Below are 114,555 nucleotides of genomic sequence, written 5' to 3'. Positions count from 1 at the left end.
GACGTTGTTGCCAGTGGGGGAGACACGCGTCGGCCGCGAGGAGGCAACACGCGATGCGCATCGGAACGTTCGTTCTGGCAGCCCAGTTCCCTGGTCAGGGGCCGGGCGAGGCCCTGCACCGGGCCGTCCGGTCCGCCGAGGCGGCGGAGGAGTGTGGACTCGACTCGGTGTGGCTGGCCGAGCACCACTTCGTGCCGTACGGGGTATGCCCCTCCGCCACCACGCTGGCGGCGCTGCTGCTCGGCCGGACCCGGCGGATCCGGGTCGGCACCGCCGTCAGCGTGCTGCCCAACCACCACCCGGTCGCCCTCGCCGAGCAGGCCGCGCTGCTCCATCTGACCAGCGGCGGACGGTTCTCGCTCGGGGTGGGCCGGGGCGGGCCGTGGGTGGACCTGGAGGTCTTCGGCGGCGGACTCGACGCGTACGAGAACGGCTTCCCCGAGGCGCTGGAGCTGCTCCTCGACTGGCTGCGGGAGCCGCGCGTCGCGGGGCGCGGGGAGCGGTTCGGCTTCCGCGAGGTGGCGGTGGTGCCGCGCGCGGACGAGCTGCTGGCGGACGGTTCGGCGCAGGGGCCCGAGGTGATCGTGGCGTGCACCTCGCCGAAGACGGTGCGGCTGGCGGCGGGCCGGGGGCTGCCGATGCTGCTGGGGATGCACTGCGGGGACGAGGAGAAGGCGGAGATGGTCGCCCTGTGGCGTACGGCGGCCAGGGAGGCCGGTCAGCCGGCCGAGGTGGTCGAGGGGGCCGCACATGTGTCCGCAGGGGTGGCCCAGATCGCGGACGGGCCGGGGGATGCCACGGAGACGCTGGTGAAGACGATGCCCGGCTGGCTGCGCCAGGGGCTGGACGCCCATGTCACGGTGGACGACCGGCACCGGGTGATGCGGGACCCCGTGGCGTACACGGAGTTGCTCTGCGGGCTGCACCCGGTGGGCCCGCCGCAGCTGGCCGCCGACCGGCTCGCGGCCACGGCCGAGCGGACCGGGATCACCCGCTTCGCGCTCCTGGTGGAGGGGTCGGGCGAGCTCGCGGCGACCGAGGAGAACGTGCGGCGCCTGGGCGCGGACGTGCTGCCGTTGCTCACCTGACCTGCGCCTGTCCATGCGGAACGACCTCACGGTGGAGCGTGATGCGTTATGCCGTGAAACGTGGTGCGGTGGTACGGGAGCTGCCGCCCCGGAGCCAGTTGCACCTCCCGCGGCCCGAAGCGGCAGCAGAAGCGTTCAGCAGTCCCGTAGTTCGGGCGACTGGTTGAGCAACTGGCCCCTCACCGAAGTGAACTTGGCCAGCCGGTCGTCGACCGAGGCGTCCAGCGGGAACACCGCGACGCGGTGGCAGTTCTGGAAAGCGATACGCACTCCGAAGTGCCGCTGGAGCGCGCCGCGTATCGCATCACTCGCGAGCGCACGCAGCAGCTGACCACGTGCCTGCTCGTCCGGCGGCGGCGTCTGGTTGTCGGCGAACTGGCCGCCGTCCACCTTCAGCTGAGCCACCAGAGAGCTGATCATCTCCCACGCGAAAGGCAGGGAGGTCCGGACGCAGTCGACGAAGTCGGCTTCGTCGACCTCGCCTCGCTCGGCCTGTTCCAACAGCGCCGGTGAGACGTCGAGCGACATGGGTTCTCCTCTCGCGACCCCGGACGGTGACCGGGGCCTTACGGGCAGGGAAGAAGGGCGACGACGCAGCGTGCACGGGCGGCGACCTCCTGCATCCACGGTAAGCGCGCGGTGGGGGCCGCACCAGGAGATTGGGAACACAACCGGCCACGATCGAAGGGGCGCAAAGAGGGGCAAGCCCGCTCCGCCGCACAGTGGTGAGGAGCGAGTGACAGGGGTCTACGGATGGGGAAATCGCGCCGGGGCCCCGTCGTCGAGTAGCGTTGCCGACCATGCGTCTCGTCATCGCCCGTTGCTCCGTCGACTACGCGGGCCGGCTCACAGCCCACCTGCCCTCCGCCCCCCGTCTGATCCTGGTGAAGGCGGACGGCAGCGTCTCGATCCACGCCGACGACCGGGCGTACAAACCGCTCAACTGGATGTCCCCGCCGTGCACCCTGAAGGAGGGCGCCGGCGATGAGGCGGGCGTCTGGACCGTGGTGAACAAGGCGGGCGAAAAACTGATCATCACGATGGAGGAAATCCTCCACGACTCCTCGTACGAGCTGGGCGTCGACCCCGGGCTCATCAAGGACGGCGTGGAGGCGCACCTCCAGGAGCTGCTCGCCGACCGGATCGAGATCCTCGGCGAGGGCCACACCCTGATCCGCCGTGAGTACCCCACCGCCATCGGCCCGGTGGACATCCTCTGCCGCGACGCGGACGGCCGGACGGTGGCCGTGGAGCTGAAGCGGCGCGGCGACATCGACGGCGTGGAGCAGCTGACCCGCTATCTGGAGCTGCTCAACCGCGACCCGCACCTCGCGCCGGTGAGGGGCGTCTTCGCAGCCCAGGAGATCAAGCCCCAGGCGCGGGTGCTGGCGACCGACCGGGGCATCGGCTGTGTGGTCCTCGACTACGACGCGATGCGCGGCATCGAGGACGACAAGCTGCGCCTGTTCTGACCGGCCGTCCGGAGCCGGGTGTCCCTGTGCGGGGCACCCGGCTTCCGTGTGTCAGGCGGCCGTCTCGGTGGGGTCGCCGCTCGCCGGGGCCTCGGCGGTGGCACTCGCACTGGCCGACTCGGCGGGGCCGCTGGCGGAGGAGGAGGTGGTCGGCGGCTCCGGGGACTCCGTGGGCGCCTCCGTGGGAGTCGGCTCCGGCTCCGACTCGGTGGGCGTGACGCTCGGGCCGGAGCTCGTGGACTGCGAGGGCCTGGGTGAGGTCTTCGTCGGCGTGGGCGCACCCGACGTGCTGCTGCTCGGCGTGCCCGACGGCTCCCCCGTACCCGGCGAACTTCCGTCCGGCGACGAGGGGCCCGGCGAGGGGGAGCCGGAGGTGCTGGGGGTGGCGGCTTCGGAGGTGCCCGGGGTGGCGGGCGCCTCGTTGCCGGGTGCGCCGTCGTCGGGCGCGGGGCCGTCGTCCGGCTCGTCGGCGGGGAACCCGTCCTCGGGGCTGCCCTCGGGGGACGACTGCTCGGTGGTGACGTTGCGGCTGCCCGGCTCCTCGGTGTCGCCCGCGGTGAGGCCGAGGGTGACGACGGTGCCGAGCACGGCGATGAGCAGCGCGCCCGCGCCCGCGGCGGCCAGGTTGCGCCGGGCACCGCCCAGGACCGCGCGCCCGCCGCCCGGCTTCGGTGCGGTGGCCTGGTACGGCGCCACCACGGTCGGGGCCTCCTCGGCCGGCTGCCGGACGAAGAGCGGCGGGGCCGGGGACGACCCGCCCGGCGGCGTACCGGGGAAGTCCTGGTGTACGGCGGTGATGTCGTCGCCCGCCTGGGACCGGACCGGGGGGACGAGGCGGCCGGAGCGGTCCGTGACCAGGGCGAGGGCGCGGCGGCCGGCCACCGCCCCGGACTTGTCGGCGAGCGCGCCGCGCATGGAGATCGAGGTCTCCAGCTCCGCACGGGCCCGGTCGAGGTTGCCGGAGCAGAGCGCGAGGATGCCCAACTCATGGTGGAAGTAGGCCTCTTCGGCGACCTCACCGGCGATCCTGGCGGCCTCCTGGCCGGCCCTGAGCGCCTTCTCCCAGGCGCCCCAGCTCATCCCGGCCGCCAGCGCGGGAGCGGCGCTGCGGGCCAGCAGGACGGCGGCGCTGGCCTGGCCCGCCTCGCCGTCGGGGACGAGGCGGCCCATCGCGGCGACGATCGCGTCGGCCTCGGCGACGGCGCGCTGCGGGGTGACGGAGGGGTGGGAGACCCACCAGGCGTAGTGCTGGGCGGCCGTACGGGCGTGGGCGGCGGCGCTCTCCGCGTAGCCGCCGGCCTCCAGCTGGGCGAGGACACCGGCGGCGAGCCGGTAGCGGGGGCCGGCCGGGGAGAGCAGTCCGCAGCCCGCGAGTTCGCCGAGGGCGGCGTCCGCGTGGGTGTCGCCCACGAGGGCCGGCAGATGGGCCTGGTGGGGAACCTCGCCGCCGAGCGCGACGGTGAAGCGCAGGGTCTCGCGGGCCGCCTCGCTGAGCCGGGAGGCGAGCAGGACGGCGGGCGCGGCCCCTTCGCCGAGGCTCGGCAGCGGCACGTCCAGGGTCTCGGGGGTGGGTGGTTCGGGGGCCGGGGGCGCGTCGTCCGGGCGTGGCTCGAAGTAGTCGTACTCGTCGAAGGCCGCGGGGTCCGTGTTGAGCAGGTCGCGCTGGCGCAGCAGCGATCCGGCCTGGACGAAGCGGAGCGGGAGGCCCTCGGACTCGAACCAGAGGTCGCCCGCCCAGTTCCGCTCGTCCTCGGTGAGGGGGCGCTCCACGACCTTCTCCAGCAGCTCCAGCGAGGCGGAGCGGCCGAGGCCGGCGAGGAGGACCTCCTCCAGGTGGGCGTCGGCGCCGGGGGCGGCGAGGCCGGGCGCGGTGCCGAAGAGGAAGGCGCACTCGGGGGTGGCTTCCAGGAGTCCGTCGAGGGCGGCCCCGCCGATCTCCAGGTCGTCGATGACGACGACGGCGCCGATGGAGCGGACGAGGGTGAGCAGTTCCTCGGGGCCGGGGCGGTGCAGCGGGGCGAGGTGGGTCGCGTCGAAGAGGGCGTACAGCAGTTCGGCGGCGGTGCGCCGGTGGCCGTTGAGGCGGACGACGCCGTCGGGGGCCAGGTCCGTGCAGTCGGCGGCGACGGCGTCCAGGAGGGCGGTGCGGCCGGACCCGGCCTGGCCGGTGAGACGGACGCTGCGGCCGCGGGCCAGCAGGCCGACCAGCCGCTCGCGCTCCTCCTGACGCTCCAGCAGGGGGAGCTGCGGGGCGGGCGGGCCCGCCGGGACGGGCGGTGCGCCGGCGCGCTCGTGGGCGGCGCGTTCGGAGAGGGTGCGGCGGACGGGTGCGTCGGGCTCGTACCCGGGCGGGCAGGCCTCGACCTCGCTGCCGTCGACGGGGTTGACCGTGAGCAGGAGGTCGCCGACCGTGAGCTGGACGATCCGGACCTGCTGCGGTGCCGGCTGGCCGAAGTCGGCGGCGTTGGCGTCGCGGGACGGCCGGCGGCGGCCGTCGGAGTCGTCGGCCTTCTGCCCGTACTCTTCCGGCCCCTGGTGTGTCGGGTCCATCAACAAGTCCCCCAGACGCGTCGCGCTCGGTTTGTCCCTCCGGCCTCACACGCCCCGCTGTCGCTTCCGGTCCGGTGTCTGCCACGGGTGGGTGTCATGGGGCAGACGGCCGAACCCTAGACCTTCGCACAGTATCCACGCACGGGCGGGGTGCCATGCCGTCCGGGACGTCACATTCCGGTGAGGATTGCGCCTCTTCTGCCCCGGCGGTCGCTACGTACTCAGACGCGCGGCAGCGATTCGGCGGCGATCCCGCCCTCGATCGCCAGGATGCGGTGCAGCCGGGTGGCCACCAGGAGGCGCTGCATCTGCGGCGGGACGCCGCGCAGCACGAGACGGCGTCCGGCCCGGCCCGCTCTGCGGTGGGCTCCCATGATGACGCCGAGTCCGGTGGCGTCCCAGGAGCTCAGCTCGGTCAGGTCCAGCACCAGATCGCCGGCTCCGTCGTCGACGGCCGAGTGGAGGACCGTACGGGCGTCCGCCGCGCTTCGGACGTCGAGGCGGCCCCCGACGACCAGCTCGGCGTGGTCGCCCCTGATATGCATATGCGCTCCCCTGCTGTTGCTCCGTGGCGAGGTCGTCTCTCGGTTCTTCTCTTCCACAACTGACTGCCGCAGCGGCAGGGAAGTTGCCGTCTGTAAGCGAACCGATACCGAATTCACTCGGTGGAGTGACGTCGGTTCGCCGGGGAACGGACACTGCCGGGTACACTCCCCGTCCCTGGCGGCGGGCCGAGGGGGCGGAGGTGCGGCTGCGGTCAGTACGTGTAGAAGCCCTGCCCGCTCTTGCGCCCGATGTCACCTGCGTCGACCATCCGGCGCATCAGCTCGGGAGCGGCGAACTTCTCGTCCTGCGATTCGGTGTAGATGTTGCCGGTGGCGTGGAGGAGGATGTCGACGCCGGTCAGATCGGCGGTGGCGAGCGGCCCCATGGCGTGGCCGAACCCCAGCTTGCAGGCGGTGTCGATGTCCTCGGCCGTGGCGACGCCCGACTCGTACAGCTTCGCGGCCTCGACGACGAGGGCCGAGATGAGCCGGGTGGTGACGAAGCCCGCCACGTCGCGGTTGACGACGATGCAGGTCTTGCCGACCGACTCGGCGAACTCCCGGGCGGTGGCGAGGGTTTCGTCGCTGGTCTTGTAGCCGCGTACCAGCTCGCAGAGCTGCATCATCGGGACCGGCGAGAAGAAGTGGACGCCGACGACGCGCTCCGGACGCTCCGTCACTGCGGCGATCTTCGTGATCGGGATGGCGGAGGTGTTGGAGGCCAGCACGGTGTTCTCGCCGACGACCTTGTCCAGGGCGCGGAAGATCTCGTGCTTGACCTCCAGCTTCTCGAAGACCGCCTCCACGACGACGTCCACGTCCGCGACGGCGTCGAGGTCGGTGGTCGTGGTGATGCGGGCGAGGGCGGCCTCGGCGGCGGCCGCCTCCAGCTTGCCCTTGGAGACGAACTTGTCGTACGAGGCCTTGATGCCGTCGAGGCCGCGGGTCAGCGCCGCGTCGGTGACATCACGCAGCACGACGTCCCAGCCCGCCTGGGCGGAGACCTGCGCGATCCCGGATCCCATGAGTCCGGCTCCGATGACGGCGAGCTTCCTGGCCACGTTCGCACCCCTTGTTCTCTGTCCGCCTCTGCGGCATCTGTTCACGGCGGTTCACATTGCTCTCCGGCGGAGATTAGTACCCGTCGGAGGCGCTGGGGCCGTGAAGAGATGCGCGTCACGTCTCGAATGACGGACATCACACCACCCGGTGTCACCCGGCGGCGCGCCGCGCGTAGTTGAGGACCTTCTCACCGGGGAGGCCGCCATGCCGTCGAGAAGGACGAGCGTGTCGCGCGGGACCTCGTCCGTGGCGCGGCCCGCCACCATCTCGCCGCCGGCCGCCGGGCCCTGCCCCGGTCTCCTCCGGCAGCGCGCCCTCCAGGTGGTGGCTGTGACCGTGGGCACGCGTGTCTTCCGCGGGGCCGGAGCGTAACTAGGCTGGCCCCATGGTCAATCTGACGCGCATCTACACCCGGACCGGCGACCAGGGCACCACGGCCCTCGGCGACATGAGCCGCACCGCCAAGACCGATCTGCGGATCGCGGCGTACGCGGACGCCAACGAGGCCAACGCGGTGATCGGGACCGCCGTGGCGCTGGGGCAGCTCTCCGAGGACGTGGTGAAGGTCCTCGTACGGGTCCAGAACGACCTCTTCGACGTGGGGGCCGACCTGTCCACGCCGGTGGTCGAGAGCCCGGAGTATCCGCCGCTGCGCGTGGAGCAGTCCTACATCGACAAGCTGGAGGCGGACTGCGACCGGTTCCTGGAGGAGCTGGAGAAGCTCCGCAGCTTCATCCTTCCCGGGGGTACGCCGGGGGCCGCCCTGCTCCACCAGGCGTGCACCGTGGTCCGGCGCGCCGAGCGGTCCACCTGGGCGGCGCTGGAGGTGCACGGCGAGGTGATGAACGCGCTGACCGCCACCTATCTCAACCGCCTCTCCGACCTCCTGTTCATCCTGGCGCGGATCGCCAACAAGGAGGTCGGGGACGTGCTGTGGGTGCCGGGCGGCGAGCGCTAGGACCCAGGGCCTGTCGTCAGACCGCCGGCCGCCGCGCGACGCCTGGCCCTAGCGGTCCGCCGGCTCCCGCTCGGTCACCTCGCCCTTCGGGGCCTGCTTCGGGAAGAGCGTGTAGCTTCCGGCGATGATCAGGTTGATGCCGATCACCAGGACCATCTTCTGCTGCCAGCTCTGCAGCGAGCTGGTCCCGCCGCCCGGGCCGACGTACCAGATCGCCGCCTGGAGCAGGCCCAGGGCGACCGCCGAGGCGAGGATCCAGCGGGCGGCGGCGCGCCACTCGTGGACGGCGCGGGCCCTGCCGTACTTGGGCGGCTTCACGGGCGGCGGGCCGCCGAACCAGCGGTGCGCGACCCGCGCGTCCACCCACTTGATGGTGGAGTGGCCGAGCCCCACGGTGAAGCCGATGTAGACGGCGGCCAGCCCGTGCTTCCAGTCGGGCTCGGCGCCGTTCCTCAGGTCGATCGCCGTCACCACGAGCAGCACCACCTCCAGCAGCGGCTCGCAGAGCAGCACGGCCGCGCCGAGCCTCGGCTTCCTCGCGACGTAGCGCAGGGCGAGCCCGGCGGCCAGCAGTACCCAGAATGCGACCTCGCAGGCCACGACCAGCAGAGCGATCACAGCTTCTCTCCTCCCGTTTCCCTTCAGCCTCCCGTCCGGCGGGCGGTCGGGCGTCGTCGGCAGTGACGAAACGGGACTGCATCCTTCGATGTAGTCGCGCATCGGCCTGCGAAGGGAGGCCCGGCGACGGTGGGACGTGTTGGATGGAGGGGTGCTCACCTCGCTCCGCCCCCACCGCGACGATGTGGCCCTCGCCGTCTCCGGGCTGCTCGGAGGGCTGCTCCTGTGGCTGCTCGGCCTCCACACCCAGGGCGGCCGCCCCTTCTCCGCGCCCTGGATCACGCTCGTACCGCTGACCGTGATGGCGGCGGCGGAGCTGCTGCGGCGCAGCGCCCCGCGGACGGCGCTGACCGTGGCCGCGCTCGCGCTGGTCGCGGACCAGTTCACCCGGGGCAGCCTCGCGACCGTCCTGATGTTCACGGACGTCATGTACGCGGCCGTGCTGTACGGGACCCCGGCCGCCGCCCGCCGTCTCCCGGTGGCCACGCTCCTGGTCACCGTCGCGTCCACGACCGGCTTCCTGGCCTGGTTCCGCAGGCCCGAGGCGCTGCTGATCGGTGTGGTCGTCGGGCTGGTCTCCTTCGTCCCCGCGATCACCGGGGTCAGCGTGCGCAACCACCGCACCGCCGCCGAGGCAGCCCGGCTGGCCGCCGCCCAGACCGCGCGGCTCGCCGAGATGGACCGGGTCCAGGCGGTGGTCGCCGAGCGGGCCAGGATGGCCAGGGAGCTGCACGACATGGTGGCCAATCACCTCTCCGCCGTGGCGATCCACTCCACGGCGGCCCTGTCCATCGACGACCCCGATACCTCGCGGAGCGCGCTGAAGGTGATCCGGGAGAACAGCGTGGAGGGGCTCGCGGAGATGCGGCGGCTGATCGGGCTGCTGCGCGAGGGCGGTGAGGACGGGGCCCCGGCCGCCGCCCCGACGCTGGCCTCGCTGGACGCGCTGGTGGAGCAGGCGAACACCAACGGGGCGCCGGGCGGGCTGGTCTGCGTGGTCGAGGGCAACCGGGGGGCGGGGTCCGCCGCGCTTCCGACACCGGTGGAGCTGGCCGCGTACCGGATCGTGCAGGAGTCCCTCACCAACGCGCTCAAGCACGCGGCGCCGGGGCCGGTGGTGGTGCGGCTGGACCTCGCCGACGAGGTGCTGACGGTCCAGGTGACCAGTGTGCTCGGCAGCCGCCCCGGGCCTACCGCGCCGGGTTCGGGGGCCGGGCTGGTGGGGATGCGGGAGCGGGTGGCGCTGCTCGGCGGGACGTTCGAAGCCGGTTCCGACGGCGCGGAGTTGTGGCGGGTTCGGGCCGAACTGCCCGTACGGGAGAGGGAGATGCGGGCATGACGATCCGGGTACTGGTGGCCGAGGACCAGGCGGCCGTACGGGCGGGGCTGGTGCTGATCCTCTCCAGCGCGCCGGACATCGAGGTCGCCGGAGAGGCGGGGGACGGTGAGGAGGCGGTGCGCCTGGCGCGCGAACTCCGGCCGGATCTCGTCCTGATGGACGTACAGATGCCGCGGCTGGACGGGGTGTCGGCCACCCGGCAGGTGGTGGCGGAGGAGCTGGCGGACGTCCTGGTCCTGACCACGTTCGACCTGGACGAGTACGTCTTCGGGGCGCTGCGGGCCGGGGCTTCGGGGTTCCTGCTGAAGAACACCGATGCCCGCGATCTGCTGGAGGCCGTACGGACGGTGGCGCGCGGCGAGGGGCTGATCGCGCCGGCGGTGACGCGGCGGCTGATCGCGGAGTTCGCGGGGGCGCGGACCGTACGGGCGGCGGGTGCGGCCGATCCGGCGGTGCTGGAGGCGCTGACCCGGCGGGAGCGGGAGGTGCTGGGGTGCCTCGGCGAGGGGCTGTCGAACGCGGAGACCGCGGTCCGGCTCTCGATGGCGGAGGCGACGGTGAAGACGCACGTCAGCCGATTGCTGGCCAAGCTGGGGATGCGGAGCCGGGTCCAGGCGGCCGTGCTGGCACAGGAGTTGGGGGTCTGATCCCGGGCCCGTTCCGGCCACGGCCCACTCCTCGAACTTTGGTCCAGACCTCTTGACGATTGGTCCAGACCTTCCTAGTGTCACCCATCACACACTGCGGTGAGTACGAGAGCACCCGTACTCAGGGCGGCGCAGGGTTTGCAGTCCACGAATCACCCCCGTTTGCTGGACCTCACCCGAGGAGCACCGTTGAGCACTGATACTCCCCCGCGCCGATCCCGATTCAGATGGATCCCGCTGCGCAGCGGCCGGTCCAAGGTCATCGCCGGAATCACCGCACTGGCCGTCCCGTTCGCCGCCATGGTGGGTCTCGCCACCCCGGCCGCTGCTGCCACGTCGGCCACCGCCACGTACACCAAGAAGTCTGACTGGGGCAGCGGCTTCGAGGGCCAGTGGACGGTGAAGAACACCGGCACCACAGCGCTCTCCTCCTGGACCATCGAGTGGGACTACCCCACCGGGACCCGGGTCAGCTCCGCCTGGGACGCCACCGTCACCAACTCCGGCGACCGCTGGACCGCCAAGAACCTCGGCTGGAACGGGACGGTGGCCCCCGGCGCCAGCGTCAGCTTCGGCTTCAACGGCTCCGGCTCGGGCGCTCCCTCCGGCTGCAAGCTCAACGGCGCCTCCTGTGACGGCTCCACCGTCCCCGGCGACAACCCGCCCTCCGCTCCCGGCACGCCCACCACCAGCGACGTCACCAACACCTCGGTGAAGCTCAGCTGGAGCGCGGCCACCGACGACAAGGGCATCAAGAACTACGACGTCCTGCGCGACGGCGCCAAGATCGCCACGGTCACCGGCACCACGTACACCAACACCGGACTGACCGCCGGCACCGACTACACGTACGCCGTCCAGGCCCGCGACACCATCGACCAGCTCGGCCCGGTCTCCGGCTCCGTCTCGGTGCGCACCACCGGCGGTGGCGGCGGCGAGCAGCCCCCGCCCGGTGACAAGATCAACCTGGGCTACTTCACCAACTGGGGCGTCTACGGGCGCAACTACCACGTCAAGAACCTGGTGACGTCCGGTTCCGCGGCGAAGATCACCCACATCAACTACGCCTTCGGCAACGTGCAGGGCGGCAAGTGCACCATCGGTGACTCCTACGCCGACTACGACAAGGCGTACACCGCCGACCAGTCCGTCGACGGCGTCGCGGACACCTGGGACCAGCCCCTGCGCGGCAACTTCAACCAGCTGCGCAAGCTGAAGGCCAAGTACCCGCACATCAAGGTCCTCTGGTCCTTCGGTGGCTGGACCTGGTCCGGTGGCTTCCCGCAGGCCGCCCAGAACCCGACCGCGTTCGCGCAGTCCTGCTACGACCTGGTGAAGGACCCCCGCTGGGCCGATGTCTTCGACGGCATCGACCTCGACTGGGAGTACCCCAACGCCTGTGGCCTGACCTGTGACACCAGCGGCCCGGCCGCGCTGAAGAACATGGCCTCCGCGATGCGGGCCAAGTTCGGCTCCAAGAACCTGGTCACCGCCGCCATCACCGCGGACGGCTCCAGCGGGGGCAAGATCGACGCCGCCGACTACGCCGGTGCCGGACAGTCCTTCGACTGGTACAACGTGATGACGTACGACTTCTTCGGCGCCTGGGCGAACAAGGGCCCAACGGCCCCGCACTCGCCGCTGACCCCGTACACCGGCATCCCGCAGGAGGGCTTCACCTCCGCCGACGCCATCGCCAAGCTGAAGGCCAAGGGCGTTCCGGCCAAGAAGCTGCTCCTCGGCATCGGCTTCTACGGCCGCGGCTGGACCGGCGTCACCCAGGCCGCCCCCGGCGGCACGGCGACCGGCGCGGCCCCGGGCACATACGAGGCGGGCATCGAGGACTACAAGGTCCTCAAGAGCACCTGCCCCGCCACCGGCACCATCGCCGGCACGGCCTACGCGCACTGCGGCACCAACTGGTGGAGCTACGACACCCCGGCCACCATCGGCTCCAAGATGACCTGGGCGAAGAACCAGGGCCTCGGTGGCGCGTTCTTCTGGGAGTTCTCCGGTGACACCACCAACGGTGAACTGGTGAGCGCGATCAACAACGGTCTCAAGTAGTCCCCACGCCGTAACGGCACGCACCACCCCGGAAAACGGCCGGGGAGACGGGTCCGCCCCCCGTCTCCCCGGCTCTTCGCTGCCTCCGTACGGTGTCACGCCACATCGGCCCTCCCCCGGTCTTCGTCCGGGGGGACCCCCTTCCGGCGGGACTGCCTCCTAGGCGACGTTGACCCGCTGGCCGGGGGGCGCCGCCTCCAGCCAGGCGAGGAATCCGGTCAGCGCGTCCTCGCTCATCGCCAGCTCCAGGCGGGTCCCCCGGTGGAGACAGCCGAGCACGACGGAGTCGGACAGGAGCGCCAGCTCCTCCTCGCCCTCCGGCAGCCGGCGGGCGATCACCTCGATCGCAGAACGCTCCAGGCCCCGGCGGGGGCGAGGAGCGTAGGAGAAGACACGGAACCAGTCGACGCGGTCACCGCTGTAGCGGGCGACCCCGTAGACCCAGCCTTTGCCGGAGGGGTCCGGCTCCTCGGAGACGTCCCAGCGGAGGGAACAGTCGAACGTGCCTCCGGACCGCTGGATCAGCCGCCGGCGCAGACCGAAGACGAACAGCCCCAACAGGACCAGCACGATGACGGATACGCCCACCCACAACGCGAGGACCATCTCCACCGACCTCCTCGCATCGTCGAGTAACGGATAACGAACCGATTCGAACTGAATTGCACCCGCATCGCCTCAGCCGCGACACGGCTGGATTTCTCCAGCGCGGGCCGCGGCTGAGTAAAAACACCTGTCCGTGGGGTGCTAGAGCACCGCCACCGCACGGAGACGGATCTCGGCGCGCCGCTCGGCAGCGGCGTCCGTTTCCGACTTCGCACGTTCCAGCGCACGTTCGGCGCGCTGGACATCGATCTCGTCCGCCAGCTCGACGATCTCGGCCAGCAGCGACAGCTTGTTGTCCGCGAACGAGATGAAACCACCGTGCACAGCAGCGATGACGGTACCGCCCTCGCTCGTGCGGATCGTCACCGGGCCCGATTCCAGCACACCGAGAAGCGGCTGGTGACCGGGCATGATGCCGATGTCGCCGGACGTGGTGCGCGCGACGACCAGGGTGGCCTCGCCGGACCAGACACTGCGGTCCGCGGCGACCAGCTCGACATGCAGCTCAGCAGCCAAGGGGGCTCCTCGGGTCACCACCCGGCCGTCCGGCCGGGTGTCGGTTCAATTCTACGGGGCGTGGTGAGGGGGGTGGGACCAGACCCACCCCCCTCGGTGAGCCGGAGGCTCAGGAGACGCCGAGCTCCTTGGCCTTCGCCTTGAGGTCGTCCAGGCCACCGCACATGAAGAACGCCTGCTCGGGGAAGTGGTCGTAGTCCCCGTCGCAGATCGCGTTGAACGCGGCGATCGACTCGTCGAGCGGGACGTCCGAACCGTCCAGGCCGGTGAACTGCTTGGCGGCGTGGGTGTTCTGCGACAGGAAGCGCTCGACGCGACGGGCACGGTGGACGACGAGCTTGTCCTCCTCGCCCAGCTCGTCGATACCGAGGATCGCGATGATGTCCTGGAGGTCCTTGTACTTCTGCAGGATCCCCTTGACGCGGCTGGCCGTGTCGTAGTGCTCCTGCGTGATGTAACGCGGGTCCAGGATGCGGGACGTCGAGTCCAGCGGGTCCACGGCCGGGTAGATGCCCTTCTCGGAGATCGGACGGGAGAGAACCGTCGTCGCGTCGAGGTGGGCGAACGTGGTGGCCGGGGCCGGGTCGGTCAGGTCGTCCGCGGGGACGTAGATCGCCTGCATCGAGGTGATCGAGTGACCACGCGTCGAGGTGATGCGCTCCTGGAGCACACCCATCTCGTCGGCCAGGGTCGGCTGGTAACCCACCGCGGACGGCATACGGCCGAGCAGCGTGGAGACCTCGGAACCGGCCTGCGTGAAGCGGAAGATGTTGTCGATGAAGAGCAGCACGTCCTGCTTCTGCACATCGCGGAAGTACTCCGCCATGGTCAGGGCGGACAGGGCCACGCGCAGACGCGTCCCCGGCGGCTCGTCCATCTGGCCGAAGACGAGCGCGGTCTTCTCCAGAACGCCCGAGTCGGTCATCTCGTCGATGAGGTCGTTGCCCTCACGGGTGCGCTCGCCGACACCGGCGAACACCGACACACCGTCGTGCAGCTTCGCCACACGCATGATCATTTCCTGGATGAGGACCGTCTTGCCGACGCCCGCACCACCGAAGAGACCGATCTTGCCGCCCTTGACGTACGGGGTCAGCAGGTCGACGACCTTCAGGCCGGTCTCGAACATCTCGGTCTTGGACTCGAGCTGGTCGAAGGCCGGGGCCTTGCGGTGGATCGGCCAGCGCTCGGTGATCTGCGCCTCGGCCTCCGGCTCGTTCAGGATCTGACCGAGGGTGTTGAACACCTTGCCCTTGGTGATGTCACCGACGGGGACGGTGATGCCCGTGCCCGTGTCGGTCACCGGGGCCTGGCGGACCAGGCCGTCGGTGGGCTGCATCGAGATCGCCCGGACCACGCCGTCACCCAGGTGCTGGGCGACTTCGAGGGTCAGCGTCTTGCGGGCGCCGGCCTCGGCCGGGTCGTCCACCTCGACGTGCAGGGCGTTGTAGATCTCCGGCATCGCGTCGACGGGGAACTCCACGTCGACGACCGGGCCGATGACCCGGGCGACGCGGCCCGTGGCAGCGGCCGTCACGGCGCTGTCAATAGTCGTCGTCATTTACTTGTCACTCCCCGCGGTCGCGTCGGCCAGAGCACTGGCACCGCCGACGATCTCGCTGATTTCCTGGGTGATTTCGGCCTGGCGGGCCGCGTTGGCAAGCCGGGAGAGGCTCTTGATGAGGTCCCCGGCGTTGTCGGTGGCCGACTTCATCGCGCGGCGGCGGGCGGCGTGCTCGGAAGCGGCCGCCTGCAGCAGTGCGTTGTAGATACGGCTCTCGACGTAGCGCGGCAGAAGGGCGTCGAGGACGTCCTCGGCCGACGGCTCGAACTCGAACAGCGGAAGGATCTCGCCCTTGCGGGTGCTCTCCTGCGCCACCTCGTCGAGCGAAAGCGGCAGCATCCGGTCGTCGATCGCGTTCTGCGTCATCATCGACACGAATTCCGTGAAGACGATGTGCAGCTCGTCGACGCCGCCCTCGGCCGTCTCCTTCTGGATGGCCTCGATCAACGGGGCGGCGATGCGCTTGGCATCGGAGTACGCCGGGTTGTCGGTGAAGCCCGTCCAGAATTCCTCGACCTTGCGCTCGCGGAAGCCGTAGTACGCGACACCCTTGCGGCCGACGATGTACGTGTCGACCTCCTTGCCCTCACCGGCAAGGCGCTCCCGGAGCCGCTCCGCCGCCTTGATGGCGTTGGAGGAGTAGCCGCCGGCCAGACCGCGGTCGCTCGTGACGAGCAGGACCGCGGCGCGGGTCGGCGCTTCGGCTTCGGTGGTGAGCGGGTGCTTGGCGTTGGAGCCGGTCGCCACCGCGGTCACCGCACGGGTGAGCTCGGTCGCGTACGGCATCGACGCCGCCACCTTGCGCTGCGCCTTGACGATGCGCGAGGCGGCGATCATCTCCATCGCCTTGGTGATCTTCTTGGTCGCGGTGACGGCTTGGATGCGGCGCTTGTAAACGCGAAGCTGAGCGCCCATCGATCAGCCCTCGCCCAGGAGCTTGCCGTCCGAGGTCTCGAACTGCTGCTTGAAGGCGGCGATCGCGTCGGCGATCGACTGCAGCGTGTCGTCGGACATCTTGCCGCCCTCGGCGATGCTGGTCAGGAGGTCCTTGCGCTCACGGCGCAGGTACTCCAGCAGCTCGGCCTCGAAGCGACGGATGTCCTCGACCGGGACGTCGTCCATCTTGCCCGTGGTGCCGGCCCAGACGGAGACGACCTGCTCCTCCATCGGGAACGGGGTGTACTGGGGCTGCTTCAGCAGCTCGACCATGCGCTTACCGCGCTCCAGCGAGGCCTTCGAGGCCGCGTCCAGGTCGGAACCGAAGGCGGCGAACGCCTCCAGCTCGCGGTACTGGGCGAGGTCCACGCGGAGCCGGCCGGAGACCTGCTTCATGGCCTTGTGCTGGGCGGAGCCACCGACTCGGGAGACCGAGATACCGACGTTGAGCGCCGGACGCTGACCCGCGTTGAACAGGTCGGACTCCAGGAAGCACTGGCCGTCGGTGATGGAGATGACGTTGGTCGGGATGAACGCCGACACGTCGTTCGCCTTGGTCTCGACGATCGGGAGGCCCGTCATCGAACCGGCACCCATCTCGTCGGAGAGCTTGGCGCAGCGCTCCAGCAGACGCGAGTGCAGGTAGAAGACGTCACCCGGGTAGGCCTCACGGCCCGGCGGGCGGCGCAGCAGCAGGGAGACGGCGCGGTAGGCGTCGGCCTGCTTCGAGAGGTCGTCGAAGATGATCAGGACGTGCTTGCCCTGGTACATCCAGTGCTGGCCGATGGCCGAACCGGTGTACGGCGCCAGGTACTTGAAGCCGGCCGGGTCGGACGCCGGGGCGGCGACGATGGTCGTGTACTCCAGCGCGCCGGCCTCTTCGAGCGCACCACGCACGGAGGCGATGGTGGAGCCCTTCTGACCGATGGCGACGTAGATGCAGCGCACCTGCTTGTTCACGTCGCCGGAGCGCCAGTTGTCGCGCTGGTTGATGATCGTGTCGACGGCCAGAGCGGTCTTACCCGTCTGACGGTCGCCGATGATCAGCTGACGCTGGCCGCGGCCGATCGGCACCATGGCGTCGACGGCCTTGTAGCCGGTCTGCATCGGCTCGTGCACCGACTTGCGGACCATGACGCCAGGGGCCTGCAGCTCGAGGGCGCGGCGGCTGTCGGTCTCGATCTCGCCGAGACCGTCGATCGGCTGCCCGAGCGGGTCGACGACGCGGCCGAGGTAGCCCTCGCCGACGCCGACGGAGAGCACCTCACCGGTGCGCTGCACCGGCTGGCCCTCCTCGATACCGCTGAACTCGCCGAGGACGATCGCACCGATCTCGCGCTCCTCGAGGTTGAGGGCGAGACCGAGGGTGCCGTCCTCGAACTTCAGCAGCTCGTTCGCCATGGCGGAGGGCAGGCCCTCCACCTTCGCGATGCCGTCGCCGGCAACGCTGACCGTACCGACCTCCTCGCGCGAGGCCGCGTCCGGCTGGTACGACTGGACAAAGTTCTCCAGTGCGTCCCGGATCTCCTCCGGCCGGATCGTGAGCTCCGCCATCTGGGTTCCCTGCTCTCCTTGTTGGGCCCGAAGTTTCTTAAGGGGGTCTGGGGGCCGACCCCCAGGAATCTTCTGCAATTTCTGCACGGCCCAACCGGGCCGCTGGTCTTGCTTGTTCTTCTGCGCTGAGCTGTGTCAGCCGGCCATGCGGCGGGTCGCCTCTTCGAGGCGCTCCGCGACGGTGCCGTTGATGATCTCGTCACCGACGCGCACCGAGATCCCGCCGAGGACCGCGGGGTCCACGTCCAGGTTCAGGTGCATCTCGCGGCCGTACAGCTTCGCCAGGGCGGCGCCGAGACGCTGCTTCTGCCGGTCGCTGAGCGGCACCGCCGAGGTGACGACGGCGACCGCACGGTCACGGCGCTCCGCGGCGAGCTTGGACAGGGATTCGATCCCTGCTTCCAGGCTACGTCCCCGCGGCTGGGTCACGAGGCGGACGATGATCCGCTCGGTCACCGGCTGTGCCTTTCCGCCGAGCAGGCTGCGCAGCAGCTCGCCCTTGGCGGCGGTGGTGGCCGTACGGCTGGTGAGCGCGGAACGCAGCTCCGTGTCGGAGCCGACGATGCGGCCGAACCGGAACAGCTCGTCCTCGACGTCGTCGAGGCCGCCCGCGCGCTGGGCCGCGGTGAGGTCTGCGGTGTTCGCCAGCTCCTCGACCGAGTCCACCAGGTCACGCGACTGCGACCAGCGGGAGCGGACCAGCCCGGAGACCAGGTCGACGGCTTCGCCGCTGATCTGGCCGCTGAGCAGGCGCGCGGCCAGCTCGGCCTTGCTCTCGCCGCTCTGGGCCGGGTCCGTGAGGACCCGGCGCAGGGAAACCTCGCGGTGGAGCAGCGCGGTGACCGATGCCAGATCGTCGGCGAGGGCCGCCGCGTCGACCGACGTGTTGTCGGTCAGCGCGTCCAGCCGCTCACGTCCGGCGGCCAGTGCCTCGCGGCTCGCGCCGTTCATCGGGCAGCCTCGGCCTTCGCCTCGAGCTCGTCGAGGAAACGGTCGACGGTGCCGCTCTGCCGGGCGTGGTCCTGGAGGGACTCACCGACGAGCTTGCCGGCCAGGTCGGTGGCGAGCTTGCCCACGTCCTGACGCAGCGCCGAGGCAGCGGCCTTGCGGTCGGCCTCGATCTGGGCGTGGCCGGCGGCGATGATCTCTTCGCGCTGCCGCTGACCTTCCGCCTTCATCTCCTGGATGATGACGGCACCCTGCTCCTGCGCCTCCTGGCGCAGACGCGCGGCCTCGTGACGGGCCTCGGCGAGCTGAGCCTTGTACTGCTCAAGAACGCTCTGAGCCTCGGTCTGAGCCGCTTCGGCCTTCTCGATGCCACCTTCGATCGCCTCGCGACGCTCGTCCAGGGCCTTGTTGATGGCCGGGAGGAGCTTCTTGTAGAAGACGAAGAAGACGATGCTGAAGCAGATCAGCCCGATGACAATCTCGGGCAAGACCGGCAGCAGCGGTGACTGCGGCTCCTCAGCTGCCAAGTGCAACATGGTGGACCTTTCGTCGAAAACGTATCGTCAGGTCGCCTGGACTACTTCGGGTAGATGAAGGGCGCGACGAAGCCGATGAGGGCCAGAGCCTCGATGACGGCGAAGCCGAGCAGCATGTTCTGACGGATCAGGCCGGCCGCCTCGGGCTGGCGGGCGATCGCCTGCACACCGTTACCGAAGATGATGCCGATGCCGACGCCGGGGCCGATCGCCGCGAGGCCGTAACCGATGGTGCCGACGTTGCCCACAACGGCTGCGAGAGTCTCAGACATGGATCTGTGATTCCTTCTCTTGAGTGGCCGGTGGAGGTTGCGTCCACCGGACGTTCTAGGGGGTGTCCGGGTGGTGGCCCGGGTGTCCTCAGTGCGCTTCTTCGAGCGCCTGGGACAAGTACGTGGCGGTCAGCACGGTGAACACGTAGGCCTGGAGCGCCTGGATGAACATCTCGAAGACGGTCAGGGCCAGGGTCACGGCGAACGACGCGGTGGCGTAGACGGTGCCGAGCACGGTGCCGAGCATGTACCAGGTCGCGATCGTGAAGACCAGGATCAGGATGTGGCCGGCGAACATGTTGGCGAAGAGTCGGACCGCCAGCGTGAAGGGGCGCACGAAGATGTTCGAGACGAACTCGATCGGCGTCAGGATCACGTAGATCGGCTTGGGCAGGCCGCTCGGTACGCACAGGTTGCGGATGCCGCCGACGAAGCCGTTGCTCCGGAAGGTCACCGTCATGTAGACGGCCCAGACCAGCAGGGCCAGTCCGATCGGGTAGGCGATGAGCGAGCTCACCGGGAACTGTGCGATCGGGATGATCGCCCAGAGGTTCAGCATCCAGACGAAGAAGAACAGCGACACCAGCAGCGGGACGAAGGGCTCGCCCTTCTTACCGATGATCTCCTTGGCGATGCCCCGGTGGACGAAGTCGTACAGCGCTTCGGCGACCAGCTGCAGCTTGCCCGGAACGACCTTGGGCTTGGAGAAGCCGGCCCAGAACAGAGCCAGGATGGCGAAGGTCCCGATGATCGCGAGCAGCATCGGCTTGTTGAACTCGACCGGCCCGATGGTGAAGATCGGGTCGAAGATGAACGACCACGCGCTCGGGGCTGGGAATCCGCACGAGCCCTGGAACAGGTGGCAGTCAACCTCGAAGGCGAGCGTCTGGGCGTCAGCAGTCACCAGGAGCTCCTTCTGCATGGCGCATGGATACGGCTACCTCGTTGTATCGGAGCGGCTGGCAGCCGCAGGTCGGCACCGGACTGGTTCTTACGGTGAGGAGGCGGCGGCCGGGCCCGAAGCCTCGCGATGAATCAGGCGACAGCCGTGTTGTCCGCGCCCGCAGTACCGCAACCGAGACCGGACGATAGCAGCATGTCGAACAGGGCTTTATCCCGGCCCTACTGGTCATGCTTCCCCTCGGTCCCGCCCGTGGCTTTCCGGCTCTCCGCGTCGGGATCGACGTACAGCGTCTTGCTCCTGGCGTGCCGCACGGTCTGCGTGATGATCCATGTGATCACCGAGACGACCAGCGTGAGGGCGAAGACCTGGAGATCGAAGAGCGACGTGTTCCTGATGGCCATGATGAGGCCGAGCAGGAGCACGAGTTGGACCGAGTAGACGAGCAGCCCCATGCCCTGGAACAGGTCAGGCATCGACTTGGCGACCCACTGCAGCGCCAGCTGTCCGAGGGCCATGAAGAGGATGACCACCACGCAGCCGACGACAGCGCCGATCGCCCCCTTGCCACCGGCGGCGAGCCCGCCGACAAGCGTGGCGATGGCTCCCACCGCGGCGGTGGGGGTGGCGATGCGCAGTACCTCGCGCATGTCGGACTGCATGGCGGCAGCTCCACTGGTCTGAGAGGAGGAATGGGGCGTCGTCATGGACGAGCGTAGGCCCGGTCCGCGAGGCGGTTTACCAGGCCAAAAGACCGTCTCACTAGGGTCCTTCGGCTCCGTCACCGGGTCTCGTGAACGGTATCACAAACTATTTGATGAGGTCTTTACCTGGAAAGTGTGCCAACTGTCACACATGAGAGTTACTCCGCGCGTCTGTGCGCGACAGGGCAGCACAATGTCTGGTAATGCGTCGTGGAATCCGAATCGTCAGCGCGACGAGTCGATGGAACGTCGTTCAGGAAGACGCGAACGGGCGCCGATCGCGGTCGCTCCGTTGACGCCGGACACCCCGACCGCCACAGGGGCCCGTTCGGGGCTCTCCCCGCCCATCTGAGCGTCTGCCGGGCCCTGTTGGGCGCCGGAGGTCGCGAGGGCCGGCTTCTCCTCGTACGCGGACGCGGGAGAGGCGGGCCGCGTCGTGGCGCGGTGGCGGTAGCGCGGGGGGACGAAGCGGTTGGCCCAGTGCGGGGTCCGGGGGGTGAAGCGCGGCATCAGCAGCAGGACCAGGCCCACCGCGCTCGCCGCGATGATCACGAAGACGATCCACATCGAGGCCGAGTGGACCGAGTAGCCGACGGCGCCGAAGGCGATCAGGGCCGACCAGAAGTACATGATCAGCACGGCCCGGCTGTGCGAGTGGCCGACCTCCAGCAGGCGGTGGTGCAGGTGGCCCCGGTCGGCGGCGAACGGCGACTGGCCGTTCCAGGTGCGCCGGACAATGGCCAGGATCAGGTCGGCGGCCGGGATCGCGATGATCGTCAGCGGCAGCACCAGCGGGATGAAGACCGGGAGCATCGCGTGGGTGGCCCCGCGCTCACTGCCGAAGATCTGCATGTTGTCCGGGTCCACCTGGCCGGTGATCGAGATCGCGCCCGCCGCCAGCACCAGGCCGATCAGCATCGATCCCGAGTCGCCCATGAAGATCCGCGCCGGGTGCATGTTGTGCGGCAGGAAGCCCAGGCACATGCCCATCAGGATCGCCGCGAACAGCGTCGCGGGGGCGGCCGCCTCGATCCCGTACCCGTACCAGAGGCGGTAGGCGTACAGGAAGAACGCCGCCGAGGCGATGCACACCATGCCCGCCGCGAGCCCGTCCAGTCCGTCGACGAAGTTGACCGCGTTGATCGTGATGACGACCAGGGCCACCGTGAGCAGCGTGCCCTGCCACTGGGTGAGGGCGACCGTGCCGACGCCGGGGATCGGCAGCCACAGGATCGTGAGCCCCTGGATGACCATGACAGCGGCGGCGATCATCTGGCCGCCGAGCTTGATCAGGGCATCGATCTCGAACTTGTCGTCGAGGACGCCGATCAGCCAGATGAGGGCGGCGCCGGAGAGCAACGCCCGTGGCTCGTTGGAGAGTTCGAAGACGCCCTGGAGGTTGTACAGGTGGTCGGCGACGATCAGGCCCGCACACAGTCCGCCGAACATGGCGATCCCACCGAGCCGGGGTGTCGGCTCACGGTGGACGTCGCGCGCACGGATCGCGGGCATCGCCCCGACCGCGATGGCGAACTTACGCACCGGTCCGGTCAGCAGATAGGTCACCGCGGCCGTAACACAGAGCGTCAGCAGGTAATCACGCACGGGCTGCCCCACAGAATTCGCCGGCCATCCAAAACCCACACCCTAGTCTCAGGAACAAGGACTCCACGGTACGGGTGATGGTTGCACAGGGTTCGTCTGCCCCGGATACGCCGGAGCCCACCACTCCGGAAACGGTCCGGCCGGCTACCGCGGGTACGGCGGATTGCGCGCGGCCAGCTCCCGGACCTCCGCCGCGACCGGGCTCACATCGCCCGGCTCCCGTACGGCCGCCCCGAACAGCGCCGCGATCCGCGCCATGTCCCTCTCGCCCATGCCCTGCGTGGTGACGGCGGCGGTCCCCAGGCGGATGCCCCGGGCCTCCCCGTAGGGCAGCGCACACGTGTCCAGGACCATGCCGGCGGCCGACAGCCGTTCGCGGGCGGTGCGGCCGTCGACGCCCAGCGGGGCCGGGTCCGCGACGATGATGTGGGTGTCCGTGCCGCCGGTCGTCACCTCGAAGCCTTCGGCCTCCAGCCCCGCGGCCAGCACCCGGGCGTGCGCGACCACCTGGTGCGCGTAGAGCGTGTACGCCGGTGTCTCCGCCTCCCCGAACGCGACCGCCTTCGCCGCCACCGTGTGCATCTGCGCGCCGCCCTGCGTGAACGGGAACACCGCCCGGTCGATCCGCTCCGCCAGCTCCGCGCCGCACAGGATCATGCCGCCGCGCGGTCCGCGCAGCACCTTGTGCGTGGTGGCGCAGACGACATCGGCGTACGGCACCGGGCTCGGCGCCGCTCCCCCGGCGATCAGCCCCATCGGGTGGGCGGCGTCCGCGATCAGGTACGCGCCCACCTCGTCGGCGATCTCCCGGAACGCCTCGTAGTCGGGGTGGCGGGGGTAGGAGATGGAGCCGCAGACGATCGCCTTGGGGCGGCGGGCGCGGGCCAGGGCGCGGAGCCGGGTGTGGTCGATGAGCCCGCTCTCCGGGTCGACGCCGTACCCGACGAAGTCGAACCAGCGGCCGGAGAAGTTGCCGGGCGCCCCGTGGGTGAGGTGTCCCCCGTACGGGAGTCCCATCGCGAGCACCGTGTCGCCCGGGCGCAGCAGCGCGGCGTAGGCGGCGAGGACGGCGGAGGAGCCGGAGTGCGGCTGGACGTTGGCGTGTTCGGCGCCGAAGAGGGCGGTGGCGCGGCGGACGGCGATGCGTTCGGCGGCGTCCGCGTGTTCGCAGCCGCCGTGGTGGCGGGCGCCCGGGTACCCCTCGGCGTACTTGTCGGCGAGCGGGGAGCCGAGGGCGGCCAGGACCGCGGGCGAGGTGAAGTTCTCGGCGGCGATCAGCTGGAGGGTGGCGGCCTGCCGGTCCCGCTCCCCCAGCAGGACCCCGGCGATCTCCGGGTCCTGGCGGAACAGCGCGCCGAAGTCCTGGGGCAGGGCGTCGGGCGCGGGCGGCGCGGCTGCGGGTGCGGCGGGAGAGGTGACCGGCATGGGAGGGCTCCGGGCCTGAAGGTGGGTGCGCCGGCGAGGGGTGCCGGTGCCAACTCCAATGTAGGCCGGGCCGGGGTGGTGTGCCCGCTGTCGGAACGCCCCGTACGCCGGTCGGCGCACCGGCGCTCCGTACAGCGCGTGTACGTCCGTCAGTGCGGGTCCGTAACGTCCGTCAGTGCGGTGCGCGTACGCCGGTGAGCGCCGTGACCACCGGGTCCAGCGCCTGGTTGATCTCGTCGCCGATGGAGCGGAAGAAGGTGATGGGCGCCCCGTACGGGTCGTAGACCTCGTCCGCCTCGGCGGTCGGGGCCAGCAGCCAGCCGCGCAGTGCGGCGGCGGCGCGGACCAGGGCGCGGGCGCGCTCGACGACGCCCTCGTCGAGGGGGTCGGGCAGGGTGGCGGGGTCTATCGCCCGCACCAGCCGGGTGAACTCCTTGAGCGTGAAGGTCCGCAGGCCCGCGGAGTGGCCCATGGAGATGACCTGGGCGCGGTGGTCGCGGGTGGCGGTGAGGACCAGGTCGGCGCGGATGACGTGCTCGTCCAGCAGCTCGCGGCCGACGAAGCCGCTGGCGTCCGCGCCGAAGTCGGCGAGGACCACCTCGGCGTTGGCCTCCATGGGGGCGCCCTCGTGGCCCCAGGTGCCCGCGCTCTCCACGATCAGGCCGCCGCTGAGCGGGTCGCCGAGGCGGTGCGTCAGGGCATGGCGGGTCAGCCGCTCGGTGATGGGCGAGCGGCAGACGTTGCCGGTGCTGACGTGGAGGATGCGGAAGGTGTCGGTCCGCCCCGCTATGCCACGCCCCTCGGGGGCGGTCAATTGGCCACCTCGAGGTCGGGGACCACCTTGCGCAGCTCCTCGACGGAGAGCGCGCCGGCCCGCAGGAGGACCGGGACACTGCCGGTGACGTCGACGATCGAGGACGGCACGATGCCGGGCGTCGGGCCGCCGTCGAGGTAGACCGAGACGGAGTCGCCGAGCATGCCCTGGGCGGCGTCGCAGTCCTCGGGAGAGGGGTGTCCGGTGAGGTTGGCGCTGGAGACGGCCATCGGGCCGACCTCGGTCAGCAACTCGATGGCGACGGGGTGCAGCGGCATCCGGATGGCGACGGTGCCCCGGGTGTCGCCGAGGTCCCACTGGAGCGAGGGCTGGTGCCGGGCGACCAGGGTGAGGGCTCCGGGCCAGAACGCGTCGACCAGCTCCCAGGCCTGCTCGGAGAAGTCGGTGACCAGGCCGTGCAGGGTGTTCGGGGAGCCGATGAGGACGGGGGTGGGCATGTTACGGCCCCGGCCCTTGGCGTCCAGCAGGTCGGCGACGCCCTCGGCGCTGAAGGCGTCCGCACCGATCCCGTACACGGTGTCGGTGGGCAGCACGACCAGTTCGCCGCGGCGGACGGCGGACGCGGCCTCGCGCAGCCCGCTGGTCCGGTCGGTCGCGTCGTTGCAGTCGTATCGCCGTGCCATCAGCCGGCCTCCTCAAGCGTGTACGGGTACGGGGTGTGGCGTCGGGGGCCGGTCACGGCATGGCCTTGCGGGCGGTGGCGAACCGGGGCCGCTTGTTGAGGTCGGGGTGGTCGGCCGCGTCGGCCCAGCCCCGCTCCTCGGTGAAGATCCACGGCACCTGGCCGCCCTGGGTGTCGGCGTGCTCGATGACGACGAGGCCGCCGGGGCGGAGCAGACGGTGGGCGGTGCGTTCGATGCCGCGGATGGTGTCGAGGCCGTCCTCGCCGGAGAAGAGGGCCATCTCCGGGTCGTGGTCACGGGCCTCGGGGGCGACGTACTCCCACTCGGTGAGCGGGATGTACGGCGGGTTGGAGATCACCAGGTCGACCTGTCCGTCCAGCTCCGGGAGGGCGCTCAGGGCGTCTCCCTTGTGGACGGTGACCCTGGACCCCTCGGCGTTCTTCCGGGTCCACCGGAGGGCGTCCTCGGAGAGCTCGACGGCGTGGACGCGCGAGCGCGGGACCTCCTGCGCCATGGCGAGCGCGATGGCGCCCGAGCCGGTGCACAGGTCGACGACGACGGGCTCCACGACGTCCATCGCGCGGACGGCGTCTATGGCCCAACCGACGACCGACTCGGTCTCCGGGCGGGGCACGAAGACACCGGGTCCCACCTGGAGTTCCAGGTAGCGGAAGAAGGCGCGGCCGGTGATGTGCTGGAGCGGTTCGCGGGCCTCACGACGGGCGATGGTCTCCCAGTAGCGGGCGTCGAAGTCGGTGTCGGGCACGGAGTGCAGCTCGCCCCGCTTCACGCCGTGGACGAAGGCCGCGAGTTCCTCGGCGTCGAATCGCGGTGAGGGGACACCGGCGTCGGCCAGCCGCTGGGTGGCCTGGGCCACCTCGGCGAGCAGCAGGTTCATCGCGGTTCTCCGTACGGTTCACGGGTGTGCGGGGCGGGCGGTGCGCTTACGCGTTGGCGAGCTTGGCGGCGGAGTCGGCGTCGACGCACGCCTGGATGACGGCGTCGAGCTCTCCGTCGAGTACCTGGTCCAAGTTGTACGCCTTGAAGCCGACGCGGTGGTCCGAGATGCGGTTTTCCGGGAAGTTGTACGTGCGGATCTTCTCGGAGCGGTCGACCGTGCGGACCTGGCTGCGGCGCACGTCGGAGGCCTCCTGCTCGGCGGCCTCCTGGGCGGCGGCCAGCAGCCGGGAGCGCAGGATGCGCATGGCCTGCTCCTTGTTCTGGAGCTGGCTCTTCTCGTTCTGGCAGGAGGCGACGACGCCGGTCGGCAGGTGCGTGATGCGGACGGCGGAGTCGGTCGTGTTGACGGACTGGCCGCCGGGGCCGGAGGAGCGGTAGACGTCGATACGGAGGTCGTTGGCGTGGATCTCGACGTCGACCTCCTCGGCCTCGGGGGTGACGAGCACGCCCGCGGCGGAGGTGTGGATGCGGCCCTGGGACTCGGTGGAGGGCACGCGCTGCACCCGGTGCACCCCGCCCTCGTACTTCATCCGGGCCCAGACGCCCTGGCCGGGCTCGGTGGCCCCGTTGCCGCCCTTGGTCTTGACGGCGACCTGGACGTCCTTGTAGCCGCCGAGCTCGGACTCGGTGGAGTCGATGATCTCGGTCTTCCAGCCGATGCGCTCGGCGTACCGCAGATACATGCGCAGCAGGTCACCGGCGAACAGGGCGGACTCGTCACCGCCGGCGCCCGCCTTGATCTCCAGGAGCACGTCCTTGTCGTCGCTGGGGTCGCGGGGGACGAGGAGGAGGCGGAGCTTCTCGGTGAGCTCTTCGCGCTCCTTCTCCAGCTCCTTGACCTCGGCGGCGAAGTCGGGGTCGTCCGCGGCGAACTCGCGGGCGGTCTCGATGTCCTCGCCGGTCTGCTTCCAGGCCCGGTACGTGGAGACGATCGGGGTCAGCTCCGCGTAGCGCTTGTTCAGCTTCCGCGCGTTGGCCTGGTCGGCGTGGACCGCCGGGTCGGCGAGCTTCTTCTCGAGACCGGCGTGTTCACCGATCAGTTCCTCGACCGCCTCGAACATTCGGGGGCTCCTGGTTGGTCTGAAATCTGCGGGCCTGCTGGAGGGCGTACTGCCCGGTGGGGTGTACGGCGGGGGCTCCCCCGCACACCCGACCGGAAAAAACGCCGGTTCCGACGCCCCCGGGAAGAGGGCGCCAGGAACCGGCGCAGTGGCTCGCTACTTGCTGGCGGAGCCGGCAGCCTTGCCGAAGCGGGCCTCGAAGCGGGCCACGCGGCCGCCGGTGTCGAGGATCTTCTGCTTGCCCGTGTAGAACGGGTGGCACTCGGAGCAGACGTCGGCGCGGATGTTGCCGCCGTCGATGGTGCTCCGGGTGGTGAACGACGCACCGCAGGTGCAGCTGACCTGCGTCTCGACGTACTCGGGGTGGATGTCGCGCTTCAAGGTGTCTCCTAGTTTCGGGAGGGCTCCGGGTCGTCCGCGCGGATTGCGCGGCCGTGAACCGGGGCCGACGTACCAGTCTGCCAGGACCGGCCGTATCTCCCAAAACCGGGGGCGGACCGCAGGTATTCCCACGACCCCCTGAGTGGCTACTCGACCAGCTTTCCGGCGTCGCCCTTGTCCCCGGCCGATTTCTCGGTGGCGGAGGCGGGGATGGGCCGGTCCTGCTTCAGCGCGGCCCAGACCTGCCGGCCGGCCTTCTCCTGCGGGAGGACCCGGTTGGGGTCGGCCGGGTCGTACTCCACGGGCAGGGTCACCATGTGCACATGGTCGGCGCCGAGCCCCTTGAGGCCGTTCGCGAAGCCGGTGAGCTTCTTGACCGAGCCGAGGCCGGAGTCGGTGGTGAGCGCCTTGGTGGCGGCGTCCGCGAGGCCGAACAGCTTGGCGGGGCTGGAGAACACCCCGACGCTCTTCGCCTGCTTGATCAGCGCCTTGATGAACGCCTGCTGGAGCTGGATGCGGCCCAGGTCACTGCCGTCGCCGACGCTCTTGCGGGTACGGACGAGGCCGAGGGACTCCTCGCCGTCCAGGGTGTGGGTGCCCGGGTCCAGGTCGAGGTGGCTCTTGGAGTCGTTGATCGCGCTCTTCGTGGTGATCTCGACGCCGCCGAGCTCGTCGATGAGCTTCTCGAAGCCGGTGAAGTCGACCTCGATGTAGTGGTCCATGCGGATACCGGACATCGATTCGACGGTCTTGACCGCGCAGGCCGGTCCGCCGACCTCGTACGCCGTGTTGAACATGGCCCGGTGGGCGGCGGGGACCGTTTCGTCCGTCGTGTCGCTCGCGCAGGCGGGGCGTTCGATCAGGGTGTCGCGCGGTATGGAGACGACGCTGGCCGACTTGTGGCCCTTGTCGACGTGCACGACCATCGCCGTGTCGGAGCGGGCGGCGCCCTCGTCGGCGCCGTACTTGCCGTTGTCGCCGGAGCGCGAGTCGGAGCCGAGCACCAGGATGTCCTGCGAGCCGTCGTCCACGTCGTCGGGGCGGTCGGTGCCGAGCTTGGCGTCGATGTCGACGCTGGAGAGGTTGCCGTCGAGGGTGACGTAGGCGTATCCGAGCCCGGCACCGCCGACGACCACCACGCCCGCCACCGTCCAGGCCGTGATCAGCTTCGCCCGGCGGCTGCGGGAGGGCTTCTTCCGGCGGGTGCCGGTGCCGCGTATCCGCCCCGGGGTCTTCTTCTGCTCGCTCACGCGTCTCCCTCGTTACTGCGCTCCGCCTGCTCCTCGCCCCGGCCCTGACGCTTCCGGGAGGGTTTGTCATCTCTTGATCAGACGGCGAAGCAGCAAGAAGGGTTGCACAGGGCCCTGTCTGTGCCGGGTGAGCGGCGAAGGGCGCGAGGGGGTCGGCGGACAGGCCGCGCCTCCGCGTTCACCTGCGGTTTCCTGCCCCGTACACGCACCGGCGGAGGCGTCGTCCGGCGGGCCGGTGTGTGGCAAAGGTCTCGGGGGCGGTCCGGGGAACGCCGAGGGCCCCCGGCACCGTGGTGCTGGGGCCCTCGGCATCAACTGCCGTGGATAGGTCAGTCGTTGCCGTTTCCGCTGCCCGGCGTCGTCTTCTGGATCTGGAGCAGGAACTCCGCGTTGGACTGGGTCTTCTTCATCCGGTCCAGGAGGAGCTCGATCGCCTGCTGCTGGTCGAGCGCGTGCAGCACCCGGCGCAGCTTCCAGACGACCGCCAGCTCGTCGGTGCCGAGCAGGATCTCTTCCTTACGGGTGGAGGACGCGTCGACGTCCACCGCCGGGAAGATGCGCTTGTCCGAGAGCTTCCGGTCGAGCTTGAGCTCCATGTTGCCGGTGCCCTTGAACTCCTCGAAGATCACCTCGTCCATGCGCGAGCCGGTCTCGACGAGCGCGGTGGCCAGGATGGTCAGCGAGCCGCCGTCCTCGATGTTGCGCGCGGCGCCGAAGAAGCGCTTGGGCGGGTAGAGCGCGGTCGAGTCGACACCACCGGAGAGGATGCGGCCGGAGGCGGGCGCCGCGAGGTTGTACGCGCGGCCCAGACGGGTGATCGAGTCGAGCAGGACGACCACGTCGTGACCCAGCTCCACGAGACGCTTGGCGCGCTCGATGGCCAGCTCGGCGACGGTGGTGTGGTCCTCGGCGGGGCGGTCGAAGGTCGAGGAGATGACCTCGCCCTTCACCGACCGCTGCATGTCGGTGACCTCTTCCGGACGCTCGTCGACCAGGACGACCATCAGGTGGCACTCGGGGCTGTTGACCGTGATGGCGTTGGCGATGGCCTGGAGGATCATCGTCTTGCCGGTCTTCGGCGGGGCCACGATGAGCCCGCGCTGGCCCTTGCCGATCGGGGCCACCAGGTCGATGATCCGCGTCGTCAGGATGTTGGAGTCGGTCTCCAGGCGGAGCCGGTCCTGCGGGTAGAGCGGGGTCAGCTTCTGGAACTCGGGGCGGCCCCGGCCGGACTCGGGAGCCATGCCGTTGACCGAGTCGAGGCGGACCAGCGCGTTGAACTTCTCGCGCCGCTCACCGTCCTTGGGCTGGCGCACCGCACCGGTGACGTGGTCGCCCTTGCGCAGGCCGTTCTTGCGGACCTGGGCGAGCGAGACGTACACGTCGTTCGGGCCCGGCAGGTAGCCGGAGGTCCGGATGAACGCGTAGTTGTCGAGGATGTCCAGGATGCCCGCCACGGGGATCAGGACGTCGTCGTCGGCCACCTGCACATCGCTGGCGAAGTCGTCGCGGCCACGGCGGCCACGGCGGTCGCGGTAGCGGCCACGGCGGCCGCGGCGGCCGCCCGCCTCGTCGTCGAAGTCGTCCTGCGGACCGTTGTCACGGTTCTGCTGGCCCTGGCTCTGCCCCTGGCCCTGGCGCTGCGGGCGCTGCTGCCCGCCGCCGCCCTGCTGGCCCTGGTCGTCGCCCTTGCCCCGGCGGTCGCGCTGGCGCTCCCGGCGCTCGCCCCGGTCACCGCGCTCGCGGTCACCACGGCCCTGGCGGTCGCCACGGCGGCCCTCGGCGGTGTCGGCGGCTGCCTCGGCCTTGGCGTCGCCCTTGGGCTCGCCCCGGTCCTCGGTCTTCTGCTCGGCCTGCGGCTCCGCCTTGGCCTCGGTCTTCGCCTCGGCCTTGGTGTCGGGGCTGCCCGCCTGCGCGGTGGCCCGGCGGCGACGGCGCTCGCCCGTGGGCTGGTCGTCGCTGGCCGGCTGGCCGGGGATGTCGATCTGCTGCTGGGCCGCCTTCTCGGCGGCGGCCTCGTCCCCGGTGCGCGCCTTGGAGGTGGCACGCCGCTTGGGCTTGCTCTCCGCCGCCTCGGCGGCCGGGGCGTCGCCCCCGGTGCCGGCCTTGGAGGAGGCCTTGGGGGCAGCGGATCCGCCGCCCGCCTGCGCCTCCTTGATGACCTCGATCAGCTGGCTCTTGCGCATCCGCGCAGTACCCCTGATGCCGAGGCCGGACGCGACCTGCTGCAGCTCGGCCAGGACCATGCCCTCGAGGCCGGTGCCGGAGCGGCGGCGCCGTGCGGTGGTGCCAGTGGCAGCACCTTCGGCGGGCGCGGCGCTGTCGACGTTCTTGTCGGCAGTCACGCCCATCAGATCGGTGGTGTCGCTCACGAAGGGTCCTTCCCTGGAGCGGACGTCGGCCTTCTGGCTCGGCGACCGGTTGTGCTGTCCGACTGCGGTCTCTTGATCTTGCTGGATCGCGGACCTTGCCGGGGCGGTGGTCCGCCGGGTACGGCGGAGAGATGAACGTGCGGGGTCCGGCGCGAGATCCCCCTGCTCGGCCCACTCCTGGACGAGCGAGGGGTGTCGTGCCGGTTCCGGAGCGTGCTCGAAACTGCTCAGGCAGGCTGCTCAGGCAGTTGGGGAGGCTCCCGGAAGAATGGCGGTCCCGGAGGGGGACACGAAGCAACGCGCCTCAAAGACGTCGGTTGCAGACTTGAGGTTAACACTACCGGCTCCAACAAACATTCCCCCTCTCGGCCACCGGTAATCACATGCGGTTACGCGGCCAGCGGCAGCACGGTGGCGCCCGCGGCGTCGAGTGCCAGCCGGTTCGCGGCCCAGCCCTCGCCCGCCAGTCGGGCGACCTTGTCGGCGGAACCCTCCTCCGCCAGCGCGAGCACCGTGGGGCCCGCGCCGGAGATCACCGCGGGCACGCCGTCGGCGCGCAGCCGGTGCACCAACTCGACGCTCTCGGGCATCGCGGGGCCCCGGTACTCCTGGTGGATGCGGTCCTCGGTGGCGGCGAGCAGCAGCTCGGGGCGCCTGGTCAGCGCCTCGACGAGCAGGGCGGCGCGACCGGCGTTGAGGGCCGCGTCGACGTGCGGGACGGAGCGCGGGAGCAGCCCGCGCGCCGTCTCGGTGAGCACGGGCCGGCCGGGCACGAAGACCACCGGAACGACGGACTCCGCGGGGTCCATCCGGATCGCCCGGGCCGCTCCGCCGTCCATCCACGCGAGGGTGAACCCGCCGAGCAGACAGGCCGCGACGTTGTCGGGGTGGCCCTCGATCTCGGTGGCCAGCTCCAGCAGGGCCTCGTCGTCGAGCCGGGCGTCGCCGCCGGTCGTCACGGCGCGGGCGGCGACGATTCCGGCGCAGATGGCGGCGGAGGAGGAGCCGAGGCCGCGGCCGTGCGGGATGCGGTTGGCGCAGACGATCTCCAGGCCGCGGGGCTGTCCGCCGAGCAGGTCGAAGGCGGTGCGCAGGGAGCGTACGAGCAGGTGGCTCTCGTCGCGGGGCAGCGTCTCACTGCCCTCACCTGCGATGTCGATGTGCAGCCCGGAGTCGGCGACCCGGACGACGACGTCGTCGTACAGCCCCAGCGAGAGGCCGAGGGCGTCGAAACCCGGGCCCAGATTGGCGCTGGTTGCGGGGACGCGCACCCTGACGGCGGCGGCTCGGAACGCGGGACCGGCCATCGGTTGGACGACTCCTTGTAAGGCGGCGGGGATTGCGGTGCGGTGGCTCTGCGGCGGTGGGGCCTGCGGGGATATGGGATGGGTGTACGGGGGTGGGGCCGGTGGCCCGGCCCGTACGCGCCGTCAGGACGGCGATCGCGCCGCGGCAGACCCGTCGGGCGGATGTCGGGCGGATGGGGTACAGCTTATCGAAGGAAGGTTCCGTCGCGACATAGGGCGCACAGGAGGCGCACGATGCGTGTCGCCCGCCTCCTATGCGCTCTCCGCCCCGAAAAGAGGGCGGTTGAGCTGGGTTGTCTCGTCTTGACCGGGTGGCCCGGCGTTGACCGGAGAAGCCGTTTGACGGTCAGACGAGGCCGAGCTTCTGCGCTGCCGCGGCCGCGTCGACCGGGACCGTGACCGGCTGCGGGGCGCCCGCGACGGCCCAGTCGGGGTCCTTGAGGCCGTTGCCGGTGACCGTGCAGACGATGCGCTGGCCGGGGTCGACCTTGCCCTCCTCGGCGGCCTTCAGCAGACCGGCGACCGAGGCGGCCGACGCGGGCTCCACGAAGACGCCCTCCTGGGAGGCCAACAGCCGGTAGGCGGACAGGATCTGCCGGTCCGTCACCTCGTCGATGAAACCGCCCGATTCATCCCGCGCGGCCAGGGCGAAGTCCCAGGAGGCCGGGTTGCCGATCCGGATGGCGGTGGCGATGGTGGACGGGTCCTTGACGACCTCGCCGCGCACGATGGGCGCGGAACCGGAGGCCTGGAAGCCCCACATGCGCGGGGTGTGCGTGGAGACGCCGTCACCGGCGTACTCGGTGTACCCCTTCCAGTACGCGGTGATGTTGCCCGCGTTGCCGACCGGCAGGACATGGATGTCGGGGGCGTCGCCGAGCGCGTCGACGATCTCGAACGCGGCGGTCTTCTGGCCCTCGATACGGACCGGGTTGACCGAATTGACCAGCGCCACCGGGTAGTTGTCCGAGAGCGAGCGGGCCAGGGTGAGGCAGTCGTCGAAGTTGCCGTCGACCTGGAGGATCTTGGCGCCGTGCACGAGCGCCTGGCCCATCTTGCCGAGCGCGATCTTGCCCTGCGGTACGAGGACGGCGCAGACCATGCCCGCGCGCACCGCGTACGCGGCGGCGGAGGCCGAGGTGTTGCCGGTGGAGGCGCAGATGACGGCCTTGGCGCCCTCCTCCTTGGCCCGGGTGATGGCCATGGTCATGCCGCGGTCCTTGAACGAACCGGTGGGGTTGGCGCCCTCGACCTTGAGGTGCACCTCGCAGCCCGTGCGCTCGGAGAGGACCTGCGCCGGAACGAGCGGCGTACCGCCCTCACGAAGGGTGACGACCGGCGTCGTGGCCGTGACCGGAAGCCGGTCCCGGTACTCCTCGATGATGCCGCGCCACTGGTGGGTGCCCTTGCTGGTCATGGGTCCTTTACTCCCCTTCAACACGCATGATGCTGGCGACACCGCGCACGGTGTCGAGCTTGCGCAGCGCTTCGACGGTCCCGGAGAGGGCGGCGTCGGGCGCGCGGTGGGTGACGACGACGAGGGAGGCCTCGCCGCCTCCGTCCGGGCGTCCTTGCTGGCGGACGGTATCGATGGACACGCCCTGCTCGGCGAAGACCGTTGCCACCTGGGCGAGTACACCCGGCTTGTCGGCCACGTCGAGGCTGATGTGGTAGCGCGTGACGACCTCGCCCATGGGGCTGACCGGCAGGCGCGTGTAGGCGGACTCACCGGGTCCGGTGGCCTCGCCCAGTTTGTTGCGGCAGACCGCGACGAGGTCGCCGAGGACGGCCGAGGCGGTCGGGGAGCCGCCGGCGCCGGGACCGTAGAACATCAGCTGCCCGGCGGCCTCGGCCTCGACGAAGACCGCGTTGTACGCCTCGCGGACGGAGGCCAGCGGGTGGCTGAGCGGGATCATCGCGGGGTGGACGCGCGCGGTGACGGACCGGCCGTCGGCGGCGCGCTCGCAGATGGCGAGGAGCTTGACCGTGCAGCCCATCCGGCGGGCGGAGGCGATGTCGGCGGCGGTGACCTCGGTGATGCCCTCGCGGTGGACGTCGCCGATCTTCACCCGGGTGTGGAAGGCGATACCGGCGAGGATCGCGGCCTTGGCGGCGGCGTCGAAGCCCTCGACGTCGGCGGTCGGGTCGGCCTCGGCGTACCCGAGGGCGGTGGCCTCGTCGAGTGCCTCGGAGTAGCCGGCGCCGCTGGTGTCCATCTTGTCGAGGATGAAGTTGGTCGTGCCGTTGACGATGCCGAGCACCCGGTTGACCTTGTCACCGGCGAGCGACTCGCGCAGCGGCCGTACCAGCGGGATGGCCCCCGCGACGGCGGCCTCGTAGTACAGGTCGCTGCCGTACTTCTCGGCGGCGGCGTGCAGGGCCGCGCCGTCCTCGGCGAGCAGCGCCTTGTTGGCGGAGACGACGCTCGCGCCGTTCTCGAAGGCGGTGGTGATGAGCGTACGGGCGGGCTCGATGCCCCCGATGACCTCGACGACCACGTCGATGTCGCCGCGCTGCACGAGCGCGGTCGCGTCGGTGGTGATCAGTGCGGGGTCGATGCCCTCACGCACCTTCGAGGGCCGGCGGACGGCGACGCCGACGAGCTCCACGGGAGCGCCGATGCGCGCCGCGAGGTCGTCGGCGTGCGTCGTCATGATGCGCGCCACCTCTGAGCCGACCACACCACAGCCCAGCAGCGCCACCTTCAGCGGACGCGTACGCATCATCCGACCTCGTTTCTCATCCATGCTCATGTGTGGACCAGTCTCACTCACCGGACGGGCGTTTCTGACCCCCGTCCGGATCCTGAGATGACTATTTCATCAGCCGACATCGAGACGCAGGAGATCTTCCTCCGTCTCGCGCCGGACGATGACGCGGGCCTCGCCGTCCCGGACGGCGACGACCGGGGGGCGCAGGGCGTGGTTGTAGTTGCTCGCCATGGAGCGGCAGTACGCACCGGTGGCGGGGACGGCGATCAGGTCGCCGGGGGCCAGGTCGGCGGGGAGGAACGCGTCCTTGACCACGATGTCCCCGCTCTCGCAGTGCTTGCCGACGACCCGGACGAGCATCGGCTCGGCATCCGACGTGCGCGAGACGAGCGCCACGCTGTACTCGGCGTCGTACAGCGCGGTGCGAATATTGTCCGACATTCCGCCGTCGACGCTGACATACGTCCGCAGCCCTTCGAGGGGCTTGATGGTGCCGACCTCGTACAGCGTGAACGCGGTGGGTCCGACGATGGCGCGCCCCGGCTCCACGGAGATGCGAGGCGTACGCAGCTTCGCGGCCTCGCACTCGCGCGTGACGATGTCGCTGAGCGCCTTGGCGATCTCGTGCGGCTCACGGGGGTCGTCCTCGGAGGTGTACGCGATGCCGAGGCCGCCGCCGAGGTCGATCTCGGGCAGCTCCACGCCGTGCTCGTCACGGACCTCGGCGAGCAGCTGCACCACGCGCCGGGCGGAGACCTCGAAGCCGGCCATGTCGAAGATCTGCGAGCCGATGTGCGAGTGGATGCCGATGAGTTCGAGGCTGTCGAGGCCGAGGGCGCGGCGTACCGCCTCGGCGGCCTGCCCGTCGGCGAGCGCGATGCCGAACTTCTGGTCCTCGTGCGCGGTGGCGATGAACTCGTGGGTGTGCGCCTCGACGCCGACGGTGACCCGGATCTGGACGCGCTGGCGCACGCCGTGGCCGCGGGCGATGTGGGCGACGCGGACGATCTCCTGGAAGGAGTCGAGGACGATCCGCCCGACGCCGGCCTGGACGGCCTTCTCGATCTCGGCGACGGTCTTGTTGTTGCCGTGGAAGGCGATGCGCTCGGCGGGCATCCCGGCGTCGAGGGCGGTGGTCAGTTCACCACCGGAGCACACGTCGAGATTCAGCCCCTCCTCCTTGAGCCAGCGCACGACGGCACGGGAGAGGAAGGCCTTCCCGGCGTAGAAGACGTCGGCGTCCGGCCCGAAGGCGTCGGCCCAGGCCCGGCAGCGGGCGCGGAAGTCGCTCTCGTCGAGGAAGTAGGCGGGGGTCCCGAACTCCTCGGCGAGCCGGGCGACGGCGATCCCGCCGACGGTGAGGGCGCCGTCCGCGTCGCGGGTGACGGTACGGGCCCAGACCTTCTCGTCGAGGACGTTGAGGTCGGCGGCAGGGGCGGAGTAGTGCCCCTCGGTCAGGACGTCGGCGTGACGGGGACCGGCGGGGTGTGCGGAGCGGCTCATGGTGAGGTCTCTCGGATTCGTCAGATTCGTCAGAGGTGTGCGGGCGCACTGATGCCGAGCAGGGACAGGCCGCCTGCCAGCACCGTTCCGGCGGCTTCGGCGAGGGCCAGCCGGGAGCGGTGGGCGGCCGAGGGTTTCTCGTCGCCCGAGGGCAGCGGCGGACAACCGTCGTGGAAGTCGAAGAACGCGTGGGCGACGGCTTCCAGCTGCCGGGCGACCCGGTCGGGCGCACGGTGACGGGCCGCGGCGAGGAGGACGCGGGGGTGATCGGCGAGGAGGTGGAGGAGGGGGCGGGCGGGGCCGGTGTACGGGGAGGGTCCGGCCTGCTCGTGAGCGGCGTACGGCGCGGCGTCTTCGCGGGCGGCGGGCTCCTCGTGAGCCGCGGGCTCGGAGGTGAACCCGAGGTCAGCGGCGTTCCGGGTGAGCGCGCGGGCCCTGGCATGGGCGTACCGGACCCGGAAGAGCGGGTTGGCCTCACCCTGGACGAGCAGATCGTCGCCGAGCGGAGCGCGGTCGTGCGCGGCGGGCCGCAGCAGCCCCCAGCGGGCGGCATCCGCACCGAGCCGCTCCAGCAGCTCGGCGGCGGTGGCGCCGGCGGGAACGGGGCGGACGGTCCCGCCGAGCGGGTCCGGCGCGGCAGCCCTGTACGCGTCAGGGGCGGCACCGTACGCATCAGCGGCAGCCCTGTACGCGTCAGCGGCGGCGCCGTGCGCATCAGGGGCGGCGCCGTACGCATCGGGTGCAGCCCAGTCCGCGTCAGGGGCCACGCCGAGACGCCGCCACGCGTCCGTGTCCGCCTCCCCCGCCTCCTCGCAGCCGACCTGGACGCGGGCCCCTTGGGCGGCGAGGAGCCGGCGTACGGCATCGGCGGTGACGGCCGCACGCACCTCGGGGGCGTGGGCGAGCAGGATCTCCTCGCCCCGGAGCGCGTCGCCGTGTCCGTACGCGACCCCCTGTTCCCGTACGGCGTCGAGAACGGCCCGGTCGCTGTCGGCCGGGGTGTCCACGGTGAAGCTCAGGAACCCGGGCCCGGTGATCTCGACCCGTCCGATGCCGGGCTCGGCGGCGACCCGTTCGCGCAGGATCCGCGCGACCTCCAGGGCCGGCAGCCCGGCCGGTCCGGCGAGCTGGAGCGCGACGGCGCAGGCGTAGTCGCCGCTGCCGCCGGGCCGGGTCCTCTCCACCCGCACGCGCGCGGGCACGGGCGCGTGCAACGCGCTCTCGTCGACCGCGCGGCGCACGGCGTGCAGCACGGTCCTGGAGAGATCGGCGGGGGTCACGGGACAAGCGTAGGGGAGGAGGAGGGGCACTCCGCGACCCGGTTTCGCCATCCGGTCAGCCGGCGGTGGTCCCCGCCCGTCCGGCACCGCTCCACCCGTCGACCGAGGGCCGCTCCTCCCCGTCGCCAGCCGGTGCACCATCCGCACCAGCTCACTCGGCTCGAACGGCTTCGCCAGGAACGCGTCGACCCCGGCCGAGACGCCCGCGTCCACCTCGTACGGCGTGCAGGCGCTGATGACGGCGATGGGCACACGGCGGGTGCGGGGGTCGGAGCGGAGCGCGGACGCGGTCTCCGGGCCGCCGAGGCGGGGCATCACGACATCGAGGGTGATCACATCGGGGCGGATCCGGTGGACCAGGTCCAGGCACTCGACGCCGTCGGCCGCGGTCACGACCTCGAAGCCCTCCAGCTCGAGATTGACCCTGATCAGCTGCCGGATGACCTTGTTGTCGTCGACAACAAGCACGCGGCCGTACGCCCCTGACACCCTTCGAGAGTAGGTCGGCCCCCACGACCGCGTCCGGCGTTTGGCCACTTCCGCCCCGGACGGGGGACAGGCTGACGCCACGGAATACCTGTTCACGGGGACCCGTCGGGAGCTGGTAGTGTTTCACCCGTCGCAGAGCAACACCGCGATACGCCCCCGTAGCTCAGGGGATAGAGCATCGGCCTCCGGAGCCGGGTGCGCAGGTTCGAATCCTGCCGGGGGCACTTCCGGATCAAGGCGCTGACCAGCAGAAATGCAGGTCAGCGCCTTTTTGCTTCTCCGCCTCTCCTGGGCGGGGGGGGTGACGCCACCGACACCTCAGGTGCTGGTCAGCGTTGTTGCCAGTGCCTGGAACCAGGCTCCGTGGGAAAAGGGTTCGGGCGGGCTCACTTCCATGCCGAGCTCCGCAGCGGCCAGTGCGTAGTCCGCCTCGTCCAGGGGGAGGGCGAGCAGCTCGTGGAGTTCGCCCACGAGACGCGCGACCAGTTGGGGGTCGGTGGTGGCGGCGTAGTCGGCGACAGCGGCTTCGTGGCCGGGGAACTCGTCGACGATGTCCTGGGAGAACCAGCCGCCGAGCAACTGCGCGGTCTCGGGGAAGCGCATGTGCCATTCCCCATGGGTCTGCGGGGAGGACGGCCTTGGGACCTCGCCTTCCTCGATGCTCTTCTTGAGGTGGTCGGCCAGGACCATCAGCCAGTCGCCGATCTTCGACTCGGGCATGCCGGTATCCGGGATCGCGTAGAACTCGCCGAGGCCGAGCCGGAGGCGGCCCGGGGGGTTGCGGCTGTACTCCCGCAGCTGGCGCTCCGCCTCCGCGATGGCCGAGGGGCGGGTGTGCCAGGTATGACGGAGGTATGCGTCCAGCGCGCGGCTGCGCCGCTCAGGGGTGTCGTCGGCCGCCTGCCCCAGGTACGCGCGCATCACCTGGTCCAGCTCGCCGTAGCGGCGGTCGTGTTCAAGAGGCTTCATGGACATGTGCGTGCGACCTCTACAGATAGAACGGGACAGTCGTGTGGACGACGAAGCCGTGCGGGCTCGACGGCTCGCGACGCAGCACCACCCGGGCCGCGCGGACATCGACGGGCCCGCGCCCGGCCAGTAGCTCGGCCTCCAACTGGACCCGGCCCACGGGCGCCTCGCGGGACGGCCAGGCGGCCTCGACAGTGAGGCGGGACCGGGTGCCCTGGGCGAGCCAGCGATGGATGGCCTGCTCATTGGCGGTCACCACCTGCTGGGTGGCCCACTGGGCGGTCTCCCGGTCGGGGTACGTGGCGGAACGGGTCAGCATGTGGGCACCCTCTCAGACATTCGGCTCAGGAGCTGCGCTCGAACGCGGACGAGCAGGCGGGTCAGTAGTCGGAGAAGTTCCAGAACATGCCCACCTCGGCGTCCGAGACGACGATCAAGCCGTAGTCCTCCGAGTAGACGCTCAGGGGGCTGTACGCCCAGTCCGACGTCGTGAAGTCGAGTGTGCCGCGTACGTGGCCAGGCTTGTTGACGTTGGTGTGATAGCTGGCGCCCTCCCCGTAACGCGCGAGGATCGTGCGTGCCATCTCCCGCAGCTCCCCCTGACTCTCGGTGAAGCGGGCCAGATTGGACAGGGTGCACCCGTCGTCGGTGAGGGCCAGGAGCAGATTCTCGGCACTGCCCCCGTCGATCTTCTGGAGACGTCTCGCGACGTACTCCGGCGGGTGGGCGACGAAGGGGTACGTGGGCGATGCCTCGCGTTCCGGATGCTGTGCCGTGTCATCGAGCCCCGTCCAGCCGCGAGGGTCCGGGACCCTCGCCATCAGTGCGAGGACGTCGAGGATCCAGTCCTCATGGCGACGCGCGCCTGTCGCGTCGTAGGGGCACGCGTCCTCGTACAGGTGGCGTACCGCGGCTTCCCAGGACTTCTGGTCGACGGGCATGGGGGCGAAACCTCTCTCGGCAGGGTCGCTAAGGCTTGGACGGCATCGACGTCATGACGGTGAAGGGCGGGTTGCGGCCGCTGTCGTAACGGATGCGCGTGTCGATGCCGTGCACGTCGTAGGCCTTGGCGTTCACTCCGCCCAGCTTGTATCCGGACAGCGCGTCGTTGGGATCCACCGGCTGCTTGCTCACGCTGCGGCCACTGATCTCGCCGTTGGGCGCCGTCGAGTGGAACGGCTTGACGTCGCCGTCGGCGGGCGGGGGCGGGCCCTTGATCCATGCCTCGATGGCCGCCTTGTTCTGGTTGAGGTTGTGTTCGGTCAGCTCCGCGGCGCGACGGTGGTTCGGGAAGGCGGAGGAGCCGCTGGGCATGGGCTTGCCGTGCGGCCAAGCCTGCGTCGGACCGCTCGATTGCTGGTCACGCAGGCGCTGCGCGAGCTGTTCGTCCGTCTTGCCGACGTGCTTGTCCAGGGTATGACCGTCTGCCATGTACTCGTTGGCGGCGAGGTTGAGGTGGTAGTTGCCGTTCGAGTCGGTCTTCAGCCAGACCTGTGAGCTTGTGAACTCCTCCAGGGCCCGGGTACCGAAGCCATGGGCACGAGCGACGCCGGCCTCGAATGCGGGGGCGCTGCGGTGGGCCTCGTCCAGCGGCTCCTTCAGAGCTTCCATGCGCGTGGTCAGTCGGCCCAGGATGCCGGTGTACTTGTCGACGATCCCGTTCAGCTTGGCCGTGTCGATGTTCAGTACCGCCTTGACGTCGAACGACAGGAGGAGGCCCGCACCACCGCCGATGAGCGATGTGGCGACACCGACCGCGCTCTTGATGTCCTTGGGCTTGGCCAGGTCCTCGATGACCTCCTTGGCGGCCTTCCACATGGCGCGGTCGAGTTCGTCCTTGACGTCGCGATTCAGGTCGACGGCGGCTTCCGCGTACTCACGGAGGACGGTGGCTATGTCGTCGGCCGTGTCCTTCAGTACGGCCAGGACGGGCTGGCTGCCTGTGGGGACGCGAGGCGTACCGCGGCCGGAGTTGGCGGTCTGCGCCCACTGGTAGCCGTGTCGTTGCTGCCCCCAGGCCGTACCTCCCCACAGGGCGCTGCAGAAGGTCCGCATGGCGCCTTCCCATTCGGCCTGCTGGTGGTTGGTGATGGCCCCGATCGCCTGAGTGAGTTGATCCGCGCCCAGTGACGCGGTGATGGAGACGTTCATCCAGCTGTGGCACAGGGAGTTGAGATAGTGCTGCTCCGGATACGGATAGACGTCCGCCACTCGGCCGACCCGGAACACGTTCTTGCACAGAGGGCGGAGGACTTCCCGGACGATTTCGGGCAGGCCCTCCATCAGACCGCGCAGAATGTCGTCGCCGCCGTCGTCGTCGCCCCACTTGATGTCGGGAATGGAGCCGAGGTCGGGGTCTTTGTCGATGACTGCGGGCCGGGGGCGCTGCTCGGCCGTCCTGCCGGGCTTGGGGTGGGCCGCGACGTCAGCTCTGGTGTAGGCGTTGGCCGTCTCGTTGAACCCGACTGCCACACCGCCGACGCTGACCACGGACCGGCCCCACACATCCAGCCAGCGCTCACCGATCCTCTTGTACGCCTGGGCGAACTTCCGGGCCTCGGTGCCTGCGCCTCCCGCGTCGGGGTATTTGCCCAGCTCCTCCAGAAGCTTCCTGGCACCTCTTACCAGGAAGTCCTGCTGCACGGCGACGCGGGCGGAGACCGACCAGAGGTCGCTCGGCTTGACGTCGATGGTGCCCTTGCCACCCGCCGGCTGGGCGGGAGCGGGGGGCCCTGCCATCAGGCGCCGCCGCCCCAGCCTTCGAGTACGGACCTGTTGGCAGTCGCGTAGTTGAGGTGTCCTTTCACCACGACCTCGTGGAGCCAGGCCTGAGTGGCCTTGAGGTCGTCGGCCGAGCGGCCCCACTTGTCCAGCTCGTCGATGAATACCTCGCGCGCCTCACCGTCCCAGCTCAGCACGGCATGGGTGGCGCGCTCGTACAACGTGTCCAGCTTCTTGTTCAGGGCGCGGAGGATGGCCTCCAGATCTCCCGAAAGACGATGCAGGGTCGCGAAATCGACGGTGATCCGGTCTTCGTCCGGCATGGCGCTGATCCCCCGTGGTTCAGATGTCCAGGATGCGGCTCACCGGCTGACCGATATCCGAAGTGGCCTGCTGACCCTATGTCTTGGGGCATGGCAACCGTTCGCCCACCTGGGGTATCCGGAACGGCATTCGCATCCCGGGCCCAGCCATCGGTGATGGTTGTCCGCGTGCTTACGCTTGGCTGCCCACTTTAACAACAGCCGGCAACGATGGGCCGATCTGTCGGTGGATGAGGCCGAAATCAACCTCGTACCGTTGACCGCTATCACTGAACAAGTCGAGAAGAAGGAGGGCGGCATGAACACCGAGCCGAAACTCGCTTACACGTCATCGGAGTTGAAGAAGCTCGCCGACGATCTGGATGACATGCAGGAGTATCTCGGCGCACAGGTCAAGCGCATGGACGAGGTCGTCGACAGCATCGAGACCGGCTGGCGTGGCCCCACCGCCAGGGCCTACCGGGCTCTGCATCGCGATGCCGCCCTTGACGCCGTTCGCATTCAGCAGACCATGCAGCTGCTCGCCCTGGGTGTCCGTCTGAGCGAGGACGGCTTCACGAAGCAGGAACTCGAAACCCTCGAACAATTCCGCGGAATCCAAGTCGCCGTCGACGTCGAGGCGGCAGCGAACGCCCTCTCGACGCCGACGGCCGCCACCGAGCCGCCGGTTCCCCGTAGTCGCCTGGAAGATCTCTGACTCCCGGCCGGTGAGCGGTGCCGGTGCGGCATGGCCTCAGGGCCACGATGTTCGCAGCCCACACGTCCAGACCTTGATCGGCGTACGGAAGCGGACGCGGGCGGAGGGCATGCCACCTGGACCGACCGGCGGCCTCAGCCCCTTCGGGTATCGCCTCCTCAAGGGACTCGGGCTGTCACCCGTTGGAGTGACACATGCCTCTGACATATGCCTAAGTAGCCCTGTCCGGTGGATCATTCAGCCACCGGCCGCAGTCGGCCCCCGCAGGCCCGGGTGATCGAGTGTCTGTACGGAAAGGATGTCTGCGGAAGCTGGTACTCGGCTGTCCGGAGGGGGACGCATGCGGGGGCACGAGCACAGCAACAACGACCTGAGCGGTACGGTGCACGGCTTCGTGGTGCAGGCGGGGAGCGTGCAGGGGGGCATCCATGTGTCGGGCGGCGCGGTGCGGGAAGAGGTGCCGCCGCCCTGGCAGTTACCGCCCTCGGTCCGGATCACCGACCGCACGGAGGAGCTCCGCGCCCTGGAGGTGCACCGGTGCCGGGCCACGGAGGACGGGCATCCCACGCTGGCGGCGGTGAGCGGGCTCGGTGGGGTGGGGAAGACCGCGGTGGCCCTGGCCTGGCTGCACATGTTGCGGGGGGAGTTCCCCGGCGGTCAGCTGTACGCCGATCTGGGCGCCCAGGCGCCGGACGGGCCCGCCGACCCCGGTGAGGTGGTGGGGCGGTTCCTGCGGGCGCTGGGGGTGCCGAGCGGTCAGGTACCTCCGGCGCTGGGTGAACGCGTCGCGCTCTACCGGTCGTTGACCGCCGACCGGCAGCTGGTGGTGCTGCTGGACGACGCGGCGACCGCTGCCCAGGTGCGGCCCCTGCTGCCGGCCGGGCGGTGTGTGACGGCGGTGACCAGCCGTCGGCGCATGCCGGGGCTGAGCCTCGACGGGGGCCATGTGCTCCATCTCGATCCCCTCTCCCCCGAGGCGGCCGTCGAACTGCTGGATTCGACGCTCGCCGACGGCCGGGTCGCCGCCCAGCCCGAGGAGGCGCGGGCCCTGGTGCTGCTCTGCGCGGGGCTGCCGCTCGCGGTGCGGATCGCCGGGGCGCGGCTGGCGGCGCGCCCCCGGCAGGGCATCACCGCGATGGTGCGGGCCCTGTCCGAGGAGCACGAGCGGCTGGAGGCGCTGGCCATAGAGGGCGACCACGACGTACGGGCAGCGCTGGACCTCTCGTACCAGGGGCTGCCGCCCGCCGCGGCCCGGCTCTACCGGCTGCTGGGGCTCCACCCGGGGCGGGAGTTCGGCGGGGCGGTGGCGCGGGCGCTCCTGGGCGAGGAGGCCGCCGACGCTCTCGACGCGCTGTACGACGCCAATCTGCTCGTCGATGTCGCCGAGGCCTCGGGCGGTGAGCGCTACCGGTTCCACGATCTGGTACGGCTGCACGCCGCCGCCCGGGCCGCGCAGGACGAGAGCGGTGAGGAGCGGACCGCCGCGCTGCTGCGTATCGGCCACCACTATCTCGCCAACGCCGGCCGGGCCGAGGAGATCATCGAGCCCGGACGGCCCTCGCTGGAGCGGGAGTTCGAGCCGGAAGCCGTGGTGCAGGAGGACTTCGGTCCTGTCGGTGGGCAGCGTGAGGCCGAGGCCGCGCTGGACTGGCTGGAGCGGGAGCTGCCCAACCTGATGGCGGTGGTCCGCCTCGCCCGTCCCATGGGCGCCCCCGCGCTCGCCTGGCGGCTCACCGACGCGATGTGGCCGCTGTTCCCGCGCCGCAAGCTGTACCGGGAGTGGCACGAGGCGCACCAGGAAGGGCTGTCGGCCGCCGAGGAGGCGGGGAACGAGGAGGCCGTCTGCCGGATGCTGACCTCCGGAGCCCTGGGGAGGCTCGCCACCGGCGCCCATGCGGAGGCGCTGGCGATGTTCGAGCGGGCCGCGGCCTCCTTCCAGCGGCGCGGGGACGCTCTCGGGCACGCGCGGACGCTGAACTACCGGGGGCTGGCCCACCAGCGGCTCGGGCAGCCGGACCGCGCGGCCGAGCTGTTCGCCCGCGCGGCCGGTGAACTGCCCGCCTGCGGCGATCTCCGGGCCGGTGCGCTGGCCCGGTTCAACCTGGCCGATGTCGCCTTCTCCCAGGGGCGGTACGGGGACGCCGCCGTCGACGCCGAAGCCGCCCGCCTGACCTTGGAGGCGGCCGGCGACCCGTACAACGCGGCACGGGCCGCCGGCCTGACCGGGCGGGCCTGCATGGGGCTCGGCAGACTCGACCGGGCGGAGGCGGAGCTGTCGGCGGCGCTGTCCGCGTTGCGGGCCCAGGCCGCCGGGTTCGAGGCGGCCCGCGTGCTCGGAGGTCTGGCCCAGCTCTCCGAGCGGCGCGGGCAGCCCCATCAGGCCCGGCAGTTCTACCGGGAGGCGCTGTCCCTGTACTCCTCCGTCGGCCGGTCCCGGTCCGCCGACGCGGAGGAGGCGTCGGCCCGGCTCGCCGCCTTGGAGCCGGTCGAGTCGGAGGCCACCGCCTTGGAGCGGGCCGAGGCGGAGGCCCCCGGCCTCGCCCCCGGACCGTCCAGGGGTGCCGGGGGCGAGGCCGGGGAGTAGCCGCGTACGGTTCCGAGGACCCGTACGGCCGCCGGGTCCAGCGCGTCCGGGTCCAGGCCCGCCACCAGCCAGACGTGCGCGACCGAGGCCCAGACCGCCCAGGAGTGCGCCGGCCACGCCGGTTCCCGGACGAGCAGCCGGGCCCGGCCGCCGAGCCGCAGCCAGCAGCGGTCGTCCCGGTACACGGCCACCACCAGGGCGCCGGGGTGGCAGTCGGCGAGCCGGGCGGCGTACCGGACGGGGTCCTCGTACGGCCTGAATTCGGCCGGAGGGAGCCCTACCGAGGCCGTTCCCAGGGGGAGCTCGACGGGCTGGGGTCCCATCGGCAGTCCCGCCCGCGCGGTGCCCACCGCCACCTCCGCCACCAGCACATCCGCCAGCAGTGGCATCGGGTGCGGTGCCGAGAGGCGTACGCGCAGGTGGTCGTCGGTCACCCGCAGCCCCCGGTCCGGGTGGAGCAGGGTGGCCCCGGTGTGGCGGACGCCGCGCTGGGGGACGTCCTCGGTCAGGCGTACGGTCGGCGTGGTCATCGGGCGGGTCCCCGTTCGTCGTGGCGTACCGTCACCGGCAGCGGCGCGTGGTCCGTGCGCGGCCTCACGGCGGGGGCGCGCAGGCGGAGCTTGCGGTAGATCAGGGCGCGCATCCTGGGGGCGAACCGCCCCGGCTCCGAGGTGATCCGGGCCGCCACCTGCTCGTACCGCTCCGTGCGATAGGCCGCGGCGGCGCGGGTGAGCTGGCGGTCCAGGGGGCGGTCGGGGTGCAGGTGCGGGGCGATGGAGGCCAGTTCGGCGGCGGGTGAGCCGGGGTCCAGGCCGGCTTCCGGGACGGCGCCCATGAGGACCGGGACGCCGGTCATCGCGCCGTAGAGCGAGACGGATCCGTGGTCCCCCACGATGTGGTCGGCGGCGACCAGGGCCCCGACCCAGTCGGCGTACTGGCTTACCACCAGGAGACCGGCGCGCCCGAGGCCGGCGAGCCAGCTGCGGATCTGCCATTCGCCGTGGGCGTTCCAGACGTGCGGGTGGAGCAGGAGCGCGACCCGGTACTCCTCCCGGGGCAGCTCGTCGACCAGCCGTTCCAGCAGCTCCCACCGCTGGCCGAGGAGGGAGCCCGGGCCCCAGGTGGAGCAGGCCAGGACCAGTCGCTGCCGGGCACCGACCCCCAAAGCGGCGCGGTACAGGGCCCGTTGCGGCATGCTCACCGAGATCCGGTCGAAGCAGGGGTCGCCGACCACCTCGGCGGCGGGCAGGGCCTCGGGGCATTCGCGGCCCAGGCGGGTCAGCTCCTCGTGGTGGGCGAGCACGATGGATTCGGGCACCACCCGGCCGTCCTGGATCAGCCACTGCCGGTTGAGGCCGTAGACCACGTGTCCGGCGACCCGGCGGCCGCGCTGACCGGCGGGGACCAGTTTGTTGTGCCCGGCACCGTGCGGCAGCACGATCACCGGGGCGTGCAGCTCCTGCAGCCCTCCGTGGGCCGCCGCCAGCGCCAGGTCGAAGGGCATCTGCACCGCCTGGTGCCAGGGCAGGACGAGACCGCCCAGCCGCTGGAGGAAGTGGTCGACCCCGTGGCTGAACACGTCGGGGGCCTGGGTGAAGAACACCTGCACGCGGGCGTCGCCCTCCAGCAGCCGTACGGCTTCGAGCAGCCGCTGCCCCGCGGTGACGGTGTGCACCACGGCGAGGACCTTCCTGCGGGTCCGCCGGGTGGCCCAGCGGTCGACGTCCAGTCTCACCGGTACAAGGGGCCGGTGTGTTTCCGGCATGGTCAGGCTCATCGGATCAGTCCCCGTTTCCCTCGCCGCGGACTGGCAGGCCCGCGGGGGCCGCGGCTCATCGCGGCCCGGGGCGCATCTGCCCACCGACGTGGACGGGCGGCTTGCAGGAATCCTGCGTTCCGACTGCGGCGGGAAACGCGCCGCTCCATGCGCCCCGCTCACGCCCCCGTGCGCTCTGGTCCGGGTGGATGGCTCAGGGAACAGTGGACTGTTCCGCACGCACGTGCGGACGCTGCCGCGGGCGGCAGGAAGTGGCGCACCCATCGGGGGGCGATATGGACCTTCTTGCTCTGGGACCCCTGGAACTATGGCACGGGGACCAGCAGCACATGCTCGGTTCGGTGAAACAGCGCTGCGTGCTCGCGGTTCTGGTACACGCGCGCGGAGAGCCGGTCGCCGCGGACACGCTGATGGAGCGGGTCTGGGGCGACGAGCCGCCGCCCAAGGGGCCGGCCACGCTCCAGTCGTACGTCTCCAAGCTGCGCAGGTATCTGTTCGACGCCGTGGGCCCCCTCGTGCGGGTGGACCTCCTCCAGCCCCGGCTGTACCGGCTGCGGATGAACGACCTCAACGACCTCGACCTGGTCCGCTTCCAGCGGTTCCGTTCCGAGGCCGCCGTGTCGGCGGAGCAGGGCCGGACGGACTGGGCGCTCGGGCTGCTGCGGACCGCCGAGAGCATGTGGCGGGGTGAGCCGCTGACGGAGAGCTCCGGTGAGTGGGCCGCCTCGGTACGGGCCCGCCTGGTCGAGGAGTACCGCCATGTGCGGGAGGAGCGCATCCGGCTGGAGCTGGAGCTCGGGCGCCATGCCGATCTCATCGGTGAGCTGCGGGAGCTGGCGGCGGAGAGCCCGCTGGCGGAAGGGGTGGTCGGCTCGCTGATGCTGGCGCTCCACCGCAGCGGAAGGCACAGCGAGGCGCTGGAGCTCTACCGCACGACGCACACCCGGCTGCGCGAGGGGCTGGGCATGGAGCCGGGCCCCGACCTGCGGGCGCTGCACCAGCGGATCCTGGAACAGGACCGGGGTCTGGCCCAGCCGCGGACCTCCGCCGTGACCGTCACGCCCGGTAACGCGCCGAAGCCCCCCGCCCCGGCGCCCGCTCCCCCGGCGCACCCCCCGTCCACCGGCTCCGGCCGCAACAACCTCCCCCGCGACAGCAGGGACTTCACCGGCCGTACGCGGGAGCTGAGGCTGCTGCGCGACGGGCTCGCCGGTGACGGGTACGCGCTGCCGCTCGCCGTGCTCCACGGGATGCCCGGCATCGGCAAGACCGCGCTGGCGGTGCATGCCGCGCACCGGCTGGCCGACGCGTATCCGGGCGGTCAGCTGTACGTCGATCTGCACGGGTTCAGCGGGCGGCGGCCCTTCGACCCGGCCGAGGCCCTGGCCCTCCTGCTGCACGCGGCCGGAGCCGGCGGGCGGTTGCCGGAGACCCTCGACGGGCGGGCCGCCAAGTGGCGGGAGTGGACCGCGCGCCACCGGGTGCTGGTGGTCCTCGACAACGCACGGGACGCCGCCCAGGTCCGCCCGCTGCTGCCCGGCTCGGCCGGGTGCCTGGCCATCGTGACGAGCCGCAACCGGCTCTCCGGGCTGGACGGGGCCACCTCCCTGCTCGTGGACGCACTGCCCGCCCAGGAGGCGGCGGCCCTGTTCACCCGGATCGCGGGCACCGCCCGCACCTCCCGTGATCCGGAGGCGCTGACGCTGCTGGTGGACGCCTGCGGCCGCCATCCGCTGGCCACGACGCTGCTCGCGGGCCGCTTCCGGCACCGGCAGATCTGGGACCTGCGCCACCTCCTGGAGCGGCTGGCGCAGTCGGGCGACCCGTTGGGCGAGCTCGACGAGGAGGTGTTCGTCTCGGCGTTCCGGTTCTCCTACGCCGAGCTGGCTCCGGGGACACGCCGGCTGCTGCGCCTGCTCGCGCTGCACCCGGGCCCCGACGTCACGGCGGTGGCCGCGGCCGCCCTCTCCGGCACGGGGACCGGCCCGGGCGGCGCGGAGGGCGTGCGGCGCAGCATCGAGGAGCTGCTGGACTGCCATCTGCTGGCGGAGCCGGTGCTCGGCCGCTACCAACTCCACGACCTCACACGGGCGTTCGCGCTGCGCATGTGCACCGCCGAGGAGCCGGGGAGCGCACGCGCGGAGGCTGTCGGCAGGCTCCTCGGGCACTACGTCACCTCCGCGCACCGGGCCCACCGCCTCACCCATCCGCGCCGCAGATCCCTGGATCCCGGACAACTCTCCCCTTACGCACCCGAGTTCGGGGATGAGCAGGAGGCGGCGGCCTGGCTGGAAGCCGAGCGGGCCAACCTGCTGGCAGCCGCGCGCACGGCGGCCGCGGACGACCCGGACCACGCGGCACTCTTCCCGCACGCCCTCGCCCCTTCGCTCCGGATCTGGGGCAGTTGGGCGGTCACCAACGAGCTGTACGGCGCGGCCGTGGCGGCGCTGCGCTCACGGGGCGACCCGGTGCTGCTGGCGCAGACCCTGGTGGAGGCGGCGGGAGCGCTGGCCCAGACGGGGCACGGGGAGGCGCTGAGCTGTGCGGGCGAGGCGCTGACCCTCTTCCAGGACCTGGACGATCCGGCCGGGTGCGCCGACGCCTCGTTGCAGGCGAGCCGCGCCCACCTGGCCGCCGGCCACACCGGCCCGTCGCTGCGCATGGTGGCGCGGGCCCTGGCCCTCTACCGGCACCTGGGCGATCTGCACGGCGAGGCGGAGTGCCTCAACGTGGAGGGGGCGGCCCTCCACCACGAGGGCCGGTACGACGAGGCGCTCGGCCGGGCGCGCCTCACCCTCCATATGTACGAGGGGACGGGGGATCTGCTGGGGCAGATCCGCGCACTCAACAACATCGGCGAGATCCATCGCCTCCAGGGGCGCATGGAGCACGCCCACGACCACTTCGAGCGGTCGCGGGTGCTGGCCCAACTGCACAGCGGAGCACAGGAGCTGGCGATTCTGGATATGAACCTCGGGGCGGTGCACCAGGCCATGGGCGACACGCCGCGGGCGCTGGCCGGCTTCCGGCGGGCGCTGGAGAGCCACCGCGGCCGGGGCGACGCGCTGGGTGAGGCGAACGCGCTGATCAGCATGGGGTCGGCGTACGCCGAGAGCGGTGACGGCGGTGAGGCGCTGCTCCACTTCACCCTGGCGGAGGAGGTCGCCCGGAGCATCGACAGCGCCTATGAACGCACCCGGGCCCTGCTCGGCCTGGCCGACGTCCACGATGCGGCGGACCGCCGGGAGGTGGCGTTCGAGGCCTACGGCCAGGCACTCGACCTGGCCGAACGCACCGGCTCCCGGCCCGCCGCCGCCCGCGCGCTGGCGGGGCTCACGCGCACGGCGCTGGGCCTGGGGCGGGACGGACCGGCCCGGGGGTACGGCAGGAGGGCGATGGAGCTGTACCGGAGCCTGGGCTCCGAGGCGGAGGCGGAGAGCTTGCGGCGTCTGTTGCTGGGGGGAACGAGAAGGACCGGCTCCTGAGCCTTACCCGGGTGCCGGTCCGTTCGGCCGTGGTGCGGGTCAACCGCCGACGACGCGGTCCGCCGGGCCGGGCGGCTTCACCACATCCACTGAAGGAGCTTGTAGAACATGCGCCTGACAACTTCCTTCGCTCAGGGCCGAGTTGGCCACCATCCGGGTGTCGATCATCTGACAACGGGATCATGGCACACCTCACAGTCGCACAAGAACCAAACAAGGGCCACCCGTTCGAGTGATCCAATTGCGGCCCCAGCAGAATGCCCGTGCGCCGACGCGTGAACCGAGGCAACCCCGGGCCGGTCTCCGGCGACTCGGCGGTGGGGGCCGTTGTGGAGTCGGATGACCGGTACAGGATGGCGGTACCGGGCGCGGGCAGCCCTGGGTTCGGGGCGGGGGTGCCGCCCTGCCATGCGCCGACCGCCGGGCCGCCGCCCGGTGCGGGGCTGCGGGCCGTCGGGGCCGGGCTGCTCAATCCGACCGGGCTCGGGCTCGGTTACGCCCTGTCGGGGCGGTGGGGGCGGGCCGTCGGGTGCTGGGTGGCCACCGGGGTGCTGCTGTTCGCGGCGCTGCCCGCCGATCCGGACGGGGTGGCTGCGGGGTCTCCCGGCTGGGCGGGGGCTCGGCGGAGTTCGGTGAGCTGTTGTATGCGTTCCCCCGGTCCGCGTCCGCGCGGCAGGTGAGGCCGGCGATCGACGGGCGGATCGCGGAGGTGAAGGGCGCCGACCCGTGTGCGGCCACCTTGGCGTTGCGCGGCCCGCGCTCCCCCGTCAGCCCTTCTCGCGCGGGTTCTTCTCGATGACCTTGCCGTCCAGTTCGGCGGTGAGGAAGGCGCCGCCGTACTTGTCGGAGACGTAGACGCGCAGCACCGGGCGGTCGCCGTGGAAGGGCGACGACGGGTCCACGATCACGTAACTGCTTTCGGGCTCGGGGATGTTGAGGGTCTTCCTGGCCGTCCGCAGCAGGGCGGGCAGGGCGTCCCAGTTCACCGAATCCAGGTCGACCGGCTTGTCCCCGGACATGAGCGTGCCGCCCATGTCGTTGTTCTTCGCCTGGCCGTCCCGATAGGTGAAGCGGTCGTAGAGGCGGGAGTTGGACTTCAACGGCGCCTGCGCCGAGGCGTGCTTGTCGTAGAGGGTGAAGTCGGTGACCTTCGTCCCGCCCATCAGCGGCTTCAGCGCGGCGATGGCCTGCCGCGCCCCGTCCGGGGTGAGCAGGTCGGTGGGGGCCTCCGCCCCGGGCTCGTCGCCGTCGACGACCGGTTGGCCCCCCGGGGTGGGTGGCGCGGTGCTGCTGCCGTCCGGCGGGGCGCTCGTCGTGGTGCCGGGGGTGGTGCCGCCCTTCGCTCCGTCGTCCCCGCCGCCTCGGAGGAACGACGGGTCGATGACCCAGAGGACACCGACCAGCACCGCCGCCGCGACGATGGCCGAGACCGTGCCGATGACCCCGGTCCGGCGCTGGAGGCGGTGTCTGCGCTCCTCGTCGCCGTTGCCCGCGGGTGAGGTGGTCGGGACCGTGGCCGGGGAGGCCGCCGGGCTTGCGTACGGGTTGTCCGGGTACGGGCTGCGCGGTGCGTCCACCGGGGTCGGGAACGCCTGCGGGCGGCCGAAACCCGTCGGAGGGTGGGGCGTCCGCGCGGGGGACGACGGCGGTGATCCGTAGGCGCTTCTGGGGTCGGGGGTGGGCGGTACGGGGGTGGCCGGCCGCGTCGCCGCCTCCGCCAGCATCCGGTCCAGGGTCTCCGCGTCCGGGCGGGCCGGGATGTCGCGGGTCAGGAGCGCCTTCAGCACGGGGGTGAGCGCCCCGGCCCGTACCGGCGGGGGCACCTCCTCGTCGAGCACGGCGGCCAGGGTGGCGAGCGTGGTGGCCTTGCGCAGCGGGTGGTGGCCCTCGACGGCGACGTACAGCATCATGCCGAGCGACCAGAGGTCCGAGGACGGGTCGCCCTCGGTGCCCCGGATGCGCTCGGGGGCTATGTAGTCGGGCGAGCCGATGAGGGCTCCCGTCATCGTGAGGCTCGTCGACTCGCGGATCGCGGCGATGCCGAAGTCCGTGAGGACCGGGCGGCCGTCGGTGCGCAGCAGCACGTTGGCCGGTTTCACGTCGCGGTGCTGGATGCCGGAGGCGTGGGCGGCGTTCAGGGCGGAGAGGATGCCGCGCCCCAGTCCGGCGGCCTCGGCGGGGTCCATGGGCCCTTCGGCCAGCCGGTCGTGGAGGGAGGAGCCGGCCACCAGCTCCATCACGATCCAGGGGTAGCCGTCCTCGCCGGGGTCGACGATGTGGTGGACGGTGACCACGTTGGGGTGGTCGAGGCGGGCCAGGGCGCGGGCCTCGCGCAGGACCCGGGCGCGCAGGGTGCGGGCGCCCTCCGGGTCGTACTCCGCGAGTGCCGGGTCCGGGGGCCGGACCTCCTTGAGGGCGACGTCGCGGTGGAGCGCTTCGTCGTGGGCCCGCCACACCATGCCCATGCCACCGCTGCCGAGCCGCTCCACCAGTGTGAAGCGGCCGTCGATCACCCGTCCCGAGGGGGCCTCTGCGCTCATGCGCCGTAGCGTACGGGTGCCGTACGACAGGAGGCAGCCAGGGCCGGGGATCGGGACGCGGACCGGGAGGCGGCCGGTCAGGCCGAGGCGCGCTTGCGGGGTGCGGCCGTCTTCTTCTTCGTGGTGCTCCGGGAGCCGGACGACGTCTGCTTCTTCGCCGAGGACGACGACTCCTTGGTGGCGGAAGCCGGCTCGGACGCCGTCTTCTTCCGCTTCGTCCTGCTCGCCGGGGAAGCCGCGGACTTCTTCGCCGAGGAGGCCGTCGGCTTCTTCCCGCCTGTGGAGCTGGGTGTGGACTTCCGCGCCGTGGACTTCGGTTGTGCCGTCTTCTTCGCCGTCCTCCCAGGCGGCGTCTTCTTGATGGGGTGGACGTCCGCCATGTCCCCCTCGGCCGCGGACTCCCCGTCCGCCTCCCCCTCGCCTCGGGACTTCTTCGCCGCGCGGACACTGCTCTCCAGGGCCGCGATCAGATCGATGACCTTGCCCCCGCCGCCCTCCTTCGACTCCGAGGGCTCCACCGCCTCGCCGGACGCCTTCGCCGCGATGAGCTCCTCCACCGCCTCCCGATAGTCGTCGTGGAGGCTCTCCATGTCGACCTCGCCGAGGGTGTCCATCAGGGCGTCCGCCAGGTCGAGTTCGGCATCGCGGACCGTGACGTCGCTGTCGGGGGCGACGCCCTCGGGGGCGCGGATCTCGTCGGGCCAGAGCAGGCCGTGCATCGCGATCACGTCGTCGACGACCCGGAGCATCCCGAGCCGTTCGCGGCCGCGCAGGGCGAACTTGGCGACGGCCACCTTGTTGCTCCGCTTGAGGGCCTCGCGCAGCAGGGTGTACGGCTTGGCGGCCGGGACCCCGTTGGCGGAGAGGTAGTACGCCGCGTCCATCTGGAGCGGGTCGATCTCGTCGGCGGGCACGAAGGCGACGATCTCGATGGTCTTGGCCGTGGGCAGCGGGAGCTGGGCGAGATCCTCGTCGGTGATCGGGATCATCGTGCCGTCGGCGTCCTCGTAGGCCTTGCCGATCTCGCCGCCGGACACCTCCTCCTCGTCCAGCTCACAGACCTTGCGGTACCGGATCCGGCCACCGTCGGCGAGGTGGATCTGCCGGAAGTGGACCGAGTGGTTCTCGGTGGCGTTGACGAGCTTGATCGGGATGCTGACCAGCCCGAAGGAGATCGCGCCGTTCCAAATGGACCTCACCGTTCACCCCTTTTGACCTTTAAGGACACTTAGGAGGGTTTTCGTGTGACTCTTATCGTATGACGCCGATCACCGAGGTGGAGGGGCGGCGCCTCTCGCTCAGCAACCTCGACAAGGTGCTGTATCCGGCCACCGGGACCACCAAGGGCGAGGTGCTGCACTACTACGCGGCCACGGCGGCGGGCGCGATCCTGCCCCATCTGCGCGACCGCCCGGTCTCCTTCCTGCGCTATCCGGACGGGCCCGGGGGCCAGCTGTTCTTCACCAAGAATCCGCCGCCCGGTACGCCCGACTGGGTGCGCACCACCCCCGTGCCGCGGAGCGAGGCGCCGGGCGCCCGCCAGGTGGTGGTGCAGGACCTGCCCTCGCTGATGTGGGCGGCCAACCTGGTGGTGGAGCTCCACACCCCGCAGTGGCGGGCCGACACCCCGGAGATGGCCGACCGGATGGTCTTCGACCTGGACCCCGGCTCCCCCGCGACCGTCGTGCACTGCTGCTCGGTGGCCCTCTGGCTGCGGGAGCGGCTGGCCGCCGACGGACTGTCCGCGTACGGGAAGACGTCCGGCTCCAAGGGGCTGCATCTACTCGTCCCGGTGGAGCCGACCCCGTCCGCCGAGGTGTCGGCGTACGCGAGACAGCTCGCCGTGGAGGCGGAGAGCGCCCTGCCGGAGCTGGCCCTGCACCGGATGAAGCGCGCCCTGCGGCCGGGCAAGGTCTTCGTCGACTTCAGCCAGAACTCCGCGTCAAAGACCACCGCCACGCCCTACACCCTGCGGGCCAGGACCGGGCCCACCGTCTCCGCGCCCGTCACCTGGGAGGAGATCGAGGGGTGCCGGTCGCCGGAGGGCCTGGTGTTCCGGGCGGAGAACATGGCCGAGCGGCTGGAACGGTACGGGGACCTGCTCGGCCCCCTCCTCGACCCGGAACAGGCCCGACCGCTTCCGACGGTTTCCCCCTGATTCCTTCCGGCTGGTCCCCCTTGATTCACGGCCAACTCGCGGGTTCCGTTTCGGCCGCCCCGTCATGACAGGGTCATGACCTGGTTACGGCATGAGGAAAGGCCACAAGTGGCGGGTGGATTGTCGGAGCCGTGGTGCACACTCTGCGCAGGCGCTTTCTTCCGGGACGCGCCGCGGGCGTGGGGAACAGGCGTGCCGGAGGCGGGTGGAGGTTCCGGGCGCCGCCGTGACGTGGGGAGGGGATGGCGTGTTCTCGGGGATCGATGAGGTCGACTGGGCTTCGATGGAGCATGCCTACGGGCCCGCCGACGACGTGCCGGTGCTCCTCCGGGGGCTCGCCTCCGCCGATCCGGCGGAGCGGGAGAGCGCACTCGACGGCATGTACGGAGCCGTGCACCACCAGGGGGACGTCTACGCCTGCACCCTGGCGTGCATCCCCTTCCTCTTCGAGCTGGCCGTGGACCCGGACGTGCAGGACCGGGGCAGCGTGGTCGAACTGCTCACCAGCATCGGCGGCTTCGATCTGGACGAGGACGACGAGGACGAGATCGACGAGGACGAGATCGAGGGCGCCGCGAACTACGCGATGGCGGCCGCCGCGGTCACGGCCGGGGCCGGGGTGTTCTTCGAGCTGATCGCCGACGAGGACCCCGGGGTGCGGCTGGCGGCCCCGCTGGCGCTCGCCACGCTCCACCGGCACCCCGTGCGAGTCCTGGAGCTGCTGCGGGAGCGGCTGCCGGTGGAGCCCGACGAGGAGGTGCGGCTCGCTCTCGTGGAGGCGGCCGGGCGGGTCGCCCTGCGCCACCGTCCGCTGGCGGGGCGGGTGGCCCAGTGGCTGGGCCTGCTGGTGGACCGGGAGGACGCGCCGGGGCTGCGGCTCGCCGCCCTGGCCCAGCTGGCGCGCTGTTCGCCCGACGCGCTGCCCCGCGATGTGGTGCCGGTCGTGTCGGAGCTGCTGCGCGAGCTGCGTTCGGCGCCGGGCGGGGCATCGGAGCACGACCCGGTCGGGGAGCCGGAGGCCGACGCCGAGGCGGAGCCGGAGTGCGACCCGGTCGGCTGTGCGGACGTGCACCGGCCCGACCAGGGCGCGGCACCGACCCTGGTGGGCCAGCTACGCGCCCTGTCCGCCCAGGAGAACGCCGGACGCGGCACCCCCTGGGCCGCCGATCTGCTGCGCACCCTGCACGTCGGCCTGGACGACCGCGTCGGAGACCGCACGGCTCTCCTCGTCGACCAGCTCCGCAGCCCCGACCCCTGGCAGCGGATCGACGCCGTACGGATGAGCGGCGGGCTGATACGGGCGTGGCGCGGCTCGTACGAGGAGCTGGTGGCGCTCGTCGGCGACCAGCTCGCCGACCCCGAGCCCCGGCTGGCCGAGGCCGCCTCGCACGTCCTGGAGGAGCTGTTCTCGCTGGCCGCGCCGACCGCCGACGCGCTGGCGGCCCGGCTGGCGGCCGATCCCGGGGGCTGGGTGAAGGAGTGGGCCAGTGGTCCGCCGGGGCTCGGCTCCACGGTGAAGGCGCTGGCCCGGCTCGGCGACGCCCGGGCGGTGCCCGCCCTGGCTGCGGCCCTGGAGCTGCCCGAGGTGCCGCACGACGTGGGCTTCGCGGTCACCCATCTCGGGCCGGCCGCCCGCCCGCTGGCCGGTGCGCTGCGGCGCAGGCTGGCCGGGGTGGCGCTGGACGAGGGGGCGTACGACCGGGCGAGCCCGCTGCTGGCCGGGCTGACCGGGCTGCGGGCGGGCGAGGCGACGCCGGAGGTGCTGCGGGTGCTGCGCGGCGCCCCGGAGTACCGGGGCGAGTGGCTGCGTACGGCGGCGCTGCGGGCGCTCGGCTCGTTCGGGCCCGCCGCCCGGGAGGCCGTGCCGGAGCTGCGGGCGATGCTGCGTCGGCCGGGGACGGCCACCGAGGCTGCGGAGGCGCTGTGGGCGGTGGCCGGGGACCGGGAGGCGGTGCTGCCGGTGCTGGTCGGGGGGCTCGGCTCGGACCAGGTGCACGAGCGGCGGGCCGCCGCGGCGGCGCTGGGTGCGCTCGGGACGCAGGCGGCGGTGGTGGCGCCCCGGCTGCGCGGGTTGCTGGCCCATGACGAGCTGTGGCTGCGGGTGGACGCGGCGATCGCGCTCCGGGAGGTGACCGGGCGGCCGGAGGAGAGCACCGAGGTGCTGCTCGCCGCCTGGGCGAAGAACCGCCACGTCCGCGTCCGGGTGGCAGAATGCCTGGCGCGGACGGGACCGGTCGACCCGGCGTCGACGACGGCACAGGTGCTGCGCGCCGAACTCTCCTCCGTACGCCGTCACAACGCGCTGGACGGCGGGTACGGCAGCCACGACACCTACGAGGACGAGAGGCTCCTGGCGCTGTGCCGACAGGCACTCCGGGGGACGGGGAAAGGGAGCACGGCATGATCATTTTCGGTACCAAGGGCTATCTGTACCAGCTGGCCATCCTGACGATGGTGTGCGGCTGGTGCGGCAATCCGGCGGCGCACACCCTGCGCAAGCGGGTCACGAAGTTCACCCTGTTCTTCATCCCGCTCTTCCCGTTCTCGACGAAGTACGCCACGCAGTGCACGTTCTGCGGCGGGGAACAGCAGATATCGAAGGAGCAGGCCGACCAGCTGCTCGCCCAGCACGGGGCGGGCCCGGACGGCGGCCACGGGCAGGCCCCGCACCAGCCGGGCTTCCAGCAGCCGGGACAGAGCCCGTTCCAGCGCTGAGGCAGGAGATACCCGGCTCCGGGCCGGTCAAGCGGGTAGCGGCCCCAGGGCCCGTGAAGCGGGTAAGCGACCCCAGGGCCCGTAAAGGTACGAATTGGGCATTGCGTACGGACACGTCCTAGGGTGTAGGCCCCCTGTCCTCCAAGAGAAGGGCCAGTCGTGCGCCCGGTCCGCGTCCCCGCCGTCGCGTCCACCGTGGCCGTGCTCGCCCTGGTCTCCGGCTGCGGTGCGGCCGGCGGGCTGGAGAGCGCCGGCGAGGCCCCCTCGGCGGTGGAGCCCGCCCGCCTCTGGCCCCGTCTGCCGCCCGCGTCGGCCGCCCCGTACGACTACGGGGAGGGCGAGACGGCCCGGATTCCCGGGATCGATGTGCCCGGCGGCGATGTGCACCGGCTGGACCCGGTCGCGGTGGTGCAGGCCGGGCTGAAGGCCAGGACGGACCGGGACAGCGGGCTGGACGAGCTGCCCGACGCGACGGTCCGGGCGATCCGCGCCTGCCGGACGGCACCGGACGACTGCCCGGTCCTGGCCCCGTACCACTTCGATCTGACCGGCGACGGCAGGGACGAACTGGTGCTCGGCATCCGCATGCCCAAGCGCCAGCTCGCCGTGAGCGCGTACCGGGCCGACCAGGGCGACCGGGGCGGGCTGACCCGGATCATGTCCACCTCGGACGCCGTGATCAGCGTGGAGCTGGCGGGCCGGGACCTGATCCTGCGGGCCCCTTCGGCGATCTCCGGGTACGAGTACCGGACCGCGTGGTCCTGGGACGAGCGGCAGCAGGCGATGCTGGCCACCCGGGACGAGATCCTGCGCGCCCCGGAGCGGCGCAAGGGAACGGACCGCGACCGGACCGCGGGCCCGTCGGCCTCGTCGTCGACCTCCCCCTCGGACCCGTCGTCGACCTCCCCCTCGGACCCCCCGGCGGCCGGCCGATGAAGCGGCGCCGGTTCCGTGCCCCCGCCTGGACCGCGACCCTCACCTGGAAGTCCGCGGTCTTCCTGACCGTCATGTGCTGCACCCTCGCCGCCCTGCTCGGCGTCCTCGTGCACACCGCCGTCACCCGGCAGACCGTCTCCCACGCCCGCGAGAAGGCGCTGGACCGGCTGGAGGCCGTCACCGACGCGTACGAGGCCGGGGAGCCGCTGCCCAGGGGCTCCGGCATCGACCCGCCGGGGCTGCCCGCCTCGCTGCGCGCCCTGGCGGCGGGCGGCGAGCGCGGCACGGTGGTCGCGAACGGCCCGCACCGGCCGGGCGATCCGGACGGGCGCGGCGGCCCCGCGATGTGGGCGGCGGGCCCGGCGGACGGGCGGGCGCTGGCCACCTGGACGGACTACGGCCACAGCGCCAACACCATCGCGGGCCTGGACCGGGCGATCATCGGCTCCTCACTGCTGGCCATCGCCGCGACGCTCGTCGTCGGCCTCTTCGCCGTCGGCCGGGTGACCCGCAGGCTGCACCAGACGGCCCGGGTGGCGCGCCGGATCAGCGCGGGCGACCTCGACGCCCGGGTCGGCGACCCCCGTACGAAGCGCCCCGCGCGTGGCCAGGACGAGGTGGCGATCGTCTCGGGCGCCCTGGACACCATGGCCTCCAGCCTCCAGCGCAAGCTCCAGACGGAGCAGCGGTTCACCGCCGATGTGGCGCACGAGCTGCGCACCCCGCTCACCGGCCTCTCGGCCGCCGCCGAACTGCTGCCGCCGGGCCGTCCGGCGGAGCTGGTGCGGGACCGGGTGCGGGCGATGCGCGCGCTGACCGAGGACCTGCTGGAGATCTCGCGGCTGGACGCCCGCACCGAAGAGGTCGACCTGGCCGTGCACGACCTCGCCCCGGTGGTGGAGCGGGTGGTGCGGGCCTCCGGCACGGAGACCGAGGTGCGGGTGACGGATCCGGCGCCGGTGGAGACGGACCGGCGGCGGCTGGAGCGGGTGCTCGGCAATCTGGTGGCCAACGCCCACCGGCACGGCGCCGGGCCGGTGGTCCTGGAGGTGGCGGGCGCGGTGGTCTCCGTACGCGACCATGGCGCGGGCTTTCCGGCGTACCTCCTGGAGTGCGGTCCGCAGCGGTTCCGCACGGACGGCGCAGGCAAGGGCCACGGACTCGGGCTGACCATCGCGGTGGGCCAGGCGGCGGCGATCGGAGCGCGGCTGGAGTTCCTGAATCCCCCGGACGGCGGGGCGCAGGCCCGGCTGACGCTGCCGGAGTACGTACGCCTCGACGACGGGGATGACGCCGGGAACACGGGCGACGGGGACGCGGGGACCACCCGACCGGGCTGATGTCACGCACAGTGCGCGTTGCGGACTCTCCGTGCCCAACCTAGCGTGACGAGGGCGAGATCATCTCGCCCCCACGGTCCCCCCTTCCTTTTCCTGGAGGCAGCATGTCCCCCCTGTCCCGCCCGTCGCGGTCCCGCCGGATCGGTCTCTGCGTCGCCACCGGCGCCCTCGTGGCGGTCACGGCCGCCGCTCCCGCTCTGGCGGCGGACCCCCACCCCGTCGACCACCGGGACCAGCCCGCCACCTCGGCCCCGGCCTCCGACGAGCTCTCCGCCTCGGCCCTCCAGCGCGAGCACGAGGCCCGCCAGGAGGCGCAGGCGCAGAACCAGGCCCAGCCCCAGTCGCCCAAGCGGACCTACAAGGGCCGGGTCATCGCCAGCCCGAACCTGCTGCTCCGCGACCGGCCGACCCGCAGCAGCCGGGTCGTGGGCTCGGTGAAGTACGGCACGGTGGTCGACATCTTCTGCAAGACCACGGGCGACAACGTCGACGGCAACAACCGCTGGTACCTGCTGACCGACGGCACGTGGGCGTGGGGCTCGGCCCGCTACATCGAGAACATCGGCGCGGCGCCGCGCTTCTGCTGACGGCCCCGCCCAGCAGGCCCTGTCCGCCCGGGGAGCCGGTGGCTCCCCGGGCGGACGCGCGCCACGGCAGGGGCTGCGGGCACGGTGACATGGCGGCGGGCACTATGACATAAGGGAAATACGCCGCACCTCTTGCTACGTTGCGGTCCATGACCGCAACGACGGCGGACGCTCCCCCGCCCGAGCTCCGCCTGCCCAGACGGCGTGGGGTCGAGCTCTCGCTCCTCATCGGGGCCGTCCTCATCTCCGTCTACGGTTACGCGGCCGTCGGCCTCGCCCACGACGGGGCGGTGCCCCCCGATGTCGCCGGTTACGGCGCCGGGCTGGGCACGCTCGCCCTGCTGGCCCATGTCGCGGTCCGCTTCCGGGCCCCGTACGCCGATCCGCTGCTGCTGCCGATCGCCGTCCTGCTCAACGGGCTCGGCCTCGTGCTGATCTACCGCCTCGACCTGGAGACCCCGCGCGACCAGGCCGCCCCCACCCAGCTGATCTGGTCGACGCTCGGGGTGGCGCTGTTCACCGTCGTCGTGGTGCTGCTGCGCGACCACCGGGTGCTCCAGCGCTACGCGTACCTCTCGGTCGCCACCGCGCTCGTCCTGATGATCGTGCCGATCTTCTTCCCGGCGGTGAACGGGGCGAAGATCTGGATCCGGATCGGCGGACTCTCCTTCCAGCCGGGCGAGTTCGCCAAGATCCTGCTCGCGGTCTTCTTCGCCGCCTATCTCGCCGCCAACCGCAACGCGCTCGCGTACACCGGCCGCACGTTCTGGAAGCTGCAACTGCCCACCGGCCGGGTGCTCGGCCCCCTCGTGGCGATCTGGCTGCTCAGCGTGGGGGTGCTGGTGCTGGAGCGGGACCTCGGCACCTCGCTGCTCTTCTTCGGGATCTTCGTGATCATGCTGTACGTGGCGACCGGCCGGACCGGCTGGATCGCCGTCGGGCTGCTGCTGGCCGCCGTCGGGGCGTTCGTCGTCGGGTCGTTCGAGCCGCATGTGCACAGCCGGGTACAGGACTGGCTGGCCCCGTTCGCCTCGATCGACGCCGGGCGGGGCCCTGGCCAACTCGCCCAGTCGCTCTTCGCGTTCGCGGCGGGCGGCATGCTCGGGACCGGGCTCGGGGCGGGCCACTCCATCCTCATCGGCTTCGCCGCCAAGTCCGACTTCATCCTGGCCACGGCGGGCGAGGAGCTGGGGCTGAGCGGTCTGACCGCCATCTTCCTGCTGTACGCGCTACTGGTGGCGCGCGGCTACCGGGCCGGGCTCGCCCTGCGCGACCCGTTCGGCCGGCTGCTGGCGATCGGCCTCTCCTCGATCCTGGCGCTCCAGGTCTTCGTGATCGCGGGCGGGGTGATGGGGCTGATCCCGCTGACCGGGATGGCGATGCCGTTCCTGGCGCAGGGCGGCTCGTCCGTCGTCACCAACTGGATCATCGTGGCCCTGCTGATCCGGCTCAGCCACGTCTCGCGCAGACCGGAGCCCGGGCATGTGGAGACCGGGGTCATCGCGAGCGCCGCGGACCCCGGGGGGCCCGTGGGGTCCGTGAAGCCCGCCGGCCCCCTGGAGGAGGACCGGTGATCCGCTACATCCGGCGGGCCGCCGCCTTCTGTCTGCTGCTGCTCGTGGCGCTGCTCGTCAACGCGGCCCGCGTCCAGCTCTTCGAGGCCGACGAGCTGGACGGCAACCCGGCCAACCGGCGTACCACCATCGCCCGTTACGACCAGCCGCGCGGCAACATCCTGGTCGGTGACCGGGCCGTGACCGGCAGCAAGGAGACCGGCGAGCAGCTCAGCTTCGAGCGCACCTATCTGCACGGCCCGCTGTACGCGCCGGTGACCGGGTACGCCTCGCAGACGTACGGCACCACGCTGCTGGAGAACGCCGAGGACGGCGTCCTGTCGGGGACGGACTCGCTGCTGGCCCCTCTCCCCTTCTGGAACGAGTTCACCCGGGGCCGGCAGCCGGGCGGCAACGTCGTCACGACGGTCAAGGAGTCGATGCAGCGCGCCGCGTACGCCGGGCTGAGCGGGCGGCGGGGGGCGGTCGCCGCCCTGGAGCCGTCGACGGGAAAGATCCTGGCGCTGGTCTCGACCCCCTCGTACGACCCCGAACGGCTCTCCGGCACCGGTCCGGCGGTCACCGACGCGTGGACCCGGCTCAACGCGGCCAAGAGCCTGCCGATGCTCAACCGGGCCATCCGGCAGACCTATCCGCCGGGCTCCACCTTCAAGATCGTGACGGCGGCGGCAGCGCTGGACGCCCGGGTGGTGAAGGACCCGGACGCGGCCACGGACACCCCGTCGCCGTATGTGCTGCCGAACACGCGGACCGTTCTGCCCAACGAGGCGCGCGGCTGCGAGAAGGCCTCGCTGGCCGACGCGATCCGGGTCTCCTGCAACACGGTGATGGCCCATCTGGGAGTGCGGGTGGGGCTGGCAGGGATGGTGGAGGCGGCCGGGCACTTCGGCTTCAACGAGACCGGGCTGCGCATCCCCTCCGGGGTGGCGCGGAGCAACTTCGACACCGACATGAGCGAGGACCAGCTCGCGCTCTCCTCGATCGGCCAGTTCAACACGACCGCGACCCCGCTCCAGATGGCGATGGTGGCGGCGGCGGTGGCCAACGGCGGCGACCTGCGCCACCCGTATCTGGTGGACCGGTTGACCGCCGCCGACGGGGACACGGTCCAGCAGGAGGGGCCGCGCTCCTACCAGCGTGCGATGAGCCCTTCCACGGCGGTGCAGCTCCAGCGGATGATGGTCGACGTGGTGGAGAACGGCACCGGGTCGAACGCGGCGATCGACGGGGTGACGGTCGGCGGCAAGACCGGCACCGCGCAGCACGGCGTGGACAACTCCGGTCTCCCGTACGCCTGGTTCATCTCCTGGGCCCAGGCTCCGGACTCCGGCCGCCCGGCCGTCGCGGTGGCCGTGGTGGTGGAGGACGCGGCGGCGGACCGGGCGGACATCAGCGGCGGTGGCAGCGCGGCCCCGATCGCCCGGGCGGTGATGGAGGCGGCGCTGGAGGGGTGAGGGGCCGGGCGCGTGGTGGTTCGAGGGAGAGTGGGCCCATGACGAGGTCACCGTCCACCGTGGCGCGGGCCCTGGAGCGGATCGCCCGACTGGACCCGGCGCTCAACGCGTTCACCGAGGTCTGGCCCGATGAGGCCCTCGCCCGTGAGCGGGTGGCGCTCGAACTCCCCCTGCGCGGGCTGCCGTTCGCCGTGAAGGGACCTTCCGGCATCCGCTCGTACGCGGCCCGCCGGCTGATCGCGGCGGGCGGGGTCCCGGTCGGCGCCACCTCGGTGCCCGGGCCCGGCACCTACTGGCAGACCTGGGGCCAGGGCGCCCACGGCCGTACGGTCAACCCGTGGCGGGCGGACCGTACGCCCGGCGGTTCCTCGGCGGGCTCGGCGGTCGCGGTGGCGGCGGGGATGGTGGAGCTGGCGACGGGCAGCGACGGGGCCGGGTCGGTCCGCATCCCGGCCGCGTGGTGCGGGGTGTTCGGGCTGAGGACGACGAACGGGCTGCTTCCGTCCCCGGACCGCTCGGGGCTGGCGTCAGCGGGGGTGCTGGCCCGGTCGGCGGCGGCCGCGGAGCGGTACGTACGCCATGTGCTGCCCGGATACGAGGAGCCCGCCGCCCCTTCCCTGCCCCTGGCTGCCGTGTACAGCGAGAACCTGGGGTTCGCGGACGTGGACCCGGAGGTGGCGGCCGTCGTCCGGGGTGCGGTGGACCGGCTGGTCGCGGCGGGGACCGTACGCCTGCTGGACGCCGCGTGTGTGCTCCTCGATCCGGCGGGGGCCTGGCAGGCGGTACGGGGCGGGTCGCCCGGGGACCCGGGAGCGGTGGCGGTCCGGCGGGCGAACGACGAGCGGCTGGATCACCTCTTCGCCGCCGCGCCCCTGCTGCTGACCCCGGTCACCCCGAACCGGCCGCACGGGCACGAGGGCCCGGGCGACGTCTACTCCACCGCCCTGACCTGGGCGTTCAATCTGAGTGGCCACCCGGCGGCGAGCCTGCCCGCCGGGTTCACCGGGGACGGCTGCCCGGTGGGGCTCCACCTGGTCGCGGCGCGCGGGGCGGACGTCTCGCTGCTCGGAATGGCCCGCGCGGTGGAGAACTCCCTACCTACCGTCCGGCCATGACGTCCATCGGGGTCCAGACGGACGACGCAGGACACGCGTTGGCGCAGGTGAACATCGCCCGGCTCAGATTCCCGCTGGATTCACCGGAGTTGAGGGACTTCGTCGACGGACTGGACTCGGTGAACGCGGTCGCGGACGCGGAGGAGCGGCTGCTGCACCTGCGTGAACACGGCCCGGCGGAACGGGCGTTCACCTCGCGCACCCGCTTCCCGGCGCCGGCTGGGGTGCGGTGACCCGTGGGTGCGTGTTGGGGGCGGGTGGCCTGGGTCGCGGCCGGTGGGCTGTGCGCCGGCCCGCGGGGTCTCGCGGGCGGGCGGGCTGTGTACCGGCCTACGCGCGACGCCCCGGGCCGACGCCGGTCAGCCGATCGGCTGGCGGATCTCCTGGCGGATCTCGGCGGTCTCGGCCGCGGCCGCCTCCAGGTCGATCGACGCGGCGTCCTTGAGGGCGGTCTCGGCGCGGATGATCCCCACGGACACCCCCGTGTTCTCGTCACCCCAGGCGCACATCGGAATGTTGGCCTTGACCCCGCTCTTGCCCGACTGGAGCACCTGGCACTCCAGCGTGATGTCGTACCCGGCGGGAGTGAACTTCTTGGGCGGTACGACGACGGTCGCACCGTCCCCGGCGGCCCCGCCGTCCATCATCTTGCCGGTCATCACCTCCGGGCTGGTGAACTTCCCGTACATCCCGGAGATGACCAGCGCCCCGCCCTTGGCCGAGCTGTACTGACCGACCACGGCCTTCGCGTCCCGGACCGTGGGGTCGTACATCTTCTCGATCTTCTTGCCCTCGGTCGAGGACAGGTCCTGGGCCAGGGTGAACTCGCCGTCCAGCAGCTTCTGTTCCAGGACGAGCTTGTACCTGGCCTCCGGGAACGCCGCGTCGGCGGTCTTCCCGACCAGCTGGGAGACCCCGAAGGCGATTCCGCCCGCCAGCGCCACCGCACCGACCACGATCCCGACGATCAGCCCGGTCCGCTTCTTCCGGGGCGGCTGCGCCCCCGGCCCCTGCGGCGGCCAGCCGCCTCCGCCCGGTATGCCGGGCTGCTGCCCCCACCCCGGCTGCGCGCCCCAGCCGCCCTGCTGGGGCGGGGCCGGAGGCTGCTGCGGGTAGCCGTAGGGCGGCTGCTGCGGCGGGACCCCGGGAGCGGCGGCGGGCGGCGGGCCGTAGGGGTTCGGCTGCGGGTGCTGGGGCGGCCCGTAGGGGCCCTGCGGCGGCTGAGGCGGGGTGGTCATGCGCTCACGGTACGACACGTTTGCGAACGGAATTTCGACGCGACGGACATCGGTACCGGGTCGGGACAATTCCCCCGGCGGCCGGGCGCCGACCGCTCCCCCTCACCCCAACGGCTCACGCCTGCGGAGCCCTTCCCCCGGCGCCCCGGCCGTCCCGGTCGCCGCCCCGACCACCCCGCCGGTGATGGCACAGGTGGTGTCCACACCACTGAACCCCTCGGCCGTCGCCCGGAGCGCCGCCGCCAGGTAGCCCGGTGGCGGGCGGCCGTCCACGGGGCGAAGGGCACGGCGCCGTCGCCGGATCTCGTTCTCCGCCTGACGGCGTTCACGGAGGAGGGGGAACCACCGCTCCCCGAACGCGTCGCCGAGCGCGAGCGCTTCGAGGCTGCGGCGGGCGGCGGTGGCTGGGGGCGGGTTGGTCGTCATACCGGCCATCGTGCCGCCGGACCCGTCGGCGTACATCGAATATCGACAGCGCGGGAAAATGGCCGATCGTGATGTGCGGGCCCGCCGGAAATCCGCCACACTTCGCCTCGGCACTTTCCCGCGTTTTCCCGGATGCTTCCCTACGGCATTCTCCGCGGGCATCGCCAGTGCCTCGTCCCGCCGCCGGTTGCGCCTTGGGCGAGCGCGTTCCGTGGACCATTTCCCCTGGTCGGCTTGTCCCCGGCCCCGTCGGCGGCGAATCCCGGTCGCGTCACCCTATTCCCCCGACATTCCCCGACTTCCCGGCGCTCGAATCGTTGCTTCCGCCCTGCGGCGATACGGTGATGAGGGGCTTCGCCCACGGAGCCCGGTTCTCAGCCTTTTACCCACAGGAGGAATGATGGCCAACCCCGAACAGGACCCGAACCAGCAGGAAGGCCCCGCGGACGGCGGAGCGGCCGGCACCCCCGGCGTCCACGACGGCGGCGCCGACGGGGGCGCGGACGGCGGAGCCGAAGGGCCCGCGGACGGCGGAGCCGCCGGCACCCCGGGCGTTCACGACGGCGGTGCGGACGGGGGCGCGGACGGCGGGGCCGAAGGTCCGGCCGACGGCGGAGCGGCCGGGACACCGGGCGTCCATGACGGAGGTGCGGACGGCGGAGCCGAGGGCCCGGCCGACGGCGGAGCTGCCGGCACCCCGGGCGTCCACGACGGCGGCGCCGACGGAGGTGCGGACGGCGGGGCGGATCAGTCCGGCAGCCGCTCTTGAGCACGTCCCGAACCACGCTCCAGGACGTCGGCGCCGCACCGGACGCCGGGGTCCTGGAGACGCGTCTGACCAGGATGGGCACGGACGTGTTCGCCCGCGACGTCTGGGCCCGGAAGCCGCTGCTCACACGTGGCGCGAGCGATTTCTCCGACCTGTTCTCGTCGGCCGCCGTTGACGAACTGATCTCGCGCCGCGGCCTGCGTACCCCCTTTCTCCGCGTCGCCAAGGACGGTGCCACCCTCCCCGCATCGGGGTTCACCTCGCCGGCCGGTGTCGGAGCGACCATCGCCGACCAACTCGACGACACGGCGCTGTGGCGTGCCTTCGCCGACGGCGCCACGCTCGTGCTCCAGGCGCTCCAGCGCACCTGGGAGCCGGTGGCGGAACTCACCGCCCGGCTGAGCGCGGAGCTGGGGCATCCGGTGCAGGCCAACGCCTATGTCACGCCGCCGCAGAACCGGGGGTTCGACGCCCACTACGACGTACACGACGTCTTCGTCCTCCAGATCGAGGGCACGAAGCGCTGGCTCGTCCACGACCCCGTACACCCCGATCCGCTGCGCGACCAGCCCTGGACGGACCGCCGGTCCGCCGTCGCCGAGGCCGCGCGGGGCGAGGCCCACCTCGACACCGTGCTGGCGCCCGGCGACGTCCTCTATCTGCCCCGGGGCTGGCTGCACGGGGCCGAGGCGCAGGGCGGGGTCTCCGTCCATGTGACGCTGGGGATCCACACCTGGACGCGGTACGCACTGGCCGAACAGCTCGCGCAGGCGGCCCTCGCCGCACTGCGCGACGACCCCCGGATGCGGAGCACCCTCCCCCTGGGCGTGGACGGCCCGACGGGCGAGATCGACCTGGTCCGCGACCACCTCCTCACCGCCGTCGCCGAGGCCGACTCCGCCCCGCTCTTCCACCGGGCCCGGCGAGGACAGGCACGCCCCGCACCGCTGGGGCCACTGGCCCAGCTCGCCGCCGTCGGCGATCTCGGCCCGGACACTCCCGTACGGCTCCGAGCGGCGCTGGAAGCACGGCTGGAGGGCCCGCGCCTGACCACCCGCGTCGGCTGGCTGGACTTCCCGGAGGCCGACCTGCCGGCCGTGTCCCGCCTGCTGGACGGCGAGAGCCGCACCGCCGGTGACCTCGGTGTCGCGCTCGCCGGGCGACTGCTGCGCGCGGGCGTGCTCGTGCCCGCCGGAGAGTGACCCGGTCGCGGTGACCACGACAGGACGGTTCTTCTGCGCGGACGCCGCCCGCGCGCGCGGCGACTCGATGGTGGGCACGGCTCCGCACGGCACCGCCTGGATCCTCATCGAGTACCGGGGCGGCTGGCCGGCCAACGGCTTCGACGGCCTCGCCCTGGAGCCCGGGACCAAGGCGCTCGTGTTCGCCGCCGCCCAGGCGGCACGGGCCCGCGTCCTGCTCGTACGGCGCCACGGCCGCCAGCATCACCAGGGCCCACCGCGCTGGGCCGTTCTGCGCTACGACGGCACCGGCGCCCACCGCCAGCGCTGGGGCACATGGGACCGCGACGAGGAGCTGACACAGATCGTCCAGGCCCTCGACACCCCCGACGCCCCCGACCTCAAAGCCCCCGCCTTCGGTACCGCCTCCCTCGATGCCCCCGAGGAGTGGGGCGGCCGGCCCGTCGTCCTCGTCTGTGCGCACGGTCTCCACGACGCCTGCTGTGCCGTACGCGGACGGCCCGTGGGGCGCGCCCTGAGCGAGCGCTGGCCGGAGCTGGTGTGGGAGTGCACGCATGTGGGCGGGGACCGGTTCGCCGCCAACGTCGTCGTCGTGCCCGACGGCGTCTACTACGGGAACCTCGATGCCGGTTCGTCCGTCGCGGTGGTCGGGGAGCACCTGGCCGGCCGTGTCCGCGCCGAGCACCTACGCGGGTACACCGATCTGTTCCCGCCGCAGCAGGCCGCCGTCGCGGCCGTGCTCGGCCGCTTCGGCCCGGCGGGCCGGCACGACTACGCGGTCGCCCGGACGCTCCGCGACGAAGACGGCTGGCAGATCCGGGTCACCGGCCGCCCGCCCGGTCCGGCCGCCGTCGACGTCGAGGTACGGGCCCGGCGTACGCCCCAGAACCGGCTGACCTGCCGGGGCCCGGCGACGAGTTCGGCCGTGGTCTACGACGCCGTCTCGATCCGGCCGGCCTGAAAGGCACCCTGGCAGCCGGTCCGACGGGCACCCTGGCGGGCAGGGGCACCTTGCAGTGGCACCCTGGCGGGGAGGGGCACCCTGCGACCGAGGCACCGGCCCGATCCGGATCGCCTCAGGCCGCCTCCCGTCCCTCGCCGATCGCCTCCGCGACCTCCGCCACCCGGGCCTCCTCCTCGGCGGCGAAGCGTTCGCGGTCCAGTTCCTCGGCTATCTCCTCGTCCTGGGACATGAGCAGGTCCAGGTTGGAATCGCCGAGTTCCAGGACGCCCATGTCGACGTACGCCTTCTGGAGCCGGGGCCCCCACAGGCCGATGTCCTTGACGCACGGGACGATCCGGCTGAACAGGAGCTTGCGGAAGAGCCGGAGGAAGTCGGAGTGTTCCGACAGCTCCTTCGCCTCCTGCTTGCCGATGCCGAAGTTCTCCAGCACCTCGACGCCGCTGAGCCGGTCGCGCATCAGGTAGCAGCCGTCGATGACGAACTCCTCGCGTTCGCGCAGCTCGGCGTCGCTCAGCTGCTTGTAGTAGTCGCGCAGCGCCATCCGCCCGAAGGCGACGTGCCGGGCCTCGTCCTGCATGACGTACGCGAGGATCTGCTTGGGCAGCGGCTTGGTGGTCGTGTCGCGGATCATCCCGAACGCGGCGAGCGCCAGGCCCTCTATGAGGACCTGCATCCCCAGGTACGGCATGTCCCAGCGGGAGTCGCGCAGGGTGTCGCCGAGCAGGCCCTGGAGGTTGTCGTTGACCGGGTAGAGCATGCCGATCTTCTCGTGCAGGAAGCGGCCGTATATCTCCGCGTGCCGGGCCTCGTCCATGGTCTGGGTGGCGGAGTAGAACTTGGCGTCCAGGTCGGGCACGGACTCCACGATCCTGGCCGCGCAGACCATCGCACCCTGCTCGCCGTGGAGGAACTGGCTGAACTGCCAGGAGGTGTAGTGCTTGCGCAGCTCGCCCCGGTCCTTGTCCGTCATCTTGGCCCAGTGCGGGGTGCCGTAGAGCGTGAGCGCCTCGTCGGGGGTGCCGAGCGGGTCGGTGGGGTCGACCTCCTGCGACCAGTCGATACGTTTGTTGCCGTCCCACTGCTTGTCCTTGCCCTTCTGGTAGAGGGCGAGGAGACGTTCACGGCCGTCGTCGTAGTCCCAGCTGAACCGGGCGGCCCCGGTGGCGGGGACCTGCCAGAGCGGTTCGGCCGGCGGGGTGGTGTAGAGGTCATGGGTGGACACGGACGGCTCCTTCGCCTCGACTGACTCGAACGGCTTGGCAGGTCCTGACAAGTTCCCTGGAACCGAAGGCAGTTGAGCGCGACCGCCCGCCGCCTCCCTTCGCAGGTTCACACGGTGGTGGACAACGGGTCAACAAGTCCGTCGTACTCCTGCCCAGGGGATTGACGGCCTTGCTGACAAGGAGTCTCATAAAGGGTGACCGCCGGTAACTTCCGTGCCCGGCAACCCCCGTGCCTGTGAGGTGCTCCCGCCATGACGCCCGTGACGACGCCAGCGACAACGCCCGCGACCGATCGCGCTGCGACCGTGCTCCGCGACGCCCTCGGCCCGCTCCGCGACCGCGAGCAGATCGCCGCGCGGCTGCTCGAATCCTCGGCCAAGCACTCCTTCGACCCGGACACCGAACTCGACTGGGACTCGGCCGTCGAGGAGGGCAAGTGGTTCTGGCCGCCGGAGCTGCTCTCGCTCTACGACACCCCGATGTGGCACCGGATGTCCGAGGAGCAGCGCCTCGACCTCTCCCGGCACGAAGGCGCCGCGCTCGCCTCGCTCGGCATCTGGTTCGAGATCATCCTGATGCAGCTGCTGGTCCGGCACGTCTACGACAAGCCCGTCACCAGCAACCACGTCCGCTACGCCCTCACCGAGATAGCCGACGAGTGCCGCCACTCGATGATGTTCGGCCGCATGATCGACTGGGGCGGCGCCCCGGCGTACGAGGTGCCGCGCGTCTACCACAACCTGGCCCGGGTCCTGAAGACCGTCTCCACCACGCCCGGTTCGTTCGCCGCGACCCTGCTCGGCGAGGAGATCCTCGACTGGATGCAGCGGCTGACCTTCCCGGACGACCGGGTGCAGACGCTGGTGCGCGGCGTGACCCGTATCCATGTCATCGAGGAGGCCCGGCACGTCCGGTACGCCCGGGAGGAGCTGCGCCGCCAGATGGTGACCGCCCCGCGCTGGGAGCGCGAACTCACCAAGGTCAGCTGCGGCGAGGCGGCCCGGGTCTTCTCCATCTGCTTCGTCAACCCGCAGGTGTACGAGAACGTCGGCCTGGACCGCCGCGAGGCCGTCGCCCAGGTGAAGGCGAGCGGCCACCGCACGGAGGTCATGCAGACCGGCTCCCGGCGGCTCACGGACTTCTTCGACGACATCGGGCTGCTGAACGGCGTCAGCCGCAGGCTGTGGCGGCGCTCAGGGCTGCTGGCCTGAGGCCGTGCGGACCGGAGGCTTTAGGCTCGATGGCATGACGTCCACCGCCGCAGCCCCGCCGCCGCCCCGCGCGTACCGCAGGCTCAGTGTCGAGGAGCGCCGCGCCCAGCTCCTGGTCGCGGCGCTCGGCCTCTTCGCCCACCGGGCCCCCGACGACGTCTCGCTGGACGAGGTGGCGGTGGCGGCCGGGGTCTCCCGGCCGCTGGTCTACCGCTACTTCCCGGGCGGGCGGCAGCAGTTGTACGAGGCCGCGCTCGGCTCCGCCGCCGACGAGCTGACGCTCTGCTTCGCCGAACCGCCGGTGGGCCCGCCCACCGAGCGGGTCGCCCGCGTCCTGGACCGCTACCTCCGCTTCGTCGACGAGCACGACACCGGCTTCAGCGCACTGCTGCGCGGCGGCAGCGTGGTGGAGACCTCCCGCACGACGAGCATCGTGGACGGCGTCCGGCGGGCGGCGGCGGAGGAGATCCTCAGCCACCTCGGCCGGATCGGCGGCGTCGCCGGTGCGCGGAGCGCCGGAGCGCCGGACACCGGACCCCAGGACACCGGACCCCAGAGCACCGGACCGCAGGACACCGGCCTTACAAGCTCCGGACCGCACGGCGCCGGACCTCACAGCGCCGGGCCTCGGAGCGCCGGACCGAGGCTGCGGATGATGGTCCGCAGCTGGATCGCGGCCGTCGAGGCGGCCTCCCTGATCTGGCTTGACGAGGGGAAGCAGCCCCCGGCCGCCGAGCTGCGCGGCTGGCTGGTCGACCACTTCATCGCCCTCCTCGCGGCGACCGCCGCCACCGACGAGGAGACCGCCTCGGTGGTAGGCGACCTGCTCGCCCTGGAGACCTCCGAGGGCCCGGCCGGACGGCTGGCGGAGCTGGTGATCCCGGTCGTCGCCGAGGCGGCGCACCTGCTGCCGCACGCCCCTGCGGCAGACTGACCGGGTGAAGAGCGAGAACACCCCTTTCCGAGGCGGTCCCCTGGACGGCCGGGTGCTGCCGGTCCTGGTCGGCCCGACCGGCCACCCGCCGAAGTGGTACGAGGTCCCCGTTCCCTCCCCCGATGGCTCTCCGCCCACCGTGTACGCGTACGAGCGGGTCCCGGCCGGCTACACCAAGCGGCTCGGGCTCCAGCGCGGCTGGGTGTACGCGTACGTCCCCGGCGGCCGTAAGCGCCCCACGCTCAAGTGGCCCTGGTCCAAGCCCTGAACGCCCGCTTCCGGAGGCGCAGGCCCTAAGATCGGCGGTCAGGTGCCGAGGGACGGGTCACTCGGGTGCCGCAGGACGGTCACAAGGGGGGTGCGCCATGGAGGCGCTGCGTAGGGAAGATCCACGCCGTTTCGGCCGCTTCACCGCACTGGCCCGCTTCCGACAAGCCGCGAGCGCCGTGCAGTTCATGGCGCGGGACACCGCCACCGGCGAGCTCGCCGTGATCACCGCCGCGCGCCCCGCGCTCGCCGCCGTCCCCGCGTTCCGGCGCCGCTTCCAGTCCGAGGCCCGCACCGCCGAACGCCTCGCGGGCGGCTGGGTGACCCCGCCCCTGGAGACCGGCGAGGCCGACGACCCCGAACTCCTGTGGACCGCGACGGAGTACGTCCCCGCCCTGCCGCTGGCCGAGGCGATCGGCATCGCCGGTCCGCTGCCGGAGCGCGCCCTGCGGATACTGGGCGCGGGCATCGCCGAGATCCTGTCCCGGGTGCACGCCGGCGGCTCCGCGCTCCAAGGGCTCGCGCCGGGCACGGTGCTGCTGGCCGGGGACGGGCCCCGGCTCACCGCGTTCGGCCCGCTGGGCGCGGCCGCTTCGGCGGAGGCGAAGCCGGGCGGGCAGCTCTCGGTCCGGCTGGGCTACCTGACGCCGGAGCAGGTCGCGGGCAGGGAGGCCGGCACGGCGTCCGACCTGTTCGTGCTGGGGCTGCTGCTGGCGTACGCGGCCACGGGGACGACCCCGTTCACGGAGGGCCCGCCGGAGGAGGCCGCCCGCCGGATCGCCGAGGCCGACCCCGAACTGGACGCCGTACCGGCGGAGTTGCGCGAGCTGATCGCGGGCTGCCTGGCGAAGGAACCGGCCGAGCGCCCGACAGCCGGCACGGTCGCCGCCGAGCTGGCCCTGGAGGGCGCGGCGGGCCTGGCCCGGGGCGGCTGGCTCCCCGAACGGCTCGCGGCGGCGGTCGCGGACCAGGAGGCGCGGGTGCGGGCGCTGGAGGTGCCGGGGGATTTCCCGGAGGAGGGGGACGCCGACGCGGTCGGGACGGCGGGTGCGAGTGCCGCTGCCGCCGGGGGCGTTGCCGCCGCCGGACCGGGCGGCGGGACGTCCGCGCCGGAGGACCGCGAGGCCACGGCCGCCGCCACCCCCGAGGACGCGCGGCCCGGCAAGAAGCCCGAGGACGCGGTGGCTGGCGGGGAGCCCGTTGACGCGGAGCCTGAGGACGCGGTGCCCGGCGGGGTCGCCGAAGCAGCGGGCGGCGTAGCGGCGGGCGGAACACCGGTGGCCGCACCGGTCGAGGCGCCGGGAGGGACACCGGCCGGCGCACCCGCAGGAGCACCGGCCGAGGCACCCGCCAAGCAGGCCCCGGCCGACCCAAGGGGCGCTGTGGCCATCACCGGCGACACCCCCGGCACCGGCGCAGGCGAGCACACGAACGACGGCATTATCAGGGCAGCCAGCCCCGCCACCACCGGCAACGCCGACGCGACCGGCCACACCCCCACCGGCGGCATCGCCGAGGACCGGGGCACCACCCGCTTCCTCAACACCGGCCCCAAGCCGCCCCAGTCCGACCGCGCCACCACCCAGCTCGCCCTCCCCCACGAACTCCCCCGGCCCGGGCACAGGCCCCGGTCCCACCCCACACCCCTGCCGCACTCCCTCCGGGCCCGGCCCGGCCGGTACCCCAGCTCCCGGCCTCCCCCGGACTTCCGGCACCGGGCCACCACCACACCCACGGCAGCCCCGCCCCCTACCCGGCAGCGGCGCTCCCGGGCTCCACGGGCCAGGGCAGCAGCGGCAACCAGGGCAACGGCAACGGCGGCTCCCCCATGGTGACGCTGCCCCTTCCTCCCACCCCCACCCCTCCGCCCGGCTCCGCCACCAGCCGCCGGACCCTGATCGCCATCGCGGCCGCGGCGGTCGGCGGGCTCGTCGTGGGCGGCGGGGCGGTCGCCGCGATCGGCGGCGGGGAGAGCGTGGCCGCCACCGACGACAAGCCCGCGCCGAAGCCGCGCCGTACGCTCCCGGGCCAGCCCCCCGAGGCGCGCTGGACCTACTCCCACCCGGCCTCCGAATCCTCCCCGCTGACCACCGCGCTCTGGCAGGACCGCCTGCTGGTGGTGACCAGCGAGAGCCAGGCGAGCGCCGTCGACCTGCGGACCGGCAGGCGGGTCTGGCAGCGCGCGGACGCCGCCAGGGGCCAGACGGCACTGGCCGCCGGCGACCTGTGCTTCGTGGCGAGCCCGACGGAGTTCCTCTGGCTCGCGCCGAAGGACGGCGCGGTCGTGCACCGCGTGCGGTACGCGGACGGCTTCACCGACCTGCCGGACCTTCAGGTCGGGCGGCTGGCGGGCCAGTCCGGGCCCGTCATCTGGTTCACCGGTTCGCACACGGTCACCGTGAAGGCCCCCAAGCCGAAGAAGGGCAAGAAGCAGGCGCCGGACAAGCGGGTCGTCCAGGCGTACTTCTTCGCGTACGACATCGTCCGCCGCGCCGAGGTCTGGCGTACGCCGGTCCCGGCGGGCCGTGCCCCCGGGACCCCCCTGTACCGGGTGGTCGCTGAGCGCTCGGCTGATCTCCTCGTGCGGCAGGACGCGGTCACCCTGACGGCGGCCGAGGTCAAGGCGGCGAAGGGGAAGGGCAGCATCCGCTCCTTCGACCAGCAGACCGGCACGTTGCGGTGGGCCAAGCAGTACGGCACGGCCGCCCCCGACGCCGCCGTCACGGGCGGCGAGGACGGCACTCTCTACGCGGCGGTCGGCGCGGATCTCCAGTCCTTCGACGCGGACACCGCCAAGCCGCTGTGGCGGGTCGCGGGCACGGCGGGCTCGGTCTTCGGCACCCCGCTCCTGGTCGGGCCGCTCCTCCACACCACCGAGCGCAGCCAGCAGGTCGGCGCGGTGGAACGGGAGAGCGGGCGCCTGCTCTGGCGGCGTTCGACGGAGGTGCCGGGCATCGGCAACGCCCCCTCCCTCACGCTGAGCGGCACCGGAAAGACGCTGCTCGCCTCCGACGCCACCCAGGTCACCGCGTTCTCGGCGGGCGACGGGGAACGACTGTGGAAGTTCCAGGACATCGGGGTGGCCGACCCGAAGGGGGCCACGGTGAGCGCCTCGTACCGGACCCTCGCCGTCGGCGGGAACGTCATCGTCCAGCGGGACAGGTCCTTCTACGCGTTCCCGGTGGCCTGAGCCGGAGCCTCCCTCGGTACGCCCACCACCGGCACCACCGGCCATCAGCACCGCCCACCGACGGCACCAGCCGTCATCGGCACCGCCCACCGTCGCTACGGCCGTCCGGGGCATCCCCGGGCGGCACGCCGTGCGGTGCTTGCATCACCTGACACCGACTGACCGGATTAATCGGATTAGCTCGCCCGCCTGCACCGGTGGACGAGCCCGAATCCCGACGGGCCTGCATCTTCCGGGCCCGGTCTCCGTCCCGGAGGTGATGTCGTGTCAGGCAGACTCCTGCGCGCGGTCTGCGCAGCCGCACTCGCCACGGCCCTCGCGGTCTCCCCCGCCACCGCCGCACCGGACGAACCGACCCCCGTACCGTCCCCGGAAGCCGGGGAGGACGCCCCGGAGGTCGACGCGGAAACCGCCCTGGCAGCGCCCGAAGCCCCCACGGCCCCCACGAACGTGGCGACCCTCCTACGCGAGCTCCAGAAGCGCTACCAGGAGGCGGAGGAGGCGAGCGAGACCTACAACGCCACCGCCGAGAAACTGAAGCAGCGGACCGCTCAGGCGAAGAAGGTCGGCGCGGAGCTGGCCAAGGCCCGGGCCGCGCTGGAGCTCAGCCGGGGGGACGCGGGACGGCTGGCCCGGGAGCAGTACCAGGGCCGCACCGACTTCTCCGCCTACCTCCAGCTGCTGCTGGCCCGGGACCCCCTGCGCGCCCTGGACCAGAGCCATGTCATCGAACGGGTGGCGGCGGGCCGCGCGGCGACGGTGGAACGCCTGACCGACGCCACCCGCCGCGCCGACGCCCTCGCGGCCGCCTCCCTCAAGGCGGTCGACCAGCAGAAGGAGCTGGCCGCGCGGCAGAAGCAGCAGCGCGACACCGTACGCGGCAAGCTGAAGCAGGTGGAGACGCTGCTGGCCACGCTCTCGCCCGAGCAGATGGCCCAGCTGGCGGGCCTCGAGCAGCAGGGCGTGGAGGCGGCCCAGCGCGAACTGGTCTCATCCGGGGCGCTCAGCTCGGTGCGCCCGCCGACCCGGCAGGGCGGTGACGCGATCACGTACGCGATCGAGCAGATCGGCAAGCCGTACGTCTGGGGCGCCGAGGGCCCCGGCTCCTTCGACTGCTCCGGGCTCACGTCCCGGGCCTGGGCGGCGGCGGGCCGCCCCATCCCCCGGACCTCGCAGGAGCAGTGGAAGCAGCTCCCGAAGGTGCCCGTCTCCGCACTGCGCCCCGGCGACCTGGTGATCTACTTCCCGAAGGCGACACACGTGGCGCTGTACATCGGCGACGGCCTGGTGGTGCAGGCCCCCCGCCCCGGTACGAAGGTGAAGGTCTCCCCGGTGGCGTCCAACCCGCTGCTGGGCGCGGTCCGCCCCGACCCCGGCGGCGTACCGCTGTCCACGTACACCCGTCCCGGCCTCCCCGAGGGAGCCCGCGACGGCTCGGACACCGGCTACAGCGCGGAGGCGGCAGCCGAGTAGGCCCGAAGGGAGGGGCCGGACCGGCGGTGCGGGTCCGGCCCCTGGATCGGTGGGGCGCTCAGGCTCCGGAGACCGAGGCCAGGTACGCGTTCGTCCTCTCCGGCTCGAAGAAGAAGTTCTCGAAGTCCGCCGGGTCGTCGAAGCCGTTGGCGAAGCGGTCCGCGACGGGCTGGAGCTGGCCGGCGGCGCCGATCAGGTTCAGTACGTGCTCCGGGGGGACGCCGAGCATGGCGTTGGTCCACTTCACGGCGTGCTGGGCGTTCTCCCAGTAGCGGTCGAAGGTGGACTGCATCCAGGCCGCGTCGAACTCCTTGTCCCCGTGTTCCAGGATCGAGTCCAGGTAGGAGTTGGCGCACTTGGACGCCGAGTTGGAGCCCTGGCCGGTGATCGGGTCGTTGGCCACGACGACGTCCGCGACGCCGAGGGCCAGGCCGCCGCCGGGGAGCCGGCCGATCGGCTTGCGGACCGTGGGGGCGTACCGGCCGGCGAGGGTGCCGTTGGCGTCGGTCAACTCGACCTTGGTGGCGCGGGCGTACTCCCACGGCGTGAACCTCTCCATCAGCTCCAGCGTCTTCGCCAGGTGCTCGGAGGGGTCCTTGATGCCCTGGAACGCGTCCAGCGGGCCGCCCGGGACGCCCTCCCAGAAGAGGATGTCGGCGCGGCCGGAGGTGGTCAGGGTCGGCATCACGAACAGCTCGCCGACGCCCGGCACCAGGTTGCAGCGGACCGCGTCGAACTCCGGGTGCTCCGGACGCGGGCCCATCCCGTGGACGTACGCGACGGCCAGTGCGCGCTGCGGGGCGTCGAACGGCGAACGCGCCGCGTCCCGGCCGAACATGGAGACCAGCTCGCCCTTGCCCGCCGACACCATCACCAGGTCGTACGTACGCGAGAAGTAGTCCAGGTCGGAGACGGCCGCCCCGTGGATCACGAGCTGCCCGCCGCGCTGGGCGAAGGTCTCCATCCAGCCGGCCATCTTCACCCGCTGGTCGACCGACTGGGCGTACCCGTCGAGCCTGCCGACCCAGTCGATGGCGCGGGAGGAGTCCGGGGCGGCGACGGAGACACCGACGCCCTCGATCCTCGGGGCCTGGGACTCCCAGAAGTTCAGCTGGTAGTCCCGCTCGTGCTGGAGCGCGGTGTGGAACATGCACTGCGTCGACATGACCCGGCCGGCGCGGATCTCGTCGGCCGTGCGGTTGGACATCAGGGTGACTTCGTAACCCTTGGACTGGAGCCCCAGGGCCAGCTGGAGCCCGGACTGCCCGGCTCCGACTATGAGTATCTTCCGCATCGCGGCTCTCCGTTGTGTGTGATCGGGGCGGTGTACGCGTGCTCAGGCGGGGGTGACGTCGAGAGCATGGCCCACCAGGGCCAGCAGTGACTCGACGACCGTGATCCTGTTACGCGCGTCCATGATCACTATCGGCACCCGCGGCGGTACGGTCAGGGCCTCCCTGACGTCCTCCGCCTCGTAACCGGGCGTCCCCTCGAAGTGGTTGACCGCCACGATGTACGGCAGCCCGCAGCTCTCGAAGTAGTCCAGTGCCGGGAAGCAGTCCTCCAGCCGGCGGGTGTCGGCGAGGACGACCGCGCCGATCGCCCCGCGCACCAAGTCGTCCCACATGAACCAGAAGCGCTGCTGGCCCGGCGTGCCGAAGACGTACAGCACGAGGTCGTCGTCGAGGGTGAGCCGGCCGAAGTCCATCGCCACCGTCGTGGTGGCCTTCTCGGGCGTCGCGGAGAGGTCGTCGGTCTCCTCGCTGGCCTGCGTCATCAGCGCTTCGGTCTGGAGCGGCGTGATCTCGGAGACCGAACCGACGAACGTCGTCTTGCCCACGCCGAATCCGCCCGCCACCACGATCTTGGTCGCGGTGGGCGCGCGGGTGTGGTCGAGCTGCCAGGCCTGGAGGGCTTCCTCCGGCTGGTCCTGGGGGCGGGGCGGCTGCTGGTCCTGCGGCCCCGGCCGGCGCGGGGCGAAGAGCGGCGCCTCAGAGACGGCGGAGTCCATTGAGCACCCTTTCGAGCAGTGCGCGGTCGGGCTGACCGGTGCCGTGACCGGTTCCGTACACGCGGATCTTTCCCTGGTCGGCCAGGTCGCTGAGCAGCACCCGGACGACTCCGAGCGGCATCTTCAACAGGGCCGAGATCTCTGCGACCGTACGCATCCGGCGGCAGATTTCGACGATGGCCTGGAGCTCCGGCATGACCCGCGAGGCGAGGTTGCCGTTGGTGAGCTCGCGGCGCTCCTCGGGTGCTTCGAGGGCGGCGACGAACGTCTCGACGAGCAGGACGTGGCCGAACCGGGTGCGGCCTCCGGTGAGGGAGTACGGGCGGACCCTGGCCGGGCGCTTGTCGGCCCCGCGGACGGGGAGGCGGGGGGAGGGCTCGGCTGCGGCGGTCGTCACTGTGCACTCTCCATCGATTTGCGCAGCTCGCTGCGGAGTTCGGGGGTGAGGACGTGTCCGGCCCGGCCGACGAAGAGGGCCATGTGGTACGCGACGACGCTCATGTCGCAGTCAGGGGTGGCGTGGACGCCGAGGAGGGAGCCGTCGCTGATCGACATGACGAAGACGCTGCCCTCGTCCATGGCGACCATCGTCTGTTTGACGCCGCCGCCGTCCATCAGCTTCGCGGCTCCGACGGTCAGCGAGCCGATGCCGGAGACGATGGTGGCCAGGTCGGCGCTGGACCCCTTGGGGCCGTCCGACGGTCCCGCCGCCTTCGCCTCGTGGTGTCCGGGGTCGGAGGAGAGCAGCATCAGCCCGTCGGACGAGACGACGGTGACCGAGTGCACCCCTGGCACCTCCTCCACGAGATTGCTCAGCAACCAGTGAAGGTCCCGGGCCTCGGTACTCGGCCCGAACGTGCTGGGCGCAGTCAACTGCGTGCCTCCTCGACTGTGTCCCCCGTCTCTCCGTTCCGGCGGTCGGTGCGGCCGCCGGTCTGCTCGGTCCCTGTGTCGTGCGCGCCGCCCGTCGTGGGTGTGGTGGTGGTCTCGTGCCCGGCGGTGCCGGTGGCTACGCCCTGGTGGTCGGCGAGGGCGACGGAACCGGGTGACCCGGCGATCTCGGCCTCGACATCGCGCCGGCCCTCCTTCGCCGCCTGGTGGAAGCTGCCCAGCCTGCGGCGCAGGTCGTCCTTGTCCAGGCTCCCGGTGCGCCCGGTGGCGGGTGCGCCCTCGGGTTGGACCACGTTGGGGGTGCGCTTGGGCAGCCCCTTGTCGGTGATCCGCTCGGGCTGCGGCTTCCGGGGTCCAGGCACGGTGTCGGCGGCGGCCTCGGACCGGGGCGCGGGACGGAACTCGGGCCCGTCCGGGTCCTGGCCCCCCGGACCGCTCTCGGCCGGACGCTCATGGCGGTCGGGACCGATGGCGTACGGGTCGGAGGGCTGGGCCGTCGCGGGAGCGGCCGGGTCCGCCGGGGGCCTCGGCAGCCGGACCTGCATCGTGATCTCGGACTCCGACCCGGCGGGCGCGTCCGGGGCTGCGTCGGCTGCGTCGCCCGCTGTGGCTGCTTCCGCGTGAGCCTCTGTCCGCGCGTCGGCGTCAGGGCTCTGCTGCGGTACGTCGGTGGCTCCGGGGGCCCCGGGCGCCTCCGCGCCCTCGGCGCTCGCGGGCTCCCGCGCACCGGCCTCGCGGATCGCCCGCTCGGCGGCGGCGATCATCGGGTCGACGGAGGGCTGGGCGGCGGGCTCGGGGGCAGCCTGGGCGGCGGACTCGGGCCGGGACTCCGGCGTCGGCTCGGGCGCCTGGTCGGCGGCCCGCTCGAACTCCACGGCGGACGCCTGCTCGGGCGCCGCCGCCCCGGAAACGGCCCCGGGCGTCGGCTCGGACAGGGGCGCGGGCGCACGCCCGGTCGCCTCGGAGACAGTCCCGGCCGCCGCTTCGGAAGCGGTCCCGGACACGGCCTCGGGCTCCTGCCCGGGCGTCGTCTCCGGCTCGACCGCCGCCCTGGAAGCTGCCTCCGCACCGGCCCCCGCCCCAGGCGCCGCAGGTTCGGCGGCCGGCGGCAGGATGGGCGTACGGCTCGGCAGGGCGTTGGAGTTGGCCTCGGCCACCGAGCCCGGCAGGTTGAGCGCCGGTGCCTCGCCGGGCAGTTGCACGGCGGGCGGCGAGGAGGCGGGGAGGGAGTTGGGCAGCAGGGTCTGCGGCAGGACGACGACGGCCGTCACTCCACTCCCCTTCTGCTCGCGCAGCTGGACCCGCACACCGTGCCGGGCGGCCAGCAACGAGGTGACCTGGAGGCCGAGTCCGGCCCCGTCGGCATTCTGCTCCCCCGCCTCGAAGGAGGCCGGGTCGGCCAGCCTCGCATTGAGCTCGCCCATCCGGACGGTCGACATGCCGATGCCCTCGTCCTGCACGGAGAGCATCACCTCACCGGTCTCCAGCAGCCAGCCGGAGAGCTCCACATGGGAGTCCGGCGGGGAGAAGGAGGTGGCGTTCTCCAGGAGTTCGGCGAGGAGGTGGCTGAGGTCGTCGGCGGCGAACCCGGCGATCTGGGCGTGCGGCGGCAGGGACTGGATGGTGACCCGCTCGTACCTCTCGATCTCGCTGACGGCCGCGCGGGCCACGTCGACCAGCGGGATCGGGCCCGCGTGGCCGTGGCCGTGCTCGGCGCCCGCGAGGACGAGCATGTTCTCGCTGTGCCGGCGCATGACCGTGGCCATGTGGTCCAGCTTGAACAGGGTGGCCAGGCGCTCCGGATCCTGCTCGCGCTCCTCCAGGCTCTCGATGACGCCGAGCTGGCGCTCCACGAGGCCGAGGTTGCGGAGCGAGAGGTTGACGAAGGTGTGGTGGACCGTGTTCTTCAGCCGCTCCAGCTGGGCGGTCAGCTCAGCGGCCTGGGCCTGGAGTTCGGCGCGCTGGAGGGTGAGGGCCTCGCGGCCCGCGATCAGTTCGGTGCGCTCGGCGTCGAGGCTCTCGAAGCGGCCGGTGAACTCCTGCTGGAGGCCGGTGAGCTTGGCGTGCAGGGTGTTCATCGACCGTACGACCTGGGCGAACTCGTCGTTGCGGCCGGTGTAGCGGACCGGCTCGGCGCTCGCGGGCTCGTCCGCCAGCCGGGCGGCGCCGATGCGCAGGACGGCGAGCGGCTGGGTGAGCGTGCGGGCGACGGCGGTGGAGACGCCGACGGCGAGCAGGAAGCAGCCGCCGAGCAGGGCGATGCTGAGTTCGAGGGCGGTGACGTCGTCGTCGCGGATGCCTTCCAGGCGCTGGACCTGGGTGGTGCCGAGGGCGGACTCGACGCTGCGCATCCGCTCGATCCGGGTGGAGAGCGCGGACTCCAGCTTCTTGGCGTTGGTGGAGCGCTCGCTCCCGGAGAGCTCGGGGCGGTCGGTGAGGCGGGCGAGGTACTTCTCCGCGCTGTTGACCTCGGGGCCGGTGACGGTGGCGGAGAGCTTGTCGCGGGCGACCGGGCTCGCGGCCTGGTCGAACTCGGCGAGCGAGGCCAGTTCACGGACCCGGGTCTGCTGGGCGGCGGCGCTCAGCTCGTCCCGGTCACGGTCGGCCCGTTTGCTCTCGTCGTCCCGGGTCTTCACCGGCAGGCCGGTGAAGGGGTCGGTCTGCGGGGCGGTCGGCTCGGGACTCGGTACGGCGAGGGCGGCGAGGAGGAGCCCGCGAGTGGCGGAGGCCTGTTCGACGGCGCCGCCGAGGGCGAGCGGGGCACGGGTGGCGTCGGCGGCGCGCGGCGGGGTCTTCTCGGCCAGCTCGGCGGAGATGCCGTGCAGCTTGGCGATGACCTCGGAGTACGCCTGGTGGGCCTCCAGCGCCGAGCCCTTGCCGGTGAGGGCGTCGCGGCGCAGCGAGGGCACGGTGGAGAGGTCGCGCCGCAGGGCCGCGGGGGCCGGTTCGTGGATCTCGTCGATCTGCTGGTCGACGCGGGTGGTGCGGGTGAGGCGGTTCGCGGCGGCGGCGTCGCCGTCATCGGTGCGGCCACCCGCGATGTACGCGGTGACGGCGTCCCGCTCGTCGGCGAGGGAGTGCGCCAGGGTGACGGCCTGCCGGTTCAGCTCGGAGAGGGTCACCAGCCGCTGGGACTCGGCCAGGTCGGAGGAGGCGCTCAGCGCGGCGGGAGCACCCGCCGCGAGGACGATGACCCCGACGACGGCGACCCCGGCGACCAGCCGGCTCCGTACCCGTACGGTCCGCTTGGTGGCGACCGGAGCCGGAGGCGTCGCCCCGGAACCGTCGCGCGTGCTGCCCTGACTCCGCGGCCGCTTCTTCTGCACCGGTGCTCGCAATCTTGACTCGTCCACCCTTGAAGCAGAGGTGACGTTCGGTCACGTAGAAGGACCCCCCGCTCCTGGTACGGCTTCTGACCATTCCAGTGCTTTTGAGAGGGGGGCGCGCATCAACCGCTCCGCCACTCGAAGGAGTGAACATCACTCTTGAGTTGGCGAACAAGTCTCCCCACGAGCGCCTCTGACCATGCATAGGGAGCGGGGTGGAACTTCGGCGCGGCCTTTGGCAAGATGCCCGCCCGCACTCCCGCTGGGCCCCGCCCTCCGCCCTCCGGGCCCGTGTTGACCTGCTGGTACGGCTGAAAACCGCTCCCTGCGCGCTCCGTGAAGACCTCGTGCAGACTGGCAGCATGCGCCTCGAACTCGTCACCGTCCCCGGCGACGCCGAACGCCCCAACGAGGACTGGGCGTCGGCCGCTCTGCCCGCGTCCGGCCAGGGAGGAGCGGTCGTGGTGCTGGACGGTGTCACACCACCGCAGGGGGACGACGGTTGCGTGCACTCCGTCCCCTGGTTCACCGCCCGGCTGGGCGGGGCGCTGGTGGAACTGTCGGGTTCACGGCGAGATATGGACCTGGCCGAGATCCTGTCGGAGTCGATCCGGCGCACCGCCGATGCCCATCGGGCGACCTGTGACCTTTCTCACGCGCGTACGCCTCAGGCGACCGTGGCCCTGGCGCGTTGGGGCGAACACGCGATCGAGTACCTGGTGCTCTCCGATGCGGTGCTCCTGCTGGAGGGGCCCGACGGCGCGGTCCGGCCGGTCCTCGACGACCGCCTCGACCGGCTGCCGCAGGGCTCGCTGGTCTCGGCGGAATCCGTCGACGGCCGGCTGCGCAACAAGGAGGGCGGCTTCTTCACGGCGGCCGCCGACCCCGCCGTGGCCGCGCGGGCGGTGACCGGCAGCGTCCTGCCGGCCGAGGTGCGGTCGCTGGCCGCACTGACGGACGGGGCGAGCCGGTGGACGGAGACGTTCGAGGAGGGCGACTGGACGGCGCTGCTGGCGCTGGTCCGCAAGGCGGGCCCCCAGGGGCTGATCGACCGGGTACGGGAGCTGGAGGACGCCGACGCGGCGGCGGGGCGCGTACGGCTGCGGCGCGGCAAGACGCACGACGACGCGACGGCGGTGTTCGTGGAGCTGTAGGGCCACCCGGGCCCTCAGGGGGCCGTCACTCCTCCGCGCGGGCGTCGAGTCACTCCTCCGCGCGGGCGTTGAGCTGGTGCAGCAGCCGGGCCAGCTCCGCCACCTCGGCCCGGTCCCAGTCGGCCAGTTTGCGCACGTACTGCCCACGCCGGGCGTCGCGGACGCTGCGGAAGCGGGCCAGACCCTCGTCGGTGAGCCGGACCAGCCAGGCGCGGCCGTCCGCCGGGTCGGGTTCGCGGTGGACCAGCCCGAGGTCCTCCAGGGCGCGGAGCTGGCGGCTCATGGTGGCCTTGCCGACACCGAAGTACGCGGCCAGCTCGGTGGCCCGCTGCCGGCCGGCCGACTCCAGGCGCACGAGCAAGCCGTAGGCGGCGGGCTCCAGTTCGGGGTGGACCTCGCGGGCCATCTCGCCCGAACTGGCCCGCGCCCGGCGCAGGAAGACCGCCAGCTCCCGCTCCAGCGCCAGGAATTCGTGGTCCACACCGGTCCCGTCGGTGGCGGCCGGTTCCGGCCCGCGCTCGCTCCCTTGCACGTCAGCACCCCTCGTACGGTTTCCTGCCGATGAAAGTTTCTTCCACGGCCGGTCGACGCCGCAGCTCGGCCAGTATTTCGCAGGAGTAGCCCAACGGCGGCCGCCAGACACCCTTCCGCGCCCGGGTCTACGTGCGTAGCGTCGATCGTGGATCGTATGACATGAGCACGCCATTGCGCCGTTCACCCTCGGAGGCACCCCCATGCTCACGCCGCTGCACCGCCACAGATCCGCCCCCTCCCGCCTCTCGCGCTTCGCCGCACCGGGGGCACTCCTGACCGCCCTCTCCCTCCTCCTGGCCCTGCCGGGCGCCGCCACCGCGGCCGACGCCGCCGACACCCCTCCGGCCCGCGGCACCGCCAGGATGGGCCAGGGCGTCATCCCGCACGACGGCCGGGGAGGGCTGCCCCGCGACTCCCGGGTCGTCCAGACCGAGGGCGTGGACGTCAGCGGCCACCAGGCGAACGTGGCCTGGCAGACCCTGTGGAACAGCGGAGTGAAGTGGGCCTACGTGAAGGCCACCGAGGGGACGTACTACAAGAACGACTACTTCGCGCAGCAGTACGACGGCTCGTACGCCATCGGCATGATCCGCGGCACGTACCACTTCGCCACCCCGAACACGGCGAGCGGCGCCGCCCAGGCGCACTACTTCGTGGACAACGGCGGCGGCTGGTCCCGGGACGGCAGGACCCTGCCGGGCGTTCTCGACATCGAGTGGAACCCGTACGGCGCCCAGTGCTACGGACTCAGCCAGGCCGCGATGGTCAACTGGATCCGGGACTTCACGAACACCTACCGGGCGCGCACCGGCCGGGACGCGGTCATCTACACCGCGACCAGCTGGCGGAAGGACTGCACCGGCAACAACGCGGGCTTCGGTGCCGCCAACCCGCTCTGGGTGGCCCGGTACAACACGACGGTCGGCGAGCTGCCGGCGGGCCGGCCCGTCCACACGATCTGGCAGTACACCTCGACCGGCCCCACGGTCGGCGACCACAACCGCTTCAACGGCGCACTCGACCGCGTACAGGCGCTGGCCGGCGGCTGACCCCTGCCTGAGCCCACTCCGGTGACATCACCCCAGGCCGCCGGGGTTCACACGGCCCAGCACCCCACTATGCACTCGATGTATACACACTGTGTATGGTCATCGGTGTACCGCACACCCGTGCGGATTTCTCGCGCAGAGGAGTGGTGTGCCGTGCCCAAGAAGATGAGCCTGCTCGGCGGCGGGTTGGCCGCCGCCCTGGTGACGACGCTCACACTGGCGCTCAGCGGCTGCTCCATGGAGACGACGGCCCCGGGCTCGGCACGGCGGGACGCGGCGTCCGACGCCAAGGGCTCATTCGGGCGGGCGGACTGCCGCAAGGCGAAGTGCATCGCCCTCACCTTCGACGCCGGGCCGGGCAAGGACACCCCGGAGCTGCTGGACATCCTGAAGGAGAAGAAGGTGCACGCCACCTTCTTCCTGCTGGGCAAGCACCATGTCCTCAAGCACCCGGACACCGTGCGGCGCATCCAGGACGAAGGCCACGAGGTCGCCAACCACACCTGGACGCACAAGGTCCTGACCGACCAGGAGCCGGACGGGATACGGGCCGAGCTGGAGAAGACCCAGGTGGCGATCGAGAAGGTCACCGGGAAGCGGCCCCGGCTGATGCGCCCGCCGCAGGGCCGCACCGACGACACGGTCTCGGAGATCAGCAAGGAGCTGGGGCTCTCCCAGGTGCTGTGGAACGCCACCGCCAAGGACTACTCGACCGAGGACTCCGCACTGATCACGCAGCGGATCCTGGACCAGGCGACCAAGGACGGCATCATCCTGCTCCACGACATCTACCGGGGCACCGTGCCCGCCGTGCCCGGGATCATCGACGCGCTCCAGAAGGACGGCTACACCTTCGTGACCGTTCCGGAGCTGATGGCCCCCGCCGAGCCGGTACCGGGCACGATCTACCGCCCCTGAGCAGCGTGTCGCCGTCCATCACGTTCCACCGCTCCCGAGCACTGTGCCTCCGTGCATCACCAGCCCCCGCCCCTGAGCCGACCTGTCCTCACGGCATGCGGAACGGCCCGCCCCCGTTGACTCGGGAAGCGGGCCGTCCGTACCGGCCGTGCACCTGATACCGCGCCCGTCACTGCGTGGCGGTCAGGCCGCGGCCGGGATCCTCTCCTCCGCCGGGGCCGAGGCCGGGGCGAGGGCGATCTCCAGCACCTGGCGGACGTCTGTGACCGGGTGGACGTCCAGCTTCTCCAGCACCTCGGCCGGGACGTCGTCCAGGTCGGCCTCGTTGCGCTGGGGGATCACCACGGTGGTGATGCCCGCGCGGTGGGCCGCCAGCAGCTTCTGCTTCAGGCCGCCGATCGGGAGCACCCGGCCGGTCAGCGACACCTCACCGGTCATCGCGACGTCCGTACGGACCAGCCGTCCGGAGAGCAGCGAGGCCAGCGCGGTCGTGAGCGTGATGCCCGCGCTCGGGCCGTCCTTGGGGACCGCGCCCGCCGGGAAGTGGATGTGCACACCCCGGTCCTTGAGGTCCGCGACCGGAAGCTCCAGCTCCGCGCCGTGGGACCGCAGGAAGCTCAGCGCGATCTGCGCCGACTCCTTCATGACGTCGCCGAGCTGACCGGTCAGGGTCAGTCCGGACGCCCCGGTCTCCGGGTCGGCGAGCGACGCCTCGACGAAGAGGACGTCACCGCCCGCCCCGGTCACCGCGAGCCCGGTGGCGACACCCGGCACGGCGGTGCGGCGCTCGGCCGGATCCTGAGCGGACTCGGGCACGTGGTGCGGGCGTCCGATCAGACCGCGCAGGTCGGCGTCGGTCACCGTGAACGGCAGCTCGCGGTCGCCCAGTTCGTGCTGGGCCGCGACCTTGCGGAGCAGCCGGGCGACGGCCCGCTCCAGATTCCGTACGCCCGCCTCGCGGGTGTACTCGCCGGCCAGCTTGCGCAGCGCCGACTCCTCCAGGGCGACCTCGTCCTTCTCCAGTCCGGCCCGCTCCAGCTGGCGCGGGAGCAGGTGATCCCGGGCGATGACGACCTTCTCGTCCTCGGTGTAACCGTCGAGCCTGACCAGCTCCATACGGTCCAGCAGGGCCTCGGGGATGGCTTCGAGGACGTTGGCGGTGGCCAGGAAGACGACGTCGCTGAGGTCGAGTTCGACCTCCAGGTAGTGGTCGCGGAACGTGTGGTTCTGCGCGGGGTCGAGGACTTCGAGGAGGGCGGCGGCCGGGTCGCCCCGGAAGTCGGAGCCGACCTTGTCGATCTCGTCGAGGAGGACGACCGGGTTCATGGAACCGGCCTCCTTGATGGCCCGCACGATGCGTCCGGGGAGGGCACCCACGTACGTACGCCGGTGGCCCCGGATCTCCGCCTCGTCCCGGACCCCGCCGAGCGCGACGCGGACGAACTTACGGCCCATGGCGTGCGCGACGGACTCCCCGAGCGAGGTCTTGCCGACACCGGGCGGCCCGACGAGAGCGAGGACGGCACCACCACGGCGCCCGCCCACGACCCCCAGCCCCCGGTCGGCACGCCGCTTGCGCACCGCGAGGTACTCGGTGATCCGCTCCTTCACATCGGCGAGGCCGGCATGCTCGGCGTCCAGCACCTCCTGAGCGCCGCGGATGTCATAGGCGTCCTCGGTGCGCTCGTTCCACGGCAGTTCGAGGACGGTGTCCAGCCAGGTGCGGATCCACGACCCCTCAGGGGACTGGTCGCTGGACCGCTCCAGCTTCTCGACCTCCTTGAGCGCGGCCGTACGGACGTGCTCGGGCAGGTCGGCGGCCTCGACGCGGGCCCGGTAGTCGTCGGACTCGTCCTCCGGGTCGCCGTTGAGCTCGGAGAGCTCCTTGCGTACGGCGTCCAGCTGGCGGCGCAGCAGGAACTCACGCTGCTGCTTGTCGACGCCCTCCTGGACGTCCTTGGCGATGGACTCGGCGACATCCTGCTCGGCGAGGTGCTCGCTCAGCCACTGGATGGCGAGCTTGAGGCGCGCGACCGGGTCCACGGTCTCCAGGAGCTGGACCTTCTGCGCGGTGGTGAGGAACGGTGAGTATCCGGAGTTGTCGGCGAGCGCGGAGATGTCGTCGATCTGCTGCACCCGGTCCACGACCTGCCAGGCGCCGCGCTTCTTCAGCCAGCTGGTGGCGAGCGCCTTGTACTCCTTGGCCAGCTCGGCGGCGGAGCCGGGCAGCGGCTCGGGCACGACGACATCGAGAACGGTCCCCTCGACCCAGAGCGCCCGCCCCGGCCCACTGGTCCCGGCCCCGATCCGGACCCGGTCACGCGCCCGGATGAGCGCCCCCGGATCGCCGTCCGACAGGCGTCCGACCTGCTCGACGGTCCCGAGGACACCGGTCCCCGTATACGTCCCGTCGATCCGCGGCACCAGCAGCACCTCGGGCTTGCCCCCGCCGGGACGGGCAGCGGCCTGCGCGGCCTCGACGGCGGCACGCACCTCGGTGTCGGACAGGTCCAGCGGCACCACCATGCCGGGCAGGACGACCTCGTCGTCCAGCGGCAGCACGGGCAGGTCGATCGGTGTGAACGCCTTGGACTCGGTAGTCATGATCTCCCCTTCGGCAGGCAAGTTGAGCTATGTGGACTCAATGCTGGTGAGCCGCCGAATGTTCCCCGCGCGGTGTTCGCTGTGAGCGATCACACCCCGGAGGCCTGGTGAGCCCCCTTTCCACGGAGCGTCGGACGCCGAACGGCTATTCCCCGGGCCGCTCTCCCTCCCGGGCGAACCGCGCCGGTGAACCGGATGCGGTCCGGCGGGCGACAGGGAGGGTGTGAGGCTGTTGCGCCCTGCGGGGGAGACCGGAACGACGGTACGGAGACGGGTGCGCCCCGGACACCGGATGGGGCGGCGGCGTACACGGCCTGGCCGACGCAGCCGGGGCCGGAGGGCGCGGCCCGGGTGATGGCCGGGACGGCGTACGTGGTGGGGACGGCGCTCCTGGCGCTGCGCGGCCCGCACCCGGACCGCGATCACGCGAGGGGGTGGTCCTCCTAGAATCCGGTCCATGGAGCCCGACACCCCGACCTACACCTGCGCGATGATCCCTCCCGCCCCCGTCACCCTGGACCGCCGCGAAGGCCCCTTCGGCGAGGTCGTCCTGCGGGAGCGCGGGGAGCACTTCGAGATCATCGCCAACGGCTGTTTCCTGATGGACACCTCCGACGGGCGCTCCGAGCGGCTGCTGATCGACGCCGCTCTGGGGGCCCTGCCCGCCGGGCGGACCGGTCCCTCCGTGCTGATCGGCGGGCTCGGCGTCGGCTTCTCGCTGGTGCGGGCCGCCGAGGAGGAGCGGTGGGGGCGGATCGTGGTCGTGGAGCGGGAGCAGGCCATCGTGGACTGGCACCGGGAGGGGCCGCTGGACCGGATCTCGGGGGCGGCGCTGGCCGACCCCCGGACCGAGGTCGTGCACACGGATCTGGTCGCCCATCTCCGTACCGCCACGGAGCGTTACGACGCGCTCTGTCTGGACATCGACAACGGGCCCGACTGGACCGTCACGGAGGACAACGGGAGCCTCTACTCCCCCACCGGGCTGGCCCACTGCCGCGACCGGCTGACCCCGGGCGGAGTGCTCGCCGTCTGGTCCGCGCAGCAGTCCCCGGCCTTCGAACAGGCGTTGCGGAATGCCGGGTTCTGCGAGGTTAGGACCGAAGAAGTGGCTGTTGCCCGAGGTGTGCCGGACGTGGTCCATCTCGCATCGAGGAGCCTCTGAGGGGGCACCGGGAGGGCCCGGAAGCCCTCTCGCGGCAGGTACGGGTCCGGCAGGAGACGGGGCAACCTTCACAAGGCCGACGATCCGCCGCCCCGCGGAAGCCGAACTCACACCGCCTGGGCAACACCCTGCGTAGCCGAGAGCCCTCCGCTGCCTCTACGCTGCTGACCGGCACATAAGGATCACCCAGAAATCCACGAGCGAAGACCGTGCCTCGCGGGGTTCACCCTCCGCGGGAACGGGCAGGGGCGGGGCGATGGAACAGACACACACCACCCACAACGGCGTCGCGGCCACCCCAGGGGCTCAACGCCGGGTGCTGGTGGTCGAGGACGACGCCACGATCGTCGACGCCATTGCCGCCCGGCTGCGGGCGGAGGGCTTCCTGGTGCAGACGGCGCTGGACGGGCCCGCGGCCGTGGACGCGGCCGAGGCGTGGCAGCCCGATCTGATGGTGCTGGACATCATGCTCCCCGGCTTCGACGGCCTGGAGGTCTGCCGCCGGGTGCAGGCGTCGCGCCCGGTTCCGGTGCTGATGCTGACCGCGCGCGACGACGAGACCGACATGCTGGTCGGGCTCGGGGTCGGCGCCGACGACTACATGACCAAGCCGTTCTCCATGCGGGAGCTGGCCGCCCGGGTGCACGTCCTGCTCCGCCGGGTCGAGCGGGCCGCGCTGGCCGCCGTCACGCCGAGGAGCGGGATACTGCGCCTCGGCGAGCTGGAGATCGACCACGCACAGCGCCGGGTCCGGGTCCGCGCCGAGGACGTCCACCTCACGCCGACCGAGTTCGACCTGCTGGTCTGCCTGGCCAACACCCCGCGGGCGGTGCTCTCCCGTGAGCAGCTGCTGGCCGAGGTCTGGGACTGGGCCGACGCCTCCGGGACCCGTACGGTCGACAGCCACATCAAGGCGCTGCGCCGGAAGATCGGGGCCGAGCGGATCCGTACGGTGCACGGCGTGGGCTACGCCCTGGAGACCCCGGCCCCATGACCCGGCCAGGGTCGGGGATGCGGCCCTTCTCCATCAAGGCCAAGCTGGGCACGCTCGTCGTGGTCTCGGTCTTCATCACGACCGGGCTGCTGATCGTCGCCCTGCGGACCCGGACCGAGTTCCAGTTCATCACCGTGTTCTCGGTGATCGCGACGCTGCTGATCACCCAGTTCGTGGCGCACGGGCTGACCGCGCCGCTGGACGAGATGCGGGCGGTGGCCCGGTCGATCTCGCACGGCGACTACACGCGCCGGGTGAGCGGCGCCGGGCGGCGGGACGAGCTGGGCGACCTGGCCCAGACGATCAACCGCATGGCGGACGACCTGGAGGCGGAGGACCGGCACCGCAAGGAGCTGGTCGCCAATGTCAGCCATGAGCTGCGCACCCCCATCGCGGCGCTGCGGGCCGTGCTGGAGAACGTGGTGGACGGGGTCTCGGCCGCCGATCCCGAGACGATGCGTACGGCGCTGAAGCAGACGGAGCGGCTGGGCCGGCTGGTGGAGACGCTGCTGGACCTGTCTCGGCTGGACAACGGGGTGGTGACGCTGAAGGCGCGCCGCTTCGAGGTGTGGCCGTATCTCTCGGGCGTACTGAAAGAAGCCAATCTCGCCGCGTCCCAGCGGCACCTGTCGTCGGGTTCCGGCAACCACTCCCGTACGGACGTCCATCTGCACCTGGACGTCTCGCCGCCGGAGCTCACCGCGCACGCGGACGCGGAGCGGCTGCACCAGGTGGTGGCCAATCTCATCGACAACGCGGTCAAGCACAGCCCGCCGCACGGCCGGGTGACGGTCCTGGCCCGGCGCGGGGCGCACCCGGAGTCGCTGGAGCTGGAGGTCATGGACGAGGGCCCCGGCATCCCGGAGGCGGAGCGCCACCGGGTCTTCGAGCGGTTCAACCGGGGCCAGGCCCCCTCACCGCACGGTCCGGGCAGCGACGGCGGTACGGGACTGGGCCTGGCGATCGCCCGTTGGGCCGTCGATCTGCACGGCGGCCGGATCGGGGTGGCCGAATCCGATCGGGGCTGCCGTATCCAGGTCACACTTCCGGGGCTGACCGAGCGACGCGGTTGACGACCCCGTTGACATAGGGTTCGAACCGGAGGGGGCACGTTGTCCGTGTCCTCCCTGTAGGGGATCTCAAGGGGATACGGTCGGATGACCGTATCCACGGTCCTGCGTACCCGAAGTGCAGTGGAACCTCGCTTGTTTCCCGCCATTTCCTGCGCCGAAACCCGCGTTGCGATGTGATGTGCACGACGAAGCACCGGCCCGGTCTGCAAGGAACGGTTTGGGGGGCGTAGCCTTGATTTCCGCTGTCCATCACCTTGTGAAGCGGAAGAGGGCGGTTGCCGCCGTGTCGTCTCAGTCCCCCAGTAACTCGAGCATCTCGACCGACCAAGCCAGCCCGGGCACCAACCCGGCCGCTGCTTTCGGCGCCAATGAGTGGCTCGTCGACGAGATCTACCAGCAGTACCTCCAGGATCCCAGTTCGGTCGATCGCGCCTGGTGGGACTTCTTCGCCGACTACAAGCCGGGTACCTCCGGCACGGCGGACAAGCCCGCTCCCGGCGCCGCAGCCTCGGGGGCTGCGGCAACCGAGGCCCCGGCCGCCACCCCCCGGCGCAGCCCGCTGCCCCGGCACCGACGAAGCCCGCAGCCGCCGCTCCGGCAGCCCCGGCACCGGCCAAGCCCGCCGAGGCGAAGCCCGCCGAGGTCAAGGCCGCTCCGGCTCCGGCCCCGGCGAAGCCCGCCGAGGCCAAGCCCGCCGCCGCTCCGGCCAAGGCCGACGCCAAGGCGGCCGAGGCCACCGAGGCCCCGGCCGGGCCCGAGTACGTGACGCTGCGCGGCCCCTCGGCCGCCGTCGCGAAGAACATGAACGCCTCGCTGGAGCTGCCGACGGCCACGTCCGTCCGCGCGGTCCCGGTGAAGTTGCTCTTCGACAACCGCATCGTCATCAACAACCACCTCAAGCGCGCCCGCGGCGGGAAGATCTCCTTCACGCACCTCATCGGGTACGCGATGGTGCAGGCCCTCAAGGCCATGCCGTCGATGAACCACTCCTTCGCGGTGAAGGACGGCAAGCCGACCCTGGTCAAGCCGGAGCACGTCAACCTCGGCCTCGCCATCGACCTGGTGAAGCCGAACGGCGACCGCCAGCTGGTCGTCGCGGCCATCAAGAAGGCCGAGACGCTCAACTTCTTCGAGTTCTGGCAGGCGTACGAGGACATCGTCCGGCGCGCCCGCATCGGCAAGCTCGGCATGGACGACTTCTCCGGCGTCACCGCCTCGCTGACCAACCCCGGCGGGATCGGCACCGTCCACTCGGTGCCCCGCCTGATGCCCGGACAGGGCCTCATCATGGGCGTCGGCGCGATGGACTACCCGGCGGAGTTCCAGGGCACCTCGCAGGACACCCTGAACAAGCTCGGCATCTCGAAGGTCATGACCCTCACGTCGACCTACGACCACCGGGTCATCCAGGGCGCGGCCTCCGGCGAGTTCCTGCGGGTCCTGAGCCAGCTGCTGCTCGGCCAGAACGACTTCTACGACGAGATCTTCAAGGCCCTGCGCATCCCGTACGAGCCGGTCCGCTGGCTCACGGACATCGACGCGTCGCACGACAACGACGTGACGAAGGCCGCGCGGGTCTTCGAGCTGATCCACTCCTACCGGGTCCGCGGCCACGTCATGGCCGACACCGACCCGCTGGAGTACCGCCAGCGCAAGCACCCCGACCTCGACATCACCGAGCACGGCCTCACCCTGTGGGACCTGGAGCGGGACTTCGCGGTCGGCGGGTTCGCCGGCAAGTCGATGATGAAGCTCCGCGACATCCTCGGCGTGCTGCGTGAGTCGTACTGCCGCACCACCGGCATCGAGTTCATGCACATCCAGGACCCGAAGCAGCGCAAGTGGCTCCAGGACCGGGTGGAGCGGCCGCGTGCCCAGCAGCCCGAGCGCGAGGAGCAGCTGCGCATCCTGCGCCGGCTGAACGCGGCCGAGGCGTTCGAGACGTTCCTCCAGACGAAGTACGTCGGTCAGAAGCGGTTCTCGCTGGAGGGCGGCGAGTCCGTCATCCCGCTGCTGGACGCGGTTCTCGACTCCGCCGCCGAGGCCCGCCTCGACGAGGTCGTCATCGGCATGGCCCACCGCGGCCGGCTGAACGTGCTGGCGAACATCGTCGGCAAGTCGTACGCGCAGATCTTCCGCGAGTTCGAGGGCAACCTCGACCCGCGCTCCATGCACGGCTCCGGCGACGTCAAGTACCACCTGGGCGCCGAGGGCACCTTCACCGGTCTGGACGGCGAGCAGATCAAGGTCTCGCTGGCCGCCAACCCCTCGCACCTGGAGGCGGTCGACCCGGTCCTGGAGGGCATCGCCCGCGCCAAGCAGGACATCATCAACAAGGGCGGCACGGACTTCACGGTCCTGCCGGTCGCGCTCCACGGCGACGCGGCCTTCGCGGGCCAGGGCGTCGTCGCCGAGACGCTCAACATGTCGCAGCTGCGCGGCTACCGCACCGGCGGCACCGTGCACGTGGTGATCAACAACCAGGTCGGCTTCACCGCCGCCCCGGAGTCCTCGCGCTCCTCGATGTACGCCACCGACGTGGCGCGCATGATCGAGGCGCCGATCATCCACGTCAACGGTGACGACCCGGAGGCCGTGGTCCGTGTCGCGCGGCTCGCCTTCGAGTTCCGGCAGGCGTTCAACAAGGACGTCGTGATCGACCTCATCTGCTACCGCCGCCGCGGTCACAACGAGGGCGACAACCCGGAGTTCACCAACCCGCAGATGTACACCCTGATCGACAAGAAGCGCTCGGTGCGCAAGCTCTACACCGAGTCCCTGATCGGTCGCGGCGACATCACGCTGGAAGAGGCGGAGCAGGCGCTCCAGGACTTCCAGGGCCAGCTGGAGAAGGTCTTCGCCGAGGTCCGCGAGGCCACCTCCCAGCCGTCCTCCCCGCACATCCAGGAGCCGCAGGCAGCCTTCCCGGTCGCCGTGGAGACCGCGGTCTCCGCCGAGGTCGTGAAGCGGATCGCCGAGTCCCAGGTCAACATCCCCGAGTCGATCACCGTCCACCCCCGTCTGATGCCGCAGATGCAGCGTCGCGCGGCCTCGGTGGAGAACGGCACGATCGACTGGGGCATGGGCGAGACCCTGGCCATCGGTTCGCTGCTGATGGAGGGCACCCCGGTCCGGCTCGCCGGCCAGGACACCCGCCGCGGCACGTTCGGCCAGCGCCACGCGGTGCTGGTGGACCAGGTCACCGGCGAGGACTACACCCCGCTGCTGTACCTCACCGAGGAGCAGGCCCGCTACAACGTCTACGACTCGCTGCTCAGCGAGTACGCGGCGATGGGCTTCGAGTACGGCTACTCGCTGGCCCGCCCGGAGTCGCTGGTCATCTGGGAGGCCCAGTTCGGTGACTTCGTCAACGGCGCGCAGACCGTCGTGGACGAGTTCATCTCCTCGGCCGAGCAGAAGTGGGGCCAGACCTCCGGCGTCACGCTCCTGCTGCCGCACGGCTACGAGGGCCAGGGCCCGGACCACAGCTCCGCGCGTCCCGAGCGCTTCCTCCAGATGTGCGCGCAGGACAACATGACGGTCGCGATGCCGACCCTGCCGTCGAACTACTTCCACCTGCTGCGCTGGCAGGTGCACAACCCGCACCACAAGCCGCTGATCGTCTTCACCCCGAAGTCGATGCTGCGTCTGAAGGCCGCGGCGTCGAAGATCGAGGAGTTCACCACCGGCGGCTTCCGCCCGGTGATCGGCGACGACAGCGTCAAGGCGGAGGAGGTCCGCAAGGTCGTCTTCTGCGCGGGCAAGCTCTACTACGACCTGGACGCCGAGCGGGAGAAGCGCGGCGACACGGAGACCGCGATCATCCGGCTGGAGCGGCTGTACCCGCTGCCGGGTGCGGAGATCCAGGCCGAGATCGCCAAGTACCCGAACGCCGAGAAGTACCTCTGGGCCCAGGAGGAGCCGGCCAACCAGGGTGCGTGGCCGTTCATCGCGCTGAACCTGATCGACCACCTGGACCTGGCCGTCGGCGCGGACGTGCCGCACGGCGAGCGCCTGCGCCGCATCTCGCGGCCGCACGGCTCGTCCCCGGCGGTCGGCTCGGCCAAGCGCCACCAGGCGGAGCAGACACAGCTGGTCAACGAGGTCTTCGAGGCCTGAGGACCGTACGGCTGAACCGTCCGGGGACCCGGTTCCGCGCTTGCCGCGGGGCCGGGTCTCCGGCGTATCCGGCTTCTTGAGGTCCCTCGCGCCTCGCTATCCTTCTCCCATGTACTTCACGGACCGTGGCATCGAGGAACTGGAGAAGCGGCGCGGCGAGGAGGAGGTCACCTTCGAGTGGCTCGCCGAGCAGCTGCGTACGTTCGTCGATCTCAACCCCGACTTCGAGGTGCCGGTCGAGCGGCTCGCGACCTGGCTGGCCCGGCTGGACGACGAGGACGACGAGGACGCGTAAGGGCTGGGCCCCGCTCTCCCGGGCCGGTCAGCGCGTTTCGGCGCCCGCCCTGGCCCGGTGGTAGGCAAGCCCCAGCGCCCCCTGCGCCAGGAGTACGGCCCCGGCGGCCACCCATCCCCCGCTGCGGCGGCGGGCGCCCCACAGCAGGAGCGGAAGGCCGGCCGCGAGCTGGGCGGTGGCGATGGCACGGGCCCGGGGGCCGCGCACCCAGGGTCCGAGGCTGCTGTTCTCCACCGCGTCGAGTTCGACCCGTACGGCATCACGCCACCCCGCCCACTCGACGCGCTCCGCCCCGCGCTGCACGGCCGCCACGCTGCGCAGCCGGTCGGCGCTCTCGCCCGGGGTGAGCCCGGCCGGCAGGATGAGCCCCGTACGGGTCAGGACCGCGAGCAGTCCGCGCAGCCGGGCCTCGGCGTCCGCCTCCGGGTCGGGCCGGGTCAGCTCCTCCAGCGCCTGGAGATCGAGTACGGGATCGAGGCCGAGCCGGGCCGCGAACGTACGCATCGCCTCGTCCTCGCCCACCGGCGTACCGTCCGTCAGCCAGATGTAGCCCACGGGGCGGCGGAATCCGGCGGCGAGGGTGTATCCGGCCCGGTCGGCGTCCCACCACAGGGCGAGCACCGGCCAGGTGGAGCCGACGGCCAGGGCGGAGGCCCAGCCGCCGATGACCCGGTCGACCGGCTCGGGGCCGGCGGAGCCGGAAGGGCCGGTTTCGGAGGGCCCGGTGCCCCTCCAGGGCTTCCCCTCCGGTACGAGGACGCTCCACTCGCCGCCCGCGCGCGTCAGCAGCATCTGCTCGCGCAGCAGGTGGGCGAGCGGCCGTACGGTCTCGGGATCGGCGCGGCACAGCAGGAGTGCCCCCGTGGATGTCGCGTTCATGTGCCACACGCTAGGGCAATTTGCCCCACTCCGATGCTCTTTGACCGCTAGAAGCATCCGCTTGATCGCGAGAAGCGTCTGCTTGACCGCTGGAAGCGCCCACGGAGGGCGCTTGACTTCCCCCATCCGCGATATATCGTGTTCCTTACGAGACGCGATATGTTGCGTCGTCATCCTCTCCGGGAGGTCTCATCCATGGCTGTGTCGAAGCGGACCGTCGCCGAGCCGCAGAAGCTCACCTTCGACGCCCCGGTGACCGCGCTCCACGTACGCGTCGCCGGCGGCGCGGTCAACGTGGTCGGGACCGACGAGCCGGACGCCCGGCTGGAGGTCTCCGCCATCGAGGGACCGCCGCTCCTCGTCACCCACGAGGACGGCCGGCTGACGGTGGCGTACGAGGATCTCCCCTGGCAGGACCTCCTGCGCTGGCTGGACCCCCACGGGCGGCGCCGCAGCGCGGTGGTCTCGCTCGTCGTGCCCGCCACCGCCTCGGTGGAGGTCGGCGTGGTCGGCGCCGGGGCCGTCGTCTCCGGGATCAACGGCCGCACCGACGTACGCGGCATCACCGGGGACATCACCCTCGTCGGCCTGACCGGCGCGGTCCGCGGCGACTCCGTCTCGGGCAGCCTGGAGGCCCAGAGCGTCACCGGGGACCTCCGCTTCCACTCCGTGGCCGGTGACCTGACGGTGGTGGACGGGGCGGGCGCCTCGGTCCGGGCCGAGTCGGTCAGCGGTGACATGGTGCTGGACGTCGACCCGTCGGGGAAGCCCACCGACATCCGGCTGACCACGGTCTCCGGCGAGATCGCGATCCGGCTGCCGCACCCGGCGGACGCCCGGGTCGAGGCCAACACCGCGAGCGGGGCCGTCTCCAACGCCTTCGAGGACCTGCGGGTCGGCGGGCAGTGGGGCGCGAAGAAGATCACCGGCACGCTCGGCGCCGGGACGGGGACCCTGAAGGCGACGACCGTGTCCGGTTCGATCGCCCTGCTGCGCAGGCCCCCCGCCGAGGACGAGGCGTACGGTGCCGAGCCGACCGGAAAGGTTCTCTGACATGCCCCCCGTATTCGCCCACGGCCGACTGCGCCTGTATCTGCTCAAGCTCCTGGACGAGGCCCCGCGCCACGGCTACGAGGTGATCCGCCTCCTGGAGGAGCGCTTCCAGGGCCTGTACGCCCCCTCCGCGGGCACCGTCTACCCCCGGCTGGCCAAGCTGGAGGCCGAGGGCCTGGTCACCCACGCCACCGAGGGCGGCCGCAAGGTCTACTCGATCACCGACGCCGGACGCGCCGAGCTGGCGGGCCGCAGCGGCGAACTGGCCGACCTGGAGCTGGAGATCCGCGACTCCCTCTCCGAACTGGCCGCCGAGATACGCGCCGACGTGCGCGGCGCGGCGGGCCGGCTCCGCAGCGACATGCGGGCGGCGGCCTCCGAGTCCCGGCAGGGCGCGGGACCGGGCGGCGCGAAGAACGGCTCCAAGGACAAGCCGTCGGCCTCGCCCTTCGGGGAGTTCGGGGACTTCGGCAACCTGGGCGACTTCGGCGACAGCGAGGCGTGGCGCAACGCCAAGGAGGAGCTGCGCCGGGCCAAGCAGGAGTGGAAGGAGCAGGCACGGCGGGCGAAGGACGAGTCCCGGCGCGCCCGCGAGGAGGCCCAGCAGGCCCGCCGCCAGGCCAAGGAGGCCCAGGACAGGGCGCGCGAGCAGGTGCGGGACGCCGCCCGCCAGGTGCAGGAGCACTTCGCCCGGGGTGACTGGCCCTCCGGCGTACGGGAGGGGCTGGCCGAGATCACGGGCCAGCTCGGCGGCTTCGCGCGGGCGGGTGGCTGGTCCTCGTTCGGCAAGCCCGGACCGTACGACGCCGAGGACACGGCGAGCGGCCCGGCGACCGAGGCCCGGGATGCCTCCTCGGACTGGGGCAAGGACCTCCCGGTCACGGACGACCCGGCCCGCGACCTGGACCGCCTGCTGGACCGGTTCCGCGACACCGTCCGGGACGCGGCCCGCGACCACGGAGTGACGGGCGACCAGCTGTCCGAGGCCCGCCGCCACTTGGGCACGGCGGCGGAACGGATCGAGGCACTGCTGACACCGGAGCCCGACGACAAGGGCTGAGGGCCACGGAGGGGGCGGGCGCCTGGTCGTGTACGGGGCGCCTGGGGCGGGTGCGCTCCGTACGAGGCACGCGGGGCGGGCGCCCGGCTGTACCCCCGGGGAAGGCGGGCGGCTCGCTGCACGAGGCACGCGGGGCGGGCGCCCTGTCACGCGCGGCGGGCGCCTCGCCGCACACGACACGCAAGGGCGGGCGCCCCGCCGCGCCGTTCGCGCCGCCCGCGTCCTCACCCCGCCTTGGCGTGCCCCTGCCCCCGCCCCTCGGCCTCGGGCCCGTACAGCGCTCGGTGCACGGTCGCGTACGTCGCCCCGTGCTCGGCGAGGACGTCGGCGACGGTTCCGGGCGTCGCCGTGAGGGCCAGGAGCAGGTGCTCCTCGCCGATGAACCGGTCGCCCCGTCCCAGCGCGACCCGCAGCGACTTCTCCAGGACGCCTTTCGCCCCCGGGGTGAAGGGGCGGTGCCCCGACCACCACCGGCGGCCGCTCCGGCCGGCGGCGAGGGCGCCCTCGCCGTGAGCCCCCTCCACGCGGCCCACGACGGCGTCGACGTCGATCCCGATCTCCGCGAGGGCCTCGGTGTCGGCCTTCGTGAGCCCGCCCCGGCGGCGGGCCTCGGCGAAGGAGGCGCCGAGGAAGGAGCGGCGGCCGCTCAGCCCGAGGGCGGCGAGGGCGAAGGAGGCCCGGCCGCCCTCCTGTTCCAGCAGCGCGAGGAGCAGGTGTTCCTCGCTGACCGATCCGGCCCCGACGCGCTCCGCCTGCGCCACGGCTCCCTTTACGGTCACGCGGGCCCCTTGGGTGAACCGTTCGAACATCAACGCCTCCCGTACTTCTTGTGCACGGCCTGCCGGCTGACGCCCAGCTCGGCGGCGATCTCCTGCCACGACCATCCCTGGATGCGGGCACTGCGTACCTGTACGGCTTCGAGCTGCTCCAGCAGCCGCCGCAGCGCTGCCACCGCCCGCAGCCCGACACGCGGGTCGCGGTCACCGGCACGTGCGGCCAGATCCGTTGCTTCGGTCATGGTGTCAACGTACGTTGACGCCCGTCGATCGTCAATCAAAGTTGACGCCAATGTCCGCGAGCCGGTCATGCCGCACCACGTCGCCCCGCACCCCGCCGTAGCGCAGCTCGGCCCTCTCGATCCCTTCGGCCGCGAACCCGGCCCGCACCGCGACCCGGCAGGAGGCGGGGTTGCCGGTGCGGTGGCCCAGCAGGAGACCCAGCCCGTGCCCTGGGCCAGGGTGGCGGCGCGGACGGCCACACACAGCCGAGCGCCTCGCCCTCCTCCCCCACGGCGGCCCAGGAGCCAAGGGCGCAGCAGGAACCCTTCAGGGGCGGTCAGTTCGTCCCCACGGGCCAGCCTCCCGCACGGTCACCACCACCTCCGCCCCCGGCCGCGCCAGCACGGCCAACCGCCCCCCGTGCGGCGCCTTGCCGAGGACACGGGCGGCCCGCCCGGTGACGGAGACACGCCAGCCACGGACGGAGGGCGGCAGGGACAGCTCCGTGATCCCGGGACGGGCGGCGGCCCGGTAGGCGAGCCGGTAGGCGCGGTCGGCGGCGTCGTACGTGTCGGAGCGGACCGCACCCGCGACGGCGGGGGCGTACAGGGTCGCCGTCCGCTCCTTGTTCGTACGGAAGCGGCCGCGCTCGTCCACCGCGCAGTAGCCGCCGCCGTAGCACCAGACGTACCCGGCCCAACCGGAGCTGTAGCGGTTCAGGGAGGCGAGAGCCTCGCGGTAGAAACGGCCCATGGCGGGGAGGGAGTTGTTGAGCGGCCCCCACTCCCCGACGACCACGGGCATCCGGTACCGGGCCGGATAGGCGGTGACGGCGGCCTCGTACGCCTCGATCCAGCCGGCCGACGGGTCGTAGTCCGCGCCCGCCTCCATGGCGGTGTTGTAGAAGTGCGGGGCGTACACGGTCCGGCCGTCATGGATCCGGCCGAGCCCGGTGGGCACGCCCTCGCCGACGATGGGGGTCGGTTCGACGAAGAGCCAGGTGGCTCGGTCCTTGGCGCGGATGGCCCGGGCGAGCCGGTTGTACATCGGGGTGAGGTGCCGCGCCTCGATACGGCGGGCGGCGGCCGCCAGATCCTCGCCCTCGCGCAGCTCCCCCATCGGCTCGTTGATCAGGTCGTAGCCGATGACGGCCGGGTGGCCGCGGAACCGTTCGGCGAGGACCTGCCACATGGCGGCCTGGGCGCGTCGCAGGTCGGGGTCCTCGTAGAGATGGGTGAAGGCCCGCTGGACGGCGGGCTGGAAATACTCGGAGAACCAGTCGTCGGGGTTGGGCGTGAACGGCAGCCCGTCGGTCCTGGTGGCCCATTCCGGGATGCCCCGGTGGCCGAAGGCGGGCCCGAAGACGTCCTGGTGGGCGTCGATGAGGACCTGGATGCGGTGCTGGTGCGCCCAGCCGAGGATGCGTTCGATCTTCCGGAGGTAGCGCTCGCTGTACTGGCCGCGCCGGGGCTCCAGATCGTCCCAGAAGACCAGCAGCCGGGCGAAGTTGAAGCCATTGGCCCGCAGGTCGCGGAAGTGGCGCTCCGTGATGGCGCCGAGCGCGGCCTCGCCCCGGCCCACCTTGTCCTCGACGTTCCAGCCGCGCAGGGTGAGAGTGCGGCCCCGGCTGTCGGTGAGGGGCGGGATGGAACGTTCGTACGCCGTCGGGTCGGCGGCCCGGGTGGACGCGGGGTGCGCCGAGGCGGCGGGAGCGAGGGCCCCCGCCGCCAGTACGGACGCGACGACAACTGCTATGAGTGCTCTGCTCATGCGCATGGGCGGCATCCCATCAACAGAGCTGACACTTATTCAAGTATGGTGCGGCGACCAGTTCTGCGGGACTACGCGGTCGGCCGGAGCACGATCTTCCCGAACTGCTCGCCGTCGGCCAGCCGCTGGAACCCCTCACGGGCCCGGTCCAGCGGCAGCACCTCGTCGATGACCGGCCGTACGCCGGTGGTCGCGCAGAAGGCCAGCAGGTCCTCCAGCTCGTCCTTGGTCCCCATGGTGGAGCCGACGACCTTCAGCTCCAGGAAGAAGATCCGGGTCAGCTCGGCGTGCGAGGGCCGGTCACCGCTGGTGGCCCCGGAGATGACGAGAGTGCCGCCGGGGCGCAGCGACTTCACGGAGTGGGACCAGGTGGCGGCGCCGACGGTCTCGATGACGGCGTCCACCCGCTGCGGAAGCCGCGCCCCGGGCTCGTACGCCTCCAGTGCGCCCAGCTCCACGGCCCGCTTGCGCCGGGTCTCGTCGCGGCTGGTGGCGAAGACCCGGAGGCCGGCGGCCTTCCCGAGCACGATCGCGGCGGTGGCGACCCCGCCGCCCGCGCCCTGGACGAGCACCGAATCGCCGGGCCGGACACCGGCGTTGGTGAAGAGCATCCGGTACGCGGTGAGCCAGGCGGTCGGCAGGCAGGCGGCCTCCTCGAAGGAGAGCTCCTTCGGCTTGGGCAGCACGTTCCAGGTGGGCACGGCGACCTGCTCGGCGAAGGTGCCCTGGTAGCGCTCGGTGAGGATGGAGCGCGGCTCCTTCGGCCCGACGCCGTGCCCGGACTGGCCGATGACGGAGTGCAGGACGACCTCGTTGCCGTCCTCGTCGACACCGGCCGCGTCGCAGCCCAGGATCATCGGAAGCCGGTCCTCGGCGAGGCCCACGCCCCGCAGCGACCAGAGGTCGTGGTGGTTGAGGGAGGCGGCCCGGACGGTGACGGTGCTCCACCCGGCACGCGCCTGCGGGGCGGGGCGCTCACCCAGCTCAAGTCCGTCGAGGGGCCGGTCGGGATCGATACGGGCTGCGTAGGCGGCGAACATGGCTAGACGATAGGCCGGGCGGGACGAGGACGTAACCGCCTGCGCATGTGACACACACCAACCTCCCCCTCCCCCGGCGGACCCCACCCAGCGCACCCCCGGCAGCCAGCTCATACCGCTGCGCGCACCCTGCCCCGGCAAACCTCACCCAGCGCCCCCGGGCGGCCGGTTCAAGCCCCTGCGGCGTTTGGGCAGCGGGGTGCGGGGCGGCGCCCCGGAGGCTCCGTCCCCGCTCCGCGAACGCCGGACGGGCGGGAAGGTCGCCGGAGGGGCTGGACGCAGAGATGGGGCTGGGCCCATGACCAACAGAGCCCCGCCCCATCACACACGCAGGCGCGGGCGCAGACACGCCCACACCCACCCACACCATCAGCGCCGAGCCACACCCTCGGCCCGCGCCGCCGCGGCCACCGCCGCGGTCACCGCAGGCGCGACCCGCTCGTCGAACGGCGAAGGGATCACATAGTCCGCCGCCAGCTCATCGCCGACCACGTCGGCCAACGCGTTGGCCGCCGCGATCTTCATCCCCTCCGTGATCCGCGAGGCCCGCACCTGGAGCGCCCCCGCGAAGATCCCCGGGAACGCCAGCACGTTGTTGATCTGGTTCGGGAAGTCGGAGCGTCCGGTCGCCACCACGGCCGCGTACCTGTGCGCGATCTCGGGGTGGACCTCCGGGTTCGGGTTGGCCATGGCGAAGACGTACGCACCGGGTGCCATCGACGCCACCGCAGCCTCCGGCACCGTACCGCCGGAGACACCGATGAACACGTCCGCACCGGCCAGCGCCTTCTCCAGCGAACCGGAGATCCCGGCCCGGTTGGTCAGCTCGGCCAGCTCGCGCTTGACGTCGGTGAGGTCGTCCCGGTCCCGGCTGACGACGCCCTTGCGGTCGGCGACGGCGACATCGCCGATGCCCGCCTCCAGCAGGAACTTGGCGATGGCCACGCCCGCCGCGCCCGCGCCGGAGATGACACCGCGCAGGTCACCGAGCGTGCGCCCGGAGAGCTTGGCCGCGTTGCGCAGGGCGGCGAGGGTGACGACGGCGGTGCCGTGCTGGTCGTCATGGAAGACGGGGATGTCCAGCCGCTCCTGGAGCTTGCGCTCGATCTCGAAGCAGCGGGGGGCCGAGATGTCCTCCAGGTTCACCCCGCCGAAGGAGGGGGCGAGCCGGACGACGGTGTCGACGATCTCGTCCGCGTCGGTCGTCGCCAGCGCGATCGGCACCGCGTCGACGCCGCCGAACTGCTTGAAGAGGATGGCCTTGCCCTCCATCACGGGGAGGGACGCCTCGGGCCCGATGTCACCGAGGCCGAGCACGGCGGTGCCGTCCGTCACGACGGCCACGACCTGGGACTTCCAGGTGTAGTCGTGGACGAGCTCGGGGTTGTCGGCAATGGCGCTGCACACTTTGGCCACGCCGGGCGTGTAGGCCAGGGAAAGGTCGTCCTTGTCCCGGATCGGGACGGTGGACTGCACGGCCATCTTCCCTCCCCGGTGAAGGGCGAAGGCCGGATCGAAGGGCTCGTCGGCCCCGGTGTCCGCCGCGCTCGTGCGCTGGAAGCCACTGTCGGTACTGCTGTCGCTGCGAGGATTGACGATCTCCGCTGCCATGGTGTTGACCCCTTAAGTCTTCATCGTTTGAGGGTGGCCACTCCTGGTTGAGGAGGGGTGGGCGGGCACCGCGTACGTGCCCTGCGCCGAGCGGTTGGCCCGCCCTGGCAGGGAGAGGTACATACGCGCGGGCGCGCCGCACACGCGCCCTGGGCCCCGGATGAGGGGTGTAAACGTCTTTCTTACCGGACCAACCCGGTTACGCACGAGTCCATTCCGGTGCGGTGACGTGACTCATAGTCGAATATCTGGACAAGTCGGCAAACCGGCATAAAAGCCACCCTTCCTCCAGGTGCGCCGGAGATTCTCCGGTGGCGGGAAGGGTTCGCGACAGATGGTCCGGCCCCGAGGTGCCGGTCACGCGAGTTCGAGGGTCGCCCGTTATCCGATTTTGACATGGCTGGGCCCCTGAATGGGCCTGTCCAAATGGCAGGATGCCGTCATCAAACGAGGTGACGACACTCGAAGGTGCGTGCCAAGCCTCTCCGTAAGCACCCTCAACCTTCACCTGCCGGAGGATCCCGACATGACCGCAAGCATCATGCGTAAGACCGCCAAGTCCCGGATTGCGGCGGTCGGCGCCATCGCGGTCGCCGGCACCCTGCTGCTCACCGCCTGCGGCGACCAGACCGACAAGGGCAACAAGCCCTCCGACGCCGCCAAGGCCTCGGACGCCCCGCTCGCCGACCTGCTGCCCCAGGCCGTCAAGGACAAGGGCGTCATCCGGGTCGGTTCGGACATCGCCTACCCGCCGGTGGAGTTCAAGGACAAGTCCGGCAAGGTCGTCGGTATCGACCCCGACCTCGCCGCGGCCCTCGGCAAGCAGCTCGGCGTGACCTTCGATTTCCAGAACGGCACGTTCGACACGCTCATCACGGGCCTCCGCTCCAAGCGCTACGACCTGGCCATGTCGGCGATGACCGACACCAAGGACCGCCAGGAGGGTGTCGACTCCGAGACCAAGAAGAAGGTCGGCGAAGGCGTCGACTTCGTCGACTACTTCACCGCCGGTGTCTCGATCTACACCAAGAAGGGTGACGACAAGGGCATCAAGACCTGGTCGGACCTCTGCGGGAAGAAGATCGCCGTGCAGCGCGGCACCGTCTCCCACGACCTCGCCAAGGCCGAGAGCAAGAAGTGCGGCAGCAAGGGCACGATCGCCATCGAGCAGTTCGACAACGACCTGGAGGCCCAGACCCGGCTGCGCGCCGGCGGTGCCGACGCCGGCTCCTCCGACTTCCCGGTGGCCGCGTACGCGGTGAAGACCTCGGGCGGCGGCAACGACTTCCAGCTGGTCGGCGAGCAGGTCGAGGCGGCCCCGTACGGCATCGCCGTCGCCAAGGGCAACACCGAGCTGCGGGACGCGGTCAAGGCCGCGCTCGACGCGATCATCAAGAACGGCGAGTACGACAAGATCATCGCCAAGTGGGGTGTCGAGGCCGGCGCGGTCACCGAGGCCAAGATCAACGGCGGATCCTGACCGGGCTCCGGCGGTGAGAGGCAAGACCTGTGACTGAATCGAAGAAGACGGGCCCCGCCGGGACGCCACCCGCCCCGGCGGCCGGGCCCGAGGCGATCAAGGCCATCCCTGTTCGCCACTACGGACGCTACGTGTCGGCGGTCATCGCCTTCGGCCTGCTGGCCTCCATCATCTACGCGTTCTCCCAGGGGCAGATCAACTGGGGCGCCATCCCGGACTACTTCTTCGACGACCGGATCATCCGGGGTGTCGGCCAGACCCTGCTGCTGACCGTCCTCTCGATGGCGATCGGTATCGGCGGCGGCATCCTGCTCGCGGTGATGCGGCTGTCGAAGAACCCGGTGACCTCGTCCATCGCCTGGTCGTACATCTGGTTCTTCCGGGGCACACCGGTCCTGGTCCAGCTGTTCGTCTGGTTCAACCTGGGCCTGGTCTTCGAGTACATCAACCTCGGGCCGATCTACAAGGACGAGTGGTCGTCCTTCATGACCCCGCTGCTGACCGCCCTCCTCGGGCTCGGCCTCAACGAGGCCGCGTACATGGCGGAGATCTGCCGGGCCGGTCTGCTCTCGGTCGACGAGGGCCAGACCGAAGCGTCGCACGCGCTGGGCATGAGCCACAGCAAGACGCTGCGCCGGGTGGTGATCCCGCAGGCGATGCGCGTGATCGTGCCCCCGACGGGCAACGAGGTCATCAACATGCTCAAGACGACCTCACTGGTGGCCGCCGTCCAGTTCACGGAGCTCTTCCGGTACGCCCAGGACATCGGGCAGAACTCCGGCGCCCCCGTGGAGATGTACTTCCTCGCGGCAGCCTGGTACCTGATCATGACCTCGATCCTGAGCGTCGGCCAGTACTACCTGGAGCGCCACTACGCCCGCGGGTCCAGCCGGAGCCTGCCGCAGACACCGGCCCAGAAGATCAGGGCCAACCTGCTGTCCCTGGGCCGTCCCAAGGGAGGCATGGCATGACGACGACCCCCATGGTGAAGGCCGAGGGCGTCCACAAGTCCTTCGGCGCCGCGCACATCCTCAAGGGCATCGACCTGGAGGTCGCCCCGCGTGAGGTGTTCTGTCTGATCGGCCCGTCCGGTTCCGGCAAGTCGACCTTCCTGCGGTGCATCAACCACCTGGAGAAGATCAGCGCCGGACGGCTCTCGGTCGACGGCGAACTGGTCGGCTACCGGCAGAAGGGCGACAAGCTCTACGAGCTGAGGGACAACGAGGTCGCACTCAAGCGCCGCGACATCGGCATGGTCTTCCAGCGCTTCAACCTGTTCCCGCACATGACGGCGATCGAGAACGTCATGGAAGCCCCGGTCCAGGTCAAGGGCGAGTCCAAGGCCGTGGCCAGGGCCCGCGCCGAGAAGCTGCTGGACCGGGTGGGCCTCGCCGACAAGGCGAAGAACTACCCCTCCCAGCTCTCCGGCGGCCAGCAGCAGCGGGTGGCCATCGCCCGCGCGCTGGCGATGGAGCCGAAGCTGATGCTCTTCGACGAGCCGACCTCCGCTCTCGACCCGGAGCTGGTGGGCGACGTCCTGGACGTCATGCGCGGACTGGCCGAGGACGGGATGACGATGATCGTCGTCACCCACGAGATGGGCTTCGCCCGCGAGGTCGGTGACGCGCTGGTCTTCATGGACGACGGCGTGGTGGTCGAGTCCGGCCACCCGCGCGACGTGCTGACCAACCCCCAGCACGACCGGACGAAGTCGTTCCTGTCGAAGGTGCTGTAGAAAGCCGGGGCGCCGCCCCCGCCACGTGCAGGTGCCCCGGGCCGTCAAGGCCCGGGGCACCTGCACGTGTTCTCCTCCGCCGACGTCGACCCGTCGGAGGTCCCAGCGGTGATCGGTTCGGACGCAGGCGTACGGCACCCGGACCCACAGCCCTACTTCACGGCGAGGATCAGGCTGTCCGAGGGCGACGCCCAGACCGTGCGGGCCTCGCCGAAGCCGGCGGCGAGCAGGGTGCGGGTGTGCCAGGCGGCGGAGGGCATGTCACCGTCCGCGTGTTCGCCGTAGATCGCGAACCGTTCTGCGGTGGGTCCGGCGAGGACCGGGTCCTTGGCGGCGACGGCCCACCACTCGGCCCAGTCCAGGGCGCCCGCGGCCTTGGCGCGGTCCATGGCGGCGTGCCGGTGGGCGCCTTCGGCGGCGTTGATGCGGGGGGTGTCCGGGTCGATGGTGCGGTCGGCGTTCATGAAGACGCCACCGTCCCGGACGAGGCCGCCGAGCTGCCCGTACAGCACGGCCAGCGGCTCGCTGTGGAACCAGTGCAGGGCGGTGGCCGTGAGGACGGCGTCGTACGAGGTGCGGGGCAGCCGGCTGGTCCAGTCCGGGTCCTTGAGGTCGGCGGTGACGAAGGTGACCCGGTCGTCGCCCTCGAAGGTGCCGCGGGCTATGGCCAGGAGCGCGGGGTCGAGGTCGACGCCGGTGCTCGTGGCGTCCGGGAACCGCTTGAGGAGCCGGTCCGTAATACTTCCCGTACCGCACGCGAGGTCCAGGACCCGGGGCGCGGGGCCGACGACCGCCTCGACCATGTCCAGCATCACCCGGAACCGCTCCTCGCGATCGGGCATGTACCACTCCTGCTGGCGGTCCCAGCTCTCCTGCCAGGACTGCCAGTCGGTGCTCGTCCCCGTCTCCGTCACGCCAACCTCCAGTAAGCCTCATCAATGACGGCCGACCATTACACTGGCCGACACTCCGACCCTAGACCGACCCGGTAAGGACTACAAGTGGAACTGGCCTATTACTCGGACTACGCCGTGCGCCTGGTCAACACCGAGGAGCCGGCCCGCAACAAGGACGTCCTCACCTCGGTCGAGGCCGTCCGGGAGCTCTTCGGCGCCAATCAGCAGGCGGCACGGCGGACGACGGACGCGGACGTGACCCGCTTCCGTTCCGTGCGGGGCCGGCTGCGCGCGGTCTTCGAGGCGGCCGACGGCGGCGACGAGACGCTCGCGGTGGACCTGCTCAACTCGCTGCTGCTGGAGTTCCCGGTGAGCCCGCAGATCTCCGGCCACGACACCCGGGACGAGGACGGCAGGCCGGACTGGCACATGCACCTGGCCGACCACCCGTCCAACGCGACCGCCGGGTACGCGGCCATCGCGGCGATGGGTCTCGCCTTCCACCTGACCTCGCACGGCGTGGACCGGCTCGGCCTCTGCGAGGCGGCTCCGTGCCGCAACGCCTACCTGGACACCTCCACCAACCGCTCCCGGCGCTACTGCTCCGACCGCTGCGCCACCCGCGCCAACGTCGCCGCCTACCGGGCCCGCAAACGGGCGGAGGCGGACCGGACCGGCCTCAGCGCCGAGACCGCCCAGCCGAGCACCGCGGTCACCGACAGCTGACCCTTCGCGCCCTTCGCACCCCCCGGCCCCCTGGGCCCCTTCGGCAGCGGCCGGTAGCGGGCCCGTACCCGGGCCAGTACGAGCTCCTCGGGGACCACCCCGTAATCCGTGCTGTCCCCGCCCGCGAACGTGTTGTCGCCCCGCACCCACCAGCCGCCGGGCCGCTGTTCGACCGCCCGCTTCACCACCAGCAGGTCCTGCTGGAAGGGGTGACGCAGGATCACCACGTCACCGGGGCGCACGGGCGCCCCGTACTGCACCAGCAGCAGATCCCCGTGGTAGAGCGTGGGCACCATCGAAGGCCCCGTCACCTCCACCACCCGCAACGGCCGCCGCCCGGCCCGCCCGCCCCCGGACACCCGTCCCCGCTCCGGCACCTCGGCCACCTCCCGGTCCTCCTCCGGCACACCGTCCCGCGTACCGCGTTCCGCTCCGTACATTCGGCCGACGGCCCGGATCCCACCCCGGACTTTTGACCTAAGCCCCAGGGGCAGCCACGGAAAGCGGCGCTCCACGGAGTAATGTCCCACCTGAGAAGACGATCACGAGGAGGACAGCTCCATGCTTTCCCGCCTGTTTGCCCCCAAGGTGAAGGTCAGCGCCCACTGCGACCTGCCCTGCGGCGTCTACGACCCGGCCCAGGCCCGCATCGAGGCCGAGTCGGTCAAGGCCGTCCAGGAGAAGTACCAGGCCAACGAGGACGCGGACTTCCGCACCCGCGCGGTCCTGATCAAGGAACAGCGCGCCGAGCTCGCGAAGCACCACGTCTCGGTGCTCTGGAGCGACTACTTCAAGCCCCCGCACTTCGAGAAGTACCCGGAGCTGCACCAGCTGATCAACGACACCCTGAAGGCGCTCTCCGCGGCCAAGGGCTCGAACGACCCGGCGACGGGCCAGAAGGCCCTGGACCTGATCGCCGAGGTCGACAAGATCTTCTGGGAGACCAAGAAGGCTTGACGGTCACCGGGCAGTCCGGTCCGCGGTTCCGCGGATCGCACCGCCCAGCCGTCCGCACCCGGTCCGCAGGCCGCCGATACCGGCGTCCACAGCGGACCGGGTGCGGTCTTTCGCACGGCAGCGCCCGTACTCGCGCGCCACGGCCGAGCGGCCCGGGTGTGAACGCTCAGGCTGCCGCGTGTGAGGCGGAGCGCCCGCATCCGCCGTACCCGGGCGCCGTGCCGCCCACCGGGATCGAGGGTGCGCCGGCGGCTGTGTCGCGGCCGGGGGTGGCGACGCGGTGGTGGAGGTGCTCGCGCGGGCGGCCGGGTGCGCACCACGGTTGCCCAGGACTACGGACGGACCGTGGACCTGGCGCGGTGGGGACTGTCGGCGCGCTCCTGCGGACCGGCCGACGCCGAGCAGGCCATCGTGTCCGCCGGGGCGCTGAGCAACTCCGCCCACGGGTCGCGGGAGGAGTTCTCGGCGGGGTGCGCGTCGGGGCGGGTGCTCCGGTTCGACGAGGCGGAGTACGGGCCCTTCTCCGGAGAGAACGTCCTCGCGCCCGCCGTCTGCTGGCGGAGAGAGAGTCCAGCCAGTGGCGGTGAGCCAAGGCCCCAGGCCCCTCGGTCACACGCCGGGCAGCAGATGCCGGTAGCTCTCCGGGTGCTCCGCGAGGAATTCCGCGAAGCTCTGGGCCGGGTGGCCGGTGAGGGTGGGTACCGCGTCGGAGACGGCGGCCAGTTCGCCGGCCGCGATCGCCTCGTACGAGGTGACCCAGCCGGCCACCTCCCACTCCTCGGCCCCGTATCCGGCCCGGGATGCGTAGGCCTCCTCGACCGTCTCGGGGACGTAGCGGATGGAGCGTCCGGTGGCCCGGCTCAGCTCCTCGGCGGCCTCGGCGAGGGTGAACGCCTCGGGGCCGGTGAGGTCGTGGGCCCGGCCGTCGTGGGCGGTGGACCCGTCCAGCAGGACGGCGGCCGCGGCGTCCGCGATGTCCTCGTGGGCGACGGCGGCGACCCGGCCACCCGCGCCCGGTCCGCGCAGCGCCCCGTCCGCGCCGGTCATCGCGGGCAGCCCCGCCAGGTACCAGTTGTCCCGCAGGAACGTGTGGCGCACGTCGGCCGTCCGGATGTGGGCCTCGGTGTGCCAGTGGTCGCGGGCGAAGGTGAACGTGGCGTCGGGCGCGGCGCCCTGGAAGGACACGTACACGATCCGCTCCACGCCCACCGCCACGGCCGCGTCGATCGCCGTGACGTGCTCGCGCACCCGGTCCGGGCTCTCGTGCGCGGAGACCAGGAACAGGGTGTGGGCCCCGTCCAGGGCCCGGCGCATCGCCTCCCCGTCGCCGTAGGGGGCGGCGGGCGCACGGTCGGCGCCGGGCAGTTCGGGGAGACGGGCCGGGTCGCGGCCGAGCAGGCGTACGGGGACTCCGGTGCGGGCGAGCCGCTCGGCGACCCGGCCGCCGACCGCTCCGCTCGCTCCGGTCACCGCGGTGAGGGGGCCGATCATCGGAGTTCCTCTTCCTCTCGTCGGTCATGGTGCCAGTGCTCAAGGGGCCGCACCTCCACGACCGCCGCCACCGGGAGCGGTCCGTACAGGTGCGGGAACTCCTCGCCGCCGGGCTTCATCGCCTCGTACCGGACGGGGGCGGTGAGGCGGGCGGGGTCGACGACCAGGA

General features: G+C 71.8%; 97 protein-coding genes, 1 tRNA gene and 5 pseudogenes (1 of these 103 cut by a window edge). 44 read left to right on the top strand and 59 right to left on the bottom strand.

The window, feature by feature from the left end; all coding sequences use genetic code 11:
* The first annotated feature begins 53 nt into the window (after window positions 1-53).
* Entirely contained in the window at window positions 54-1,088 is a 1,035-nt protein-coding gene (locus tag D6270_RS23915) for an LLM class flavin-dependent oxidoreductase (RefSeq protein WP_109163572.1), read from the top strand.
* Window positions 1,089-1,223: 135 nt separating this feature from the next.
* Here the strand turns inward: D6270_RS23915 and D6270_RS23910 are convergent, their stop codons facing one another.
* Complete coding sequence (locus D6270_RS23910; protein WP_003966234.1) at window positions 1,224-1,616, bottom strand: SCO5389 family protein; 393 nt, start codon at window positions 1,614-1,616, stop codon at window positions 1,224-1,226.
* 272 nt (window positions 1,617-1,888) lie between these two features.
* Here D6270_RS23910 and nucS point away from each other — a divergent pair, with 272 nt between their 5' ends.
* Window positions 1,889-2,560, top strand: coding sequence for an endonuclease NucS (nucS, locus tag D6270_RS23905; protein ID WP_109167287.1), 672 nt, complete (start codon window positions 1,889-1,891; stop codon window positions 2,558-2,560).
* A gap of 51 nt (window positions 2,561-2,611) precedes the next feature.
* Here nucS and D6270_RS23900 read toward each other — a convergent pair whose 3' ends face one another.
* The 3 genes from D6270_RS23900 to D6270_RS23890 form a co-directional block, all read right to left on the bottom strand.
* Window positions 2,612-5,110 (bottom strand): AAA family ATPase, encoded by a 2,499-nt coding sequence (locus D6270_RS23900; RefSeq protein WP_109163573.1) that lies wholly within the window; start codon window positions 5,108-5,110, stop codon window positions 2,612-2,614.
* 221 nt (window positions 5,111-5,331) lie between these two features.
* The gene (locus D6270_RS23895; RefSeq protein WP_093693102.1) at window positions 5,332-5,655 is read right to left on the bottom strand and encodes an STAS domain-containing protein; all 324 of its coding nucleotides are present in this window, start codon (window positions 5,653-5,655) and stop codon (window positions 5,332-5,334) included.
* Between the two features lie 212 nt (window positions 5,656-5,867).
* Window positions 5,868-6,716 (bottom strand): 3-hydroxyacyl-CoA dehydrogenase family protein, encoded by an 849-nt coding sequence (locus D6270_RS23890; protein WP_109163574.1) that lies wholly within the window; start codon window positions 6,714-6,716, stop codon window positions 5,868-5,870.
* A gap of 386 nt (window positions 6,717-7,102) precedes the next feature.
* Here D6270_RS23890 and D6270_RS23885 point away from each other — a divergent pair, with 386 nt between their 5' ends.
* Window positions 7,103-7,675 (top strand): cob(I)yrinic acid a,c-diamide adenosyltransferase, encoded by a 573-nt coding sequence (locus tag D6270_RS23885; RefSeq protein ID WP_109163576.1) that lies wholly within the window; start codon window positions 7,103-7,105, stop codon window positions 7,673-7,675.
* A 48-nt stretch (window positions 7,676-7,723) separates the two neighbouring features.
* Here D6270_RS23885 and D6270_RS23880 read toward each other — a convergent pair whose 3' ends face one another.
* Complete coding sequence (locus D6270_RS23880; protein ID WP_109163577.1) at window positions 7,724-8,293, bottom strand: hypothetical protein; 570 nt, start codon at window positions 8,291-8,293, stop codon at window positions 7,724-7,726.
* Window positions 8,294-8,444: 151 nt separating this feature from the next.
* Here D6270_RS23880 and D6270_RS23875 point away from each other — a divergent pair, with 151 nt between their 5' ends.
* From D6270_RS23875 to D6270_RS23865, 3 genes are all read left to right on the top strand, one after another.
* Entirely contained in the window at window positions 8,445-9,632 is a 1,188-nt protein-coding gene (locus D6270_RS23875; protein WP_109163578.1) for a sensor histidine kinase, read from the top strand.
* Entirely contained in the window at window positions 9,629-10,279 is a 651-nt protein-coding gene (locus D6270_RS23870; protein ID WP_109163579.1) for a response regulator, read from the top strand. The genes D6270_RS23875 and D6270_RS23870 overlap by 4 nt, the downstream gene beginning before the upstream one ends.
* A 189-nt stretch (window positions 10,280-10,468) precedes the next feature.
* A complete protein-coding gene (locus D6270_RS23865; protein WP_109163580.1) occupies window positions 10,469-12,346 on the top strand; it encodes a glycoside hydrolase family 18 chitinase in 1,878 nt (625 codons plus the stop codon).
* A 159-nt stretch (window positions 12,347-12,505) separates the two neighbouring features.
* Here the strand turns inward: D6270_RS23865 and D6270_RS23860 are convergent, their stop codons facing one another.
* From D6270_RS23860 to D6270_RS23740, 25 genes and pseudogenes are all read right to left on the bottom strand, one after another.
* The gene (locus D6270_RS23860; RefSeq protein WP_084749361.1) at window positions 12,506-12,952 is read right to left on the bottom strand and encodes a DUF2550 domain-containing protein; all 447 of its coding nucleotides are present in this window, start codon (window positions 12,950-12,952) and stop codon (window positions 12,506-12,508) included.
* 141 nt (window positions 12,953-13,093) lie between these two features.
* Entirely contained in the window at window positions 13,094-13,468 is a 375-nt protein-coding gene (locus tag D6270_RS23855) for a F0F1 ATP synthase subunit epsilon (RefSeq protein WP_109163581.1), read from the bottom strand.
* Window positions 13,469-13,577: 109 nt separating this feature from the next.
* A complete protein-coding gene (atpD, locus tag D6270_RS23850; protein WP_109163582.1) occupies window positions 13,578-15,029 on the bottom strand; it encodes a F0F1 ATP synthase subunit beta in 1,452 nt (483 codons plus the stop codon).
* The gene (locus D6270_RS23845) at window positions 15,030-15,947 is read right to left on the bottom strand and encodes a F0F1 ATP synthase subunit gamma (RefSeq protein WP_018509907.1); all 918 of its coding nucleotides are present in this window, start codon (window positions 15,945-15,947) and stop codon (window positions 15,030-15,032) included.
* Window positions 15,948-15,950: 3 nt separating this feature from the next.
* Window positions 15,951-17,522, bottom strand: a complete 1,572-nt coding sequence (gene atpA / locus D6270_RS23840; protein WP_109163583.1) for a F0F1 ATP synthase subunit alpha — start codon at window positions 17,520-17,522, stop codon at window positions 15,951-15,953.
* Between the two features lie 135 nt (window positions 17,523-17,657).
* Window positions 17,658-18,473: a F0F1 ATP synthase subunit delta gene (locus D6270_RS23835; RefSeq protein ID WP_109163584.1), complete on the bottom strand. Its 816-nt coding sequence runs from the start codon at window positions 18,471-18,473 to the stop codon at window positions 17,658-17,660.
* Window positions 18,470-19,006 (bottom strand): F0F1 ATP synthase subunit B, encoded by a 537-nt coding sequence (locus tag D6270_RS23830; RefSeq protein ID WP_030079317.1) that lies wholly within the window; start codon window positions 19,004-19,006, stop codon window positions 18,470-18,472. The genes D6270_RS23835 and D6270_RS23830 overlap by 4 nt, the downstream gene beginning before the upstream one ends.
* A gap of 41 nt (window positions 19,007-19,047) precedes the next feature.
* Window positions 19,048-19,278, bottom strand: coding sequence for an ATP synthase F0 subunit C (atpE, locus tag D6270_RS23825; RefSeq protein WP_006127588.1), 231 nt, complete (start codon window positions 19,276-19,278; stop codon window positions 19,048-19,050).
* Window positions 19,279-19,366: 88 nt separating this feature from the next.
* Window positions 19,367-20,200, bottom strand: coding sequence for a F0F1 ATP synthase subunit A (gene atpB, locus D6270_RS23820; protein ID WP_109163585.1), 834 nt, complete (start codon window positions 20,198-20,200; stop codon window positions 19,367-19,369).
* Window positions 20,201-20,400: 200 nt separating this feature from the next.
* Window positions 20,401-20,841, bottom strand: a complete 441-nt coding sequence (locus D6270_RS23815) for a Cg1360 family ATP-synthase-associated protein (RefSeq protein ID WP_109163586.1) — start codon at window positions 20,839-20,841, stop codon at window positions 20,401-20,403.
* A gap of 267 nt (window positions 20,842-21,108) precedes the next feature.
* A complete protein-coding gene (locus D6270_RS23810; RefSeq protein WP_204117062.1) occupies window positions 21,109-22,500 on the bottom strand; it encodes an MraY family glycosyltransferase in 1,392 nt (463 codons plus the stop codon).
* A 132-nt stretch (window positions 22,501-22,632) separates the two neighbouring features.
* The gene (gene glyA, locus D6270_RS23805) at window positions 22,633-23,913 is read right to left on the bottom strand and encodes a serine hydroxymethyltransferase (RefSeq protein WP_109163588.1); all 1,281 of its coding nucleotides are present in this window, start codon (window positions 23,911-23,913) and stop codon (window positions 22,633-22,635) included.
* Between the two features lie 172 nt (window positions 23,914-24,085).
* Window positions 24,086-24,727 carry an arsenate reductase/protein-tyrosine-phosphatase family protein gene (locus D6270_RS23800; RefSeq protein ID WP_018509915.1) on the bottom strand — a complete coding sequence of 214 codons (642 nt, stop codon included), beginning with the start codon at window positions 24,725-24,727 and terminating at the stop codon, window positions 24,086-24,088.
* Entirely contained in the window at window positions 24,724-25,371 is a 648-nt protein-coding gene (locus tag D6270_RS23795; RefSeq protein WP_109163589.1) for an L-threonylcarbamoyladenylate synthase, read from the bottom strand. The genes D6270_RS23800 and D6270_RS23795 overlap by 4 nt, the downstream gene beginning before the upstream one ends.
* Window positions 25,372-25,423: 52 nt before the next feature.
* A complete protein-coding gene (prmC, locus tag D6270_RS23790; RefSeq protein ID WP_018509917.1) occupies window positions 25,424-26,269 on the bottom strand; it encodes a peptide chain release factor N(5)-glutamine methyltransferase in 846 nt (281 codons plus the stop codon).
* Window positions 26,270-26,315: 46 nt separating this feature from the next.
* On the bottom strand, window positions 26,316-27,392 hold the full coding sequence (gene prfA / locus D6270_RS23785; protein ID WP_109163590.1) for a peptide chain release factor 1: 1,077 nt from the start codon (window positions 27,390-27,392) through the stop codon (window positions 26,316-26,318).
* Window positions 27,393-27,548: 156 nt separating this feature from the next.
* Window positions 27,549-27,773: a 50S ribosomal protein L31 gene (gene rpmE / locus D6270_RS23780; RefSeq protein WP_093693080.1), complete on the bottom strand. Its 225-nt coding sequence runs from the start codon at window positions 27,771-27,773 to the stop codon at window positions 27,549-27,551.
* 146 nt (window positions 27,774-27,919) lie between these two features.
* Window positions 27,920-29,023, bottom strand: a complete 1,104-nt coding sequence (locus tag D6270_RS23775; RefSeq protein WP_109163591.1) for an LCP family protein — start codon at window positions 29,021-29,023, stop codon at window positions 27,920-27,922.
* 329 nt (window positions 29,024-29,352) lie between these two features.
* Window positions 29,353-31,395, bottom strand: a complete 2,043-nt coding sequence (rho, locus tag D6270_RS23770; protein WP_109163592.1) for a transcription termination factor Rho — start codon at window positions 31,393-31,395, stop codon at window positions 29,353-29,355.
* A 389-nt stretch (window positions 31,396-31,784) separates the two neighbouring features.
* Window positions 31,785-32,702: a homoserine kinase gene (thrB, locus tag D6270_RS23765; protein WP_093693077.1), complete on the bottom strand. Its 918-nt coding sequence runs from the start codon at window positions 32,700-32,702 to the stop codon at window positions 31,785-31,787.
* Window positions 32,703-33,048: 346 nt separating this feature from the next.
* Window positions 33,049-34,119 carry a threonine synthase gene (gene thrC, locus D6270_RS23760; RefSeq protein WP_109163593.1) on the bottom strand — a complete coding sequence of 357 codons (1,071 nt, stop codon included), beginning with the start codon at window positions 34,117-34,119 and terminating at the stop codon, window positions 33,049-33,051.
* Window positions 34,120-34,126: 7 nt separating this feature from the next.
* On the bottom strand, window positions 34,127-35,428 hold the full coding sequence (locus tag D6270_RS23755; RefSeq protein WP_204117063.1) for a homoserine dehydrogenase: 1,302 nt from the start codon (window positions 35,426-35,428) through the stop codon (window positions 34,127-34,129).
* A gap of 96 nt (window positions 35,429-35,524) precedes the next feature.
* Window positions 35,525-36,916 carry a diaminopimelate decarboxylase gene (lysA, locus tag D6270_RS23750; RefSeq protein WP_109163594.1) on the bottom strand — a complete coding sequence of 464 codons (1,392 nt, stop codon included), beginning with the start codon at window positions 36,914-36,916 and terminating at the stop codon, window positions 35,525-35,527.
* A gap of 29 nt (window positions 36,917-36,945) precedes the next feature.
* Entirely contained in the window at window positions 36,946-38,196 is a 1,251-nt protein-coding gene (gene nrtL / locus D6270_RS23745) for an ArgS-related anticodon-binding protein NrtL (protein ID WP_109163595.1), read from the bottom strand.
* 55 nt (window positions 38,197-38,251) lie between these two features.
* Window positions 38,252-38,685: pseudogene (locus tag D6270_RS23740) on the bottom strand (response regulator).
* A 152-nt stretch (window positions 38,686-38,837) separates the two neighbouring features.
* Here D6270_RS23740 and D6270_RS23735 point away from each other — a divergent pair.
* Window positions 38,838-38,909 (top strand) — tRNA-Arg (locus tag D6270_RS23735).
* Window positions 38,910-39,003: 94 nt separating this feature from the next.
* On the opposite strand, the gene D6270_RS23730 is transcribed toward D6270_RS23735, so the two are convergent.
* The 5 genes from D6270_RS23730 to D6270_RS23710 all read right to left on the bottom strand — a co-directional run bounded on the left by D6270_RS23730 (window position 39,004) and on the right by D6270_RS23710 (window position 42,698).
* Window positions 39,004-39,660, bottom strand: a complete 657-nt coding sequence (locus D6270_RS23730) for a contact-dependent growth inhibition system immunity protein (protein WP_109163597.1) — start codon at window positions 39,658-39,660, stop codon at window positions 39,004-39,006.
* A 13-nt stretch (window positions 39,661-39,673) separates the two neighbouring features.
* Window positions 39,674-39,973 carry an RNase A-like domain-containing protein gene (locus D6270_RS23725; protein WP_109163598.1) on the bottom strand — a complete coding sequence of 100 codons (300 nt, stop codon included), beginning with the start codon at window positions 39,971-39,973 and terminating at the stop codon, window positions 39,674-39,676.
* A 61-nt stretch (window positions 39,974-40,034) separates the two neighbouring features.
* A complete protein-coding gene (locus tag D6270_RS23720; protein ID WP_109163599.1) occupies window positions 40,035-40,595 on the bottom strand; it encodes a hypothetical protein in 561 nt (186 codons plus the stop codon).
* Between the two features lie 28 nt (window positions 40,596-40,623).
* A complete protein-coding gene (locus D6270_RS23715) occupies window positions 40,624-42,393 on the bottom strand; it encodes an RNase A-like domain-containing protein (RefSeq protein WP_109163600.1) in 1,770 nt (589 codons plus the stop codon).
* Complete coding sequence (locus D6270_RS23710; protein ID WP_109163601.1) at window positions 42,393-42,698, bottom strand: WXG100 family type VII secretion target; 306 nt, start codon at window positions 42,696-42,698, stop codon at window positions 42,393-42,395. Before D6270_RS23710 ends, D6270_RS23715 begins: the two co-directional genes overlap by 1 nt.
* 226 nt (window positions 42,699-42,924) lie before the next feature.
* Here D6270_RS23710 and D6270_RS23705 point away from each other — a divergent pair, with 226 nt between their 5' ends.
* On the top strand, window positions 42,925-43,395 hold the full coding sequence (locus D6270_RS23705) for a WXG100 family type VII secretion target (RefSeq protein ID WP_225976935.1): 471 nt from the start codon (window positions 42,925-42,927) through the stop codon (window positions 43,393-43,395).
* 340 nt (window positions 43,396-43,735) lie between these two features.
* On the top strand, window positions 43,736-45,979 hold the full coding sequence (locus D6270_RS23700; protein WP_109163603.1) for an ATP-binding protein: 2,244 nt from the start codon (window positions 43,736-43,738) through the stop codon (window positions 45,977-45,979).
* Window positions 45,980-46,505: 526 nt separating this feature from the next.
* On the opposite strand, the gene D6270_RS23695 is transcribed toward D6270_RS23700, so the two are convergent.
* On the bottom strand, window positions 46,506-47,756 hold the full coding sequence (locus D6270_RS23695; protein ID WP_109163604.1) for a hypothetical protein: 1,251 nt from the start codon (window positions 47,754-47,756) through the stop codon (window positions 46,506-46,508).
* Between the two features lie 275 nt (window positions 47,757-48,031).
* Here D6270_RS23695 and D6270_RS23690 point away from each other — a divergent pair, with 275 nt between their 5' ends.
* The gene (locus D6270_RS23690; protein ID WP_109163605.1) at window positions 48,032-51,241 is read left to right on the top strand and encodes an AfsR/SARP family transcriptional regulator; all 3,210 of its coding nucleotides are present in this window, start codon (window positions 48,032-48,034) and stop codon (window positions 51,239-51,241) included.
* A gap of 767 nt (window positions 51,242-52,008) precedes the next feature.
* Here D6270_RS23690 and D6270_RS23680 read toward each other — a convergent pair.
* Both D6270_RS23680 and D6270_RS23675 read right to left on the bottom strand, forming a co-directional pair.
* Window positions 52,009-53,781, bottom strand: a complete 1,773-nt coding sequence (locus D6270_RS23680; protein ID WP_225976934.1) for a serine/threonine-protein kinase — start codon at window positions 53,779-53,781, stop codon at window positions 52,009-52,011.
* A gap of 77 nt (window positions 53,782-53,858) precedes the next feature.
* Entirely contained in the window at window positions 53,859-54,980 is a 1,122-nt protein-coding gene (locus tag D6270_RS23675) for a non-homologous end joining protein Ku (RefSeq protein WP_109163608.1), read from the bottom strand.
* Between the two features lie 59 nt (window positions 54,981-55,039).
* Between D6270_RS23675 and ligD the strand changes: the two genes are divergently transcribed.
* The 10 genes from ligD (at window position 55,040) to D6270_RS23625 (ending at window position 65,893) form a co-directional block, all read left to right on the top strand.
* Window positions 55,040-55,939: a non-homologous end-joining DNA ligase gene (gene ligD / locus D6270_RS23670; protein ID WP_109163609.1), complete on the top strand. Its 900-nt coding sequence runs from the start codon at window positions 55,040-55,042 to the stop codon at window positions 55,937-55,939.
* Window positions 55,940-56,186: 247 nt separating this feature from the next.
* Entirely contained in the window at window positions 56,187-58,343 is a 2,157-nt protein-coding gene (locus tag D6270_RS23665; RefSeq protein ID WP_109163610.1) for a PBS lyase, read from the top strand.
* Entirely contained in the window at window positions 58,340-58,654 is a 315-nt protein-coding gene (locus D6270_RS23660; RefSeq protein ID WP_109163611.1) for a zinc-ribbon domain-containing protein, read from the top strand. The genes D6270_RS23665 and D6270_RS23660 overlap by 4 nt, the downstream gene beginning before the upstream one ends.
* 159 nt (window positions 58,655-58,813) lie before the next feature.
* Window positions 58,814-59,590, top strand: coding sequence for a hypothetical protein (locus D6270_RS23655; protein ID WP_109163612.1), 777 nt, complete (start codon window positions 58,814-58,816; stop codon window positions 59,588-59,590).
* Window positions 59,587-60,930 (top strand): ATP-binding protein, encoded by a 1,344-nt coding sequence (locus D6270_RS23650; protein WP_109163613.1) that lies wholly within the window; start codon window positions 59,587-59,589, stop codon window positions 60,928-60,930. Before D6270_RS23655 ends, D6270_RS23650 begins: the two co-directional genes overlap by 4 nt.
* Before the next feature lie 104 nt (window positions 60,931-61,034).
* Complete coding sequence (locus D6270_RS23645) at window positions 61,035-61,517, top strand: SH3 domain-containing protein (protein WP_109163614.1); 483 nt, start codon at window positions 61,035-61,037, stop codon at window positions 61,515-61,517.
* Window positions 61,518-61,666: 149 nt separating this feature from the next.
* Window positions 61,667-63,091 (top strand): FtsW/RodA/SpoVE family cell cycle protein, encoded by a 1,425-nt coding sequence (locus D6270_RS23640; RefSeq protein ID WP_109163615.1) that lies wholly within the window; start codon window positions 61,667-61,669, stop codon window positions 63,089-63,091.
* A complete protein-coding gene (locus D6270_RS23635) occupies window positions 63,088-64,545 on the top strand; it encodes a penicillin-binding transpeptidase domain-containing protein (protein ID WP_109163616.1) in 1,458 nt (485 codons plus the stop codon). The genes D6270_RS23640 and D6270_RS23635 overlap by 4 nt, the downstream gene beginning before the upstream one ends.
* 38 nt (window positions 64,546-64,583) lie before the next feature.
* Window positions 64,584-65,660, top strand: coding sequence for an amidase family protein (locus tag D6270_RS23630; protein WP_109163617.1), 1,077 nt, complete (start codon window positions 64,584-64,586; stop codon window positions 65,658-65,660).
* The gene (locus D6270_RS23625; RefSeq protein ID WP_109163618.1) at window positions 65,657-65,893 is read left to right on the top strand and encodes a DUF3291 domain-containing protein; all 237 of its coding nucleotides are present in this window, start codon (window positions 65,657-65,659) and stop codon (window positions 65,891-65,893) included. The genes D6270_RS23630 and D6270_RS23625 overlap by 4 nt, the downstream gene beginning before the upstream one ends.
* A gap of 126 nt (window positions 65,894-66,019) precedes the next feature.
* Here D6270_RS23625 and D6270_RS23620 read toward each other — a convergent pair whose 3' ends face one another.
* Together D6270_RS23620 and D6270_RS34050 are read right to left on the bottom strand one after the other, a co-directional pair.
* Window positions 66,020-66,898, bottom strand: a complete 879-nt coding sequence (locus D6270_RS23620) for a hypothetical protein (RefSeq protein ID WP_109163619.1) — start codon at window positions 66,896-66,898, stop codon at window positions 66,020-66,022.
* 102 nt (window positions 66,899-67,000) lie between these two features.
* Window positions 67,001-67,194 (bottom strand): annotated as a pseudogene (locus tag D6270_RS34050) (ADP-ribosylglycohydrolase family protein); the annotation flags it as partial.
* A 530-nt stretch (window positions 67,195-67,724) separates the two neighbouring features.
* Here D6270_RS34050 and D6270_RS23610 point away from each other — a divergent pair.
* From D6270_RS23610 to D6270_RS23600, 3 genes are read left to right on the top strand one after another with little or no spacing between them, the layout of a single operon-like run.
* Window positions 67,725-68,093, top strand: coding sequence for a BatC protein (locus D6270_RS23610; protein WP_151414715.1), 369 nt, complete (start codon window positions 67,725-67,727; stop codon window positions 68,091-68,093).
* Complete coding sequence (locus D6270_RS23605; protein WP_109163620.1) at window positions 68,090-69,295, top strand: cupin domain-containing protein; 1,206 nt, start codon at window positions 68,090-68,092, stop codon at window positions 69,293-69,295. Before D6270_RS23610 ends, D6270_RS23605 begins: the two co-directional genes overlap by 4 nt.
* A 10-nt stretch (window positions 69,296-69,305) precedes the next feature.
* Window positions 69,306-70,256: a ferredoxin family protein gene (locus tag D6270_RS23600; RefSeq protein WP_109167289.1), complete on the top strand. Its 951-nt coding sequence runs from the start codon at window positions 69,306-69,308 to the stop codon at window positions 70,254-70,256.
* 115 nt (window positions 70,257-70,371) lie between these two features.
* On the opposite strand, the gene D6270_RS23595 is transcribed toward D6270_RS23600, so the two are convergent.
* Window positions 70,372-71,481 (bottom strand): ferritin-like domain-containing protein, encoded by a 1,110-nt coding sequence (locus D6270_RS23595; RefSeq protein ID WP_109163621.1) that lies wholly within the window; start codon window positions 71,479-71,481, stop codon window positions 70,372-70,374.
* Window positions 71,482-71,733: 252 nt separating this feature from the next.
* Here D6270_RS23595 and D6270_RS23590 point away from each other — a divergent pair, with 252 nt between their 5' ends.
* The 5 genes and pseudogenes from D6270_RS23590 to D6270_RS23565 all read left to right on the top strand — a co-directional run bounded on the left by D6270_RS23590 (window position 71,734) and on the right by D6270_RS23565 (window position 78,557).
* Window positions 71,734-72,693 carry an AurF N-oxygenase family protein gene (locus D6270_RS23590; protein WP_109163622.1) on the top strand — a complete coding sequence of 320 codons (960 nt, stop codon included), beginning with the start codon at window positions 71,734-71,736 and terminating at the stop codon, window positions 72,691-72,693.
* A 34-nt stretch (window positions 72,694-72,727) separates the two neighbouring features.
* Window positions 72,728-73,627, top strand: coding sequence for a TetR/AcrR family transcriptional regulator (locus D6270_RS23585; protein WP_109163623.1), 900 nt, complete (start codon window positions 72,728-72,730; stop codon window positions 73,625-73,627).
* 4 nt (window positions 73,628-73,631) lie between these two features.
* Complete coding sequence (locus D6270_RS23580) at window positions 73,632-73,895, top strand: DUF8847 domain-containing protein (protein WP_109163624.1); 264 nt, start codon at window positions 73,632-73,634, stop codon at window positions 73,893-73,895.
* Between the two features lie 97 nt (window positions 73,896-73,992).
* Window positions 73,993-77,084, top strand: a pseudogene (locus D6270_RS33310) (PQQ-binding-like beta-propeller repeat protein).
* A gap of 264 nt (window positions 77,085-77,348) precedes the next feature.
* On the top strand, window positions 77,349-78,557 hold the full coding sequence (locus D6270_RS23565; RefSeq protein WP_109163626.1) for a C40 family peptidase: 1,209 nt from the start codon (window positions 77,349-77,351) through the stop codon (window positions 78,555-78,557).
* 58 nt (window positions 78,558-78,615) lie between these two features.
* On the opposite strand, the gene D6270_RS23560 is transcribed toward D6270_RS23565, so the two are convergent.
* Genes D6270_RS23560 through D6270_RS23540 form a run of 5 tightly spaced genes read right to left on the bottom strand, consistent with a single transcriptional unit; the run spans window position 78,616 to window position 84,785 of the window.
* Complete coding sequence (locus D6270_RS23560; RefSeq protein ID WP_109163627.1) at window positions 78,616-79,851, bottom strand: styrene monooxygenase/indole monooxygenase family protein; 1,236 nt, start codon at window positions 79,849-79,851, stop codon at window positions 78,616-78,618.
* Between the two features lie 42 nt (window positions 79,852-79,893).
* A complete protein-coding gene (locus D6270_RS23555) occupies window positions 79,894-80,568 on the bottom strand; it encodes a GTP-binding protein (protein WP_109163628.1) in 675 nt (224 codons plus the stop codon).
* Entirely contained in the window at window positions 80,549-80,965 is a 417-nt protein-coding gene (locus tag D6270_RS23550; protein ID WP_015611323.1) for a DUF742 domain-containing protein, read from the bottom strand. The genes D6270_RS23555 and D6270_RS23550 overlap by 20 nt, the downstream gene beginning before the upstream one ends.
* Entirely contained in the window at window positions 80,962-81,441 is a 480-nt protein-coding gene (locus tag D6270_RS23545; protein ID WP_109163629.1) for a roadblock/LC7 domain-containing protein, read from the bottom strand. The genes D6270_RS23550 and D6270_RS23545 overlap by 4 nt, the downstream gene beginning before the upstream one ends.
* The gene (locus D6270_RS23540) at window positions 81,438-84,785 is read right to left on the bottom strand and encodes a sensor histidine kinase (RefSeq protein ID WP_109163630.1); all 3,348 of its coding nucleotides are present in this window, start codon (window positions 84,783-84,785) and stop codon (window positions 81,438-81,440) included. Before D6270_RS23540 ends, D6270_RS23545 begins: the two co-directional genes overlap by 4 nt.
* A 362-nt stretch (window positions 84,786-85,147) precedes the next feature.
* Between D6270_RS23540 and D6270_RS23535 the strand changes: the two genes are divergently transcribed.
* On the top strand, window positions 85,148-85,939 hold the full coding sequence (locus D6270_RS23535) for a hypothetical protein (RefSeq protein ID WP_109163631.1): 792 nt from the start codon (window positions 85,148-85,150) through the stop codon (window positions 85,937-85,939).
* A 49-nt stretch (window positions 85,940-85,988) separates the two neighbouring features.
* Here D6270_RS23535 and D6270_RS23530 read toward each other — a convergent pair whose 3' ends face one another.
* On the bottom strand, window positions 85,989-86,471 hold the full coding sequence (locus D6270_RS23530; protein WP_109163632.1) for a MarR family winged helix-turn-helix transcriptional regulator: 483 nt from the start codon (window positions 86,469-86,471) through the stop codon (window positions 85,989-85,991).
* A gap of 202 nt (window positions 86,472-86,673) precedes the next feature.
* Here D6270_RS23530 and D6270_RS23525 point away from each other — a divergent pair, with 202 nt between their 5' ends.
* Both D6270_RS23525 and D6270_RS23520 read left to right on the top strand, forming a co-directional pair.
* Window positions 86,674-87,522, top strand: a complete 849-nt coding sequence (locus D6270_RS23525) for a lysozyme (protein WP_109163633.1) — start codon at window positions 86,674-86,676, stop codon at window positions 87,520-87,522.
* Window positions 87,523-87,687: 165 nt separating this feature from the next.
* A complete protein-coding gene (locus D6270_RS23520) occupies window positions 87,688-88,440 on the top strand; it encodes a polysaccharide deacetylase family protein (RefSeq protein WP_385101897.1) in 753 nt (250 codons plus the stop codon).
* Window positions 88,441-88,623: 183 nt separating this feature from the next.
* On the opposite strand, the gene lon is transcribed toward D6270_RS23520, so the two are convergent.
* Entirely contained in the window at window positions 88,624-91,044 is a 2,421-nt protein-coding gene (lon, locus tag D6270_RS23515) for an endopeptidase La (protein WP_109163635.1), read from the bottom strand.
* Window positions 91,045-91,501: 457 nt separating this feature from the next.
* Between lon and D6270_RS23505 the strand changes: the two genes are divergently transcribed.
* From D6270_RS23505 to D6270_RS23480, 5 genes and pseudogenes are all read left to right on the top strand, one after another.
* Window positions 91,502-92,209: a spermidine synthase family protein gene (locus D6270_RS23505; protein WP_109163637.1), complete on the top strand. Its 708-nt coding sequence runs from the start codon at window positions 91,502-91,504 to the stop codon at window positions 92,207-92,209.
* 256 nt (window positions 92,210-92,465) lie between these two features.
* Window positions 92,466-93,203, top strand: a complete 738-nt coding sequence (locus D6270_RS23500; protein WP_109163638.1) for a response regulator transcription factor — start codon at window positions 92,466-92,468, stop codon at window positions 93,201-93,203.
* Complete coding sequence (locus tag D6270_RS23495; protein ID WP_109163639.1) at window positions 93,200-94,276, top strand: HAMP domain-containing sensor histidine kinase; 1,077 nt, start codon at window positions 93,200-93,202, stop codon at window positions 94,274-94,276. Before D6270_RS23500 ends, D6270_RS23495 begins: the two co-directional genes overlap by 4 nt.
* 283 nt (window positions 94,277-94,559) lie before the next feature.
* A pseudogene (locus D6270_RS23485) lies at window positions 94,560-98,395 on the top strand (multifunctional oxoglutarate decarboxylase/oxoglutarate dehydrogenase thiamine pyrophosphate-binding subunit/dihydrolipoyllysine-residue succinyltransferase subunit).
* A gap of 109 nt (window positions 98,396-98,504) precedes the next feature.
* Window positions 98,505-98,690 (top strand): DUF6104 family protein, encoded by a 186-nt coding sequence (locus tag D6270_RS23480; RefSeq protein ID WP_003966321.1) that lies wholly within the window; start codon window positions 98,505-98,507, stop codon window positions 98,688-98,690.
* A gap of 27 nt (window positions 98,691-98,717) precedes the next feature.
* Here the strand turns inward: D6270_RS23480 and D6270_RS23475 are convergent, their stop codons facing one another.
* A complete protein-coding gene (locus tag D6270_RS23475; RefSeq protein WP_109163642.1) occupies window positions 98,718-99,569 on the bottom strand; it encodes a hypothetical protein in 852 nt (283 codons plus the stop codon).
* Between the two features lie 195 nt (window positions 99,570-99,764).
* Between D6270_RS23475 and D6270_RS23470 the strand changes: the two genes are divergently transcribed.
* Window positions 99,765-100,622, top strand: a complete 858-nt coding sequence (locus tag D6270_RS23470; protein WP_158650545.1) for a DUF4097 family beta strand repeat-containing protein — start codon at window positions 99,765-99,767, stop codon at window positions 100,620-100,622.
* 1 nt (window position 100,623) lies between these two features.
* Entirely contained in the window at window positions 100,624-101,682 is a 1,059-nt protein-coding gene (locus D6270_RS23465; RefSeq protein ID WP_109163644.1) for a PadR family transcriptional regulator, read from the top strand.
* A gap of 224 nt (window positions 101,683-101,906) precedes the next feature.
* On the opposite strand, the gene D6270_RS23460 is transcribed toward D6270_RS23465, so the two are convergent.
* The 6 genes from D6270_RS23460 to D6270_RS23435 all read right to left on the bottom strand — a co-directional run bounded on the left by D6270_RS23460 (window position 101,907) and on the right by D6270_RS23435 (window position 107,101).
* Window positions 101,907-102,491: a Clp protease N-terminal domain-containing protein gene (locus tag D6270_RS23460; RefSeq protein WP_109163645.1), complete on the bottom strand. Its 585-nt coding sequence runs from the start codon at window positions 102,489-102,491 to the stop codon at window positions 101,907-101,909.
* The gene (locus D6270_RS23455) at window positions 102,491-102,700 is read right to left on the bottom strand and encodes a sigma factor-like helix-turn-helix DNA-binding protein (protein WP_109163646.1); all 210 of its coding nucleotides are present in this window, start codon (window positions 102,698-102,700) and stop codon (window positions 102,491-102,493) included. The genes D6270_RS23460 and D6270_RS23455 overlap by 1 nt, the downstream gene beginning before the upstream one ends.
* A gap of 31 nt (window positions 102,701-102,731) precedes the next feature.
* Complete coding sequence (locus D6270_RS23450) at window positions 102,732-102,944, bottom strand: GNAT family N-acetyltransferase (RefSeq protein WP_225976932.1); 213 nt, start codon at window positions 102,942-102,944, stop codon at window positions 102,732-102,734.
* A gap of 63 nt (window positions 102,945-103,007) precedes the next feature.
* Window positions 103,008-104,456: a glycoside hydrolase family 5 protein gene (locus tag D6270_RS23445; protein WP_109163647.1), complete on the bottom strand. Its 1,449-nt coding sequence runs from the start codon at window positions 104,454-104,456 to the stop codon at window positions 103,008-103,010.
* Window positions 104,457-104,521: 65 nt separating this feature from the next.
* Window positions 104,522-105,490, bottom strand: a complete 969-nt coding sequence (locus tag D6270_RS23440; RefSeq protein ID WP_109163648.1) for a zinc-binding dehydrogenase — start codon at window positions 105,488-105,490, stop codon at window positions 104,522-104,524.
* A gap of 369 nt (window positions 105,491-105,859) precedes the next feature.
* Window positions 105,860-107,101, bottom strand: a complete 1,242-nt coding sequence (locus D6270_RS23435) for an NAD(P)-dependent malic enzyme (RefSeq protein WP_109163649.1) — start codon at window positions 107,099-107,101, stop codon at window positions 105,860-105,862.
* Between the two features lie 526 nt (window positions 107,102-107,627).
* Between D6270_RS23435 and D6270_RS23425 the strand changes: the two genes are divergently transcribed.
* From D6270_RS23425 to D6270_RS23415, 3 genes are read left to right on the top strand one after another with little or no spacing between them, the layout of a single operon-like run.
* Window positions 107,628-108,581, top strand: a complete 954-nt coding sequence (locus D6270_RS23425; RefSeq protein WP_109163651.1) for an ABC transporter substrate-binding protein — start codon at window positions 107,628-107,630, stop codon at window positions 108,579-108,581.
* A 29-nt stretch (window positions 108,582-108,610) separates the two neighbouring features.
* A complete protein-coding gene (locus D6270_RS23420) occupies window positions 108,611-109,552 on the top strand; it encodes an amino acid ABC transporter permease (RefSeq protein ID WP_109163652.1) in 942 nt (313 codons plus the stop codon).
* Complete coding sequence (locus D6270_RS23415; RefSeq protein WP_109163653.1) at window positions 109,549-110,316, top strand: amino acid ABC transporter ATP-binding protein; 768 nt, start codon at window positions 109,549-109,551, stop codon at window positions 110,314-110,316. Before D6270_RS23420 ends, D6270_RS23415 begins: the two co-directional genes overlap by 4 nt.
* A gap of 152 nt (window positions 110,317-110,468) precedes the next feature.
* On the opposite strand, the gene D6270_RS23410 is transcribed toward D6270_RS23415, so the two are convergent.
* Window positions 110,469-111,230 (bottom strand): class I SAM-dependent methyltransferase, encoded by a 762-nt coding sequence (locus D6270_RS23410; RefSeq protein WP_109163654.1) that lies wholly within the window; start codon window positions 111,228-111,230, stop codon window positions 110,469-110,471.
* Window positions 111,231-111,317: 87 nt separating this feature from the next.
* Here D6270_RS23410 and D6270_RS23405 point away from each other — a divergent pair, with 87 nt between their 5' ends.
* A complete protein-coding gene (locus D6270_RS23405) occupies window positions 111,318-111,938 on the top strand; it encodes a CGNR zinc finger domain-containing protein (protein ID WP_109163655.1) in 621 nt (206 codons plus the stop codon).
* On the opposite strand, the gene sodX is transcribed toward D6270_RS23405, so the two are convergent.
* Window positions 111,851-112,378, bottom strand: a complete 528-nt coding sequence (gene sodX / locus D6270_RS23400) for a nickel-type superoxide dismutase maturation protease (RefSeq protein WP_109163656.1) — start codon at window positions 112,376-112,378, stop codon at window positions 111,851-111,853. The two genes, D6270_RS23405 and sodX, sit on opposite strands and share 88 nt — an antisense overlap.
* 121 nt (window positions 112,379-112,499) lie before the next feature.
* Between sodX and sodN the strand changes: the two genes are divergently transcribed.
* On the top strand, window positions 112,500-112,895 hold the full coding sequence (sodN, locus tag D6270_RS23395) for a superoxide dismutase, Ni (RefSeq protein WP_109163657.1): 396 nt from the start codon (window positions 112,500-112,502) through the stop codon (window positions 112,893-112,895).
* A gap of 300 nt (window positions 112,896-113,195) precedes the next feature.
* Window positions 113,196-113,482 (top strand): annotated as a pseudogene (locus D6270_RS23390) (DUF1266 domain-containing protein); the annotation flags it as partial.
* A 22-nt stretch (window positions 113,483-113,504) separates the two neighbouring features.
* On the opposite strand, the gene D6270_RS23385 reads toward D6270_RS23390, so the two are convergent.
* Together D6270_RS23385 and D6270_RS23380 are read right to left on the bottom strand one after the other, a co-directional pair.
* Window positions 113,505-114,386 (bottom strand): SDR family oxidoreductase, encoded by an 882-nt coding sequence (locus D6270_RS23385; RefSeq protein ID WP_109163658.1) that lies wholly within the window; start codon window positions 114,384-114,386, stop codon window positions 113,505-113,507.
* A protein-coding gene (locus tag D6270_RS23380) for a DUF952 domain-containing protein (protein WP_109163659.1) crosses the window boundary here: on the bottom strand, window positions 114,383-114,555 show its final stretch. Its footprint extends 205 nt past the window's final position; only the last 173 of its 378 coding nucleotides appear in the window; its start codon lies off the right edge, out of view; the stop codon is at window positions 114,383-114,385. Before D6270_RS23380 ends, D6270_RS23385 begins: the two co-directional genes overlap by 4 nt.

The organism is Streptomyces griseus subsp. griseus (assembly GCF_003610995.1).
Taxonomy (GTDB): Bacteria; Actinomycetota; Actinomycetes; order Streptomycetales; family Streptomycetaceae; genus Streptomyces.
Note: the sequence above shows the minus strand (reverse complement) of the source record. Positions and strands in the feature narration are given on the sequence as shown.

Coding starts and splice junctions, on each gene's coding strand:
- D6270_RS23915 (WP_109163572.1), top strand. CDS start 54: ATGCGCATCGGAACGTTCGTTCTGGCAGCCCAGTTCCCTGGTCAGGGG.
- D6270_RS23910 (WP_003966234.1), bottom strand. CDS start 1,616: ATGTCGCTCGACGTCTCACCGGCGCTGTTGGAACAGGCCGAGCGAGGC.
- nucS (WP_109167287.1), top strand. CDS start 1,889: ATGCGTCTCGTCATCGCCCGTTGCTCCGTCGACTACGCGGGCCGGCTC.
- D6270_RS23900 (WP_109163573.1), bottom strand. CDS start 5,110: ATGGACCCGACACACCAGGGGCCGGAAGAGTACGGGCAGAAGGCCGAC.
- D6270_RS23895 (WP_093693102.1), bottom strand. CDS start 5,655: ATGCATATCAGGGGCGACCACGCCGAGCTGGTCGTCGGGGGCCGCCTC.
- D6270_RS23885 (WP_109163576.1), top strand. CDS start 7,103: ATGGTCAATCTGACGCGCATCTACACCCGGACCGGCGACCAGGGCACC.
- D6270_RS23870 (WP_109163579.1), top strand. CDS start 9,629: ATGACGATCCGGGTACTGGTGGCCGAGGACCAGGCGGCCGTACGGGCG.
- D6270_RS23860 (WP_084749361.1), bottom strand. CDS start 12,952: ATGGTCCTCGCGTTGTGGGTGGGCGTATCCGTCATCGTGCTGGTCCTG.
- atpD (WP_109163582.1), bottom strand. CDS start 15,029: ATGACGACGACTATTGACAGCGCCGTGACGGCCGCTGCCACGGGCCGC.
- D6270_RS23845 (WP_018509907.1), bottom strand. CDS start 15,947: ATGGGCGCTCAGCTTCGCGTTTACAAGCGCCGCATCCAAGCCGTCACC.
- atpA (WP_109163583.1), bottom strand. CDS start 17,522: ATGGCGGAGCTCACGATCCGGCCGGAGGAGATCCGGGACGCACTGGAG.
- D6270_RS23835 (WP_109163584.1), bottom strand. CDS start 18,473: ATGAACGGCGCGAGCCGCGAGGCACTGGCCGCCGGACGTGAGCGGCTG.
- D6270_RS23830 (WP_030079317.1), bottom strand. CDS start 19,006: ATGTTGCACTTGGCAGCTGAGGAGCCGCAGTCACCGCTGCTGCCGGTC.
- atpE (WP_006127588.1), bottom strand. CDS start 19,278: ATGTCTGAGACTCTCGCAGCCGTTGTGGGCAACGTCGGCACCATCGGT.
- atpB (WP_109163585.1), bottom strand. CDS start 20,200: ATGCAGAAGGAGCTCCTGGTGACTGCTGACGCCCAGACGCTCGCCTTC.
- D6270_RS23815 (WP_109163586.1), bottom strand. CDS start 20,841: ATGCAGTCCGACATGCGCGAGGTACTGCGCATCGCCACCCCCACCGCC.
- glyA (WP_109163588.1), bottom strand. CDS start 23,913: ATGCCGGTCACCTCTCCCGCCGCACCCGCAGCCGCGCCGCCCGCGCCC.
- D6270_RS23795 (WP_109163589.1), bottom strand. CDS start 25,371: ATGGCACGGCGATACGACTGCAACGACGCGACCGACCGGACCAGCGGG.
- prmC (WP_018509917.1), bottom strand. CDS start 26,269: ATGAACCTGCTGCTCGCCGAGGTGGCCCAGGCCACCCAGCGGCTGGCC.
- prfA (WP_109163590.1), bottom strand. CDS start 27,392: ATGTTCGAGGCGGTCGAGGAACTGATCGGTGAACACGCCGGTCTCGAG.
- thrB (WP_093693077.1), bottom strand. CDS start 32,702: ATGGCCGGTCCCGCGTTCCGAGCCGCCGCCGTCAGGGTGCGCGTCCCC.
- thrC (WP_109163593.1), bottom strand. CDS start 34,119: ATGACCAGCAAGGGCACCCACCAGTGGCGCGGCATCATCGAGGAGTAC.
- D6270_RS23755 (WP_204117063.1), bottom strand. CDS start 35,428: ATGATGCGTACGCGTCCGCTGAAGGTGGCGCTGCTGGGCTGTGGTGTG.
- lysA (WP_109163594.1), bottom strand. CDS start 36,916: ATGAGCCGCTCCGCACACCCCGCCGGTCCCCGTCACGCCGACGTCCTG.
- D6270_RS23730 (WP_109163597.1), bottom strand. CDS start 39,660: ATGTCCATGAAGCCTCTTGAACACGACCGCCGCTACGGCGAGCTGGAC.
- D6270_RS23725 (WP_109163598.1), bottom strand. CDS start 39,973: ATGCTGACCCGTTCCGCCACGTACCCCGACCGGGAGACCGCCCAGTGG.
- D6270_RS23720 (WP_109163599.1), bottom strand. CDS start 40,595: ATGCCCGTCGACCAGAAGTCCTGGGAAGCCGCGGTACGCCACCTGTAC.
- D6270_RS23715 (WP_109163600.1), bottom strand. CDS start 42,393: ATGGCAGGGCCCCCCGCTCCCGCCCAGCCGGCGGGTGGCAAGGGCACC.
- D6270_RS23710 (WP_109163601.1), bottom strand. CDS start 42,698: ATGCCGGACGAAGACCGGATCACCGTCGATTTCGCGACCCTGCATCGT.
- D6270_RS23700 (WP_109163603.1), top strand. CDS start 43,736: ATGCGGGGGCACGAGCACAGCAACAACGACCTGAGCGGTACGGTGCAC.
- D6270_RS23695 (WP_109163604.1), bottom strand. CDS start 47,756: ATGAGCCTGACCATGCCGGAAACACACCGGCCCCTTGTACCGGTGAGA.
- D6270_RS23690 (WP_109163605.1), top strand. CDS start 48,032: ATGGACCTTCTTGCTCTGGGACCCCTGGAACTATGGCACGGGGACCAG.
- D6270_RS23680 (WP_225976934.1), bottom strand. CDS start 53,781: ATGAGCGCAGAGGCCCCCTCGGGACGGGTGATCGACGGCCGCTTCACA.
- ligD (WP_109163609.1), top strand. CDS start 55,040: ATGACGCCGATCACCGAGGTGGAGGGGCGGCGCCTCTCGCTCAGCAAC.
- D6270_RS23660 (WP_109163611.1), top strand. CDS start 58,340: ATGATCATTTTCGGTACCAAGGGCTATCTGTACCAGCTGGCCATCCTG.
- D6270_RS23650 (WP_109163613.1), top strand. CDS start 59,587: ATGAAGCGGCGCCGGTTCCGTGCCCCCGCCTGGACCGCGACCCTCACC.
- D6270_RS23645 (WP_109163614.1), top strand. CDS start 61,035: ATGTCCCCCCTGTCCCGCCCGTCGCGGTCCCGCCGGATCGGTCTCTGC.
- D6270_RS23640 (WP_109163615.1), top strand. CDS start 61,667: ATGACCGCAACGACGGCGGACGCTCCCCCGCCCGAGCTCCGCCTGCCC.
- D6270_RS23630 (WP_109163617.1), top strand. CDS start 64,584: ATGACGAGGTCACCGTCCACCGTGGCGCGGGCCCTGGAGCGGATCGCC.
- D6270_RS23625 (WP_109163618.1), top strand. CDS start 65,657: ATGACGTCCATCGGGGTCCAGACGGACGACGCAGGACACGCGTTGGCG.
- D6270_RS23620 (WP_109163619.1), bottom strand. CDS start 66,898: ATGACCACCCCGCCTCAGCCGCCGCAGGGCCCCTACGGGCCGCCCCAG.
- D6270_RS23610 (WP_151414715.1), top strand. CDS start 67,725: ATGGCCAACCCCGAACAGGACCCGAACCAGCAGGAAGGCCCCGCGGAC.
- D6270_RS23590 (WP_109163622.1), top strand. CDS start 71,734: ATGACGCCCGTGACGACGCCAGCGACAACGCCCGCGACCGATCGCGCT.
- D6270_RS23585 (WP_109163623.1), top strand. CDS start 72,728: ATGACGTCCACCGCCGCAGCCCCGCCGCCGCCCCGCGCGTACCGCAGG.
- D6270_RS23560 (WP_109163627.1), bottom strand. CDS start 79,851: ATGCGGAAGATACTCATAGTCGGAGCCGGGCAGTCCGGGCTCCAGCTG.
- D6270_RS23555 (WP_109163628.1), bottom strand. CDS start 80,568: ATGGACTCCGCCGTCTCTGAGGCGCCGCTCTTCGCCCCGCGCCGGCCG.
- D6270_RS23535 (WP_109163631.1), top strand. CDS start 85,148: ATGCGCCTCGAACTCGTCACCGTCCCCGGCGACGCCGAACGCCCCAAC.
- D6270_RS23525 (WP_109163633.1), top strand. CDS start 86,674: ATGCTCACGCCGCTGCACCGCCACAGATCCGCCCCCTCCCGCCTCTCG.
- D6270_RS23520 (WP_385101897.1), top strand. CDS start 87,688: ATGAGCCTGCTCGGCGGCGGGTTGGCCGCCGCCCTGGTGACGACGCTC.
- lon (WP_109163635.1), bottom strand. CDS start 91,044: ATGACTACCGAGTCCAAGGCGTTCACACCGATCGACCTGCCCGTGCTG.
- D6270_RS23505 (WP_109163637.1), top strand. CDS start 91,502: ATGGAGCCCGACACCCCGACCTACACCTGCGCGATGATCCCTCCCGCC.
- D6270_RS23500 (WP_109163638.1), top strand. CDS start 92,466: ATGGAACAGACACACACCACCCACAACGGCGTCGCGGCCACCCCAGGG.
- D6270_RS23495 (WP_109163639.1), top strand. CDS start 93,200: ATGACCCGGCCAGGGTCGGGGATGCGGCCCTTCTCCATCAAGGCCAAG.
- D6270_RS23480 (WP_003966321.1), top strand. CDS start 98,505: ATGTACTTCACGGACCGTGGCATCGAGGAACTGGAGAAGCGGCGCGGC.
- D6270_RS23475 (WP_109163642.1), bottom strand. CDS start 99,569: ATGAACGCGACATCCACGGGGGCACTCCTGCTGTGCCGCGCCGATCCC.
- D6270_RS23470 (WP_158650545.1), top strand. CDS start 99,765: ATGGCTGTGTCGAAGCGGACCGTCGCCGAGCCGCAGAAGCTCACCTTC.
- D6270_RS23465 (WP_109163644.1), top strand. CDS start 100,624: ATGCCCCCCGTATTCGCCCACGGCCGACTGCGCCTGTATCTGCTCAAG.
- D6270_RS23460 (WP_109163645.1), bottom strand. CDS start 102,491: ATGTTCGAACGGTTCACCCAAGGGGCCCGCGTGACCGTAAAGGGAGCC.
- D6270_RS23455 (WP_109163646.1), bottom strand. CDS start 102,700: ATGACCGAAGCAACGGATCTGGCCGCACGTGCCGGTGACCGCGACCCG.
- D6270_RS23445 (WP_109163647.1), bottom strand. CDS start 104,456: ATGCGCATGAGCAGAGCACTCATAGCAGTTGTCGTCGCGTCCGTACTG.
- D6270_RS23440 (WP_109163648.1), bottom strand. CDS start 105,490: ATGTTCGCCGCCTACGCAGCCCGTATCGATCCCGACCGGCCCCTCGAC.
- D6270_RS23435 (WP_109163649.1), bottom strand. CDS start 107,101: ATGGCAGCGGAGATCGTCAATCCTCGCAGCGACAGCAGTACCGACAGT.
- D6270_RS23425 (WP_109163651.1), top strand. CDS start 107,628: ATGACCGCAAGCATCATGCGTAAGACCGCCAAGTCCCGGATTGCGGCG.
- D6270_RS23415 (WP_109163653.1), top strand. CDS start 109,549: ATGACGACGACCCCCATGGTGAAGGCCGAGGGCGTCCACAAGTCCTTC.
- sodX (WP_109163656.1), bottom strand. CDS start 112,378: ATGTACGGAGCGGAACGCGGTACGCGGGACGGTGTGCCGGAGGAGGAC.
- sodN (WP_109163657.1), top strand. CDS start 112,500: ATGCTTTCCCGCCTGTTTGCCCCCAAGGTGAAGGTCAGCGCCCACTGC.
- D6270_RS23385 (WP_109163658.1), bottom strand. CDS start 114,386: ATGATCGGCCCCCTCACCGCGGTGACCGGAGCGAGCGGAGCGGTCGGC.